At 49.4% G+C, this 114,506-nt stretch carries 116 protein-coding genes and 2 pseudogenes (1 of these 118 running past the window's edge); 54 read left to right on the top strand and 64 right to left on the bottom strand.

Annotated features, from left to right (window positions below):
* Both mfd and A7589_RS08655 read right to left on the bottom strand, forming a co-directional pair.
* On the bottom strand, positions 1-3,350 hold the 5' portion of the coding sequence (mfd, locus tag A7589_RS08660) for a transcription-repair coupling factor (RefSeq protein ID WP_010353633.1). It extends 97 nt beyond the left edge of the window; 3,350 of the gene's 3,447 nt are visible here — the first part of the coding sequence; it begins with the start codon at positions 3,348-3,350; its stop codon lies off the left edge, out of view.
* A 127-nt stretch (positions 3,351-3,477) separates the two neighbouring features.
* A complete protein-coding gene (locus A7589_RS08655) occupies positions 3,478-4,548 on the bottom strand; it encodes an acyltransferase family protein (protein WP_000810303.1) in 1,071 nt (356 codons plus the stop codon).
* Positions 4,549-4,808: 260 nt separating this feature from the next.
* Between A7589_RS08655 and lolC the strand changes: the two genes are divergently transcribed.
* The 5 genes from lolC to cobB are packed head-to-tail and all read left to right on the top strand — an operon-like array spanning position 4,809 to position 9,723.
* Positions 4,809-6,008, top strand: coding sequence for a lipoprotein-releasing ABC transporter permease subunit LolC (gene lolC, locus A7589_RS08650; RefSeq protein ID WP_000284717.1), 1,200 nt, complete (start codon positions 4,809-4,811; stop codon positions 6,006-6,008).
* Positions 6,001-6,702, top strand: coding sequence for a lipoprotein-releasing ABC transporter ATP-binding protein LolD (lolD, locus tag A7589_RS08645; protein WP_001033695.1), 702 nt, complete (start codon positions 6,001-6,003; stop codon positions 6,700-6,702). Before lolC ends, lolD begins: the two co-directional genes overlap by 8 nt.
* Positions 6,702-7,946, top strand: coding sequence for a lipoprotein-releasing ABC transporter permease subunit LolE (gene lolE / locus A7589_RS08640; RefSeq protein ID WP_108188804.1), 1,245 nt, complete (start codon positions 6,702-6,704; stop codon positions 7,944-7,946). Before lolD ends, lolE begins: the two co-directional genes overlap by 1 nt.
* Positions 7,947-7,974: 28 nt before the next feature.
* Complete coding sequence (gene nagK / locus A7589_RS08635; RefSeq protein WP_000291313.1) at positions 7,975-8,886, top strand: N-acetylglucosamine kinase; 912 nt, start codon at positions 7,975-7,977, stop codon at positions 8,884-8,886.
* Between the two features lie 15 nt (positions 8,887-8,901).
* Complete coding sequence (gene cobB / locus A7589_RS08630) at positions 8,902-9,723, top strand: Sir2 family NAD+-dependent deacetylase (protein ID WP_000952723.1); 822 nt, start codon at positions 8,902-8,904, stop codon at positions 9,721-9,723.
* 138 nt (positions 9,724-9,861) lie between these two features.
* Here cobB and A7589_RS23235 read toward each other — a convergent pair.
* The 5 genes and pseudogenes from A7589_RS23235 to potA form a co-directional block, all read right to left on the bottom strand.
* Positions 9,862-10,158, bottom strand: a pseudogene (locus A7589_RS23235) (DUF3592 domain-containing protein); the annotation flags it as partial.
* Positions 10,159-10,509: 351 nt separating this feature from the next.
* The gene (potD, locus tag A7589_RS08620; protein WP_000759309.1) at positions 10,510-11,556 is read right to left on the bottom strand and encodes a spermidine/putrescine ABC transporter substrate-binding protein PotD; all 1,047 of its coding nucleotides are present in this window, start codon (positions 11,554-11,556) and stop codon (positions 10,510-10,512) included.
* Entirely contained in the window at positions 11,553-12,347 is a 795-nt protein-coding gene (gene potC / locus A7589_RS08615) for a spermidine/putrescine ABC transporter permease PotC (RefSeq protein WP_000580316.1), read from the bottom strand. The genes potD and potC overlap by 4 nt, the downstream gene beginning before the upstream one ends.
* On the bottom strand, positions 12,344-13,201 hold the full coding sequence (potB, locus tag A7589_RS08610; protein ID WP_105282460.1) for a spermidine/putrescine ABC transporter permease PotB: 858 nt from the start codon (positions 13,199-13,201) through the stop codon (positions 12,344-12,346). The genes potC and potB overlap by 4 nt, the downstream gene beginning before the upstream one ends.
* The gene (potA, locus tag A7589_RS08605; RefSeq protein ID WP_000531593.1) at positions 13,185-14,321 is read right to left on the bottom strand and encodes a spermidine/putrescine ABC transporter ATP-binding protein PotA; all 1,137 of its coding nucleotides are present in this window, start codon (positions 14,319-14,321) and stop codon (positions 13,185-13,187) included. Before potA ends, potB begins: the two co-directional genes overlap by 17 nt.
* 249 nt (positions 14,322-14,570) lie before the next feature.
* Here potA and pepT point away from each other — a divergent pair, with 249 nt between their 5' ends.
* Positions 14,571-15,797 (top strand): peptidase T, encoded by a 1,227-nt coding sequence (gene pepT / locus A7589_RS08595; RefSeq protein WP_000359429.1) that lies wholly within the window; start codon positions 14,571-14,573, stop codon positions 15,795-15,797.
* Between the two features lie 48 nt (positions 15,798-15,845).
* On the opposite strand, the gene roxA is transcribed toward pepT, so the two are convergent.
* The 8 genes from roxA to rluE all read right to left on the bottom strand — a co-directional run bounded on the left by roxA (position 15,846) and on the right by rluE (position 23,667).
* Entirely contained in the window at positions 15,846-16,967 is a 1,122-nt protein-coding gene (gene roxA / locus A7589_RS08590; protein WP_000456505.1) for a [50S ribosomal protein L16]-arginine 3-hydroxylase, read from the bottom strand.
* Between the two features lie 75 nt (positions 16,968-17,042).
* Positions 17,043-18,503, bottom strand: coding sequence for a two-component system sensor histidine kinase PhoQ (gene phoQ / locus A7589_RS08585; protein WP_000735426.1), 1,461 nt, complete (start codon positions 18,501-18,503; stop codon positions 17,043-17,045).
* Positions 18,503-19,174, bottom strand: a complete 672-nt coding sequence (gene phoP, locus A7589_RS08580) for a two-component system response regulator PhoP (RefSeq protein WP_001265481.1) — start codon at positions 19,172-19,174, stop codon at positions 18,503-18,505. The genes phoQ and phoP overlap by 1 nt, the downstream gene beginning before the upstream one ends.
* A gap of 157 nt (positions 19,175-19,331) precedes the next feature.
* A complete protein-coding gene (gene purB / locus A7589_RS08575) occupies positions 19,332-20,702 on the bottom strand; it encodes an adenylosuccinate lyase (RefSeq protein WP_000423717.1) in 1,371 nt (456 codons plus the stop codon).
* 3 nt (positions 20,703-20,705) lie between these two features.
* On the bottom strand, positions 20,706-21,347 hold the full coding sequence (gene hflD, locus A7589_RS08570; protein WP_001297479.1) for a high frequency lysogenization protein HflD: 642 nt from the start codon (positions 21,345-21,347) through the stop codon (positions 20,706-20,708).
* 35 nt (positions 21,348-21,382) lie between these two features.
* Positions 21,383-22,489 carry a tRNA 2-thiouridine(34) synthase MnmA gene (mnmA, locus tag A7589_RS08565; protein WP_010345559.1) on the bottom strand — a complete coding sequence of 369 codons (1,107 nt, stop codon included), beginning with the start codon at positions 22,487-22,489 and terminating at the stop codon, positions 21,383-21,385.
* Between the two features lie 53 nt (positions 22,490-22,542).
* On the bottom strand, positions 22,543-23,004 hold the full coding sequence (gene nudJ, locus A7589_RS08560) for a phosphatase NudJ (RefSeq protein WP_000476093.1): 462 nt from the start codon (positions 23,002-23,004) through the stop codon (positions 22,543-22,545).
* A gap of 9 nt (positions 23,005-23,013) precedes the next feature.
* The gene (gene rluE, locus A7589_RS08555) at positions 23,014-23,667 is read right to left on the bottom strand and encodes a 23S rRNA pseudouridine(2457) synthase RluE (RefSeq protein ID WP_001248660.1); all 654 of its coding nucleotides are present in this window, start codon (positions 23,665-23,667) and stop codon (positions 23,014-23,016) included.
* A gap of 171 nt (positions 23,668-23,838) precedes the next feature.
* On the opposite strand from rluE, the gene icd reads away from it, so the two are divergent.
* The 3 genes from icd to A7589_RS08540 all read left to right on the top strand — a co-directional run bounded on the left by icd (position 23,839) and on the right by A7589_RS08540 (position 29,759).
* The gene (gene icd / locus A7589_RS08550; protein WP_000444487.1) at positions 23,839-25,089 is read left to right on the top strand and encodes an NADP-dependent isocitrate dehydrogenase; all 1,251 of its coding nucleotides are present in this window, start codon (positions 23,839-23,841) and stop codon (positions 25,087-25,089) included.
* Positions 25,090-25,755: 666 nt separating this feature from the next.
* Positions 25,756-28,383 (top strand): DUF8426 domain-containing protein, encoded by a 2,628-nt coding sequence (locus A7589_RS08545; protein ID WP_000049933.1) that lies wholly within the window; start codon positions 25,756-25,758, stop codon positions 28,381-28,383.
* Positions 28,383-29,759 carry an McrC family protein gene (locus A7589_RS08540; RefSeq protein ID WP_000815872.1) on the top strand — a complete coding sequence of 459 codons (1,377 nt, stop codon included), beginning with the start codon at positions 28,383-28,385 and terminating at the stop codon, positions 29,757-29,759. Before A7589_RS08545 ends, A7589_RS08540 begins: the two co-directional genes overlap by 1 nt.
* A gap of 335 nt (positions 29,760-30,094) precedes the next feature.
* Here A7589_RS08540 and A7589_RS08535 read toward each other — a convergent pair whose 3' ends face one another.
* The 3 genes from A7589_RS08535 to A7589_RS08525 all read right to left on the bottom strand — a co-directional run bounded on the left by A7589_RS08535 (position 30,095) and on the right by A7589_RS08525 (position 32,410).
* Positions 30,095-30,505, bottom strand: coding sequence for an ASCH domain-containing protein (locus A7589_RS08535; RefSeq protein ID WP_000226701.1), 411 nt, complete (start codon positions 30,503-30,505; stop codon positions 30,095-30,097).
* Between the two features lie 559 nt (positions 30,506-31,064).
* Positions 31,065-31,781 carry a YebC/PmpR family DNA-binding transcriptional regulator gene (locus A7589_RS08530; protein WP_000532905.1) on the bottom strand — a complete coding sequence of 239 codons (717 nt, stop codon included), beginning with the start codon at positions 31,779-31,781 and terminating at the stop codon, positions 31,065-31,067.
* Positions 31,782-32,080: 299 nt separating this feature from the next.
* Positions 32,081-32,410 carry a YkgJ family cysteine cluster protein gene (locus A7589_RS08525; RefSeq protein WP_010354421.1) on the bottom strand — a complete coding sequence of 110 codons (330 nt, stop codon included), beginning with the start codon at positions 32,408-32,410 and terminating at the stop codon, positions 32,081-32,083.
* A gap of 880 nt (positions 32,411-33,290) precedes the next feature.
* On the opposite strand from A7589_RS08525, the gene pdeG reads away from it, so the two are divergent.
* Positions 33,291-34,814 carry a cyclic di-3',5'-guanosine monophosphate phosphodiesterase PdeG gene (gene pdeG, locus A7589_RS08515; RefSeq protein ID WP_001246516.1) on the top strand — a complete coding sequence of 508 codons (1,524 nt, stop codon included), beginning with the start codon at positions 33,291-33,293 and terminating at the stop codon, positions 34,812-34,814.
* Between the two features lie 171 nt (positions 34,815-34,985).
* Positions 34,986-35,204 carry a cell division-associated protein YmgF gene (gene ymgF / locus A7589_RS08510; protein ID WP_001043534.1) on the top strand — a complete coding sequence of 73 codons (219 nt, stop codon included), beginning with the start codon at positions 34,986-34,988 and terminating at the stop codon, positions 35,202-35,204.
* Between the two features lie 306 nt (positions 35,205-35,510).
* On the opposite strand, the gene A7589_RS08505 is transcribed toward ymgF, so the two are convergent.
* The 6 genes from A7589_RS08505 to minC all read right to left on the bottom strand — a co-directional run bounded on the left by A7589_RS08505 (position 35,511) and on the right by minC (position 38,595).
* Positions 35,511-35,846 (bottom strand): YmgD family protein, encoded by a 336-nt coding sequence (locus A7589_RS08505; protein ID WP_000178040.1) that lies wholly within the window; start codon positions 35,844-35,846, stop codon positions 35,511-35,513.
* 3 nt (positions 35,847-35,849) lie between these two features.
* Positions 35,850-36,194: a YMGG-like glycine zipper-containing protein gene (locus tag A7589_RS08500; protein WP_000730702.1), complete on the bottom strand. Its 345-nt coding sequence runs from the start codon at positions 36,192-36,194 to the stop codon at positions 35,850-35,852.
* Position 36,195: 1 nt separating this feature from the next.
* Positions 36,196-36,348, bottom strand: coding sequence for a hypothetical protein (locus A7589_RS23665; protein WP_370906317.1), 153 nt, complete (start codon positions 36,346-36,348; stop codon positions 36,196-36,198).
* A 445-nt stretch (positions 36,349-36,793) separates the two neighbouring features.
* A complete protein-coding gene (minE, locus tag A7589_RS08495) occupies positions 36,794-37,060 on the bottom strand; it encodes a cell division topological specificity factor MinE (protein WP_001185665.1) in 267 nt (88 codons plus the stop codon).
* A 3-nt stretch (positions 37,061-37,063) separates the two neighbouring features.
* Positions 37,064-37,876, bottom strand: coding sequence for a septum site-determining protein MinD (minD, locus tag A7589_RS08490; RefSeq protein ID WP_000101043.1), 813 nt, complete (start codon positions 37,874-37,876; stop codon positions 37,064-37,066).
* A gap of 23 nt (positions 37,877-37,899) precedes the next feature.
* A complete protein-coding gene (minC, locus tag A7589_RS08485; protein WP_010357020.1) occupies positions 37,900-38,595 on the bottom strand; it encodes a septum site-determining protein MinC in 696 nt (231 codons plus the stop codon).
* Between the two features lie 128 nt (positions 38,596-38,723).
* Between minC and A7589_RS08480 the strand changes: the two genes are divergently transcribed.
* The 3 genes from A7589_RS08480 to ycgN all read left to right on the top strand — a co-directional run bounded on the left by A7589_RS08480 (position 38,724) and on the right by ycgN (position 40,287).
* Complete coding sequence (locus tag A7589_RS08480; protein ID WP_001516252.1) at positions 38,724-39,017, top strand: YcgL domain-containing protein; 294 nt, start codon at positions 38,724-38,726, stop codon at positions 39,015-39,017.
* Between the two features lie 71 nt (positions 39,018-39,088).
* Positions 39,089-39,748: a fumarylacetoacetate hydrolase family protein gene (locus tag A7589_RS08475; protein WP_000284294.1), complete on the top strand. Its 660-nt coding sequence runs from the start codon at positions 39,089-39,091 to the stop codon at positions 39,746-39,748.
* A 92-nt stretch (positions 39,749-39,840) separates the two neighbouring features.
* Positions 39,841-40,287 (top strand): cysteine cluster protein YcgN, encoded by a 447-nt coding sequence (gene ycgN / locus A7589_RS08470; RefSeq protein WP_016231670.1) that lies wholly within the window; start codon positions 39,841-39,843, stop codon positions 40,285-40,287.
* A gap of 543 nt (positions 40,288-40,830) precedes the next feature.
* Here the strand turns inward: ycgN and znuB are convergent.
* Entirely contained in the window at positions 40,831-41,616 is a 786-nt protein-coding gene (gene znuB / locus A7589_RS08465; protein WP_000571469.1) for a zinc ABC transporter permease subunit ZnuB, read from the bottom strand.
* Positions 41,613-42,368: a zinc ABC transporter ATP-binding protein ZnuC gene (gene znuC, locus A7589_RS08460; RefSeq protein ID WP_000202981.1), complete on the bottom strand. Its 756-nt coding sequence runs from the start codon at positions 42,366-42,368 to the stop codon at positions 41,613-41,615. The genes znuB and znuC overlap by 4 nt, the downstream gene beginning before the upstream one ends.
* A 78-nt stretch (positions 42,369-42,446) precedes the next feature.
* On the opposite strand from znuC, the gene znuA reads away from it, so the two are divergent.
* The 3 genes from znuA (at position 42,447) to lpxM (ending at position 45,807) form a co-directional block, all read left to right on the top strand.
* Positions 42,447-43,379 (top strand): zinc ABC transporter substrate-binding protein ZnuA, encoded by a 933-nt coding sequence (gene znuA / locus A7589_RS08455; protein WP_108188814.1) that lies wholly within the window; start codon positions 42,447-42,449, stop codon positions 43,377-43,379.
* A 15-nt stretch (positions 43,380-43,394) separates the two neighbouring features.
* Positions 43,395-44,717, top strand: coding sequence for a murein DD-endopeptidase MepM (gene mepM, locus A7589_RS08450; protein WP_001184034.1), 1,323 nt, complete (start codon positions 43,395-43,397; stop codon positions 44,715-44,717).
* A 118-nt stretch (positions 44,718-44,835) separates the two neighbouring features.
* Complete coding sequence (gene lpxM, locus A7589_RS08445) at positions 44,836-45,807, top strand: lauroyl-Kdo(2)-lipid IV(A) myristoyltransferase (RefSeq protein ID WP_010357026.1); 972 nt, start codon at positions 44,836-44,838, stop codon at positions 45,805-45,807.
* Between the two features lie 121 nt (positions 45,808-45,928).
* On the opposite strand, the gene pyk is transcribed toward lpxM, so the two are convergent.
* Complete coding sequence (gene pyk / locus A7589_RS08440) at positions 45,929-47,371, bottom strand: pyruvate kinase (RefSeq protein ID WP_000091160.1); 1,443 nt, start codon at positions 47,369-47,371, stop codon at positions 45,929-45,931.
* A 126-nt stretch (positions 47,372-47,497) separates the two neighbouring features.
* Positions 47,498-48,367: a DNA-binding transcriptional regulator HexR gene (gene hexR, locus A7589_RS08435; RefSeq protein ID WP_001056712.1), complete on the bottom strand. Its 870-nt coding sequence runs from the start codon at positions 48,365-48,367 to the stop codon at positions 47,498-47,500.
* Positions 48,368-48,704: 337 nt separating this feature from the next.
* Here hexR and zwf point away from each other — a divergent pair, with 337 nt between their 5' ends.
* The 3 genes from zwf to kdgA all read left to right on the top strand — a co-directional run bounded on the left by zwf (position 48,705) and on the right by kdgA (position 52,904).
* Entirely contained in the window at positions 48,705-50,180 is a 1,476-nt protein-coding gene (gene zwf / locus A7589_RS08425; RefSeq protein WP_108188803.1) for a glucose-6-phosphate dehydrogenase, read from the top strand.
* A 234-nt stretch (positions 50,181-50,414) separates the two neighbouring features.
* Positions 50,415-52,226, top strand: coding sequence for a phosphogluconate dehydratase (edd, locus tag A7589_RS08420; protein ID WP_001069467.1), 1,812 nt, complete (start codon positions 50,415-50,417; stop codon positions 52,224-52,226).
* 36 nt (positions 52,227-52,262) lie between these two features.
* Positions 52,263-52,904, top strand: a complete 642-nt coding sequence (gene kdgA, locus A7589_RS08415; protein ID WP_000800512.1) for a bifunctional 4-hydroxy-2-oxoglutarate aldolase/2-dehydro-3-deoxy-phosphogluconate aldolase — start codon at positions 52,263-52,265, stop codon at positions 52,902-52,904.
* A 56-nt stretch (positions 52,905-52,960) separates the two neighbouring features.
* On the opposite strand, the gene purT is transcribed toward kdgA, so the two are convergent.
* A complete protein-coding gene (purT, locus tag A7589_RS08410; protein ID WP_105282435.1) occupies positions 52,961-54,139 on the bottom strand; it encodes a formate-dependent phosphoribosylglycinamide formyltransferase in 1,179 nt (392 codons plus the stop codon).
* 141 nt (positions 54,140-54,280) lie between these two features.
* Between purT and yebG the strand changes: the two genes are divergently transcribed.
* The 4 genes from yebG (at position 54,281) to ptrB (ending at position 58,239) form a co-directional block, all read left to right on the top strand.
* Positions 54,281-54,571 carry a DNA damage-inducible protein YebG gene (gene yebG / locus A7589_RS08405; protein WP_000257576.1) on the top strand — a complete coding sequence of 97 codons (291 nt, stop codon included), beginning with the start codon at positions 54,281-54,283 and terminating at the stop codon, positions 54,569-54,571.
* 66 nt (positions 54,572-54,637) lie between these two features.
* Positions 54,638-54,994, top strand: coding sequence for a protein YebF (gene yebF, locus A7589_RS08400; RefSeq protein WP_010354346.1), 357 nt, complete (start codon positions 54,638-54,640; stop codon positions 54,992-54,994).
* 315 nt (positions 54,995-55,309) lie between these two features.
* Positions 55,310-55,969, top strand: a complete 660-nt coding sequence (locus A7589_RS08395) for a tellurite resistance TerB family protein (RefSeq protein ID WP_000024718.1) — start codon at positions 55,310-55,312, stop codon at positions 55,967-55,969.
* 209 nt (positions 55,970-56,178) lie between these two features.
* Complete coding sequence (gene ptrB / locus A7589_RS08390; RefSeq protein ID WP_000936926.1) at positions 56,179-58,239, top strand: oligopeptidase B; 2,061 nt, start codon at positions 56,179-56,181, stop codon at positions 58,237-58,239.
* Here ptrB and exoX read toward each other — a convergent pair.
* The 3 genes from exoX to holE all read right to left on the bottom strand — a co-directional run bounded on the left by exoX (position 58,236) and on the right by holE (position 59,910).
* Positions 58,236-58,898, bottom strand: a complete 663-nt coding sequence (gene exoX / locus A7589_RS08385) for an exodeoxyribonuclease X (RefSeq protein WP_000944291.1) — start codon at positions 58,896-58,898, stop codon at positions 58,236-58,238. The two genes, ptrB and exoX, sit on opposite strands and share 4 nt — an antisense overlap.
* A 24-nt stretch (positions 58,899-58,922) precedes the next feature.
* Positions 58,923-59,579: a carbon-nitrogen hydrolase family protein YobB gene (yobB, locus tag A7589_RS08380; protein WP_000222245.1), complete on the bottom strand. Its 657-nt coding sequence runs from the start codon at positions 59,577-59,579 to the stop codon at positions 58,923-58,925.
* 100 nt (positions 59,580-59,679) lie between these two features.
* The gene (gene holE, locus A7589_RS08375) at positions 59,680-59,910 is read right to left on the bottom strand and encodes a DNA polymerase III subunit theta (RefSeq protein WP_000916765.1); all 231 of its coding nucleotides are present in this window, start codon (positions 59,908-59,910) and stop codon (positions 59,680-59,682) included.
* A 138-nt stretch (positions 59,911-60,048) separates the two neighbouring features.
* Between holE and yobA the strand changes: the two genes are divergently transcribed.
* The 4 genes from yobA to pphA all read left to right on the top strand — a co-directional run bounded on the left by yobA (position 60,049) and on the right by pphA (position 62,716).
* Positions 60,049-60,420: a CopC domain-containing protein YobA gene (gene yobA / locus A7589_RS08370; protein ID WP_000255067.1), complete on the top strand. Its 372-nt coding sequence runs from the start codon at positions 60,049-60,051 to the stop codon at positions 60,418-60,420.
* Between the two features lie 3 nt (positions 60,421-60,423).
* Positions 60,424-61,296: a copper homeostasis membrane protein CopD gene (gene copD, locus A7589_RS08365; RefSeq protein WP_000879338.1), complete on the top strand. Its 873-nt coding sequence runs from the start codon at positions 60,424-60,426 to the stop codon at positions 61,294-61,296.
* A 12-nt stretch (positions 61,297-61,308) separates the two neighbouring features.
* Positions 61,309-61,650: a YebY family protein gene (locus A7589_RS08360; protein WP_000976488.1), complete on the top strand. Its 342-nt coding sequence runs from the start codon at positions 61,309-61,311 to the stop codon at positions 61,648-61,650.
* Positions 61,651-62,059: 409 nt separating this feature from the next.
* Positions 62,060-62,716, top strand: coding sequence for a protein-serine/threonine phosphatase (gene pphA / locus A7589_RS08355; protein WP_105282436.1), 657 nt, complete (start codon positions 62,060-62,062; stop codon positions 62,714-62,716).
* On the opposite strand, the gene A7589_RS08350 is transcribed toward pphA, so the two are convergent.
* The 5 genes from A7589_RS08350 to yebS all read right to left on the bottom strand — a co-directional run bounded on the left by A7589_RS08350 (position 62,717) and on the right by yebS (position 68,772).
* The gene (locus A7589_RS08350) at positions 62,717-62,908 is read right to left on the bottom strand and encodes a YdfD/YebW family protein (protein ID WP_000457830.1); all 192 of its coding nucleotides are present in this window, start codon (positions 62,906-62,908) and stop codon (positions 62,717-62,719) included.
* 105 nt (positions 62,909-63,013) lie between these two features.
* Positions 63,014-63,250, bottom strand: coding sequence for a DUF1480 family protein (locus tag A7589_RS08345; protein WP_010345804.1), 237 nt, complete (start codon positions 63,248-63,250; stop codon positions 63,014-63,016).
* A 117-nt stretch (positions 63,251-63,367) separates the two neighbouring features.
* Positions 63,368-64,807, bottom strand: coding sequence for a 16S rRNA (cytosine(1407)-C(5))-methyltransferase RsmF (rsmF, locus tag A7589_RS08340; RefSeq protein WP_108188813.1), 1,440 nt, complete (start codon positions 64,805-64,807; stop codon positions 63,368-63,370).
* Positions 64,808-64,886: 79 nt separating this feature from the next.
* A complete protein-coding gene (gene yebT, locus A7589_RS08335; RefSeq protein ID WP_000076947.1) occupies positions 64,887-67,520 on the bottom strand; it encodes a lipid-binding membrane homeostasis protein YebT in 2,634 nt (877 codons plus the stop codon).
* Positions 67,489-68,772, bottom strand: coding sequence for a membrane integrity lipid transport subunit YebS (gene yebS / locus A7589_RS08330; RefSeq protein WP_108188802.1), 1,284 nt, complete (start codon positions 68,770-68,772; stop codon positions 67,489-67,491). Before yebS ends, yebT begins: the two co-directional genes overlap by 32 nt.
* Positions 68,773-68,901: 129 nt before the next feature.
* Between yebS and msrC the strand changes: the two genes are divergently transcribed.
* The 4 genes from msrC (at position 68,902) to htpX (ending at position 73,335) form a co-directional block, all read left to right on the top strand.
* A complete protein-coding gene (msrC, locus tag A7589_RS08325; RefSeq protein WP_001043882.1) occupies positions 68,902-69,399 on the top strand; it encodes a free L-methionine (R)-S-oxide reductase MsrC in 498 nt (165 codons plus the stop codon).
* Positions 69,400-69,495: 96 nt separating this feature from the next.
* Complete coding sequence (proQ, locus tag A7589_RS08320; RefSeq protein ID WP_000431380.1) at positions 69,496-70,194, top strand: RNA chaperone ProQ; 699 nt, start codon at positions 69,496-69,498, stop codon at positions 70,192-70,194.
* A gap of 19 nt (positions 70,195-70,213) precedes the next feature.
* Entirely contained in the window at positions 70,214-72,262 is a 2,049-nt protein-coding gene (prc, locus tag A7589_RS08315) for a carboxy terminal-processing peptidase (protein ID WP_108188801.1), read from the top strand.
* Between the two features lie 191 nt (positions 72,263-72,453).
* The gene (gene htpX / locus A7589_RS08310; RefSeq protein ID WP_000984501.1) at positions 72,454-73,335 is read left to right on the top strand and encodes a protease HtpX; all 882 of its coding nucleotides are present in this window, start codon (positions 72,454-72,456) and stop codon (positions 73,333-73,335) included.
* A gap of 45 nt (positions 73,336-73,380) precedes the next feature.
* On the opposite strand, the gene A7589_RS08305 is transcribed toward htpX, so the two are convergent.
* The gene (locus tag A7589_RS08305; RefSeq protein ID WP_108188800.1) at positions 73,381-74,754 is read right to left on the bottom strand and encodes an MFS transporter; all 1,374 of its coding nucleotides are present in this window, start codon (positions 74,752-74,754) and stop codon (positions 73,381-73,383) included.
* 176 nt (positions 74,755-74,930) lie between these two features.
* On the opposite strand from A7589_RS08305, the gene kdgR reads away from it, so the two are divergent.
* Entirely contained in the window at positions 74,931-75,722 is a 792-nt protein-coding gene (gene kdgR / locus A7589_RS08300) for a DNA-binding transcriptional regulator KdgR (RefSeq protein ID WP_001262206.1), read from the top strand.
* A gap of 141 nt (positions 75,723-75,863) precedes the next feature.
* Here the strand turns inward: kdgR and A7589_RS08295 are convergent, their stop codons facing one another.
* Positions 75,864-76,103, bottom strand: a complete 240-nt coding sequence (locus A7589_RS08295) for a YobH family protein (RefSeq protein WP_001211003.1) — start codon at positions 76,101-76,103, stop codon at positions 75,864-75,866.
* Between the two features lie 157 nt (positions 76,104-76,260).
* Here A7589_RS08295 and mgrB point away from each other — a divergent pair, with 157 nt between their 5' ends.
* The 5 genes from mgrB (at position 76,261) to rlmA (ending at position 78,773) form a co-directional block, all read left to right on the top strand.
* Entirely contained in the window at positions 76,261-76,404 is a 144-nt protein-coding gene (gene mgrB, locus A7589_RS08290) for a PhoP/PhoQ regulatory lipoprotein MgrB (RefSeq protein ID WP_000714530.1), read from the top strand.
* A gap of 74 nt (positions 76,405-76,478) precedes the next feature.
* Positions 76,479-76,766 carry a YebO family protein gene (locus tag A7589_RS08285; protein ID WP_001006854.1) on the top strand — a complete coding sequence of 96 codons (288 nt, stop codon included), beginning with the start codon at positions 76,479-76,481 and terminating at the stop codon, positions 76,764-76,766.
* A gap of 666 nt (positions 76,767-77,432) precedes the next feature.
* Entirely contained in the window at positions 77,433-77,549 is a 117-nt protein-coding gene (locus tag A7589_RS08275; protein ID WP_032141266.1) for a DUF2627 domain-containing protein, read from the top strand.
* A 39-nt stretch (positions 77,550-77,588) separates the two neighbouring features.
* On the top strand, positions 77,589-77,798 hold the full coding sequence (gene cspE, locus A7589_RS08270) for a transcription antiterminator/RNA stability regulator CspE (protein WP_001062678.1): 210 nt from the start codon (positions 77,589-77,591) through the stop codon (positions 77,796-77,798).
* 165 nt (positions 77,799-77,963) lie between these two features.
* Positions 77,964-78,773 (top strand): 23S rRNA (guanine(745)-N(1))-methyltransferase, encoded by an 810-nt coding sequence (rlmA, locus tag A7589_RS08265; protein ID WP_000010100.1) that lies wholly within the window; start codon positions 77,964-77,966, stop codon positions 78,771-78,773.
* On the opposite strand, the gene mntP is transcribed toward rlmA, so the two are convergent.
* From mntP to manX, 5 genes are all read right to left on the bottom strand, one after another.
* Positions 78,770-79,336 carry a manganese efflux pump MntP gene (gene mntP / locus A7589_RS08260; RefSeq protein WP_016235190.1) on the bottom strand — a complete coding sequence of 189 codons (567 nt, stop codon included), beginning with the start codon at positions 79,334-79,336 and terminating at the stop codon, positions 78,770-78,772. The genes rlmA and mntP overlap by 4 nt on opposite strands.
* A 416-nt stretch (positions 79,337-79,752) precedes the next feature.
* Positions 79,753-80,211, bottom strand: a complete 459-nt coding sequence (locus A7589_RS08250) for a DUF986 family protein (RefSeq protein ID WP_000156264.1) — start codon at positions 80,209-80,211, stop codon at positions 79,753-79,755.
* 54 nt (positions 80,212-80,265) lie between these two features.
* Positions 80,266-81,117, bottom strand: coding sequence for a PTS mannose transporter subunit IID (gene manZ / locus A7589_RS08245; protein WP_001516270.1), 852 nt, complete (start codon positions 81,115-81,117; stop codon positions 80,266-80,268).
* 12 nt (positions 81,118-81,129) lie between these two features.
* Positions 81,130-81,930 carry a PTS mannose transporter subunit IIC gene (gene manY / locus A7589_RS08240; RefSeq protein WP_000406930.1) on the bottom strand — a complete coding sequence of 267 codons (801 nt, stop codon included), beginning with the start codon at positions 81,928-81,930 and terminating at the stop codon, positions 81,130-81,132.
* 62 nt (positions 81,931-81,992) lie between these two features.
* Positions 81,993-82,964 (bottom strand): PTS mannose transporter subunit IIAB, encoded by a 972-nt coding sequence (gene manX / locus A7589_RS08235; RefSeq protein ID WP_000150535.1) that lies wholly within the window; start codon positions 82,962-82,964, stop codon positions 81,993-81,995.
* Between the two features lie 316 nt (positions 82,965-83,280).
* On the opposite strand from manX, the gene A7589_RS23490 reads away from it, so the two are divergent.
* Together A7589_RS23490 and yoaE are read left to right on the top strand one after the other, a co-directional pair.
* Positions 83,281-83,439 (top strand): protein YoaL, encoded by a 159-nt coding sequence (locus tag A7589_RS23490; RefSeq protein WP_272941839.1) that lies wholly within the window; start codon positions 83,281-83,283, stop codon positions 83,437-83,439.
* The gene (gene yoaE / locus A7589_RS08220) at positions 83,427-84,983 is read left to right on the top strand and encodes a CNNM family cation transport protein YoaE (RefSeq protein WP_000394977.1); all 1,557 of its coding nucleotides are present in this window, start codon (positions 83,427-83,429) and stop codon (positions 84,981-84,983) included. The genes A7589_RS23490 and yoaE overlap by 13 nt, the downstream gene beginning before the upstream one ends.
* Before the next feature lie 3 nt (positions 84,984-84,986).
* On the opposite strand, the gene pdeD is transcribed toward yoaE, so the two are convergent.
* The 4 genes from pdeD to pabB all read right to left on the bottom strand — a co-directional run bounded on the left by pdeD (position 84,987) and on the right by pabB (position 90,206).
* Positions 84,987-86,585, bottom strand: coding sequence for a cyclic di-3',5'-guanosine monophosphate phosphodiesterase PdeD (gene pdeD, locus A7589_RS08215; RefSeq protein ID WP_010354183.1), 1,599 nt, complete (start codon positions 86,583-86,585; stop codon positions 84,987-84,989).
* Between the two features lie 129 nt (positions 86,586-86,714).
* Complete coding sequence (gene sdaA, locus A7589_RS08210; RefSeq protein WP_000624293.1) at positions 86,715-88,079, bottom strand: L-serine ammonia-lyase; 1,365 nt, start codon at positions 88,077-88,079, stop codon at positions 86,715-86,717.
* A 183-nt stretch (positions 88,080-88,262) separates the two neighbouring features.
* Positions 88,263-88,841, bottom strand: coding sequence for a CoA pyrophosphatase (locus tag A7589_RS08205; protein WP_000386576.1), 579 nt, complete (start codon positions 88,839-88,841; stop codon positions 88,263-88,265).
* Positions 88,842-88,844: 3 nt separating this feature from the next.
* On the bottom strand, positions 88,845-90,206 hold the full coding sequence (gene pabB, locus A7589_RS08200) for an aminodeoxychorismate synthase component 1 (RefSeq protein WP_108188799.1): 1,362 nt from the start codon (positions 90,204-90,206) through the stop codon (positions 88,845-88,847).
* 73 nt (positions 90,207-90,279) lie between these two features.
* Between pabB and A7589_RS08195 the strand changes: the two genes are divergently transcribed.
* Positions 90,280-90,459, top strand: coding sequence for a YoaH family protein (locus A7589_RS08195; protein ID WP_000457334.1), 180 nt, complete (start codon positions 90,280-90,282; stop codon positions 90,457-90,459).
* Between the two features lie 185 nt (positions 90,460-90,644).
* Here the strand turns inward: A7589_RS08195 and A7589_RS08190 are convergent, their stop codons facing one another.
* Both A7589_RS08190 and A7589_RS08185 read right to left on the bottom strand, forming a co-directional pair.
* Positions 90,645-90,944 (bottom strand): DUF1889 family protein, encoded by a 300-nt coding sequence (locus tag A7589_RS08190; protein WP_001111982.1) that lies wholly within the window; start codon positions 90,942-90,944, stop codon positions 90,645-90,647.
* Positions 90,945-91,385: 441 nt separating this feature from the next.
* The gene (locus A7589_RS08185; RefSeq protein WP_024191110.1) at positions 91,386-91,730 is read right to left on the bottom strand and encodes a RidA family protein; all 345 of its coding nucleotides are present in this window, start codon (positions 91,728-91,730) and stop codon (positions 91,386-91,388) included.
* Between the two features lie 131 nt (positions 91,731-91,861).
* Between A7589_RS08185 and yoaA the strand changes: the two genes are divergently transcribed.
* The 5 genes from yoaA to rnd all read left to right on the top strand — a co-directional run bounded on the left by yoaA (position 91,862) and on the right by rnd (position 98,233).
* On the top strand, positions 91,862-93,772 hold the full coding sequence (yoaA, locus tag A7589_RS08180) for a DNA repair helicase YoaA (protein WP_108188798.1): 1,911 nt from the start codon (positions 91,862-91,864) through the stop codon (positions 93,770-93,772).
* Positions 93,773-93,829: 57 nt separating this feature from the next.
* Positions 93,830-94,525: a tRNA (adenosine(37)-N6)-threonylcarbamoyltransferase complex dimerization subunit type 1 TsaB gene (gene tsaB / locus A7589_RS08175; RefSeq protein WP_001220978.1), complete on the top strand. Its 696-nt coding sequence runs from the start codon at positions 93,830-93,832 to the stop codon at positions 94,523-94,525.
* Between the two features lie 39 nt (positions 94,526-94,564).
* A complete protein-coding gene (yeaY, locus tag A7589_RS08170) occupies positions 94,565-95,146 on the top strand; it encodes a Slp family lipoprotein YeaY (protein ID WP_000290576.1) in 582 nt (193 codons plus the stop codon).
* 204 nt (positions 95,147-95,350) lie between these two features.
* Complete coding sequence (gene fadD / locus A7589_RS08165; RefSeq protein WP_010354178.1) at positions 95,351-97,036, top strand: long-chain-fatty-acid--CoA ligase FadD; 1,686 nt, start codon at positions 95,351-95,353, stop codon at positions 97,034-97,036.
* Positions 97,037-97,117: 81 nt separating this feature from the next.
* Positions 97,118-98,233 (top strand): ribonuclease D, encoded by a 1,116-nt coding sequence (gene rnd, locus A7589_RS08160; RefSeq protein ID WP_021550660.1) that lies wholly within the window; start codon positions 97,118-97,120, stop codon positions 98,231-98,233.
* A gap of 54 nt (positions 98,234-98,287) precedes the next feature.
* Here the strand turns inward: rnd and yeaX are convergent, their stop codons facing one another.
* The 4 genes from yeaX to dmlA all read right to left on the bottom strand — a co-directional run bounded on the left by yeaX (position 98,288) and on the right by dmlA (position 103,411).
* Positions 98,288-99,253 (bottom strand): carnitine monooxygenase reductase subunit YeaX, encoded by a 966-nt coding sequence (gene yeaX / locus A7589_RS08155; protein ID WP_001286991.1) that lies wholly within the window; start codon positions 99,251-99,253, stop codon positions 98,288-98,290.
* Between the two features lie 55 nt (positions 99,254-99,308).
* A complete protein-coding gene (gene yeaW / locus A7589_RS08150) occupies positions 99,309-100,433 on the bottom strand; it encodes a carnitine monooxygenase, oxygenase subunit YeaW (RefSeq protein WP_108188797.1) in 1,125 nt (374 codons plus the stop codon).
* 31 nt (positions 100,434-100,464) lie between these two features.
* Complete coding sequence (yeaV, locus tag A7589_RS08145) at positions 100,465-102,075, bottom strand: BCCT family transporter YeaV (RefSeq protein WP_000987501.1); 1,611 nt, start codon at positions 102,073-102,075, stop codon at positions 100,465-100,467.
* A gap of 250 nt (positions 102,076-102,325) precedes the next feature.
* On the bottom strand, positions 102,326-103,411 hold the full coding sequence (gene dmlA, locus A7589_RS08140) for a multifunctional D-malate/3-isopropylmalate/tartarate dehydrogenase (protein ID WP_000978480.1): 1,086 nt from the start codon (positions 103,409-103,411) through the stop codon (positions 102,326-102,328).
* A 102-nt stretch (positions 103,412-103,513) separates the two neighbouring features.
* Here dmlA and dmlR point away from each other — a divergent pair, with 102 nt between their 5' ends.
* From dmlR to A7589_RS08115, 5 genes are all read left to right on the top strand, one after another.
* Positions 103,514-104,431: a DNA-binding transcriptional regulator DmlR gene (dmlR, locus tag A7589_RS08135; RefSeq protein ID WP_016158134.1), complete on the top strand. Its 918-nt coding sequence runs from the start codon at positions 103,514-103,516 to the stop codon at positions 104,429-104,431.
* A 132-nt stretch (positions 104,432-104,563) separates the two neighbouring features.
* The gene (leuE, locus tag A7589_RS08130; RefSeq protein WP_000457214.1) at positions 104,564-105,202 is read left to right on the top strand and encodes a leucine efflux protein LeuE; all 639 of its coding nucleotides are present in this window, start codon (positions 104,564-104,566) and stop codon (positions 105,200-105,202) included.
* Positions 105,203-105,372: 170 nt separating this feature from the next.
* A complete protein-coding gene (yeaR, locus tag A7589_RS08125; protein ID WP_000939314.1) occupies positions 105,373-105,732 on the top strand; it encodes a DUF1971 domain-containing protein YeaR in 360 nt (119 codons plus the stop codon).
* Positions 105,733-105,735: 3 nt separating this feature from the next.
* Positions 105,736-105,918 (top strand): DUF1869 domain-containing protein, encoded by a 183-nt coding sequence (locus A7589_RS08120; protein ID WP_000513736.1) that lies wholly within the window; start codon positions 105,736-105,738, stop codon positions 105,916-105,918.
* Positions 105,919-106,065: 147 nt separating this feature from the next.
* Positions 106,066-106,314 (top strand): GlsB/YeaQ/YmgE family stress response membrane protein, encoded by a 249-nt coding sequence (locus A7589_RS08115; RefSeq protein WP_000512152.1) that lies wholly within the window; start codon positions 106,066-106,068, stop codon positions 106,312-106,314.
* A 57-nt stretch (positions 106,315-106,371) separates the two neighbouring features.
* On the opposite strand, the gene yoaJ is transcribed toward A7589_RS08115, so the two are convergent.
* The 3 genes from yoaJ to A7589_RS08100 are packed head-to-tail and all read right to left on the bottom strand — an operon-like array spanning position 106,372 to position 107,605.
* Positions 106,372-106,446: a protein YoaJ gene (gene yoaJ / locus A7589_RS08110; protein WP_001386836.1), complete on the bottom strand. Its 75-nt coding sequence runs from the start codon at positions 106,444-106,446 to the stop codon at positions 106,372-106,374.
* A 2-nt stretch (positions 106,447-106,448) separates the two neighbouring features.
* Positions 106,449-106,547: a YoaK family small membrane protein gene (locus A7589_RS08105; protein WP_032155883.1), complete on the bottom strand. Its 99-nt coding sequence runs from the start codon at positions 106,545-106,547 to the stop codon at positions 106,449-106,451.
* Positions 106,548-106,579: 32 nt separating this feature from the next.
* Positions 106,580-107,605 carry a sensor domain-containing diguanylate cyclase gene (locus tag A7589_RS08100; RefSeq protein WP_108188796.1) on the bottom strand — a complete coding sequence of 342 codons (1,026 nt, stop codon included), beginning with the start codon at positions 107,603-107,605 and terminating at the stop codon, positions 106,580-106,582.
* 184 nt (positions 107,606-107,789) lie between these two features.
* Between A7589_RS08100 and A7589_RS08095 the strand changes: the two genes are divergently transcribed.
* Positions 107,790-108,044: a putative hemolysin gene (locus tag A7589_RS08095; protein ID WP_000691925.1), complete on the top strand. Its 255-nt coding sequence runs from the start codon at positions 107,790-107,792 to the stop codon at positions 108,042-108,044.
* Positions 108,045-108,065: 21 nt separating this feature from the next.
* Here the strand turns inward: A7589_RS08095 and A7589_RS08090 are convergent, their stop codons facing one another.
* On the bottom strand, positions 108,066-108,413 hold the full coding sequence (locus A7589_RS08090) for a DUF488 domain-containing protein (RefSeq protein WP_010354172.1): 348 nt from the start codon (positions 108,411-108,413) through the stop codon (positions 108,066-108,068).
* Between the two features lie 54 nt (positions 108,414-108,467).
* Positions 108,468-109,649: a 2-nitroimidazole transporter gene (gene nimT / locus A7589_RS08085; protein WP_000621406.1), complete on the bottom strand. Its 1,182-nt coding sequence runs from the start codon at positions 109,647-109,649 to the stop codon at positions 108,468-108,470.
* 96 nt (positions 109,650-109,745) lie between these two features.
* On the opposite strand from nimT, the gene A7589_RS08080 reads away from it, so the two are divergent.
* On the top strand, positions 109,746-110,540 hold the full coding sequence (locus tag A7589_RS08080; RefSeq protein WP_000972229.1) for an AraC family transcriptional regulator: 795 nt from the start codon (positions 109,746-109,748) through the stop codon (positions 110,538-110,540).
* Here the strand turns inward: A7589_RS08080 and A7589_RS08075 are convergent.
* Positions 110,524-110,970: a DUF441 domain-containing protein gene (locus A7589_RS08075; protein ID WP_000460713.1), complete on the bottom strand. Its 447-nt coding sequence runs from the start codon at positions 110,968-110,970 to the stop codon at positions 110,524-110,526. The two genes, A7589_RS08080 and A7589_RS08075, sit on opposite strands and share 17 nt — an antisense overlap.
* A 169-nt stretch (positions 110,971-111,139) precedes the next feature.
* Here A7589_RS08075 and yoaI point away from each other — a divergent pair, with 169 nt between their 5' ends.
* The gene (gene yoaI / locus A7589_RS08065) at positions 111,140-111,244 is read left to right on the top strand and encodes a small membrane protein YoaI (protein ID WP_000999631.1); all 105 of its coding nucleotides are present in this window, start codon (positions 111,140-111,142) and stop codon (positions 111,242-111,244) included.
* Here the strand turns inward: yoaI and yeaK are convergent, their stop codons facing one another.
* The 4 genes and pseudogenes from yeaK to A7589_RS08045 all read right to left on the bottom strand — a co-directional run.
* Complete coding sequence (gene yeaK, locus A7589_RS08060; protein WP_000138049.1) at positions 111,245-111,748, bottom strand: mischarged aminoacyl-tRNA deacylase; 504 nt, start codon at positions 111,746-111,748, stop codon at positions 111,245-111,247.
* A gap of 42 nt (positions 111,749-111,790) precedes the next feature.
* Positions 111,791-113,281 carry a diguanylate cyclase DgcJ gene (dgcJ, locus tag A7589_RS08055; RefSeq protein WP_010354168.1) on the bottom strand — a complete coding sequence of 497 codons (1,491 nt, stop codon included), beginning with the start codon at positions 113,279-113,281 and terminating at the stop codon, positions 111,791-111,793.
* 180 nt (positions 113,282-113,461) lie between these two features.
* Positions 113,462-114,229: pseudogene (locus A7589_RS08050) on the bottom strand (diguanylate cyclase); the annotation flags it as partial.
* A 99-nt stretch (positions 114,230-114,328) separates the two neighbouring features.
* Positions 114,329-114,506 (bottom strand): IS1 family transposase (locus A7589_RS08045; protein ID WP_000663719.1); only part of this gene is annotated, 178 nt, incomplete at its 5' end.

Raw genomic sequence — 114,506 nt, 5'->3', positions numbered from 1 at the left:
GTCGGGCCATCGAGACGATAGTGCTGTGGCTGCTTTTGCAGCAAACCAATCAGCCAGGCAGGATTCACGTGATTCTTCTCGGCAAATTCGATCACGCCGCCTTTCTCATTCCCTTCCAGCTTCCTGATCCCCAGCTTCTGCGCTTGCTGGCGCAGACGGGCAATATCCAGCAGGGTTCGCGCCGGATCTGGCAGCAGACCGAAGCGATCGATAAGTTCGACTTTGATCTCTTCCAGTTCGCTTTCCGTTTTGGCGCTGGCAATACGTTTATAGAACGACAGACGGGTATTTACATCAGGAATGAAGTCATCCGGCAACAGCGACGGCATCCGCAGTTCGACTTCCGTTTGCTGGCTGGTGAGATCTTCCAGCGACGGCTCGCGTCCGGCTTTCAGTGCATCGACGGCGTTTTCCAGCAACTCCATATACAGCGAGAAACCGATAGTTTCCATCGAACCACTTTGTTCTTCGCCGAGCAGTTCACCGGCGCCGCGAATCTCCAGATCGTGCGTTGCCAGCGCAAATCCCGCGCCAAGGTCTTCCAGAGACGCAATCGCTTCTAGACGTTTTTGCGCATCGGTAGTCATCGCTTTCGGATGCGGCGTCAGCAGCCATGCATACGCCTGATGATGCGAACGTCCGACGCGGCCACGCAACTGGTGTAGTTGCGCCAGACCGAAGTGATCCGCGCGTTCAATAATAATGGTGTTGGCGGTAGGGATGTCGATCCCGGTTTCGATAATCGTGGTACAAACCAACACGTTAAAACGCTGATGATGGAAATCATTCATCACCCGTTCCAGTTCGCGTTCGCGCATCTGCCCGTGACCGATGGCAATCCGCGCTTCAGGCACCAGTTCCGCCAGCCGTTCGGCGGCTTTCTGGATGTTTTCCACATCATTGTAGAGATAATAAACCTGTCCCCCGCGCAGAATTTCACGCAGGACAGCCTCTCTGACCACCAGACTGTCATACTCACGGACAAAGGTTTTAACTGCCAGACGACGGGCGGGCGGCGTGGCGATAATCGACAGATCGCGCATTCCGCTCATTGCCATATTCAGCGTACGTGGGATCGGCGTTGCGGTAAGCGTCAGAATATCCACGTTCGCGCGCATCGCTTTAATGCGCTCTTTATGACGCACCCCGAAGCGGTGCTCTTCATCGACAATCAGCAGGCCTAAATCTTTAAACTTGACGTCACTTTGCAGCAGTTTGTGCGTACCGATAAGAATATCGATTTTCCCTTCCGCCACTTCCGTAAGGATTTGCGTCTGCTCTTTGGCGCTGCGGAAACGGGAGATCATTTCGATGCGTACCGGCCAGTTGGCGAAACGGTCGCGGAAATTGTCGTAATGCTGCTGTGCGAGAAGAGTCGTTGGCACCAGTACCGCCACCTGCTTGTGGTTCTCTACTGCCAGGAAAGCGGCGCGCATCGCCACTTCTGTTTTACCAAAGCCAACATCGCCGCACACCAGACGATCCATTGCCAGCGGCTGACACATGTCGCTAAGCACCGCATTAATCGCCTGCGCCTGATCCGGCGTGGTTTCGAACGGGAAGCTGTCGCAGAACAATTGGTATTGCTCGCGATCGTGTTTAAACGCGAAGCCCTCTTTGGCGGCGCGTTGCGCGTAGATATCCAGCAATTCCGCTGCCACATCACGCACTTTTTCCGCCGCTTTCTGCCGCGCCCGCGACCAGGCATCGCCGCCAAGTTTATGCAGTGGGGCATTTTCTTCCGCGCCACCGGCGTAACGGCTAATCAGATGCAGCGACGACACCGGGACATACAGTTTGGCGTCGTTGGCGTAAGTGAGCATCAGGTACTCGCCGGTAATGCCGCCAGCCTCCAGGGTGGTCATTCCGGCATAGCGCCCGACGCCGTGCTCCAGATGCACCACCGGCTGACCAATGTGCAGCTCCGCGAGGTTACGGATCAGTGTATCGGGGTTGATGGCACGGCGAGAATCCTGACGACGACGGGCAACGCGTTCACCGAGCAGATCGCTTTCGCAAATCAGCGCCAGATTACGTACCGTATCAACAAAACCATGTTCGGCAGCGCCAATCATCAGATAACGCCCACGGTCACTGGCCTCATCGAGACGCATAATACGTTGTGGAGCTATTTTTATACGGGCGAGCAGTTCACCGAGTGCTTCACGGCGACCTTCACTTTCTACCGAGAACACAACAGGGCCGTCGAAAGACTCGAGGAATTTACGCAACGCATCCAGCGGGGCTTTTTGTTGCGCCTGAATGGCAAGGTCTGGCAACTTCTGAAAGCCTAAATTGGCATTCGCTGCTTTTGTCGGTAAATGTTCATTTTTTAGCTGTACACGCGGCCAGTTTTTCAGCTCTGAGAACAGTTCATCGACCCGCAGCCAGAGCGATTGTGGCGGCAGCAGTGGACGCATCGGATCGACGCCGCGATTCTCAAAACGCGCCAGCGTGTCAGCCTGGAAACGTTCGGCACTGTTTTCCAGATCGCCAGTATTCACCAGCAATGTATTGGCAGGGAAATAACTGAACAGTGGCGGCAACGGTTCGCTGAAGAATAGCGGTTGCCAGTACTCGATCCCGGCAGGCAATGTGCCTTTGCTCACTTGTTGATAAATATGTTCTGGATCGCGTTTTACTTCGAAAGAATCACGCCACTGACTGCGGAACAGTTCAATTGCCGCTTTATCGGTCGGAAATTCGTGTGCGGGCAGCAGGTTGATAGCTTCAACTTCCTCCAGCGTGCGTTGGCTATCGACATCAAATACTCGCAGGCTGTCGATTTCATCATCAAAGAAATCAAGACGATAAGGTAGCTCACTACCCATCGGGAAGAGATCCAGCAATGCGCCGCGCGTGGCGTATTCGCCGTGCTCCATCACCTGATCAACATGGCGATAACCGGCGCTGTCCAGTTGGGTACGCAATGCATCTCGTGACAGGCGCTGACCTTTTTTCATCACCAGCGCATGACCGTGGAGAAAACTGTGCGGGCAAACGCGCTGCATAAGCGTATTCACCGGAACAATCAGTACGCCACGTTGCATCGTTGGTAACTGGTAAAGGGTGGAAAGACGCGAGGAGATAATATCCTGATGAGGCGAAAAACTGTCGTAAGGGAGGGTTTCCCAGTCCGCCAGATTCATCACCATCTGGTCGGTGAACTGGCTGATTTCATCATGCAAACGTAGAGCATTTTGCATATCTGGTGCAATGAGCACCACCGGTCCGGTGTGACGTTCGGCAATTTCCGCTACCAGCGTCGCGCAGGCAGCGCCGGTTAACTCGCCCAGCAGACGCTGTTCACCCGCTTTGACGGGCAGCGTATAACGATATTGTTCAGGCATAACGGTTGTCAGATTCTCGTTAGGATATGCCTCAACATATGGGGACATATCTCTGATAAGCAATGCTGTTCATTATCCGGAATCGACATGGTTTAGCAAATTGAATCGCCCCGGCTGGGGCGATGGCTTAGCGAGAATAACTGGTTGCAGGCAGAGAAGGCGGGGAGAACAACAGGTCGCTGAATGCGCGTTGTGAAAATTTTCGTACCAGCAAGCCAGCCAGTGTACAAATCAACAAACTGACAAAGGGATAAACCAGCAGGAGCGCCAGTTCGAGTTGCGGCGACCAGCGCGCCGCGTTCATTTGCGGAATCAGACTTAAGCTGAATATCTCTACCAGAATGCGATGGGTGGTGTAGATGGCAATGGTGTTGGAACCAATCACATTCAGCAGGCTGGAGGAGCGCATACCGAAACGCTGCTCGTACTGATAAAACAGCTTCATGATCACCACAATCGACACCAGCGACAACAGCAACGAAATATTAAACAACCAGGCACTGACCGCCAGAACGGCCAGCAGCGAAGACATCAGCAGATGGCGGCGCAACGGTACTTCTTTAACACAGGTCATTAATGTTGCGCCAAACCATGCGCCAAGGCTGTAATAAGGCAAATTGCGGATCACACTGTTCATTCCCCACCACGGCGTGGGAACGAAATTAACAGCCACACTCATCAGTACAAACAGGGCGAATAACGGCAGAGCCTGGCGATTAAAAATTTTACATATCACGAAATAGACAATTAAAGCGTACAGATACCACAAGCTGGTGCTGGCGGTGAGCATCCCGTGCAGGAATTCACCGGTGGAATCGGCATAAGCGGCATTGGAGGCATTGCTTAAATCGCGCTCAGGTGCCAGCCACTGATTCAGTGCGCTTAGCGCCAGCCACTGCACCACGCCCCAAAGCGCCAGCACCCAGAAGATGCTCCAGATGCGTTTATCGAGACAATTTCCCCACGGCACACTGTCGATATAGCGGCGAATCAAATAGCCGGAGATAAAGAAAAAAACCGGCATACGGAAGGGCGCAAGGTAAAGATTGAAATAGATCCAGCATTTACTCAGTACTTCCGATAACGGATGCTGAAAAGTGGTCAGATGCGGGTAAAAGGTGATTACCGAGTGATAAACCACCACCAGACAGATGCATAACCCTTTGATCTGGTTAATCCATAGTTCTTTTTGTTTCATCAGAACAACACGCTCTTTTATTTAACATGCTGTTGATCCTGCGGGGCGAGTCGCGTGGTGTAATGCGTATCTGTCTGTATTTGGTTATTTTTCAGATAAAGATCAGGCCACAAGGCCGATGAGAAAATGAGACCCTTTAGCCGATTGATTTACTGATGCTTTTCAGATTAGCCCTGATGATCACTTACAGTTCAGGCGTTTACCCATCCTGCTTTCGCTTATATACTCGTGTCTTTGCTAACAGCAACCAGACGGATTTCATGTACCAACCTGTCGCTCTATTTATTGGCCTGCGTTACATGCGTGGGCGTGCAGCGGATCGCTTCGGTCGTTTCGTCTCCTGGCTTTCTACCATCGGCATTACCCTCGGGGTGATGGCGCTGGTCACAGTATTGTCAGTGATGAACGGCTTTGAGCGCGAACTGCAAAACAACATCCTTGGCCTGATGCCACAGGCGATCCTCTCTTCGGAGCAGGGCTCTCTTAACCCGCAGAAACTCCCGGAAACGGCAGTCAAACTGGACGGCGTAAATCGCGTCGCGCCTATCACTACTGGTGATGTGGTGCTGCAAAGCGCACGCAGCGTGGCGGTAGGCGTCATGCTGGGTATCGATCCGGCGCAAAAAGATCCGCTAACCCCGTATCTGGTCAATGTGAAACAAGCCGACCTCGAGCCAGGGAAATATAATGTCATCCTCGGTGAACAGCTTGCTTCACAGTTGGGCGTTAATCGCGGTGATCAAATCCGCGTGATGGTGCCTTCTGCCAGCCAGTTCACGCCGATGGGGCGTATTCCAAGTCAGCGCCTGTTCAATGTGATTGGTACTTTTGCCGCTAACAGTGAAGTCGACGGCTATGAAATGCTGGTGAATATTGAGGATGCCTCGCGTCTGATGCGTTATCCGGCAGGCAATATCACCGGCTGGCGTCTGTGGCTGGATGAGCCGCTGAAAGTGGACTCGTTAAGCCAGCAAAAACTGCCAGAAGGCAGTAAATGGCAGGACTGGCGCGACCGTAAAGGTGAGCTGTTCCAGGCCGTGCGCATGGAAAAAAATATGATGGGCTTGCTGCTGAGCCTGATTGTCGCCGTTGCGGCGTTTAACATTATTACCTCGCTGGGGCTGATGGTGATGGAGAAGCAGGGCGAAGTGGCAATCCTGCAAACGCAGGGTTTAACTCCGCGACAAATCATGATGGTCTTTATGGTACAGGGTGCCAGCGCCGGGATTATTGGTGCGATCCTTGGAGCGGCGCTTGGCGCACTGCTTGCCAGTCAGCTGAATAATCTGATGCCGATAATCGGCGTCCTGCTTGATGGCGCGGCGCTGCCGGTCGCTATCGAACCTTTACAGGTCATTATTATTGCGCTGGTGGCGATGGCTATCGCGCTGCTTTCTACGCTTTACCCTTCCTGGCGCGCTGCCGCCACTCAACCCGCTGAGGCTTTACGTTATGAATAAGATCCTGTTGCAATGCGACAACCTGTGCAAACGCTATCAGGAAGGCAGTGTGCAAACCGACGTGCTGCACAATGTCAGTTTCAGCGTGGGCGAAGGCGAAATGATGGCTATCGTCGGTAGCTCTGGTTCTGGCAAAAGCACCTTGCTGCACTTGCTGGGTGGGCTGGATACGCCAACTTCCGGCGATGTGATTTTTAACGGTCAGCCGATGAGCAAACTATCGTCGGCGGCGAAAGCAGAACTGCGTAACCAGAAGCTGGGCTTTATTTATCAGTTTCACCACCTGCTGCCGGATTTTACCGCGCTGGAAAACGTGGCTATGCCGCTGCTGATTGGCAAGAAAAAGCCCGCTGAAATCAACAGTCGAGCGTTGGAAATGTTAAAAGCGGTGGGGCTGGAGCATCGCGCGAATCACCGTCCATCCGAACTTTCTGGCGGCGAACGTCAGCGTGTGGCGATTGCCCGTGCGCTGGTTAATAACCCGCGTCTGGTACTGGCGGATGAACCTACCGGTAACCTTGACGCACGTAACGCCGACAGCATCTTCCAGTTGCTTGGGGAGTTGAATCGCTTGCAGGGCACCGCTTTCCTGGTGGTTACTCACGACCTGCAACTGGCGAAACGTATGAGCCGCCAACTGGAAATGCGTGATGGTCGTCTGACGGCGGAACTGAGCCTGATGGGGGCGGAGTAATGGCGATGCCTTTATCGTTATTAATTGGTCTGCGTTTTAGTCGCGGACGGCGGCGTGGCGGCATGGTGTCGCTGATCTCCGTCATTTCTACCATTGGCATTGCACTTGGCGTGGCGGTATTGATCGTCGGCTTAAGCGCGATGAACGGCTTTGAGCGTGAACTGAATAACCGCATTCTGGCGGTAGTACCGCATGGCGAAATTGAAGCGGTGGATCAGCCGTGGACTAACTGGCAGGAAGCACTGAATAACGTGCAAAAAGTGCCAGGTATTGCCGCCGCTGCGCCGTATATCAACTTCACGGGGCTGGTGGAAAGCGGTGCGAATCTGCGCGCGCTTCAGGTAAAAGGGGTTGATCCGCAACAGGAACAGCGCCTAAGTGCGCTGCCCTCGTTTGTCCAGGGCGATGCCTGGAACAATTTTAAAACCGGTGAGCAGCAGATTATTATCGGCAAAGGCGTAGCGGATGCGTTAAAAGTGAAGCAGGGCGATTGGGTGTCGATCATGATCCCAAATTCGAATCCCGAGCATAAACTGATGCAGCCAAAACGTGTGCGCTTGCAAATTGCCGGAATTTTGCAGCTGAGCGGTCAACTCGATCACAGTTTTGCCATGATCCCGCTGGCGGATGCCCAACAATATCTTGATATGGGTTCCAGTGTGTCAGGTATTGCCCTTAAAATGACGGATGTTTTTAACGCCAACAAACTGGTGCGTGACGCGGGCGAAGTGACCAATAGCTATGTTTATATCAAGAGCTGGATCGGCACTTACGGCTATATGTATCGTGATATCCAGATGATCCGCGCCATTATGTATCTGGCGATGGTACTGGTGATTGGTGTGGCCTGTTTTAACATCGTCTCCACTTTAGTGATGGCGGTAAAAGACAAGAGTGGCGATATCGCAGTATTAAGAACGCTGGGCGCGAAAGACGGTTTAATTCGCGCCATTTTTGTCTGGTATGGATTGCTGGCTGGGTTGTTCGGCAGCTTGTGCGGTGTGATTATCGGCGTGGTGGTTTCGCTGCAACTCACTCCGATTATCGAGTGGATTGAAGATCTGATCGGCCATCAGTTCCTCTCCAGTGACATTTATTTTATTGACTTCCTGCCATCGGAATTGCACTGGCTGGACGTCTTCTACGTACTGGTCACAGCATTGTTGCTGAGTCTTTTGGCAAGTTGGTATCCGGCGCGGCGCGCCAGTAATATTGACCCTGCGCGAGTCCTTAGCGGCCAGTAAAGGCAGTACATTAAAACAAGGAGCGGCAATGTATTACGGGTTTGATATTGGTGGAACAAAAATTGCGCTAGGTGTGTTTGATAGCAGTCGGCAGTTGCAGTGGGAAAAGCGGGTGCCGACGCCGCGTGACAGCTATGACGCATTTTTGGATGCAGTGTGCGAGCTGGTAGCCGAAGCTGACCAGCGTTTTGGCTGTAAAGGTTCTGTCGGCATCGGTATTCCGGGAATGCCAGAAACAGATGATGGCACGCTGTATGCCGCCAATGTCCCCGCCGCCAGCGGTAAACCGCTGCGTGCCGACCTGAGCGCACGTCTTGAGCGCGATGTGCGACTGAATAATGACGCTAACTGTTTTGCCCTTTCTGAAGCCTGGGATGATGAATTTACCCAATATCCGCTGGTGATGGGATTAATTCTCGGTACTGGCGTTGGCGGTGGACTGGTATTCAACGGTAAGGCGGTGACGGGTAAGAGCTACATTACCGGCGAGTTTGGTCATATGCGTCTGCCGGTCGATGCGTTAACCATGATGGGGCTGGATTTCCCATTACGCCGCTGCGGCTGTGGTCAGCATGGCTGCATTGAAAATTATCTGTCTGGTCGCGGTTTTGCGTGGCTGTATCAACACTATTATCATCAACCGTTGCAGGCTCCCGGAATTATTGCGCTTTATGATCAAGGCGATGAGCAGGCAAGGGCGCACGTTGAGCGTTATCTGGATCTATTAGCGGTTTGTCTGGGAAACATCCTGACCATTATTGACCCTGATCTGGTGGTCATTGGCGGTGGGTTATCCAATTTCCCGGCAATCACAACGCAACTGGCGGACAGGCTGCCTCGTCATCTCTTACCTGTAGCTCGTGTTCCGCGTATTGAACGCGCGCGCCACGGTGATGCAGGCGGAATGCGTGGAGCTGCCTTCCTACATCTAACCGATTAAACAACAGAGGTTGCTATGCTGTCGCGTCGGGGTCATCGGTTAAGTCGTTTTCGTAAAAATAAACGCCGCCTGCATGAGCGTTTACGTCAGCGTATTTTTTTCAGAGATAAAGTGGTGTCGGAAGCAATGGAAAAACCAAGAGTACTCGTACTGACAGGGGCTGGTATTTCTGCGGAATCAGGTATTCGTACCTTTCGCGCCGCAGATGGCCTGTGGGAAGAGCATCGTGTTGAAGATGTTGCGACGCCAGAGGGCTTTGATCGCGACCCGGAACTGGTGCAAGCGTTTTATAACGCTCGTCGCCGACAGTTACAGCAGCCAGAAATACAGCCTAACGCCGCGCATCTTGCGCTGGCTAAACTGCAAGATGCCCTCGGCGACCGCTTTTTGCTGGTGACGCAGAATATCGATAACCTGCATGAACGCGCAGGCAATACCAATGTGATTCATATGCATGGAGAATTGCTGAAAGTACGTTGTTCACAAAGTGGGCAGGTTCTCGACTGGACTGGCGATGTTACGCCAGAAGATAAATGTCATTGTTGCCAGTTTCCGGCTCCGCTGCGCCCGCACGTGGTGTGGTTTGGTGAAATGCCGCTCGGCATGGATGAAATTTATATGGCACTGGCGATGGCGGATATTTTCATTGCCATTGGTACATCCGGGCATGTTTATCCGGCCGCCGGGTTTGTTCATGAAGCAAAATTGCATGGCGCGCACACCGTGGAACTGAATCTTGAACCGAGCCAGGTTGGTAACGAATTTGCCGAGAAATATTACGGTCCGGCAAGCCAGGTAGTGCCAGAGTTTGTTGAGAAGTTGCTGAAGGGCTTATAAAGCAGGCAGCATTGCCTGATGCGCTACGCTTATCAGGCCTACGATGGGGCGCAATTAATTGAATTTGCGGGTTTTGTAGGCCGGATAAGGCGTTAACGCCGCATCCGGCATAATACACGCGCACTTTACCGGCCTCTTTTAACTTTTACTCGTCCATAACAGTGCTGCAAAAAACGTACAGACTCCAATCAGCCCCGCCCAGAGCGGCGATATTTTAACAATCGCAAAGCTATTATCGATATACAGGCATAAAGCCTGATAGCCCATATTGGCGACAGTCATGGCCACTGCAAATTTTAACGCATAAATAAAACGTGTCGTGTAGTAAAAGATCCAGGAAAATAAGACAAACGCTGCAGCCCAGGAGATAAAACCTAATGTCGAGGTGCTGCCTGGCGGATCATTCTCATGCTTTTGTTCGGGATGCGGATAATAGACATTGACTCTGTCACCTTCGCTATCTTCATAAAAATCACTACCAATACTCGAATTAAAAATTAGCGTGTAATCTGGTGTAGGGCGAAAGGCAACCACTGGATACCAGGAACCATTATCACCGACGTCGTTTGAGTGATTGTTGTACCAAACGGCATCAACAATGATTCCTTCTGTATGAACCGCGCTTTTGGTAAAAGTAAAATGGTAATAAAAGATAATTGCAGAAATAACGAGCAATATCAGACCAATACCGAGAAAAGCGCGGGATAACACTTTACTGTCCTGACTCATAAGCCACATTCTTGCTAAACAAAAAACGGGCGGTAATACCACCGCCCGTTTGCTGAATTAACGTCCTGCTTTCAGCTTCTGATAATACTCTTCATAAATGCTGCTGGCTGCGCCAACGTCATTCTGCCATTCACCATTTTTAATGGTTTCAGCATCCGGGTAGAGCGTTTTATCGTTCGCCACTTCCGGGCTTAACAGCTTACGCGCCGCAAGGTTTGGCGTTGGATAACCGATAGTTTCGGCAACCTGTTTTGCCACATCCGGGCGCAGCAGGAAGTTGATTAGTTTCAGCGCGCCTTCTTTATTTTTGGCATTTGCCGGGATCGCCAGGCTGTCCATCCAGAAAATGCCGCCTTCTTTCGGCCACACCACATCAATTGGCGTGCCCGCCTGGCGTGCAACGAAAGCAGAACCGTTCCAGATCATGCCGAGGTTAACTTCGCCTTCCATGTACGGGTTAGCCGGGTTATCGGAGTTAAACGCTGCCACGTTTGGCATCAGTTTTTTCAGCTCGTTATACGCAGCTTCAATCTCTTTCGGGTCGGTAGTGTTACCGGAGTAGCCCAGCTTACGCAGCGCCATCTGGAATACTTCACGGGCATCATCGGTCAGCAGCAGGCTGCCTTTGTACTCAGGCTTCCACAGATCGGCCCAGCTGGTAACAGACTTCGGATCCACCGCATCACCGTTAACGCCAATCGCCGTCGCACCCCAGATATACGGAATGGAGTAGTCGTTATTCGGGTCAAACGGCTTGTTGAGCATGTCTGGATCGAGGTTGCTGAAGTTGCTTAACTTCGACTTGTCGATCTTCTGGATCATCCCTTCTTTACGCATTTTATCGACGTAATAGGTTGAAGGAACCACCAGGTCATAGGCACCGTCTTTGTACGTTTTCAGTTTTGCGTACATGGTTTCATTTGACTCGTAAGTCGAATAGATAACCTTAATACCGGTTTCTTTGGTGAACTGTTCAAGCAGTCCTGGCGGCACGTACTCGGTCCAGTTGTAGAAATACAGCGTGTTGTTGTCATCGGCGTGAGCGGCGCTCATGCCCAGTGCCAGAGCACCCGCCGCGAGCAGGTGGCGTGACCATTTTTTCATTTAACGTCCCCTGTGTTACCTTTCGTTTTATCACGAGCAATAAGCTGGCTGGCAATAACCATCACCAGCGACAGCACCAGTAATATGGTTGCCAGCGCGTTAACTTCTGGCGATACGCCGACTTTGACCATCGAATAAATTTTTAACGGCAGAATTTCATAGCTCGGTCCGGTGACAAACGACGAAACTACCACATCGTCCATCGACAGGGTAAAGCTTAGCACCCAGCCCGCCGCCACAGCCGGCATTGCCAGTGGCAAAATGATTTTCCGTAGAATGGTAAATTCGCTGGCGCCGAGATCTTTCGCCGCTTCCAGCATCCGCACATCAAAACCTTTCAGGCGCGAATACACCGTCACCACCACAAATGGCAGGCAGAAGGTGATATGCGAGAACAATAGCGACCAGAAGCCAAGCTGAATACCCAACAGCATAAACAGCACCAGCAGAGAAATCGCCATCACGATATCTGGCGACATCATCACCACAAACAGCATTCCGCTAACGAACGGCTTACCGCGAAAGCGATAACGGTACAGCGCAACCGCTGTCAGTGAACCGATAAGCGTAGCAAACGTCGCCGAGAACACCGCCATCGTCAGTGAATGTTGCGCCGCCTGTAACAAGCTGTCGTTGTTCATCAGCAGGCTATACCATTTGGTGGTAAAACCCTGCCAGTTAATGCCAAAGCGCGAGCTGTTGAAGGAGTTCACAATCAAAATAATGATTGGGATATACAGGTACGCGTAGATAGCGGTCATAAAACCGCCGCGAAGCAGTCGACCGATCATTCGAGTTCCACCTTCTTATTCAGCAAACGAGAAGCGCGCCAGTAAACCAGCAACATCAGACCCATTACGATAGTCAGCGTAATGCTGGTGGCAGCACCAAACGGCCAGTCACGAATATTAAGGAACTGTACCTTGATGACGTTACCGATCAGTAGGTTTTTCGCACCGCCCATCAGGTCGGATACATAGAACAAGCCCATGGCTGGCAGCATCACCAGCAGACATCCGGCAATAATTCCTGGCATCGTCAGCGGAATAATAATACGGATAAAAGTCTGCAGTTTGCTGGCACCGAGATCGCGTGCCGCTTCCAGTAAAGGTTTATCCAGTTTTTCAATACTGGAATAGAGTGGCATCACCATAAACGGTAGCAGAATGTAAACCAGACCGATAATCACCGCGCTGGGGGTGAACATGATGCGAATTGGGGTATCAATAACGCCCAGCCACATCAGGAACTCGTTGAGATAGCCTTTGGTGCTGAGGAAAATTTTTAGCCCATAGATACGAATCAGCGAGTTTGTCCAGAATGGAACAATCAGCAGAAACAGCAGCAGCGGTCGCACTTTATGCGGTAGTTTTGCCAGAAACCAAGCAAACGGGTAACCCAGCACCAGGCAGGCGAGAGTGGCGATCAGCGCCATATTCAGCGAGTGCACGAGCACTTCAAAATAGAGCGGATCGAGCAGACGTGTGTAGTTATCCAGCGTAAAGACCATTTTGACGAAACTGGCGTCGTCGCGGGTCAAAAAGCTGGTGCCAATGATCATCAGGTTGGGCAGAAAGACAAACAACACAAGCCAACCGACAATAGTGACAATCACTACATTCTGGAACTTACTTGTGTTCTTCATCAGCCAGTACGACCTCCCAGCTTTCTACCCAATTAATGGCCATTTTCTGGTCGAGAGAGTGGTCAAAGTCAGGATCGTCTTCATTAAAGAATTCGCTGACCATCACCATCTTGCCATTTTCCAGTTCGACAACTGACTCCAGCGTCATGCCTTTGTAGTTGCGTTCGCGAACGTAACCAATCAGCCCTTCGACGTGGTTGTCGTCGTTGATTTCGTCAACGCGTAAGTCTTCCGGGCGTAGCAGAACATGCAGTTTTTGCCCCGGCTCAACGGCGAAGTTAACGTAAATATTACACTCGCGGCCTTCAACGTTGGCGCGTACGCGTTGCTCGTCGAGACGTTCGATCACCGTGGCGTTAAACATATTGATTTCGCCAATGAACCCGGCAACGAACAGGTTTTTTGGCTCTTCGTAGATTTCACGTGGTGTGCCGTCTTGTTCAATGCGACCATCGCGCATCACCACAATCCGGTCAGACATAGTGAGTGCCTCTTCCTGGTCGTGGGTAACGAAGACGAAAGTAATGCCAAGTTTTCGCTGTAACGCTTTTAACTCGTTCTGCATCTGTTTGCGCAGTTTGTAATCCAGCGCGGAAAGCGATTCATCAAGCAACAATAGACGAGGCTTGTTAACCACCGCGCGGGCAATGGCCACGCGTTGCTGCTGACCGCCAGAGAGTTGATGCGGTTTGCGTTGAGCGAAGGTTTCCAGTTGTACCATCCGCAGGGCTTCCATCACGCGAGGCGTAATTTCAGCAGCGGGGGTTTTTTGCATACGCAAGCCAAAGGCCACATTTTCGAATACGGTCATGTGGGGGAATAACGCGTAGCTTTGGAAAACGGTGTTCACATAGCGGTTTTCCGCCGGAACGTGGGTGATGTCCTCGTTATCCAGCATGATGCGCCCGGAATCAACAGTTTCCAGACCCGCAATCAGGCGAAGAACGGTTGTTTTACCGCAGCCAGAAGGGCCAAGCAGCGTGAGGAACTCGCCATTGTTGATAGTCAGATCAAGCTGGGGAATGACTTCTTTACCATCAAAGCATTTGCGAATTCCCGCTAATTGCACCAGCGGTGAAAGCGAACTCGGTTGTTTATTCAATTTTTTACTCTGTCCCATGTAAACGCAACGGATGGCTTACCGATGCGGGGTTTGTGGTTAACCACCTTGGTGACTCTTAATGAGGGCGGTAATTCTACGGCAAACCATCGGAATCGCCAATCCTTGTTGTGAATTACTGGCTTAGCTTTATATTGATTAAGGTAATGTTGATAAATATTCCCGCTTGCAGGGGTAAAAGTGACCTGACGCAATATTTGTCTTTTCTTGCTTCTTAATAATGTTGTCACGAAAAGTGAGGGTGACTACATGGATAAACTACTTGAGCGTTTTTTGAACTACGTGTCTCTGGATACCCAATCAAAAGCGGGAGTGAGACAGGTTCCCAGCACGGAAGGTCAGTGGAAGTTATTGCATCTGTTGAAAGATCAGCTCGAAGAGATGGGGCTTATCAATGTGACCTTAAGTGAGAAAGGAACGCTAATGGCGACGTTACCGGCTAACGTTCCTGGCGATATCCCGGCGATTGGTTTTATTTCTCATGTGGATACCTCTCCGGATTGCAGCGGTAAAAATGTAAATCCGCAAATTGTTGAAAACTATCGTGGTGGCGACATCGCGTTGGGTATCGGCGATGAAGTTTTATCACCGGTTATGTTCCCGGTTCTGCATCAGCTTCTGGGTCAGACGCTGATTACCACCGATGGTAAAACCTTGTTAGGTGCCGATGACAAAGCAGGTATTGCAGAAATCATGACCGCGCTGGCGGTATTGCAACAGAAAAACATTCCGCATGGTGATATTCGCGTCGCCTTTACGCCAGATGAAGAAGTGGGGAAAGGGGCGAAACACTTTGATGTTGACGCCTTTGATGCCCGTTGGGCTTACACCGTCGATGGCGGTGGCGTAGGCGAACTTGAGTTTGAAAACTTCAACGCCGCATCGGTGAATATCAAAATTGTCGGTAACAACGTTCACCCAGGCTCGGCAAAAGGCGTGATGGTTAACGCGCTATCGCTGGCCGCACGTATTCATGCAGAAGTTCCGGCGGATGAAAGCCCGGAAACTACCGAAGGTTATGAAGGTTTTTATCACCTGACGAGCATGAAAGGCACCGTTGAGCGTGCCGATATGCACTACATCATTCGTGATTTCGACCGTAAACAGTTTGAAGCACGCAAACGTAAAATGATGGAAATTGCCAAGAAAGTGGGCAAAGGGCTGCACCCTGACTGCTACATTGAACTGGTGATTGAAGACAGTTACTACAACATGCGCGAGAAAATTGTGGATCATCCGCATATTCTCGATATCGCCCAGCAGGCGATGCGCGATTGTGATATTGAACCGGATCTGAAACCGATCCGTGGCGGCACCGACGGCGCGCAGTTGTCGTTTATGGGATTACCGTGCCCGAACCTGTTTACTGGCGGTTACAACTATCATGGTAAACATGAATTTGTGACCCTGGAAGGAATGGAAAAAGCGGTGCAGGTGATCGTGCGTATTGCCGAGTTAACGGCGCAACGGAAGTAAGCGAAAAGGGATGCGGCATGTGATGCCGCATCCGGCTTACATTCAAACTTACCCTTCGAAGAACCAATACCCGCTATTGACCAGCGCCGCGAGCATCGCGAGGAATGACGGATCTTCCAGCGCATCGCCAAAATTCTCGGCGGTCAGCACAATATTGCTGGCGAGCGCATCCAGCGCCGGACGGTGCGGAGAATCGATCTTTTCACCATTGGCGTATACATCATCACCAATGCGCAATACGCGCAGACCACCCAGGCGCACCAGCACATCACCTTGTTTCAGCGCATCGTAGATTTCATCCGGCTGATAAGGCGGCTCTGGCGGCGCGATATCCAGTTCATGACGTGACTGGGAAATAAACTCGCCAAACCATTGTTTAAAGTGTTCCGGCTGGTTGATCAATTCGAGCATCATCTCACGCAGTTTATCCATCTCCTGCGGCAGAACATCAGCCGGATGGGCGCGAGGAGGAACATCCGGATCGCTGTAATAATTACCGCCCAGCTCACGTTGCAGAACATAATCAGCAAAACCGCTGATCAGCTCCCGCGTATTAGGTGCACGAAAACCGACAGAGTAGTTCATCGCATTTTCCAGCGCGTAGCCTTCGTGCGGGAATCCCGGTGGAATATAAAGAATATCGCCCGGCTCCAGTTCTTCGTCGATAATTGCTTCAAACGGATCGACCTGTAACAGATCCGGGTGCGGACAATGCTGTTTCATTTGCAGCTTTTCGCCGACCCGCCAGCGACGACGACCGGTGCCCTGGATAATAAACACGTCGTACTGATCGAGATGCGGGCCGACGCCACCACCAGGTACGGAAAATGAGATCATCAGATCGTCAATGCGCCAGTCCGGTAATTCACGGAACGGACGCATCAGCGCGGCGGTTGGTTCATGCCAGTGATTCACTGCCTGCACCAGCAATGACCAGTTGGTCTCACCGAGATGATCGTAGCTTTCGAACGGGCCGTGGCTGACCTGCCATTTGCCATCCTGGTGACTGACCAGTCGACTGTCGACTTCGCTTTCCATCGCCAGACCCGCCAACTCGTCTGGAGAGATTGGGTCAATAAAATTATTAAAGCCGCGTTTTAACACTACCGGACGTTTCTGCCAGTGGCGTTCAAGAAAATCGGGCCAGTTAAGGGTAAGTTGGTATTCCATGTTAAGCGTCCATAGGCGGGTATCTGCAACCGATTATAACGGATGCTTAACGTAATGCGTGAAGAAAGGGCATATTTATTCACTCTTTGGCGCAGAATGCTGGCGACCAAAAATCACTTCCATTCGTGCACCGCCGAGCATACTCTCTCCGGCGATGATTTTTCCGTCGTATTGCTCGGTAATTTCGCGTGCGACAGCCAGACCAACACCTTGTCCTGGACGCAAGGTATCAACCCGTTGACCACGGTCGAAGACCACTTCACGCTTGCTTTTCGGGATACCGGGGCCATCATCCTCGACCACAATATAGAGATGATCATCGGTTTGTCTGGCTGAAATTTCGACAAACTCAAGACAGTATTTACAGGCGTTATCCAGTACGTTGCCCATCACTTCGACAAAATCGTTCTGCTCACCCACAAAGCTGATTTCTGGCGAGATATCGAGGGAAATATTAACCCCTTTACGCTGATAAACTTTGTTCAGTGCTGAGGTGAGATTGTCCAGCAGTGGGGCGACAGGATGCAACTCGCGGCTAAGTAATGTACCACCGCGCATACTGGCGCGATGCAGGTAGTAGCCAATTTGCTGCGAGATGCGGCTGATTTGTTCCAGCATTACCGGCTCTGCTTCGCTGACGCTCATCTTCTCACTACGCATGGAACGTAGCGTACTTTGCAGCACCGCCAGCGGTGTTTTTAGACTGTGCGTCAGGTCGGTGAGCGTGGTGCGGTATTTGTCGTAACGTTCACGCTCGCTTTTTAATAGCCGGTTCAGGTTACGTACCAGGCTGGTAAGTTCCCTTGTGGTGGTAGGGTTGAGTAGTTCCCGGTTGTGCTCTTCCAGTTCGCGGACTTCTTTTGCCAGGGCTTCGATGGGGCGTAAACTCCACCATGCGGCGACCCATAACAGAGGGATCACTAACAGCAGGTTGGCTGAGAGCACATAGACAAACCAGCTCCACACCATATAGGAACTTTTAAGCTCTACAGGGATGGTATCAACCACCACAATGGTTAACTTCGGCATCTGCGGCGTTGCCGGATAGATGTTTACTGCCACCGAGTGAGTCATCTCAGCGTCGTCGTCATCCTCCCGTACTTCCTGTAACTGTTGCTGTATAGAATGATCTTCACTCAGCAAGATGCTGGTATCGTTAACATCCGCTTCTATTTCATGGAAGCCATTAGATTTCAGCCAGTCAGGCTGGATCATTTTCATCAGCCAGGGAACGTCACGCTGCGCCCATAAAAGCTGCCCGTTCTCATCATAGATCAGTGTCATAGTAGGACTTTGCTTGTCGATATTTTCGGGCAATTCGACATGCAATTTGTTGTTTTCCCACTTCGCGAGGGTATAGAACAGGTTGCTCTCGCCACGTAACAGCCGAAACGTGGTTTTATCGAAACTGACGCTATAACCGATCAGCGCGACCATCCCGTAGGCAAGCGAAAGCACCAGCACTACCGCTGCTGTTGCCAACAGAAAACGTACCCGTAGCGAGAGTGGGGAAAAAAGACGCAGTAATTTTTTCATCAGCGCAATTCGAACAGATAGCCCTGGCCGCGAACGGTGGTAATCACTTCTTGCGGATATTGCGCCTGAATTTTCTTACGCAGTCGACCCATTAATACATCAATGGTATGGCTTTCCCGCAGTTCGGCATCCGGATAGAGCTGTAACATCAGCGAATCTTTGCTGACCACTTTGCCGTTATTACGGATTAGCGTTTCCATAATGGTGTATTCAAACGCGGTCAGTTTGATCACTTCGTCATTAATGGATAATTCACGGCGGGAGAGATCAACCTGAAACGGTGGCAGCGAAATAACCTGTGAAGCCAGACCGCTATTACGCCGCATCAACGCCTGCATACGCGCCATCACCTCTTCAATATGAAACGGTTTGGTCACGTAATCATCAGCACCGGCACTTAAGACTTCGACTTTGTCCTGCCAGCTTTCACGGGCGGTTAATACCAGAATCGGTAGTGAAACATCATTGCTACGCCAGCGGCGGATCAGCGACAGGCCATCTTCATCAGGCAAGCCAAGATCGACAATGGCAATATCCGGTAAATGTTCATTGAGATAATAATCTGCTTCTTTGGCATCTTCTGCGTCATCGACCTGATGACCAGCGTCCTGAATCTGAACTTTAAGATGGTGACGTAACAACGCATTGTCTTCGACAACCAGTACGCGCATTTTTATTCTCCCTGTCTTAATTATTAAAATAGTGTAACGCGATTATGTGTTTATGGGAGTAAACATTAATTAAACCAGCGGGTAGGGGAGGCAACACAGGAAAAGATTCGCTTAAGAAGCAGGCCGGACAGCATCGCCATCCGGCCTTGACAGGGGATTATTTCAGCTCATCAACCATCGTGATAGCACGACCAATATAATTAGCCGGCGTCATCGTTTTCAGGCGCGCCTTCTCTTCTTCTGGCAGTGCCAGACCGTCGATAAATTGCTTCATGCCTTCGGCGTCAACGCGCTTACCACGAGTCAGCTCTTTCAGCTTTTCATACGGTTTTTCAATGCCATAGCGACGCATGACTGTCTGGATCGGCTCAGCCAGCACTTCCCAGTTGTGATCCAGTTCATCCAGCAGATGGTCACGGTTCACTTCCAGTTTGCTCACGCCTTTCAGGGTAGACTGGTAAGCAATCAGTGCATAACCAATACCCACACCGAGGTTACGCAGCACGGTAGAATCAGTCAGGTCGCGCTGCCAGCGGGAAACCGGCAGTTTGCTTGCCAGGTGCTGCAATACCGCGTTGGAAAGCCCCAGGTTACCTTCGGAGTTTTCGAAGTCGATCGGGTTAACCTTATGCGGCATGGTGGAAGAACCAATCTCACCGGCGATGGTTTTCTGTTTGAAGTGGTTAAGGGCGACATAGCCCCAGACGTCACGGTCGAAGTCGATCAGGATGGTATTAAAGCGCGCAACGCAATCAAACAGTTCGGCAATGTAGTCGTGCGGTTCAATCTGGGTGGTGTACGGATTCCACTGAATACCCAGCGAGGTGACGAACTCTTCGCTGAACTGATGCCAGTCAACTTCCGGATAAGCAGCGATGTGAGCGTTATAGTTACCGACCGCACCGTTGATTTTGCCGAGGATCTCCACCTGGTTAAGCTGGCGGTACTGGCGCTCCATACGGTAGGCGACGTTTGCCATCTCTTTACCGATGGTTGACGGCGTGGCTGGCTGACCGTGGGTACGGGACAGCAGCGGGATATCGCGATACTGAACGGCGAGATCTTTAATGCCATCAATCAGTTGACGCCAGTACGGCAGGATCACTTCATCACGCGCGGTTTTCAGCATCAACGCGTGGGAGAGGTTATTGATATCTTCCGAAGTACAGGCAAAGTGAATGAATTCAGATACCGCGTGCAGTTCCGGGATATCTGCCACTTTTTCTTTCAGGAAATACTCAACCGCTTTAACGTCGTGGTTAGTGGTACGCTCGATGGTTTTGATGCGTGCAGCATCTTCTTCGCTGAAATTAGCGACGATTGCATCAAGGTAACCGATTGCGTCGGCAGCAAAAGCAGGAACTTCCTTGATCGCTGCGTGCGCGGCCAGTTTTTGCAGCCAACGTACTTCAACTTGTACACGGAATTTCAGCAAACCGTATTCGCTGAAAATCCCGCGCAGCGCGCTGACTTTATCGCCGTAGCGTCCATCGACAGGGGAAACGGCGGTCAGTGAGGATAATTCCATAGATCACAACTCCGGGGTTAAATGAGCAAGAATTTGTTTTGCCTGAGTGGTCAGGCGATTACGAGAAAACATCAGTTGCAGACGTCCACCGCCGACCTGGTGCCAGAGCACAGCGGCGCGAATGCCTGCCAGCAGGGTTGCGCGAACTTTCGCCTGCACCTGCGGGCTTTGCAATACAGCAGGGGATCCGGTGACCTGAATGCGTGGGCCAAGCGGGCTGATAACATCAACATAGATGGCAGCCATCGCGCTCATCAGCGTTTCGGACTGTAAATCGAAGTGTTCGAGCTGGCGTTGCAGGCCGTTAATCCGGTTACCCAGAGTGTCGAGCGCACCTTTGGCAGATGAAAGTTTACGCTCAAGCACCATCAGGCTAAGGGTGTAGCGGGTTAACTCAGCGTTCAAGCCCTGACGGCTGCTGGCATTGAGCACGCCGAGCAGGGTTTCCAGCCCGACGCGCAGGTTGGCTTCGCTACCGCCAAAAACCGCCAGCGTGGAGCTGGGGTTCATATCAATAATACTGTTGAGTGAAACGTGTAGCGCATCGGCATCACAATGCCCCTGGTGAGCGAGTTGTTGCACCAGGCGAGCCGACTGACAAATACCGGCCAGGGCGAGGGTGATGTCATAGTAATTCTTTGCCACGTTCACTGCTTCCTTGTTTTAAGTAAAGAAAAAAATCAGACCGGCAGCGGCAGACGCTGCTCAATGATACCGCCACCGAGACACACTTCACCGTTGTAGAAGACGGCAGACTGACCCGGAGTCACGGCGGCAACCGGCTCATCGAAAATCACTTCAATGCGATCGTCGTCCAGCGCCTTGACGGTGCACGGGATGTCGGTCTGGCGATAGCGGGTTTTTACCGTGCAACGCATAGTACCGGTGAATGGTTCGCGATCGACCCAGTGCAACTGCTGGGCAATCAGCCCGACAGACATCAGACGTGGATGTTCATGACCCTGTGCGACAACCAGAATGTTATTCTCGACGTCTTTATCGACGACGTACCACGGTTCTTCGGTGCCGTCTTTGGTGCCACCGATACCCAGACCTTTACGCTGACCGAGGGTGTGATACATCAGTCCCTGGTGCTCGCCAATTTCATCGCCGTCAACGGTAATGATTTTGCCCGGTTGCGCCGGGAGATAACGACCCAGGAACTCGCGGAATTTACGTTCGCCAATGAAGCAAATGCCGGTAGAGTCTTTTTTCTTCGCGGTGACCAGACCAAGATCTTCAGCAATCTTACGCACCTGCGGTTTTTCCAGTTCGCCGACCGGGAACAGGCTTTGCGCAATCTGCTCATGGCTGAGCGTATAAAGGAAGTAGCTCTGGTCTTTATTGCTGTCCAGACCACGCAGCAGGCGGCTCTTGCCATCGACATCTGCCCGACGCACGTAATGGCCGGTAGCGATATAATCGGCACCTAAATCTTCGGCGGCAAATTCGAGGAAGGCTTTAAATTTGATCTCTTTGTTGCACAGAATATCCGGATTCGGCGTGCGACCGGCTTTATATTCGGCAAGGAACAGTTCAAAGACGTTATCCCAGTACTCGGCAGCAAAGTTTACGGTGTGCAGTTCAATGCCGAGCTTGTCGCAGACAGCCTGGGCATCAGCCAGATCCGCTGCAGCCGTGCAATATTCCTCACCGTCATCTTCTTCCCAGTTCTTCATAAACAGGCCTTCGACCTGATATCCCTGTTGTTGCAACAGCCAGGCAGAAACGGAGGAATCGACACCGCCGGACATGCCGACGATTACTTTTTTTGCGGTTTCAGACATTGGATTACTCACGACATTGAACTTCAAGGCGGCGTATTCTATCACGCAGCCTTTTAGATGACACCCTTTGTAAAAGGCCAGTTAAAATCGCCAATCATCTCCAGCGGATAGCGTTGCCCGCTTTGATAACAACGAATACTTTCCGCCACCAGCGGCGAGCGCAGATTTGACGCCTGTAAAATTTCTTCGGCGCTGACCCAACGGCAGCAGTCGATGTCGCTGTCATGAGGCTGGGTCGGGCATATTTGCTCAAGCTCAATGGCAAACAGGAAACGCAAAAACGGCGTTTTATCTGGCGCAATCCACTGATGCATACGAATAAAGTGTTGCGGTTGCGCGCTGATGCCGGTTTCTTCCCACAGCTCACGGGCGGCGGCTTCCACTAAGGTTTCATCTGCTTCCAGATGCCCGGCAGGTTGGTTCCATAACGCTTTACCATTAATCGTCTCTTCAACGACTAAAAATTTGCCTTCTGCGTGCACCACGCAAGCAACGGTAACGTGCGGTTTAAACATTTTGCATCCTTAATCTGTCGCTTCTCGCCATTCGCCGTTGGCAAGATTATCCAAAGAGTAATCACCCATTGCATAGCGAATCAGTCGCAGCGTGGGGAAACCAACATGGGCGGTCATGCGGCGCACCTGGCGATTACGTCCTTCATATAAGGTGATCTTCAGCCAGCTGGTGGGAATACTTTTGCGTTCACGAATTGGCGGATTACGCGGCCATAACCACTCCGGTTCTTCAACCAGGTCCACACCTGCGGGCAGGGTAGGGCCATCATTTAAGGTTACGCCATTGCGCAAGGCTTCAAGTGCGTCTTGTGTGGGAATGCCTTCTACCTGCACATAATAGATTTTTCCGGTACGTTTTCCCGGCTGGGTTAAACGCGCCTGTAACGCGCCATTATTGGTCAGTACCAGTAACCCTTCGCTATCGCGGTCAAGACGACCTGCCGCATAAACGCCCTGAACCGGGATGAATTCTTTTAATGTTTTACGCCCGGCTTCATCGGTGAACTGCGGAAGAACATCGTAGGGTTTATTGAACAGGATCACGCGCGTGGGCTGGTTTTCAGGTTTGCGCCTGGTAGTACGTTGCGAGCTGAATCGCTTAACCTGGTGATTTTTAAAAGAAGTTTTTTGCATAGTATTTTCAGGGATTATGAATTGCCGCATTATAGCCTAATAACGCGCATCTTTCATGACGGCAAACAATAGGGTAGTATTGACAAGCCAATTACAAATCATTAACAAAAAATTGCTCTAATGCATCCGTATCGCAGGACGCAAACGCATGTGCAACGTGGTGGCAGGCGAGCAAACCAGAAGCGCTCGAAGGAGAGGTGAATGGAAAGTAAAGTAGTTGTTCCGGCACAAGGCAAGAAGATCACCCTGCAAAACGGCAAACTCAACGTTCCTGAAAATCCGATTATCCCTTACATTGAAGGTGATGGAATCGGTGTAGATGTAACCCCAGCCATGCTGAAAGTGGTCGACGCTGCAGTCGAGAAAGCCTATAAAGGCGAGCGTAAAATCTCCTGGATGGAAATTTACACCGGTGAAAAATCCACACAGGTTTATGGTCAGGATGTCTGGCTGCCTGCTGAAACCCTTGATCTGATTCGTGAATATCGCGTTGCCATTAAAGGCCCACTGACCACTCCGGTTGGTGGCGGTATTCGTTCTCTGAACGTTGCCCTGCGCCAGGAACTGGATCTCTACATCTGCCTGCGTCCGGTACGTTACTATCAGGGCACCCCAAGCCCGGTTAAACACCCTGAACTGACCGATATGGTTATCTTCCGTGAAAACTCGGAAGACATTTATGCGGGTATCGAATGGAAAGCTGACTCTGCCGACGCCGAGAAAGTGATCAAATTCCTGCGTGAAGAGATGGGCGTGAAGAAAATTCGCTTCCCGGAACATTGCGGTATCGGTATTAAGCCATGTTCGGAAGAAGGCACCAAACGTCTGGTTCGTGCAGCGATCGAATACGCAATTGCTAACGACCGTGACTCTGTGACCCTGGTGCACAAAGGCAACATCATGAAGTTCACCGAAGGTGCGTTTAAAGACTGGGGCTACCAGCTGGCGCGTGAAGAGTTTGGCGGTGAACTGATCGACGGCGGCCCGTGGCTGAAAGTTAAAAACCCGAACACTGGCAAAGAGATCGTCATTAAAGACGTGATTGCTGATGCATTCCTGCAACAGATCCTGCTGCGTCCGGCTGAATACGACGTTATCGCCTGTATGAACCTGAACGGTGATTACATTTCTGACGCTCTGGCAGCACAGGTTGGTGGTATTGGTATCGCACCTGGCGCAAACATCGGTGACGAATGTGCCCTGTTTGAAGCCACCCACGGTACTGCGCCGAAATACGCCGGTCAGGACAAAGTTAACCCAGGCTCTATCATCCTCTCCGCTGAGATGATGCTGCGCCATATGGGCTGGACTGAAGCCGCAGACCTGATTGTTAAAGGTATGGAAGGCGCAATCAATGCGAAGACCGTAACCTATGACTTCGAACGTCTGATGGAAGGCGCTAAGCTGCTGAAATGTTCAGAGTTTGGTGATGCGATCATCAAGAATATGTAATCACTACATGTGTTAAATATTATAACGGGCGTATAACACGCCCGTTTTTTTGTTAGCTTGCTAAGGGTTATCAAAATAAGTTATAAATTCCTTGGGTAGTTTGGGAGGCGTTTGGGGTAGGTTGGATGGCAGTCCTACTGCCAGGTTCCCATTAGGCATTCCTCAGCTTTTTATTATAGCTGGTGGACGCAACGTGCTCATTGAACCGCTCAGTGGATGATACATAGCCTAGATTTTTTCTGAGCCTTTCGTTGGGCTATCTGGCAACACTGCTAAGTCCTTACTGACTGTGAACAGATAAGTCAGTTCTTTTGGGACTGCGTCAACTACGGCTAGTTGAGTTGTACTGATTAGCCTTCGGTGGGCCTTTAGCAGCCAAAATTATGAACTGCGTATTCTGACAAGGTGTTTGGGTATTTGAACTGGAAGAATATTCTTCCCCCTTTGGCTGATGTGCGACAATGGAACCACACTTTGTTTTAACCAATAAATTGATTTTCAAAAGGCTTCTATGAACGGCCAATCCGCAAGGAGAGTATTCACAAAGTCCCTTACTCACACAAGATAGAGCTACAGTTGTTGCAAACAAACGCCAGGTCAACAAAATAGCCATAATGCAATATCATCAAACCGCCAAATGGAGAGTCTTCAGCGAGGAGAACGTCGGTGTCTAAGTATAGTTGGGTCCCTGTATTCAAAAACGTTTGTAGTTGGATTGCTGATTACGAGAATAAACAGCATGAATTGGTCCAAATTCTACGTGAAATAGGTGTTGATAAAGGTCTGGAAGACGAATTTTCGGATGGAAGCAAAGAACAGCTGAAAGTGATAGACCCTTTCACTTTTTTTGCCACTTTTATGAAGTATGGAGTGGTCAAACGTACTGAGCTCTTTGCCGCTCTGCTGGAAAGAGCTAATTTACCCATCTCCGCCCCCAGTGATTTCAGCGGTGTTCCAAATGCACAGCCACTCAAAGTCTGGCTCTTTCCTTATGAGAGAGAACGTTCTGCCGACATGGTGCCCAGCCTTTGGGCGTTGTTCCATCAGATGCGTGCCGGACAAATAGATGGTGAATTATTCGATAAAATTCTGAAAATACCTCATACCGGTTTCGCTAAGCTCACTGAGTGTTTGTTTTATTTATCACCGGAGGAATTTTTCCCTGTAGATGCTCAGACGAAGCACTGGCTCAAGAAACAAGGGCGAGAACTGCCCAAAGAGAACTGGCAATCCTACCAGGAGTTGTTGTCATGGTTGAAGAATACTCAGTCAAAATCATATTACGAAATATCGTATGAAGCCTGGTATGAAAATCAGAGTAGTGCGTTTTCCTCGGTAATTGCAGACGAATACTTAAGTACCCGTTTCTCTGATACTCGGTCGTCAACGACACATCTGTTTGCTTATAAAACGGACGCAATGAGGGAGTTGGCATTTGATCCTGGAAAGAATCCCGAGAAAAAGAAGAAAATTAAAATATTTGTTGATGAGAAACCTACCGCTCCGAGCCTTTCACAAGTTACCGTCTATGATACAGGCAAGAGCCGTAATCACCACCTCACAACACACGCTCCAACCCTTGCTCAGGGAAATGCGGCATGGGCTGTTGAGATTAGCACTCTTGAGCAATTAATTACGCTGTGTGATTGGTATGCCCTCCTACCAGCGAAGGACCTACTTGCCATGGAAAATAAAGAGAAATCAGTAAAAAATCACACGTCACTAAATCAGATTCTTTTTGGTCCACCCGGAACAGGTAAAACTTACTTTACGCTGGAACGCGCAGTTATGTTGGCGGAACCTTTATGGTATAGCGATTTGGTAAGTCAGAATCTTGGTACAGAAGAGCGTCGGCAGGTGGTCAAAAATAAATACGATACGTTGTGTGCAGACAAACGCATCGCGTTTACCACTTTCCATCAAAGTTTTTCGTATGAAGATTTCATTGAGGGGATCCGCGCTGAGGTTGCAGAAGAAAATCAAGGCATAAAATACAAGATTGAGAACGGTATTTTCAAAGATATTGCTGTCCGTGCTGCTAAGGCAGTTGCAGCTAAAGAGACAGGACTCTCTCAATCTCCTGATATCTGGAAAATCTCTATTGGTCGTGCCCATGAAAAAGAAATGCGTGATCGCTATATCAATGCAGGTGAAGCTCGTATTGGTTGGAATGACACGGGGGACTTGTCTCAGACCTTTGAGCAAAGGACACAGGAACAGCAGGATTACTGGAACTCATTGAGCAAGCCTAACCACAATGCCCTTAACGCTTTTTCACATGATGTAAAGGTTGGGGATGTTCTGTTGTGCCTGAAAAATGCGGAAACCGTTCAGGCAGTTGGAATTGTCACTTCCGACTATTCATTTGATGAAGTCTCTGAAAAGTCGGATGAGTACGCGCATGTTCGCAAGGTAAATTGGGTGTTAAAGGATATTGAACTGAACATCCTTGCACTTAATGGCAGTACAAAAATGGTTCAGCAGACATTGTATCCACTCTATCGGATCAGCTGGCATACTTTGATTGCTGAGTTAGATAAACAACACATTCCCCTGCCGGCTTCATTTCATGAAGCAAGCAACGTCAGAGAACGCCAGAATTATATTCTGATTATTGATGAGATTAATCGCGGCAATATTTCCCGTATTTTTGGAGAATTGATTACATTGCTGGAGCCGGATAAGCGATTGGGAGGCTCTGATGAGCGTTCTGTCATTCTGCCTTATTCTAAAGAATCATTTTCTGTTTCTGACAACCTGTATGTCATTGGCACCATGAATACGGCAGATAAATCATTAGCCCAGCTTGATCTGGCACTACGCCGCCGCTTTGAATTTATAGAGCTCATGCCACAGCCCGGTTTACTGTCTGGTATCTCAGTATTTGGGGTTAATGTCGATGAATTGCTGACAGTAATGAATCAACGCATAGAAGTTTTACTCGATCGTGATCATACCCTGGGGCACGCATACTTCTGGCCACTGAAGACTGTCACAACTGAGGATGAAAAGCGCAAACTGATAGCCGATATTTTTGAGAAACGAATCATTCCGCTACTGCAAGAGTATTTTTTTGCAGACTGGGAACGCATTGGTTGGGTGTTGAATGATAGCGAGAAAGCACCTGAAAATAGATTTATCCAGACAGGCAATATTGAATGCGCCATTGAAGGTTTGTTTCCCGAATCCATTGCAAGTCAATTAAACGATCGCAGATACCGGATTAATGACTGTGCATTCCAGAAGGCCGCAGCTTACCAGGGAATTATTTCCAAAGGAGGGGTTACCAATTGATGAAACAAGTGCGTGAGTATGCCCGTTTGACCACGAATGAAAGCGCAACATCATCTCTGGACTGCGCAGTAATAAAACCTGCGACATTGGAATGGTTGCAGGAACTGGCCTCAGGCTGGAAAGGCGAAGAACCATTGTTACTGTCTGATGGTTATCGCGCACTAAAATTAGGCAGTTATGTCGGATACCTGCAAAGTCCGGATGGCGAAGGTATAGAAATTTTACCCAAGGCAAGCCTTGGGCATGATAACCCTCTGCAAACACGCAGAGTCTTACAGCGCATGCTCTTAGCCGCTTTAAAGATTCGACCACGGGTGACTGGCCCAGCTGAACTGATGCGGATGAATGTCCCTTTGCACGAATGGATTTTTAGCCAGTTTCTATTTGAGTTGCAGTTGTTGGTTACCAAAGGTTTGCGTTTTGACTATCGTCGAGTAGATGAAGAAAGCCGCTTTATACGTGGCCAATTACAAATCCAGCGCCAGCAACTGCAATCTCCGGCACGTCAGTATCTATTCCATATCAGCCATGATGTTTATTCGCCGGACCGTCTGGAAAATCGCCTGCTGAAAACCGCACTCAACTATGTGTTGGCAACTTGCAGGAACACTGAAAACTGGCGACTGGCGAATGAGCTTTCACATCGTATAGCTGAAATTCCTTTACAGACAAAGCCGCATTGCGAACTACGTCATTGGAATAATAGCAAACTGATGCAGGTCTATAATGACGTACGCCCTTGGTGTGAGTTAATCCTTGAGAAAATGAACCCGAATTTTCAGCAAGGCAATCACAAAGGTATATCGCTCCTGTTCCCGATGGAACAGCTATTCGAAAAATACGTTGAAGTTTCACTCAGATCGCATATACGCAAAGGAAGCCAACTTGTATCACAAGCCAGTTCTCAATATCTGCTTGAACATACGGTAGGTAATAGTGATAAGCCACAAGCTATGTTTCGGCTTAAACCAGATCTTTTGCTGAGCACGTCAAATGGTGTTCAAACTCTGGATACGAAATGGAAGCTCATTGATCAGTCAGCGTGGCAGACAGATAAAAAATATAACATCGCTCAGTCCGATCTTTATCAGATGTTTGCATATGGGCATAAGTACCAAAATGGGGAGGGACATATGATGTTAATTTATCCAAAACATTTATCTTTTAATCACTCATTACCTCCCTTCCACTACTCGAATTCATTGAAGGTCTGGGTTGTTCCCTTTTGTCTTGATAGCCAGCAACTGGTTCCGGGCAGTTGGCAAGAATATTTTCCTAACCTTTCCAGGCGAGAATTGATGACAGGAAACTGCATAAAATATAGGGAAGCGGGGAAATCTATCATGGCTAGTTCGGGAACTATGCAGTTCCAGTAGGATTTTTTCTGGCCAGTCATTTTGCTCATCCTTCTTGACTGACACGGTATATATCAGATATCTGCTACATAGTTCGTGAACGGCATGAGTAAATACTTTCGGGTGGCCAGGCGACTACATTACCCTGCGTAAATTGTTAACGCCTGCTTCTGGTTGTGAGTTCAACGGGTCAATGCAACGCTATCCTTAATAAAGGGGGGCGTTGCTAGTTTTTGTTGGCCACTACAACTCACAGCGAAAAGCGATCCGACTGATAACTATCCTGTCCGCCGTGTGTCAGGTGCGGACATTGTTACGAATGCCAATTGATATAACGGCAGCTCGTTTGTCTCATCTTATAGAATCTCAACAACTTCAAATTCTTCTGCGATCAGCTCCATCTCTTCAGAAAAATGGCCCTCCAGGGTGAAAAATCGCTGATGCTCTTTCTGCCAGTATTCAAGGCTTAAATCGCCTTCACCTTCTTTGCGGGCGAACGCCTCATTCACATCACAAAAACGAACCAGGCGCATTGAAATCAGTCTGATCACACAGACCGGAACATTCTGACCATCAAGGATAATGTTAAAACACCCAATCCTCGGAGCCGATTCTTCCTGCAGGTAAGAGGCAAAAGATCCGCAGGTGGCCGTTTTGATCCCTTTTTTGATTAGATCCGCAAGCTCGCTAGCCAGTTCCGGGCTGTCACCTATTTGCCAGGCATTTGCACCTGGATACTTCATTTTTATTTCCTCAACCGCCACCATTAAAAGCTCTTCTTAATCGTCGATGAAAAGAAACGTTATACATTTTTTAGTATGCGCTGTCCCGACATTTCCGGTGACGCTTTTGTTCAGATAATGTGACTCGCTGTCTGCCATAACGGACATTCACTTCAGTTATGGCAGACAGGTATGTATGCAGAGTATAGGGTAGGAAAGTCGCGAGAAAAAAAGACTTCTGCGCCGTTAGGCATCACGGTTATCTTCTTATTGGATATGCAGTAATACAAAGGCGGGATAAAACTGAGGTTCATATGACCTCGCAATGGCTTGCAAGAATTTGCATGTTTTGAGATGGTGGGATGCGTGAGCGTAGTATTGATGGGCAATTGGGTGAGCTAATGCTGCATTAAGTGGACACCGCTCGAAATTAATTGCAATAATCTGGCGTGCCAGCCTGCATACCAAGAGTTATAATAATATATTGGGCTGAATATGATATTTGTATAACAAAATTATAAGATTAAGAAATCTACCATAAAGGCAGATTTCTTAAATTGTTATCCCTAAACCACCACTTGGGGAGGCGGTGGTTTATTTATAATTAGAGATTAGCAACGTTATGATAAACTTTTTGGACATCATCATCATCTTCGAGGGCATCAACAAGCCCTTCAAAGATTTCTAAATCTTCTGGTGAAAGTTCAACTTCTGATTGAGCAATCAATTCTAATTCTGTTGTTGAAAACTCAGTAATACCGGCAGCTTTTAGAGCAGCAATTCCTTTGTGAAGATCTGTAGGTTCAGTATAAATAACGATGCTTCCTTCTTCTTCAGTCACATCACGAACATCTACTTCGGCATCGAGCAAGATTTCAAAAATATGGTCAGGATTTGTTCCTTTAAATACAATCACACCAGTATTGTCAAACATATAGCTGACAGAACCTGCTGCTCCAATATTTCCGCCTTTTTTATTGAAAATTGTGCGAATATTAGCAATTGTACGATTAACATTTGAAGTCAACGTTTCAGCGATAATCATTGAACCATTTGGTCCAAAGCCTTCATAACGTCCTTGTACGAACGTTTCATCTCCGCCACCTTTGGCTTTATCAATGGCTTTATCAATAACGTGTTTTGGAACTTGTGCCTGCTTCGCACGTTCAATAACGAATTTTAAAGATGTGTTTAATTCTGGGTCTGGTTCACCTTGTTTAGCGGCAGCATAGATTTCCACACCGAATTTTGCATATATTTTAGACGTTGCACCGTCTTTAGCCGTTTTTTTAGCAACAATATTGGCCCATTTACGTCCCACTGGAATGATCTCCTCGAAATTTATTTACATTACTGACAAGTTGATAACCTGTGTTTATTCGCCATATTATAGCATAACACGGAAAAAATCGTCTATGAAAAATAAAATATGATAATGTTACAGATGTACTTTAATTTTATCAATGCTTAATAATTATTGATGAGCTGTTTTATAATTTATTTTGGTTTTCTTCTGTGTTTATTATTAATGGTTTGACCGCGACAGAAATGTCGCGGCATATTTGGTTTTGCTACCTGGATATATTGTTGAGGATGACGATCGTACGGGGCTAATTAAATTTAAATTGGAGGTAGTCCATATTTAACTCGGGCGCGATTACATGCCTCATTAATTTCACCATGCTCGCCTGACATGGCGAATTCTCTACATGTGGATGAGCGGTTTTTATATATTGTGCAGCAGGCGTTTTTTCCAGGCGTTCCTGCCAGGGCAATACAGCGTGGGTTCTTCTGGTTAGTACCGCGCATACATCGGTGGTAAGGGGATATCTGCTCAGTAAGATGAGCCGGTATGGTTCCGCCTGCATCATCAGCTTCGGCCCAGTAAAAAGAGACGCGGAAAAATGCACAACAGGCACCACACGCCATGCATGGATTCAGATTGCTCATAATTCACCAGTACTTCTATATAAATATCACAACAAAACCGCAGACACGACGTATAAAGGCGCGTGCCTGCGGCAGGCTGGCGAACTTTCTATAGTGCGAGTATTGAATGATTACCAGCCGTTATCAATTTTACATATCTATTTAGATATGACCAGACAAGTTGAATGCAACCAGGAAGAGTTAATCTTTACAATTTGTAACATGGGGTTGTGAAAAGAAAATATCTTACGTAACCAGAGTTCGCATTATATGGTTTCTATAGCCTGACTTGCTAAATAAGAATCTATCGCGCTCTTTCTAATTCTAACTGGTTATAGATGTTATCAGAAAAAGTTATTTCTCTGGTTTTCAGGAATGTAAAAAATCCACTTTTTGACTTGTACAACTTATATCACTGTTCTCGGTTTTTTACATTCATTCCAGTGACATTGCTGTATGTAATGGATCTGATTTTGGATGCCGCTATTGATGGATACAGTCTGTTATGAGCAGGTGCCGTGTGCGATTGAAGAAAAAGCTGGGTCGCGTAGAGTAACAATTTACACTGCCTTACCTCGGTATCACCTTTACTGTCCCCATCGACGTTGTACCAGTTCAGCATATCCTTACTCATTGATATAGTTAAGTATTAAAGGATGAGTACACAGAGAACGTTGCCTACCCAATATTCTTGTTCTGGTTTGTTGCTCAATACGTCTTCTTTGCCTTAGGGGCAATCAATTAACGCGTACTTGAGATTTTTATCCAACATTGAAGGTATTGCGGCATAGTGGGGTAAAATTTCATCAAGAACGTGGATATTTCTGATTCTCTCTACCATGCTCTCTGTAGACGCCAGATTGAGCGAATGAACAGAGAATAATGGCCCTGGGACACGCGAATGCGCAATACACTTATCCCCATCCTCGTTGCGGTGTGCCTGTTTATTACTGGCGTCTCTATTTTGAATATTCAGCTCTGGTATTCCGCAAAAGCAGAGAGTCTTGCAGGGGCGAGGTACGCCGCCAACAACATTAATCATATTCTTGAGGAAGCGTCACAGGCGACTCAAACGGCAATGGAAATTGCAGGGAAGAGGTGCGATCTGGATGAACAATATCAGCTAGGTACAGAAGCCGCGCTGAAACCCCATCTGCGGACGATCATCATTCTCAAACAAGGTGCAGTCTGGTGTACATCGCTGCCGGGTAATCGAGTACTGCTATCTCGTATTCCTGTGATACCTGACAGTAATTTGCTGTTGGCTCCGGCGCTTGACACTGTAAATAGATTACCCATTCTGCTCTATCAGATTCAGTTCGCTGAGACGCGTATTCTGGTGACTATTAGCGACCAGCATATCCGTGGGGCGCTCCATGTGCCGTTGAAGGGGGTGAAATATAGTTTGCGCGTGGGGGATAATATTATTGGGCCGTCGGGAGATGTGACAACTCTCAATGGCAGACATCAACTTTCTGGACGGGTTAACTCCACTGAATATCATTTCAGTATTATCTATAACCAGCCGCCACTATTTAGCTTTACCAGAATGATCGACAAAGGCTTGGGTATTTTGATATTCAGCTTGTTAATATCCTGTTCCGCTGCCTTTTTACTTGATAAATATTTCAATAAAACAGACACACCTGAAGAGATTCTGCGTAGGGCGATAAGTAATGGTGAGATTGTGCCTTTTTACCAACCGGTAGTTAATGGTCGGGAAGGGACGTTACGCGGCGTAGAAGTCCTTGCCCGATGGAAACACCCACGTGGAGGATATATTTCACCTGCAGCGTTTATTCCACTTGCTGAAAAATCAGGGTTGATAGTTCCGCTCACTCAAAGTTTGATGAGTCAGGTCTCCACACAAATGAACGCGATCGCCAGTAAACTGCCGGAAGGATTTCATGTTGGGATCAATTTTAGCGCCTCGCATATTATTTCGCCGACATTTGTTGAAGAATGTCTGACATACCGCGACAGCTTCACTCGCCATGATTTGAATCTCGTTCTTGAAGTTACCGAGCGTGAAGCGTTGCATGTTGATGAAAATTTGGTTCAGCGATTGAACATTCTGCATGAAAATGGTTTTGTTATCGCGCTGGATGATTTTGGTACGGGCTACTCAGGGCTTTCTTATCTCCATGATCTGCACATCGATTATATTAAGATTGATCACAGTTTCGTCGGTCGGGTCAATGCAGATCCTGATTCCACCCGGATTCTGGACTGTGTGCTGGATCTGGCGCGCAAACTTTCTATCAGTATTGTCGCCGAAGGCGTCGAGACGAAGGAGCAGCTCGACTATTTGAACCAGAATAATATTACGTTCCAGCAAGGGTACTATTTCTATAAACCGGTGACGTATATTGAACTTGTCAAAATTATTCTCTCAAAACCGAAGGTGAAAGTGGTTGTTGAGTGAATATTGCACTAATTGACATAGCATGATGATATTTGGCTGAAAATTAATCAGCAAGGCGATGAAATGGTGCAATTGTAGACAGGTAATTAGCTCGTTGCTTCTTGTTACTATTGTTCATTATTTTGTTTGCTATAATTGTCTGAAGATTTTGTCAGGATCACCGTAAGTAGCATGAACAAAAGTAATAGCCTGGATTATTTCTCTTTGTATATCATCTTTTCCATTGCGTTTATGCTGATCTCCATCCTGATTATCCTGGTCGCCAAACCCAGCATCTGGCTAGGAGAAGTGCTTGTTACCATAAATTTAATCAATGCACTGGTTTGGTTGGTAATCAATTTGCTTAACCGGTTAAGAGAGAAGCTGGTAAGCCAAAGGGATCAGCATTAACCCTTCTTTTCAATACGTTTTGACAATTTGGGCTGACAGATATTTGATCAGAAATGCTTATAAATCCAATCAGTAAGATGATTAATCTTTGAAACTGGAAAAACTGGTCAGGTTTAGTTTTGGGGAAATTACTCTGCGGTGAGGAGTGTGTATACGGATATGATTGCAGTAAAATAGTTTTTGATACAGTGAAAACTGACGGAATAAACCAAAGCCAAATACTAACACTTCATTTTTGTTTATAAGCATATCCATCCGCTAAAAATATACCGCGTCGAATAAATCGACGCGGTACTACATTAACTATTATTTTTTGCCGATGGCACGCATGGTGTCATCAATTGCGGTAATTAACAGCATTTGCGGATCTTTAGCACAAACCTGATTCAGTTTTTCTACCACTTTGGCACTCAGTTCTGGAGATTGCTCAATTTTTAAATCACGGCTAGTAACGCTGGCATTACCCATTACCGCGACGATATCTGCAACCTGTGCGCTGTCAGTTTTTGCCATTTCGTTGGCTTCTGCGCAAGTAATGTAGGTTTCTGCCGGCAGGCCGTTCTTAATATTATAATCCTGCGCCCAGGTCATTGGTGCGAAAACAAACAGTCCAGCCAGTAAAGCAAATTTTTTCATCGTCATACCTTATTTCATTTTACCCAGAATGGCACCACCTGTACCACCAATCACAGCACCTTTAATCGCGCCTTCCAGACCATTGCCGGTCAGGACGCCTGTAACTGCGCCAACGGCCGCGCCTACTTTTGCGCCTTTACGGGCATTTTTACCATCGCGACCTTTTTCAGTTACTGCGCCAACACCTGCACCTACAGCAGCACCTTTCAGTACGCCATTTACACCATTGCCAGTCAGTAAGCCTACGCCTGCGCCTAACAATGCGCCTTTAGTGGTGCGATTCATATCCGCCATGGCTGGCGTGGAGCAGAGTAATATTGAGATGAGCCCGAAGGCGAGTGTTTTTTTCTTCAATTTAGATGTCCGGTATTAAGTAAGTTGCACACACAATAATTTCGTCTTCAATTAAGAGCAGCTTAACTAAAGAACGCTCGATATTATTCAGATCATTCAAAATGAGCGCGGTTTGTATAATAAGAGTTATGTTTTTTGCTTGAATGGGAATAATCTTAAATAAGAATTAACTCATTGATTTTGAATATTTTATTCAAGAAATGTCATCAAATGTTAACATTGCATTGCAAAGGTAAGGCAATCTGAAACATCAATATTATTGTGTAATTTATATGTGAACAATATTTATCAGAAAACGTAATGTCAGTGATTTTATTGTGGTGGCGATAATGTGAATTAGTGCGACTTAATTTGACGCTGGAGCTTGAAGGGGGAGTGTTACCGTTTATACAAAACAGGAGGTAATTTCCATTTCCTGTACTAACAACGCAGCTACCAAATGAGCGAACTCAACAGAGGGAAGGGGGCTGTGCCTGGACGCCGATGACAACATTACTTAATAGCGAACCGGGGAAGAGAAAAATTTAACCAGGGTGTAATCTGACAGATACCTGTATAAATAACCGGTAACTGTCAGATCGGACCTGAGCTAATACAGCTTATTTCAGCTCTTCTGCTTCCGGCAGGGTTACGTTCAACTCAAGAATGGAAATATCACCATCTTTTTGCTCAAGCTGTACGGTCACCATCTCGGGATCGATTTGTACGTATTTACAAATGACCTCAAGAATATCTTTACGCAACTGGGGCAGATAGTGTGGTTCTGCATCGCTGCGACGGCGTTCAGCAACAATAATTTGCAACCGTTCTTTTGCAATGTTGGCCGTGTTTTTCTTCCGTGAGAGAAAGAAATCGAGTAATGCCATAACTTATCCTCCGAACAAGCGTTTGAGGAAGCCTTTCTTCTCTTCTTCAATGAAGCGGAAAGGACGTTCTTCTCCCAACAGACGTTCTACGGTATCAGCGTAGGCTTTACCCGCATCGGCGTTGATATCGAGAATAACCGGTTCCCCCTGGTTAGAGGCGCGCAATACTGATTGATCCTCTGGGATCACGCCGACGAGCTTGATGCGCAGGATCTCCAGCACGTCTTCCATGCTCAACATGTCTCCTTTGTGCACGCGACCAGGGTTATAGCGCGTTAACAGCAGGTGCTCTTTAATGGGTTCTTCGCCGTTTTCTGCGCGACGTGATTTCGACGCCAGAATACCTAAAATACGGTCAGAGTCACGAACTGATGAGACTTCCGGGTTGGTGGTAATAATGGCCTCATCAGCGAAATAAAGAGCCATTAATGCACCGGTTTCAATACCCGCCGGTGAGTCACAAACGATAAACTCAAAGTCCATCGCTTTCAGGTCATCAAGAACTTTGGCCACCCCTTCGCGGGTGAGGGCGTCTTTATCGCGAGTTTGCGATGCCGGGAGAATATAGAGGTTATCAGTACGCTTATCCTTAATTAACGCCTGATTTAGCGTTGCATCGCCCTGAATGACGTTGACGAAATCGTAAACGACCCGGCGCTCGCAACCCATAATCAGGTCGAGATTACGCAAGCCGATATCAAAATCGATCACGACAGTTTTCTTTCCCTTCTGGGCCAAACCAGTGGCGATGGCCGCGCTGGAGGTTGTCTTTCCAACGCCCCCTTTCCCCGAAGTAACAACAATAATGCGTGCCATAAAAATTCCTTGTTAAAAAGGGATCAATTTAACGATTGAACGGTCAAAGCGTTTTCGACTAATTGCAGTCGTGCCGCTTTGCCATAAAATTCTGCTGGGATTTTATCGCTCAGCCAGTATTCACCAGCGATAGAGACCAGTTCTGCCATCAGACTCGTACAAAATATTTGTGCTTCCCGATCACCACTTGCCCCGGCTAGCGCACGACCGCGCATCATGCCATAGACATGAATGTTACCATCTGCGATCAATTCTGCCCCTGCGCTAACATGGCTTGTAACAATCAGATCACATTGTGGCGCATAAATGCGCTGACCGGAACGTACAGGGGTATCTATTAAGCGTGTTTTTGTGTCCGGTGTTGTATTTTTCGCAGGAACCTGGGGAGTCGGTGCTGGACGTGGCGCTTTTTCCTTTCCTTCAGTCAGGATTGGTAACCCCATCTTTTCGATTTCAGCTTTCAGCTTCGCATTTTTGCAGCCACTGACACCAATGATCCGCAAGCCTGTTGCTGAGATAGCTTTGTGCATTGCTGGCCAGTTGACCTGTTCTTCGAGGCCACTGACATTGAGTACGATGGGAGCATGATTTAAAAATGCCGGAGCCTGAGCGATTTTGTCTTCCAGCGCCTGATGAATAACCTTAGGTTCTGCCTCATGCAGATGAACCACAGATAAGGTGAAGCTGCTACCTTTAAGCTCGATTGGCGTGTTTGACATCCTGGCCTTACTCAATTAGCTAATTACCATCATCATCAGCGTGCGATGATATTACGAAGACTATAAGGCATGTTATAGTCTGGATTATATTGAGGCAAGTCACCCCCCCATTTATTCAGAGTAAAATTATGTTTTGTGTGATCTATCGAAGTAGTAAACGTGACCAGACCTATTTATATGTTGAAAAAAAAGACGACTTTTCACGTGTTCCAGAGGAGCTGATGAAAGGTTTTGGTCAACCGCAACTTGCGATGATTCTTCCATTGGACGGGAGAAAGAAACTGGTAAATGCCGATATTGAGAAAGTTAAACAGGCCTTAGCTGAGCATGGCTATTATCTTCAATTGCCACCACCTCCTGAGGATTTGCTGAAGCAACATCTTTCTGTGATGGCGAAAAATACAGACAGCACTAAAAAATAACCAATATCCGGCGGTGTCATCATATTTGTCGGAGCGGGTTTTAAGATCCACGATGAAGTGAGAGGAGCGTTATGTATCAACATCACAACTGGCAAGGTGCGCTGCTGGATTATCCGGTGAGTAAAGTAGTTTGTGTTGGCAGTAATTATGCCAGGCATATTAAAGAGATGGGGAGTGAAGTGCCTGAAGAGCCCGTGTTGTTCATTAAACCTGAAACGGCACTGTGCGATCTGCGCCAGCCATTGGCTATCCCCTCAGATTTCGGTGCGGTTCATCATGAAGTGGAACTGGCAGTGTTGATTGGGGCGACGCTACGTCAGGCCACGGAAGAGCATGTGCGAAAAGCTATTGTGGGTTACGGCGTGGCGCTCGATCTGACATTACGTGATATTCAGGCAAAAATGAAGAAAGCCGGGCAGCCGTGGGAAAAGGCCAAAGCGTTTGATAACTCTTGTCCACTTTCCGGGTTTATTCCCGCCGCAGAGTTCACTGGCGATCCGCAAAATATATCGCTGGGGCTGAGCGTAAACGGCGAACAACGCCAACAAGGTACGACTGCGGACATGATCCATAAAATCGTTCCGCTGATTGCTTATATGAGCAAGTTTTTTACCCTCAAGGCCGGTGACGTTGTGTTAACAGGCACGCCTGATGGTGTCGGCCCGCTACACAGTGGCGATGAACTGACTGTTACTTTCGATGGTCATTCTTTGACAACTCGCGTTTTGTAATACTTTTTTGCCGCCTGAATGAGGCGGCAAAACTTGCATCGCTGTGCCAGACTGGTTATAAGGTGCGTTTTAACGTAATGGCGGAACACCTGATGAGCGATATACCTTTCTGGCAAAGTAAAACCCTTGATGAAATGAGCGATGCAGAATGGGAGTCGTTGTGTGATGGTTGTGGTCAGTGCTGCCTGCATAAACTGATGGATGAAGACACCGACGAAATCTACTTCACTAACGTCGCTTGCCGTCAGCTTAATATTAAAACCTGTCAATGTCGGAACTACGAACGCCGCTTCGAGTTTGAACCCGACTGCATTAAATTAACCCGCGAAAACCTGCCAACATTCGAATGGCTACCGATGACCTGTGCTTATCGGTTGCTGGCGGAAGGGAAGACATTGCCAGAGTGGCATCCGCTGATGACTGGTTCGAAAGCGGCAATGCACGGTGAGCGAATCTCTGTACGTCATATTGCGGTGAAAGAATCAGAAGTGATCGACTGGCAGGATCATATACTCAATAAACCGGACTGGGCGCAGTGAGTAGTTGAAACAGAAGGGGTTACTTTCTCGTTTTGAACGGGGCACTGTTGGTGCATCAGAACTGAAATTTACATCCAGAATTGCCAGGGGATTGTCATTATTATTTGCCCCCAATGCGAACAGAAAAATGCCCCTCTGTGCAGTAATGAAGATTGGATTTACTCCTGCACTTAATGCCCGGCGAGCAAATGTGCTGCAATTCATACGCCTTACGAACTTATACTGATACTCCTATTTCTCGGTGCTACATTCCTGTATTTATTGCCAGTTTCCAGAGACTGCTTATCTGCTCACTCACGTTTTTTCGAGAGAACGATGATATTTTTCGCGGGTTAGTGGATCTGGTTTCGCTTTTTCGTGGAGAAATAACTGCAAAGGAAAATTCTTAATATCGTCGTATAATTTGTCGAATGCGGACATGGATTTTATGCAGACCATATAAACATTCTCTGGTCGCTCGTTCTTACAGAATGGTTTTTTGGTGATACTCGTAATGCGGTGACCTGGTCGATGAAACTGGCACTGTATAGTGCCAGTCGCAATTTAGTTGGCTTGCTTTTTCATCATACTGATAATAAACAACAGCGCCGCACACAGCACCACCGACGGGCCTGCTGGCGTATCGTAAAACGCGGAAAAGGTTAAACCACCAGTTACGGCAATCATCCCCACCAAAACAGCGACACCAGCCATCTGCTCCGGCGTGCGGGCAAAACGACGTGCAGTAGCCGCAGGAATAATCAGCAGCGAGGTAATAATCAACGCGCCGACAAATTTCATTGCCACGCCAATCGTCAATGCCGTCACCAGCATCAACAATAATTTTACGCGCTGTAATTTCACGCCATCAACAAACGCCAGATCCGGGCTAATCGTCATCGACAGTAAATTGCGCCATTGCCAGAACAGAATTGCCAGCACGATGACCACGCCAATCGCAATGGAGATAAGATCTTCCGGCGTCACTGCCAGCAAATCACCGAACAGATATGCCATCAAGTCAACGCGAATGTTAGACATCAGGCTGACGACGACCAGACCCAGCGACAAAGCACTGTGCGCCATAATTCCCAATAATGTATCGATCGCCAGTTGTGGGCGCTTTTCCAGCCATACCAGACCGCCCGCCAGCAGCAGCGTAACCGCAATCACTGCATAGAAAGGATTCACATCCAGTAGCAGGCCAAACGCGACGCCAAGTAAAGATGCATGCGCCAGCGTGTCGCCGAAATAAGACATACGGCGCCAGACAACAAACGAACCCAGCGGACCTGCAGCACAGGCCAGCATGATCCCGGCTAACCAACCAGGAAATAATAATTCAATCATGAGCGATCATTTCCCCGACGCAGAATAATCCGCCCCTGTAAATCATGGCGGTGATTATGATGATGGCGATATATACCCAGCTGCTCAGCACCGCGAGGTCCAAACATCGAAATAAATTCTGGATGCAGGGAAACGACTTCCGGTGTGCCGGAACAACAGATGTGGTGATTGAGGCAAAGTACTTCATCGGTTTTTGCCATCACCAGATGCAGATCGTGAGAAACCATTAATACGCCACAATCCAGTTCGCGACGCAGTTGATCAATCAGGTCGTACAACGCAACCTGACCATTTACATCCACGCCTTGAGTGGGTTCATCCAGCACTAATAATTGCGGTTGATTTAACAACGCGCGCGCCAGCAGTACACGCTGCGTTTCGCCGCCAGAGAGCTTTTGCATTGGCGCGTCAATCAGATGCCCGGCCTGAACGCGTTTCAGTGCGGGCAGAATGTCTTCTTTATATGTACCGGGGCGTAAGCGTAAAAAACGGTTTACGGTCAGTGGCAACGTGGTGTCGAGATAGAGCTTTTGCGGCACGTAGCCGATACGCAGTTTTCCGTGGCGCTTGATAACACCTTCATCTGGTGTTACCAGCCCGAGCACAACCCGCACCAGCGTCGACTTACCTGCGCCGTTCGGCCCAAGTAAGGTCAAAATTTTTCCAGGTTTAAGTTCCAGCGACACATCAGAGAGGACGCGGCGTTGGCCAAAAGAAACCGAGACATTTTCCAGGGAAACCAGACTTGTCATGTTAATTTTAGTCTTGCAGTAGTCATGAAATGTTATAATATCACACTTCTTGTATTCATTACGATGATTGGTCGCATTATGTTACATAAAAAAACGCTTCTTTTCGCAGCATTATCCGCCGCTCTCTGGGGTGGTGCAACACAGGCGGCAGATGCCGCCGTTGTTGCTTCGCTTAAACCTATTGGATTCATCGCTTCCGCCATTGCTGATGGGGTAACAGAGACTGAAGTATTACTGCCTGATGGTGCTTCTGAACACGATTATTCACTGCGTCCATCGGATGTAAAACGCTTACAGAACGCGGACTTAGTCGTCTGGGTTGGCCCGGAGATGGAAGCGTTTATGCAAAAGCCGGTGAGCAAATTACCTGAGGCGAAACAGGTAACGATTGCGCAGCTAGATGATGTGAAACCGATGCTGATGAAAAGTATTCACGGCGATGATGATGATCATAACCACGCGGAAAAAAGTGACGAAGATCACCATCACGGCGATTTCAACATGCATCTTTGGCTCTCCCCAGAGATAGCGCGGGCTACAGCGGTTGCAATCCATGAAAAATTAGTGGAACTTATGCCGCAAAGTCGAGCCAAACTTGACGCCAACCTGAAGGATTTTGAGGCACAATTAGTTGCAATCGATAAACAGGTTGGTAATGAGCTCGCGCCGCTCAAGGGAAAAGGTTATTTCGTTTTTCATGATGCTTACGGCTACTTCGAAAAACAATTCGGACTGACACCGCTTGGTCATTTTACCGTTAACCCAGAGATTCAACCGGGCGCGCAGCGTTTACATGAAATAAGAACACAGTTGGTTGAGCAAAAAGCAACCTGCGTTTTTGCTGAACCACAGTTCAGGCCAGCGGTCGTTGAAAGCGTCGCACGAGGGACATCCGTTCGTATGGGAACGTTGGATCCCCTTGGGACGAATGTCAAACTGGGTAAAACAAGCTATTCAGAATTTCTGAATCAATTAGCCAACCAGTACGCGAGCTGCCTGAAAGGAGATTAATGAGGAAGTGATTACGTGCAACAGATAGCCCGCTCTGTCGCCCTGGCGTTTAATAATTTACCGCGACCACACCGCGTTATGTTGGGGTCGCTCACCGTTCTTACTCTGGCCGTCGCTGTCTGGCGGCCCTATGTTTACCACCGCGACGCCACGCCAATTGTCAAAACTATTGAGCTGGAACAAAACGAAATCCGTTCACTTTTACCTGAAGCCAGTGAACCGATTGATCAAGCCGCACAAGAAGATGAAGCCATTCCGCAAGATGAACTGGACGACAAGATCGCCGGAGAAGCGGGTGTGCATGAATATGTTGTTTCCACAGGCGATACGCTAAGTAGCATCCTCAATCAATATGGTATTGATATGGGTGATATCACCCAACTGGCTGCTGCGGATAAAGATCTGCGTAACCTGAAAATTGGTCAACAACTCACCTGGACATTAACCGCAGAGGGCGATTTAAAACGTCTGACCTGGGAAGTTTCTCGTCGGGAAACGCGTACCTATGACCGCACTGCAGCAAACGGTTTTAAAATGACCAGCGAAATGCAGCAAGGGGAGTGGGTTAATAATCTACTGAAAGGCACTGTAGGGTCGAGCTTTGTTGCCAGCGCCAGAAGTGCTGGTTTAACCAGTGCTGAAGTGAGCGCAGTGATTAAAGCGTTACAGTGGCAGATGGACTTTCGGAAGGTTAAAAAAGGCGATGAATTTGCGGTATTAATGTCACGTGAAATGCTTGATGGCAAACGTGAACAAAGCCAGTTACTGGGCGTACGTTTGCGTTCTGAAGGTAAAGATTACTACGCTATCCGTGCCGAAGATGGCAAGTTCTATGATCGTAACGGTACTGGTCTGGCGAAAGGATTCTTGCGATTCCCGACGGCGAAGCAGTTCCGTATCTCGTCTAACTTTAACCCGCGTCGTCTGAACCCGGTAACAGGCCGCGTTGCGCCGCACAGGGGCGTTGATTTCGCGATGCCACAGGGTACGCCGGTACTTTCGGTGGGCGACGGTGAAGTGGTTGTAGCCAAACGCAGTGGCGCCGCAGGTTATTATGTTGCGATCCGTCATGGCCGCACCTATACCACGCGTTATATGCACCTGCGCAAGATTCTGGTGAAACCGGGGCAGAAGGTAAAACGTGGCGATCGTATCGCGCTTTCTGGTAATACCGGGCGTTCAACCGGGCCGCATTTGCACTATGAAGTATGGATCAACCAGCAGGCCGTAAACCCGCTGACGGCGAAACTGCCGCGTACCGAAGGGCTGACTGGCTCCGATCGCAGTGAGTTCCTGGCGCAGGCCAAAGAGATTGTGCCGCAGCTACAGTTTGATTAATTAACACCCATTCGCAGCCGGTACGCAGTCAGTACCGGCTTTTTTATTTGGTGCGGGGCAAGTTGCGCCGCTACACTATCAGCAGATTGATATTTGCCTTATCCGAAACTGGAAAAGCATGGAAACGAAAAAAAATAATAGTGAATACATTCCTGAGTTTGATAAATCCTTTCGCCATCCGCGTTACTGGGGAGCCTGGTTGGGTGTGGCGGCGATGGCCGGCATTGCCTTAACTCCTCCGAAATTCCGCGATCCCATTCTGGCGCGGCTGGGACGTTTTGCCGGACGATTGGGTAAAAGCTCACGTCGTCGTGCGTTAATCAATCTGTCTCTTTGCTTTCCAGAACGTAGCGAAGCTGAACGCGAAGCGATTGTGGATGAGATGTTTGCCACAGCGCCGCAGGCGATGGCGATGATGGCAGAACTGGCGATACGCGGGCCGGAAAAAATTCAGCCGCGCGTAGACTGGCAGGGACTGGAAATCATCGAAGAGATGCGGCGTAACGACGAGAAAGTGATCTTTCTGGTGCCGCACGGCTGGGCGGTAGATATCCCCGCGATGCTGATGGCCTCGCAAGGGCAGAAAATGGCGGCGATGTTCCATAATCAGGGCAACCCGGTTTTTGATTATGTCTGGAACACCGTGCGTCGTCGTTTTGGTGGTCGTCTACATGCGAGGAATGACGGCATAAAACCGTTCATCCAGTCGGTTCGTCAGGGGTACTGGGGCTATTATTTGCCCGATCAGGATCATGGCCCGGAGCACAGTGAATTTGTTGATTTCTTTGCAACCTATAAAGCGACGCTGCCCGCGATTGGTCGTCTGATGAAAGTGTGTCGTGCGCGTGTCGTACCGTTGTTTCCGATTTATGACGGCAAGACACATCGTTTGACGATTCAGGTGCGCCCGCCGATGGATGACTTGTCAGAGGCAGATGACCATACCATTGCGCGGCGGATGAATGAAGAAGTCGAGATTTTTGTTGGTCCGCGACCAGAGCAATACACCTGGATTTTAAAATTGCTCAAGACTCGCAAACCGGGCGAAATCCAGCCTTATAAACGTAAAGATCTTTATCCTATCAAATAGAAAAAGCCTCTCACGAAGAGAGGCTTTCGTCTGATGATAAGTTCAAGTTTGCTTCAAATCTGTTGAATTATCATTGAATTGCAGGCCGGACAAGGCGTTTTCACCGTATCCGGCAATGTACTTACTCTACGGTTAAAATACGCGTGGTATTGGTAGAACCCACGGTACTCATCACATCGCCCTGGGTGACAATTACCAGGTCACCAGACATCAGGTAGCCTTTATCGCGCAGCAGATTTACCGCTTCGCTGGCAGCAACCACGCCATCATTCGCGCTGTCAAAATAGACCGGCGTTACACCACGATAAAGCGCAGTCAGGTTCAGGGTGCGCTCATGGCGAGACATCGCAAAAATTGGCAGTCCGGAGCTGATACGGGAAGTCATCAGCGCGGTACGACCTGATTCGGTCATGGTGATGATAGCGGTAACACCTTTCAGGTGGTTAGCCGCATACATCGCGGACATGGCGATAGCTTCTTCCACATTGTCGAACTGAACGTCCAGACGATGTTTAGACACGTTGATGCTTGGGATTTTTTCCGCACCCAGGCAAACGCGCGCCATGGCTGCAACGGTTTCTGACGGATACTGACCCGCAGCGGTTTCTGCAGACAACATTACTGCGTCAGTACCATCCAGCACGGCGTTTGCCACGTCCATAACTTCTGCACGAGTCGGCATTGGGTTGGTAATCATTGACTCCATCATCTGGGTCGCAGTGATTACCGCACGGTTCAGCTGACGCGCGCGACGAATCAACGCTTTCTGAATGCCGACCAGTTCAGGATCGCCAATTTCTACGCCGAGGTCGCCACGTGCAACCATCACCACGTCAGAGGCGAGAATAATGTCGTCCATCGCGTCCTGGCTGCAAACGGCTTCTGCACGTTCAACCTTGGCGACAATTTTCGCATCACAACCTGCGTCGCGCGCCAGACGGCGAGCATAGTTCAGATCTTCGCCGCAGCGAGGGAAGGAGACAGCCAGGTAATCCACGCCAATCAGCGCCGCAGTCTGGATATCTGCTTTATCTTTCTCGGTCAGTGCTTCAGCCGACAGGCCGCCGCCGAGTTTGTTGATCCCTTTATTGTTGGAGAGAGGGCCGCCGACGGTCACTTCGGTGAACACTTTCATGCCCTGGACTTCCAGCACTTTTAACTGAACGCGACCGTCGTCGAGCAGCAAAATATCGCCAGGCACGACGTCAGCAGGCAATCCTTTATAGTCGATACCGACTTTTTCTTTATCGCCTTCACCTTTCCCCAGGTTGGCGTCCAGCAGGAATTTATCCCCAATATTGAGGAATACCTTACCTTCTTTAAAGGTAGATACACGAATCTTTGGCCCCTGAAGGTCACCCAGAATAGCCACATGACGCCCCAGTTTTGCGGCAATTTCACGAACTTTATCCGCGCGCATTTTGTGATCTTCAGGCGAGCCGTGAGAAAAGTTCATACGTACAACGTTTGCGCCGGCAGCGATAACTTTTTCAAGGTTATTATCGCGATCAGTAGCAGGGCCTAACGTGGTAACGATTTTGGTTCTGCGAAGCCTTCTGGACATGTAATACTCCGTTGACTGAAACAACAAGGTGTTGCTTGAACATGAAATCCGAATGAAATAAAGCCATTTTGGCGATAAATTAATCTCATTCGGATGTCGTATAAGATTAGAACAGTGGCAATCGTTTTAACGATCGTCACTTAAATTAAGTAACTGCTTATCAAAACGCGATTCCTTGAGAGCTTCCTTGACCCGCTTCAAGTTATCTCTGAATTTTGCGCCGCGTCGCAAAGTAAATCCTGTTGCCAGCACATCTATCACGGTCAACTGGGCAAGTCGAGAGACCATGGGCATATAAATGTCAGTATCTTCCGGTACGTCGAGGGTAATTGCCAGCGTTGCTTCCCGGGCGAGTGGTGTACCAGCAGAGGTGAGGGCAATCACCATTGCGTCGTTTTCCCGCGCCAGCTGCGCCAGTTCAACCAGATTTTTGGTCCTGCCGGTGTGGGAAATCAACACAACGACGTCTCCATCGCTACAGTTCATACAACTCATTCGCTGCAGTACGATATCGTCCGAGTAGATCACCGGAACATTGAAGCGAAAAAACTTATTCATTGCATCGTGAGCAACAGCGGCAGAAGAACCTAACCCGAAAAAGGCAATTTTCTTCGCCTGGGTGAGGAGATCAACAGCACGATTGACGGCGGACTTATCCAGCGAGTGGCGGACGTGATCGAGAGTAGCCATTGCCGACTCAAATATTTTCCCTGTGTATGATTCAACGCTGTCATCTTCACTGACGTTGCGATTAACATAGGGTGTGCCATTAGCCAGACTTTGCGCCAGATGCAGTTTAAAATCAGGAAAACCGCGAGTGTCCATGCTGCGACAGAATCGATTGACTGTCGGTTCGCTAACATTGGCTTCCAGTGCCAGCGCAGCAATACTCGAATGGATCGCGTTGTCGGGCGAGACAAGAATGACCTCGGCAACTTTGCGTTCTGATTTGCTCAAATGTTCCAGCTGAGACTGGATTTTTTCCAGCATATTCATGATGTAAAGAGACTCACGGGTAATGACGATTTCCACACTGAAAGAAATCGAAATGCAGTTTTGTCAGATATTACGCCTGTGTGCTGTGTTAATGACAAAAGCAGATAAAAAAGTTGTTATTTTTTTTCATAACATGATCAGTGTCAGATTTTTACCCAAAGGAAAACGATGGTTTTTTTATCAGTTTTGCCGCACTTTACGCGCTTTTGCCGTAATCGCACGGGTGGATAAGCGTTTACAGTTTTCGCAAGCTCGTAAAAGCAGTACAGTGCACCGTAAGAAAATTACAATTATACCCAGGCTTAAGTACCGGGTTAGTTAACTTAAGGAGAATGACATGGCGGTAACGCAAACAGCCCAGGCCTGTGACCTGGTCATTTTCGGCGCGAAAGGCGACCTTGCGCGTCGTAAATTGCTGCCTTCCCTGTATCAACTGGAAAAAGCCGGTCAGCTCAACCCAGACACCCGGATTATCGGCGTAGGGCGTGCTGACTGGGATAAAGCGGCATATACCAAAGTTGTCCGCGAGGCGCTCGAAACTTTCATGAAAGAAACCATTGATGAAGGTTTATGGGACACCCTGAGTGCGCGTCTGGATTTTTGTAATCTCGACGTCAATGATACGGCTGCATTCAGTCGTCTCGGTGCGATGCTGGATCAAAAAAATCGTATCACCATTAACTACTTTGCCATGCCTCCTGGCACCTTTGGTGCAATCTGCAAAGGGCTGGGTGAGGCGAAATTGAACGGCAAACCGGCACGCGTGGTGATGGAAAAACCGCTGGGTACGTCGCTGGCGACCTCGCGTGAAATCAACGATCAGGTAGGCGAATACTTCGAGGAGTGTCAGGTTTACCGTATCGACCACTATCTGGGTAAAGAAACGGTACTGAACCTGCTGGCGCTGCGTTTTGCTAACTCACTGTTTGTGAACAACTGGGACAATCGCACCATTGATCATGTTGAGATCACGGTGGCAGAAGAGGTTGGGATCGAAGGGCGCTGGGGCTATTTCGATAAAGCCGGTCAGATGCGCGATATGATCCAGAACCACCTGCTACAAATTCTCTGCATGATTGCGATGTCTCCGCCGTCTGATCTGAGTGCCGATAGCATCCGGGATGAAAAAGTGAAAGTACTTAAGTCGCTGCGCCGCATTGATCGCTCTAACGTGCGTGAAAAGACGGTGCGTGGGCAGTACACCGCAGGTTTTGCGCAGGGCAAAAAAGTACCGGGTTATCTGGAAGAAGAGGGCGCGAACAAAAGCAGTAACACGGAAAGCTTCGTGGCGATCCGCGTCGACATCGATAACTGGCGCTGGGCTGGCGTACCGTTCTACCTGCGTACCGGTAAACGTCTGCCGACTAAATGCTCTGAAGTGGTGGTCTATTTCAAAACGCCAGAACTGAATCTGTTTAAAGAATCCTGGCAGGATCTGCCGCAGAACAAATTAACCATCCGTCTGCAACCTGATGAGGGCGTGGATATCCAGGTACTGAATAAAGTCCCTGGTCTTGACCATAAACATAACCTGCAAATCACTAAGCTGGATCTGAGCTATTCAGAAACCTTTAATCAGACACATCTGGCTGATGCTTACGAACGTCTGTTGCTGGAAACGATGCGCGGTATTCAGGCATTGTTTGTGCGTCGCGATGAAGTAGAAGAAGCGTGGAAATGGGTGGATTCTATTACTGAAGCCTGGGCGATGGACAACGATGCACCGAAACCGTATCAGGCCGGAACCTGGGGACCTGTTGCCTCGGTGGCGATGATTACTCGTGACGGTCGTTCCTGGAATGAGTTTGAGTAATATCTCGACTTATCCTTACGGGTTATTTTACCGGTAACATGATCTTGCACAGATTGTAGAGTAATTTTTACACTTTTGAGCCTCGTGTGGATTCACCCACGAGGCTTTTTTTATTACACTGACTGAAACGTTTCTGCCCTATGAGCTCCGGTTACAGGCGTTTCAGTCATAATTTTCCTGAATGAAACGCGTTGTGAATCATCCTGCTCTGACAACTCAATTTCAGGAGCCTTTATGAATCCACAATTGTTACGCGTAACAAATCGAATCATTGAACGTTCGCGCGAGACTCGCTCTGCATACCTCGCCCGGATCGAACAAGCGAAAACTTCGACCGTTCATCGTTCGCAGTTGGCATGTGGTAACCTGGCACACGGTTTCGCTGCCTGCCAGCCAGAAGACAAAGCCTCTCTGAAAAGCATGTTGCGTAACAATATCGCTATCATCACCTCCTACAACGACATGCTCTCTGCCCACCAGCCTTATGAACACTACCCGGAGATTATTCGTAAAGCACTGCATGAAGCCAACGCGGTCGGCCAGGTTGCAGGTGGTGTTCCGGCTATGTGCGATGGTGTAACCCAGGGGCAGGACGGCATGGAACTGTCGCTGCTAAGCCGCGAAGTGATTGCAATGTCTGCGGCGGTGGGGCTGTCCCATAATATGTTTGATGGCGCGCTGTTTCTCGGCGTGTGCGACAAGATTGTCCCTGGGCTTACGATGGCGGCTTTGTCGTTCGGTCATCTGCCTGCGGTATTTGTGCCATCAGGTCCAATGGCAAGCGGGTTGCCAAATAAAGAAAAAGTACGTATTCGCCAGCTTTATGCCGAAGGCAAAGTGGATCGTATGGCGCTGCTGGAGTCAGAAGCTGCATCTTATCATGCGCCGGGTACATGTACTTTCTACGGTACTGCCAACACCAACCAGATGGTGGTGGAGTTTATGGGGATGCAGTTGCCGGGCTCTTCTTTTGTTCATCCGGACTCCCCGTTGCGTGATGCATTAACCGCAGCCGCTGCGCGCCAGGTTACACGCATGACCGGCAATGGTAATGAATGGATGCCGATCGGTAAGATGATCGACGAGAAAGTGGTGGTGAACGGTATTGTTGCACTGCTGGCGACCGGCGGCTCCACTAACCACACAATGCATCTGGTGGCGATGGCGCGTGCGGCGGGTATTCAGATTAACTGGGATGACTTCTCTGATCTTTCTGATGTCGTACCGCTGATGGCGCGTCTCTACCCGAACGGTCCGGCTGATATTAACCACTTCCAGGCGGCAGGTGGTGTACCGGTGCTGGTGCGTGAACTGCTCAAGGCGGGTCTGCTGCATGAAGATGTCAACACGGTAGCGGGTTTTGGCCTTTCGCGTTATACCCTCGAACCATGGCTGAATAACGGTGAGCTGGACTGGCGCGAAGGCGCAGAAAAATCGCTCGACAGTAATGTGATAGCTTCCTTCGAGCAGCCTTTCTCTCATCATGGTGGGACAAAAGTGTTAAGTGGTAACCTGGGGCGTGCGGTCATGAAGACCTCTGCCGTGCCGGTAGAAAATCAGGTAATTGAAGCGCCTGCGGTTGTTTTTGAAAGCCAGCATGACGTTATGCCGGCCTTTGAAGCGGGTTTGCTGGACCGCGATTGTGTGGTCGTTGTCCGTCATCAGGGGCCAAAAGCGAACGGAATGCCAGAATTACATAAACTCATGCCGCCACTTGGTGTATTATTGGACCGGTGTTTCAAAATTGCGTTAGTTACTGATGGACGACTCTCTGGTGCTTCAGGTAAAGTGCCGTCAGCTATCCACGTAACACCAGAAGCCTACGATGGCGGGCTGCTGGCAAAAGTGCGCGACGGGGACATCATTCGTGTGAATGGACAGACAGGCGAACTGACGCTGCTGGTAGACGAAGCGGAACTGGCTGCTCGCGAACCGCACATTCCTGACCTGAGCGCGTCACGCGTGGGAACAGGACGTGAATTATTCAGCGCCTTGCGTGAAAAACTGTCCGGTGCCGAACAGGGCGCAACCTGTATCACTTTTTAAGACGACAAATTTGTAATCAGGCGAGAGAAAACTCTGATGAAAAACTGGAAAACAAGTGCAGAATCAATCCTGACCACCGGCCCGGTTGTACCGGTTATCGTGGTAAAAAAACTGGAACACGCGGTGCCGATGGCAAAAGCGTTGGTTGCTGGTGGGGTGCGCGTTCTGGAAGTGACTCTGCGTACCGAGTGTGCAGTTGATGCTATCCGTGCTATCGCCAAAGAAGTGCCTGAAGCGATTGTGGGTGCCGGTACGGTGCTGAATCCACAGCAACTGGCAGAAGTGACCGAAGCGGGTGCACAGTTCGCAATCAGCCCGGGTCTGACTGAGCCACTGCTGAAAGCGGCGACTGAAGGTACAATTCCTCTGATCCCAGGGATCAGCACTGTTTCCGAACTGATGCTGGGTATGGACTACGGTCTGAAAGAGTTCAAATTCTTCCCGGCTGAAGCTAATGGCGGCGTGAAAGCCCTGCAGGCGATCGCAGGTCCGTTCTCCCAGGTGCGTTTCTGCCCGACTGGTGGTATTTCTCCGGCTAACTACCGTGATTACCTGGCGCTGAAAAGCGTACTGTGCATCGGTGGTTCCTGGCTGGTTCCGGCGGATGCGCTGGAAGCGGGCGATTACGACCGTATTACTAAACTGGCGCGTGAAGCAGTAGAAGGCGCTAAGCTGTAAAAGTTAAAAATGCCCGATTGTGAATCGGGCATTTTTGTCGCTTGCTTTTAACAGATTTAACCTTGCACTTTCACCTGACCGGCGGCGTGCTTCGCGCGTTCAATCGCCTCATCAACACTCTCTGCGGTCGCCAGAGCCACACCCAGACGACGGCTGCCATCAATTTCCGGCTTACCAAATAATCTAACCTGTAGACCTGCGCCTACGGCATTCTGCACATTATCAAACGTGACATTCTGACTGGTCAGTTGCGGCAGGATAACGGCTGAAGCGGCTGGACCATACTGGCGGATCCCACCAACAGGCAGTCCAAGGAACGCGCGTACATGCAGGGCAAACTCTGAGAGATCCTGAGAAATTAACGTCACCATCCCGGTGTCATGCGGGCGAGGGGAGACTTCACTGAAAATCACCTCATCACCACAGACAAACAACTCGACACCAAACAGCCCATAACCGCCCAGCGCCAGCACCACTTTACGGGCAATCTCCTGCGCACGTTCAAGGGCAAGCGGGCTCATTTGCTGCGGTTGCCATGATTCACGGTAGTCTCCATCTTCCTGACGATGACCTACTGGCGCACAGAAATGGACACCATCCACGGCGCTGACGGTCAGTAGTGTAATTTCGAAGTCAAACTTAACCACGCCTTCAACAATCACACGACCCGCTCCGGCGCGACCGCCTTGCTGGGCGTACTCCCACGCCTGAGCAAGTTGTTCGGCGGAGCGAATAAATGTCTGCCCCTTGCCGGAAGAACTCATCACCGGTTTAACAATACAGGGATAGCCAATGGCGGTAACCGCCTCGCGGAAAAGGTTTTCGCTGTCGGCAAAACGATACGTTGAAGTGGGAATATGAAGCTCTTCTGCCGCCAGACGGCGGATGCCCTCGCGATTCATGGTTAATTTCGTCGCGCGCGCGCAGGGGACAACATTCAGTCCTTCCTCTTCAAGCTGGATCAGCATATCGGTGGCAATAGCTTCAATCTCCGGCACGATATAGTGCGGCTTTTCCAGTTCAACCACGCGGCGTAATGCATCACCATCCAGCATATTAATGACATGGGAGCGGTGCGCGACATGCATGGCTGGCGCGTCGGCATAGCGATCAACCGCAATCACCTCTACGCCGAGGCGCTGGCACTCGATTGCCACTTCTTTACCCAGTTCACCGGAACCTAATAACATCACGCGAGTTGCTGCCGGACGCAGCGCAGTGCCTAATAACGTCATAACGAATATCCCTTGATTAATTCCGCGTGAAGTATAAACGAAAACGTTTGCGTGTGTCTTTATTGCTTGATTGCTTGCGTTGATTTCTCAACTGAAAAGAAATATACTGTATAAAATTACAGTTATGATGAGAGGCTGCAAATGGCGGTTGAAATTAAATACGTAGTCATTCGTGAGGGCGAAGAGAAGATGTCGTTTACCAGCAAAAAGGAAGCCGATGCTTATGACAAAATGCTTGATACGGCGGATCTGCTCGACACCTGGCTGGCAAATTCCCCGGTCAAAATGGAAGACGAGCAACGTGAAGCTCTTTCACTGTGGCTGGCAGAACAGAAAGATGTCCTGAGTACCATTCTGAAAACAGGCAAATTACCGTCTCCGCAGGTGGTCGATAATAGCAACGATGCGGAAGATGAGACCCACGCCGCCTGAAGCAACTTGCGCTCCTGACAATTTGTACCATGCTTTCTCCTGAATCATTGTGCTATGGAGAAAAACATGAAAAAAAGAGGAGCGTTGTTGGGGCTGTTACTGCTTTCTGCCTGCGTATCAGTTTTCGCTGCAAATAACGAAACCAGCAAGTCGGTAACTTTCCCAAAGTGTGAAGGTCTGGATGCAGCCGGAATTGCCGCGAGTGTAAAACGCGATTATCAACAAAACCGCATAGCGCGCTGGGCAGACGATCAAAAAATCGTTGGTCAGGCAGATCCGGTAGCGTGGGTCAGTTTGCAGGATATTCAGGGTAAAGATGATAAATGGTCAGTTCCGCTAACTGTGCGCGGTAAAAGTGCCGATATTCATTATCAGGTAAGCGTGGACTGTAAAGCGGGAATGGCGGAATATCAGCGGCGTTAATGGCTATTAGTCATTGCGCATAATTCCTGGCGGATGCGGCGTAAACGCCTGTCCGCCTTACAATATTTCACACCCGTAGGCATGATAAGGCGCGACCGCATCGCAGCAGGCAATCAGCAACAGATAATCCCAATCAATCCTTCCCCCAAATTTCCAACATAGCAGCTCCACAGCAAGCACCTTATCTGACGCGAATTTCCGTCGCTGACTTCCTTTTCGGTCCGCTTATTTGCGCATCTTTTGCCGCAATATACACTTTCTGACATCCTCATCCGCTATGCTACAGGCACTAAAAATGGTTATTGAGGAGCAAATATGGCTAACTGGTTAAATCAACTGCAATCCCTTCTTGGGCAAAACAGTTCTTCTACCTCCTCGTCTACGGATCAGGGATTGGGCAAACTTTTAGTGCCGGGCGCATTAGGCGGGCTGGCAGGGCTGCTGGTCGCAAATAAATCAGCACGTAAACTTCTCACGAAATATGGCACCAATGCGTTGCTGGTTGGCGGCGGAGCGGTAGCGGGTACGGTGCTGTGGAACAAATACAAAGATAAAATTCGTGCGGCACATCAGGACGAACCGCAGTTCGGTACTCAAAGCACGCCGCTGGATGAGCGTACGGAACGTTTGATCCTTGCACTGGTCTTTGCCGCTAAAAGTGATGGTCATATTGATGCCAAAGAACGTGCGGCTATCGACCAGCAATTGCGTGAAGCTGGTGTGGAGGAGCAGGGACGTGTTCTCATTGAACAGGCAATTGAACAACCGCTGGATCCACAGCGCCTGGCGAATGGGATTCGTAATGAAGAAGAGGCGCTGGAAATCTATTTCTTGAGCTGTGCAGCTATTGATATTGATCATTTCATGGAGCGTAGCTACCTGAATGCATTGGGCGACGCGCTGAAAATTCCCCAGGATGTTCGTGAAGGGATCGAACGCGATCTCGAACAGCAAAAGCGCACTTTGGCGGAATAATTCCGCTCTCTGGATAGCCTGACAGTGGACTATTTCGGGCTATCCAAAACCGCACAGCCATTTGAACAGACTGATTTTCTCTGTCAGCATATCATTCGATATCCACGCCATTACCTGTCATCATCTGAGCAATGACTACCCTGTTTCGCTTGCATCCCGGGTGAGTTTTGCCACCCTTATAAGATGTTTCAACCAGAAAGAACAATAACATGCTACCAAAAGCCGCCCGCATTCCCCACGCCATGACGCTTCATGGCGATACGCGCATCGATAATTACTACTGGCTGCGGGACGACACACGCTCGCAGCCGGAAGTACTGGACTACCTGCAACAAGAAAATAGCTACGGTCATCGGGTGATGGCCTCGCAACAAGCCTTGCAGGATCGCATATTAAAGGAAATTATCGACCGCATTCCGCAAAGAGAAGTTTCTGCGCCCTACATCAAAAATGGCTACCGCTACCGGCATATTTATGAACCTGGCTGTGAATATGCCATCTACCAGCGTCAGTCGGCGTTCAGTGAAGAGTGGGATGAGTGGGAAACATTGCTCGATGCCAACAAGCGCGCGGCGCACAGTGAGTTTTATTCGATGGGCGGAATGGCAATTACCCCCGATAACACCATTATGGCGCTGGCGGAAGATTTCCTTTCCCGGCGCCAGTACGGCATCCGTTTTCGCAATCTTGAAACGGGCAACTGGTATCCTGAATTGCTGGATAATGTCGATCCCAGCTTTGTCTGGGCGAATGACTCGTGGACTTTCTATTATGTGCGTAAGCATCCGGTGACGCTGCTGCCTTATCAGGTTTGGCGCCACGCCATCGGGACTCCGGCATCGCAAGATAAACTGATCTACGAAGAAAAAGACGATACCTATTACGTCAGTTTGCATAAAACGACATCGAAGCACTATGTAGTCATTCACCTGGCCAGCGCCACCACCAGTGAAGTTCGCTTGCTGGACGCGGAAATGGCCGATGCCGAGCCGTTTGTTTTTCTGCCGCGCCGCAAAGATCACGAATACAGTCTTGATCACTACCAGCATCGGTTTTATGTGCGTTCCAATCGTAACGGCAAAAACTTTGGCTTATACCGTACCCGTATGCGCGATGAGCAACAGTGGGAAGAGTTAATTCCGCCACGCGATAACATCATGCTGGAAGGGTTTACGCTGTTTACCGACTGGCTGGTGGTTGAAGAGCGTCAGCGCGGGTTAACCAGTTTGCGCCAAATTAACCGCAAGACACGGGAAGTCATCGGCATTGCCTTTGATGATCCGGCCTACGTGACCTGGATTGCCTACAATCCAGAACCTGAAACTGCGCGATTGCGTTACGGTTATTCCTCCATGACCACGCCAGATACTTTATTTGAACTGGATATGGATACCGGCGAGCGCCGCGTGTTGAAACAAACTGAAGTACCCGGTTTTGATGCGGCGAATTACCGCAGTGAACACTTGTGGATCACTGCCCGGGATGGCGTCGAAGTTCCGGTTTCGCTGGTCTATCATCGTAAGCACTTCCAGAAAGGCAACAATCCGCTTCTGGTATACGGTTATGGTTCTTACGGCGCAAGCATAGATGCCGATTTCAGTTTTAGCCGCCTGAGTTTGTTGGATCGTGGATTTGTCTACGCCATTGTGCATGTTCGTGGTGGCGGCGAACTGGGGCAACAATGGTACGAAGACGGTAAATTCCTGAAGAAGAAAAATACGTTTAATGATTACCTTGATGCCTGCGATGCTTTGTTAAAACTGGGCTATGGCTCTCCTTCGCTCTGTTATGCAATGGGAGGCAGTGCGGGGGGAATGCTGATGGGGGTCGCGATTAACGAACGCCCCGAACTGTTCCACGGTGTTATCGCTCAGGTGCCGTTTGTTGATGTCGTGACGACGATGCTTGATGAATCAATACCTCTTACCACTGGCGAATTTGAAGAGTGGGGGAATCCGCAGGATCCGCAATATTATGAGTATATGAAAAGCTACAGCCCGTATGACAACGTCACCGCGCAGCCTTATCCGCATTTGCTGGTAACGACCGGTTTACACGATTCACAGGTGCAATACTGGGAACCGGCAAAATGGGTGGCTAAATTGCGCGAGCTTAAAACCGATGACCATCTGTTATTGCTGTGTACCGACATGGACTCAGGGCACGGCGGTAAATCGGGGCGCTTCAAATCTTACGAAGGTGTGGCGATGGAATATGCTTTTCTGGTTGCGCTGGCGCAGGGGACATTACCCGGTCAGCCAACGGCTTAAGCATTCTCCAGATAATGCTTCAACGTTAAACGCAATTCCGGGCTCATACTGTCGAGGTTATTAAACAACCAGCGCAGGTAGCCCGGATCGCGCTCTGCAACTTCTGATACTGCTTTACCGCGATACTTGCCAAACGTGAACGTCGTTAACAATGATGGACGTCCAGTGATATCCGCCATTTGTTCCACCGTCCAGCCGGATGTGTTCATAATATCGATAAGCAAGGCAGCGGTGATGTAACAGTCATACAGCGCACGGTGGTGATGCAAGCCTGGCGGCGTTTGTACATTGAGTTTACGTGTTTTATACAACGCCATATTGCTGTACTTGATTCCTGGCCACAAACGACGAGCCAGTTTCATCGTGCAGATCCACTCGCCAGGCATTTCAGGCAGTACGCGGCGGTCAAAGCTGGCGTTGTGTGCGACATACCATTCACTACCATAGTAGTGCGGGATCACCTCCTCAATCCACGGTTTGTCGGCGACCATGGCTTCGGTAATTCGGTGAATTGCCATAGCCTGTGGGCTGATGGGACGGTCGGGGCGCACCAGGTGGCTCATGGGGTTGACGATTTTCCCATCAACAACATCAACTGAGGCAATCTCGACGATCCCTCCCTGTAAACCGCAGGTTTCTGTATCGATAATACGCAGCATGGCAAAACTCCGGGCCGAAAACGCCTAGCGTAATGGAATGATATCGCCTTGCCAACCCTGCGGTGTGCGTTGACCAACTAACAATAACGAACCGCGATCGGCGCGAACAATAAGGCTGCCATGTTCATCCCACAGTGCGCTGTTGCCCCGGGCATTAGCCATCAGGACGGCGATGGAGAATTGATGTGAGAAAAATTGTAAGTGGCGAGTAGAAGTCAACAGGTCGGGCTCACTGATGCACTGACCGGTGGTAAACAGCGAACAGGTTGGGGGCATATCAATGCCTTCAGGTTGTCCATCCACCACAGTGATGGTTTTCGAATGTCGATCCAGACATGCGCCGTGGCTTTGATGATAAATTCCGGGCGCGTTCATCCCTGGGGCGAATACTGCAATACCACGAATAAAACGTTCATTATGTTCAACGGGGAGGCCGGTAATAATGGTCATTCGCCATGTTGTCGCGGCATAACAAAGCGGGGCTAACAGCGAAAGGTCGGGCGGGGCAGGCAGAGATCGTCGTTTATAATCACAGCCCAATAGAGAAAGCGAGGGAAAAACTAAAAGTTCGCACTGCTGTCTGGCGGCAGCCCTCACGAACTCCAGATGATGGGCTACCTGCTCAGTGAGTGAGGCATTACGAGGCTCATATTGTGCTGCTGCGACTTTCCTGTATGTCATGATGACTTCCTTTTCACAGTGTCCGCAAATATTGATGCGTATAAGAAAATACTCACAATTTAGCAGGCATCATGTAAGAAAGTGTAACTTAATATAAGGTTTATTTAAGTTTAGGCTCGTAAGGTAAACGTGACAGATTTACAGAGGCGAGACGGTGGGTGATAAGGCGCTCACGAAACCAGCTTCGCAGGTGTTCCGGTTGTTCACGTTCAACCGCCTCAGCAATTACCGGCATATTGTAACGTTCTTTAAATGCCACCCCGGCAGCCGCCAGATCGACATTAACTTTATCCATTTCAGTTTGATCCAGTTTAGCCAGATTCTTCAGCATATTGTGTCTCCTCGTTAATTGCGGGCAAAAGTTACTAAGAGTCAGCCAGGATGGCAAGCCGGAATTGATGATCCTCGACTCTATCATTAGACAAGGTTATGCTCTGTAAAAAAGTTATTACAAAAAGGAATAGATAATATGGTTTCAACTGCACGCTCTCTTCGTTACGCACTCGTATTTTTTGCCGCTTCGCTGGCGCCTTCTGTCTGGGCACATGCGCATCTGACGCGTCAGTATCCTGCGGCGAATGCGGAGGTTACTGCTGCCCCACAGGCCATTACTTTAAACTTCTCTGAAAGTATTGAACCCGGATTCAGCGGCGCCAAAATCATCGGTTCAAAGAATGAAGATATTAAAACATTACCCGCGAAGCGTAATGAACAAGACAAAAACCAATTGATTGTTCCGCTTGCCGACGCCCTGAAGCCCGGAAGTTATACCGTCAACTGGCATGTTGTCTCGGTGGACGGGCATAAAACCAAAGGGCATTACACCTTTACAGTGAAATAAAACATGCTGGCGTTTACCTGGGTCGCACTGCGATTTATCCATTTTACCTCCCTGATGCTGGTCTTTGGCTTCGCGATGTATGGCGCATGGCTGGCTCCAATGGCACTTCGTCGCTTGCTGACGAAACGTTTCCTGCGTTTACAACAACATGCTGCCGTCTGGAGTTTGAGCAGCGCCGCTGCGATGTTCGCCGTTCAGGGCGGGTTGATGGGCGCGGGATGGTCGGATGTGGTTTCGTTGAACATTTGGCAATCGGTGTTACAAACGCAGTTTGGTGGTGTCTGGATTTGGCAAATCGTTCTCGCCCTCGTTACGCTAACCGTCGCTCTGATGCAACCAGGGAACATGCCACGTTTGTTGTTTGTGCTAACTACCGCGCAATTTATCCTGATGGCGGGAGTAGGACATGCGACGTTAAACGAAGGATTAACAGCGAAAATCCATCAGACTAATCACGCTGTACATCTGATTTGCGCGGCTGCATGGTTTGGTGGCTTGCTGCCGGTTGTCTGGTGTATGCGGTTGGTGAAAGGGCGCTGGCGACGTCAGGCCATTCATGCACTGATGCGATTCTCCTGGTGTGGGCATTTTGCGGTGATTGGTGTGCTGGCAAGCGGCGTGCTTAATGCATTATTCATTACCGGATTTCCCGCAACACTTGCGACTTACTGGGGGCAGCTTTTATTTCTAAAGGTCATATTGGTGATGATTATGGTAGCCATTGCACTGGCAAATCGTTATGTTCTGGTGCCACGGATGGGGCAAGATGAAGACCGTGCGGCTCCGTGGTTTGTGTGGATGACAAAACTCGAATGGGCGATTGGTGCGGTTGTGCTGGTGATTATCAGCCTGCTTGCAACTCTCGAACCTTTTTGATGGATTACGAAAATGATGAAAAAAAGTATTCTGGCATTTGTATTGCTTACCAGTTCGGCAGCGGCGCTGGCGGCGCCACAAGTGATCACCGTTAGTCGCTTTGAAATTGGCAAAGACAAATGGGCATTTAATCGTGAAGAAGTGATGCTGACATGCCGACCGGGCAATGCGCTGTATGTCATTAACCCCAGCACTCTGGTGCAGTACCCTTTGAACGATGTCGCGCAAAAAGAAGTTACCAGCGGAAAGACCAACGCCCAGCCTATCTCAGTGATCCAGATTGATGATCCTAACAAACCAGGTGAAAAAATGAGTCTGGCACCGTTTATTGAAAGAGCTGAGAAACTCTGTTAATTATCTATAGTAGTCTTTTGATTTCCAATAAAAAACCGCCCGTGTGCTTTCACCAGAACGGGCGGTTTTTAACATTTAAGAGGATGATAAACGCGCTTTTTTTCTGACCACTTTACGCGCGGACTGGAAAACCTGGCGTCGTCATCTATTCTTAAAGGGCAAGGCAACTAAGCCTGCATTAATGCCAACTTTTAGCGCACGGCTCTCTCCCAAGAGCCATTTCCCTGGACCGAATACAGGAATCGTGTTCGGTCTCTTTTTATCTATAAAGCCAGTTTGATGATTACATCACAGCTTTTACTGCACTGGCTTCACCATCAACCATAACACACACTCTACTGCTTCAGTCCAGGCTTTTTTAACATTCTTGTTAAGATAATGTGATCTTCTGCGCGGGAGTAAGGAATTGATGAAACAGGCGAGACACATCTATCAGAAGATTGATGGCAGTCAGTGGCGACATATCTGGCTGGTGGGGGATATTCATGGCTGCCTGGCGCAACTGCGTAAAAAATTGTGGCACTGCCGGTTTGACCCGTGGCAAGACTTGCTGATCTCGGTTGGTGACGTTATCGATCGTGGCCCGGAGAGTTTGCGTTGCCTGCAATTACTGGATCAACGCTGGGTCAGAGCGGTAAGGGGCAATCATGAGCAGATGGCGATAGATGCGCTGGATTCACAGCAGATGTCTTTGTGGTTTATGAATGGCGGTGACTGGTTTGCCACACTGACCGGGCGCCAATGCGAGCAGGCGAGAATGGCGCTGGAAAAGTGCTGGTCTTTGCCGTGGATAATTGAATTAAGCTGTAGTAGCGGATTGCATGTCATCGCCCATGCGGATTACCCCAACGATATTTATGAGTGGCATAAGGAAGTCGATCTGCATCAGGTGTTGTGGAGTCGATCGCGATTGCGTGGGAGTCAAAAAGGGCAGGGAATTACAGGTGCCGATCATTTCTGGTTTGGGCATACGCCATTACGGCATCGCGTGGATATCGGTAACTTGCATTATATTGATACCGGCGCCGTCTTCGGAGGTGAGTTGACTCTTGTGCAACTGCAATAATTAAAAGTCACTGTGCTCGTGTGCAGGTCGCCAGAAACCATCAATAAAATCCTCAATCGGAAAACAGCCGCCGTGACGGATCCGTTGATCGTCCATTGAATAGAGGCACTGCTGTTCCGTATTGTAGACATCAACCACAATATCGTCACAACCAGCGTCCAGATAGCAAACAAAAAGTACCAGCGCGAACATTTCATCCTCGAAGTGCGGTGCCGTACCGTTAAGTTTAGGGGAGATTTTACAACGGGGGAAATAACCAGGATAAATAACCCGTCATGCCGACGGGTTCTTTTTGGATCAGGCAAGGCGCATAATCCAGGCATCAGACTTTTGATCGTAGCGGGTACGGTAAAGGACAGAGTGTTCGCCGTTTAGCAGGGCTGGGATGCTGGTTTCGGCGTCCCAGGCATCAAGTTGCATACATAAATCCGGGTCAGATTTACAGGGGATGGTTAACGTTCGGTCACCAGGCGATTCGCCGGTTAACTCGCCGTCGTCGATTTCAAAAGCGCCTATGCGTACACTGGTTTTCATCTTCGTGCTCTCCATTTAAGTGCCGGTTGTGGTACGACCAGTCCGATCGCACCATTTTTCAGCGTAGTTGAGGCAGCCGAATGCGCCAGTCAAAACGTGCGCTTTTTTTGTGCGTTGTCAGGCGTTACCGGTAAACAGTTTTCCGTCACGTACCAGCTCCCGTGGGTAACTGTTTTTCAGCCGTGAGCCAATACGTTTGGCTAAACCGATTGGCTGATACTGGAAGGTGACCAGCACATCATCCGTAACTGGCGCGGTTTGCGGGTAGACGTCGCGCCCGCGATACCACTCTTCCGCTTCCTGTGGTGTCAGTTCAAACGCGTTAGTGTGGTCGGGGGAGGCAAGGGCAATGACGGCTTCATGCTGCCAGCGATAACCTTTGTTATGCGTTTCAGCAAGTTTAATCCCCAGACGGGAAAACCGGACCTTACCGATCAACGCTTCAATGCCCACCGGGAATAACCAGATTTCTTTATCGCGCTGCCAGAGGCGCAGGTTTTCATCCCAGTTTAAGCCAACACCTGCAGCCGCCTGACGAATTTGTCCAGCTTCGCGATCTTTCACCGGGCTGAACGGGAAATTGCCCACTTTGTATTTTGGAGCGGGTAAGGCGGGAATCGCCTGAGTTTTACGCAGACGAGCAACGAAAAAGCCTTCGCAATCATAAATTTGTGGGAAGACGTGCAAAAAGCCTTCCTCGGTCAGCGCCTTGTCCGCGCCAGAGAAGAGATCGCCCAGCGGTAAAAACTCTACAGCATCAGGGTAAGTCTCTTTCAGCCACAGGCAAACGGCTTCGTTCTCTTCCCGGTTTAAAGTACAGGTCGAGTAAACCAGCGTGCCGCCAGGACGTAACGCATGAAAGGCACTGTCGATCAGTTCCCGCTGGGTGGCTGCGATCTCCTGATTGCTTTCTGGTGACCAGTTTTTCAGCGCATCGGGATCTTTACGCACCACACCTTCGCCGGAGCAGGGAGCATCCAGCAAAATAGCATCGAACATTTCTGGCAACGCTGCACCAAACACGCGACCATCAAAATGAGTCAGAGCCACGTTACTGATACCGCAGCGGCTGATATTGGCATGTAACACTTTAACCCGGCTGGCGGAAAACTCGTTGGCAAGGAGCGCCCCTTCGTTATTCATCCGTGCGGCAATCTGCGTCGTTTTTGAGCCTGGTGCAGCAGCGACATCCATCACCCGTTTTGGGGCGTTACCATCGGCAAACAATGCAGCAACCGGTAACATTGAACTGGCTTCCTGAATATAAAACAGGCCACTCAAATGCTCGGCGGTACTACCCAGCGGCAATGCATCTTCATCGTCGCGTTCGATCCAGAAACCCTCTTCACACCACGGGATCGGCGTTAGCGTCCAGCCATAAGGAGCGGTTAATTGCAGGAAATCAGCAACGGAGATTTTCAGCGTATTAACGCGAATGCTGCGGCGCAACGGGCGCTGACAGGCGGCAAGAAAATCATCAAATGAGAGCGTCGAAGGCATTGCTTCAAGCATTTGCGTCAGAAAGGCGTCCGGGAAATAAACGGTGTGTTGGGCCACGAGCATGTACCACTGGCAAAAAAACAGGCGCGCAGTTTAGCATAAACGCTCCGGCGCAGGTACGCCGGAGCAGTGTGCATTATTTGGGTAGCGCGGTTCCCCACTCACGCCACTCTTTCGGTTCGCTTTCCAGCAACAAGAAGTGTTTGCCTTCCTGGGCTTTCGGTGCCAGCGGAGTACCAGGCGGAGTGGCAAAAGCGATCCCACCACGGATAAACTGGTTAAACGTACCGGTTTTCACTACGCCACCCGTAAGACCAAAGTCCAGACTGTAGCCCGATGCCAGCCAGAAGACGGAATTGTTACGCACCAGGTGTTGATAACGTTTACTAATGCGCATCGCAATCATCACCCGATCCGATAGTGTGCCCAGCGTCATTCCAGTGACCGTACCCACTTCCAGACCACGGAACAGTACCGGTGTACCGATGCCTAACGATCCGGCCTCTGGCGCTTCAACAATAATGCTTAAGCCATCCAGGTAACGAGAATCGGTAATGGTAGCCTCCTGTAATTCAAAGTCGCGGCGAGGATTACCACGTCCGGGTTCGACGTTAATATACGGCTGGAGGATGGTATCAAGGTGCTCAACGCCGGCTGCCGAAATCTGCGGTGTGACCACCGAGAAGCGTGTACCACCGCGAGCGAAGGTCTGGACATATTCTGGATAGAGCACCGCTTTTGCCTGTACTTCATTACGTGCGGTTATCAGATCCAGCGTCTGAATTTGCCCGATATCAATACCGAGGTAGCGAATTGGCATACCGACCGCCAGTTTTCCGGCATCAAAAGCGTGGAGCGTAATCTGCCCGCCGACGGCACGAGCCGCCGTTTCTGACGCATACAGAATACGCTTATCGCCTTTACGCTGGCTGGCGCTGGCGCCGCTGAGGTTATCGAAGCTGATAGCCCCCTTTAACGCCCGTGAAAGTGGCGAAGCCTGTACGGTCAGGCCGCTACCATTAAGCTGAACTTTCGCCCCGCCTTCTGCCCAGAACACGCTGTTGCTGGTCAGAAGGTTGCGATATTCCGGCTTAATATGCAGGTCGATATCAAAGGCGTTAGCCCGTGGGCGCACGGTGATGACTTCGCCAACCTCAAACTTACGGTACAGCACTACCGATCCCGCCTGCACGTCTGGTAATGTTTCTGCACTCAAACTCACGGTCGTGGTGGGCAAATCGCTAAGGCTGTTTTCCAGGGCTTTTTCCAGATTGGCATACAGCGGATAGCTGGCTTTCATTTCGCCTTTATCGCCCGGCAGAATACGTATTCCTCCGTTGATCCATTCAGAGGCGCTGGCACCGAGAAACTCAACGCCGTCCAGTCCCACTTTCACATCGACACGGCTATTGACGACAAATTTGCTGTCGCCTTTTACCAGCTCGCGATGCTGTGGTTCAATGGCGACGGTAAAGGTGACGCCTTTGCTGGTGAGTTTACGTTCAATTACCTGACCGACCTGCACGCCATGCAGAATGAGCGGCTGGCCTGCATCAATACCGTAACTTTCTGGCGCGGTCAGGGTCAGCGTCAGAACATCAGGTTCATGCAGCAGGGCTTTCTCCCCAGGCACAACGACAAACTCCTTGCGCGGCTCACCATCGCCTGGCACCAGCTCGAAGGTTTTGCCCGTGAGCAGGGCGCTGAGGTTGGCATCGCTGAGGGATAATTTCGGGTTGCGTAATTCGATGCGGGTATTTTCCCGTAACAGCGTTACGACGCTGGGATCAACGGTCATTTCTCCGGTGACTCTGCCGCCTGGGTTTAAATCCAGTTTCGTCAGTTGTCCGACTTCCAGCCCCTGATACATTAACGGCGTTGAGTCGGCGGTTAATCCGGCACCGCTCGGCAGTTCCAGTTTTATGATTACCCCACGCTGGCTGTGGGCGAGGTCTTCATACAAACCAAAGGTATCTTCCGCTTCAGCAGGTTTCGACTCTTCCGGCGAATCGAAGGCAATCGCACCGTTAACCAGCGCAGCCAGACTTTCCAGTTTCACTTTCGCGCCACTGATACTGACATTGGCATCAACGCCAGAAACGTTCCAGAAGCGACTCCCTTTTTTCACCAGATCGGTAAAACGCCGCTCAATCAGGACATCAATCACCACGCCCTGGTTATTGGGGGTGATCGCATAGTCGTAGACACGTCCCACCGGGATCTTGCGAAAATAGACCAGCGAACCACTATTCAGCGAACCAAGATCGGGAGCCTGTAGGTGGATCATCAGATCACCATTATCCAGTCGATATTTCGGTTGGGTATCGAGGGCGACAAAGTGATCCTGCTCTTTGCCTTTGCCTGGCATCATGCCGATATAGTTACCCCCAACCAGCGCATCCAACCCGGAGACACCAGCCAGAGAGGCTTTTGGTGTCACCAGCCAGAACTGCGTCTCTTCGCGCAGCGCATCTTTCATATCGGACTTGATGCTGACCCTGACTTCAATCTTACGAAGATCATCGCTGAGGCTGACATCCTGAACTGTTCCGACTTCAACCCCCTGATAACGAACAGGTGTGCGGCCAGGGACAATGCCGTCCGCCGACATAAAGTCGATGGTGACGGTGTTCCCCCGATCCTGATAACTGTCCCAAATCAGCCAGCCGGCAATCATTAGCGCAATGAACGGCAGTAGCCAGAAAGGTGAGATACGGCGTTTAGTTTTAATCTGCGCTTCAGTCGTCGAAGCGGGCGTTTCCTGACTCATGTGCATCCCAAAGTAAGCGGCTGTCCAGCCATTCCACTGCAAGAATAGTTAAAATAACCGCTGCGCCGAAATAAAACGCAGCCGGTCCCATAGTAAAAGCGAGGATCTGATCGCGATTGATCAGCGACATAGTTAAAGAAATGACAAACAGATCGAGCATCGACCAGCGACCAATCCAGGTCACCATTCGCAGTAACAGTATTCGCGTGCGTAGCCCTTGCTGGCATTTAAAATGAATGCTCAATAATAAAGTGAACATAACAATCACTTTGGTAAACGGCACCAGAATACTGGCGATAAACACAATTCCGGCGACCGCAATATTGCTGTTTGCCAGCGACATAATGCCGGAAAGAATCGTATCTTCTTGTCGTCCACCGTTCAGATAAATGATCGAGATAGGCAACAGGTTGGCTGGTAACAACAAGACGACTGAAGCCAACAGCGCCGCCCAACATTTTTGAAGACTATGATGACGACGCAGGCGAAGCGGGATATGGCAGCGGGGGCAGCGACCGCGCGGATCAGGATAGCCGGTAAAGTGACACCCCAGGCAAACGCGTAGTTTCGCGTCCCTGGGCGTGGCAGGGCGTTCAGGATAAAATCGCTCCCACAGCTGTTCAACATTAAGATGTGACAACGTCACCGTCGTTAAAATCACCAACGCCACAAAAGAGAATAAGCCGACACCAGCCTGGATATGGGCATAATCCTGTACCTTTATAGAAGCAACACCAATGCCGACCAGGTAGATATCCAGCATCACCCACTCTTTCAGTCGCTCAAGCATCAGCAGTACCGGGCGTAAGTTCATCCCCAGTCGGTTGCCAAACCACAAATAAGCAATAGATGTGACGAGGATAAGTGGGGCGCCGATAACGCAGAAAAACACCATCGCGCCCGTTACAGGATCACCTTGTTTAGTCATTTGCCAGATGCCTTGCATGACGTTGGCGTCAATACGAATACCTAACAGCCAGATATGCAATAGCGGTTCGCCCCAGGCAAACGGCATCAGCAACAGCATGGTGAACGCCATTGCCGCCAGGCGCGTTAGCGACCAGTCACGCCCATCACGAATTTTGGCCTGACAGCGCGGACAATAGGCACTTTGATGCGAATTTATCTCGGGCAGGCTAAACAGCATGTCACATTGCGGGCAACGTTGGTAATCACCACGCGGCAGTTCCTCGCCGATTGAGCTCACTGTTATCTTTTTTGTTGGCGTAATTTGCGGGGTGTTAAGTGCCATGACGAGCCAAATATAGTAAGAATTAGCATTAATCTTAACCCATGATGGGAATGATCTTGAGCATTAACGCATTTAATGCTTATTTTAATAGGCTGGCAGTTTCAGGTAAGACAACCAAGTGATTATATAATGAACAAAACAGAATTTTACGCGGACTTAAACCGCGACTTTAATGCGCTGATGGCGGGAGAAACCAGTTTTCTGGCAACGCTGGCAAACACCAGCGCGTTGTTATACGAACGTCTGACAGACGTAAACTGGGCCGGTTTTTATTTACTTGAGGACGATACGCTGGTGCTCGGACCATTTCAGGGCAAAATTGCCTGTGTACGGATCCCCGTCGGGCGCGGCGTGTGTGGCACTGCGGTTGCCCGCAATCAAGTACAACGAATCGAGGATGTTCACGCTTTTGACGGGCATATTGCCTGTGATGCGGCGAGTAATTCTGAAATTGTCCTGCCGCTGGTGGTGAAAAATCAGATTATTGGTGTTCTCGACATCGACAGTACCGTCTTCGGTCGCTTTACAGACGAGGACGAGCAAGGCTTACGTCAGCTTGTGGCACAGCTTGAAAAGGTGCTTGCAACGACGGATTACAAAAAATTCTTTGCGAGCGTCGCAGGATAATCAACGGATAACGTAGCATTTACTGATGGCGTCATTATAATGACGCCTGTTCATGCCTGCGCTTGTTGGCTACGTCCGTTGTAATCAGGAAATTTCATGGAAAATCAACCTAAGTTGAATAGCAGTAAAGAAGTAATCGCGTTTCTGGCCGAACGTTTTCCCCACTGTTTCAGTGCGGAAGGTGAAGCGCGTCCGCTGAAAATCGGTATTTTTCAGGATTTGGTCGATCGTGTTGCCGGGGAAATGAACCTGAGCAAAACGCAACTGCGATCTGCTTTACGTCTCTACACTTCGAGCTGGCGTTACCTTTACGGTGTTAAACCCGGCGCAACGCGTGTCGATCTTGACGGCAACCCATGCGGTGAGCTGGACGAGCAGCATGTAGAACATGCTCGCAAACAGCTTGAAGAAGCGAAAGCACGCGTTCAGGCTCAGCGTGCTGAACAGCAAGCGAAAAAACGCGAAGCTGCCGCAGCTTCTGGTGAGAAAGAAGATGCACCGCGCCGCGAACGTAAACCACGTCCTGCCGCGCAACGCCGTAAAGAAGGCGCCGAGCGCAAACCTCGCGCGCAAAAACCGGCTGAGAAAGCGCCAAAAACAGTAAAAGCACCTCGCGAAGAACAGCATACCCCGGTTTCTGACATTTCAGCTCTGACTGTCGGACAAGCCCTGAAGGTGAAAGCTGGTCAAAACGCGATGGATGCCACCGTATTAGAAATCACCAAAGACGGCGTCCGCGTCCAACTGAATTCGGGTATGTCTTTGATTGTGCGCGCAGAACACCTGGTGTTCTGAAACGGAGGCCGGGCCAGGCATGAACATGTTTTTTAGGCTTACCGCGTTAGCTGGCCTGCTTGCAATAGCAGGCCAGACCTTCGCTGTAGAAGATATTACGCGTGCTGATCAAATTCCGGTATTAAAGGAAGAGACGCAGCATGCGACTGTGAGTGAGCGCGTAACGTCGCGCTTCACCCGTTCCCATTATCGTCAGTTCGATCTCGATCAGGCGTTCTCGGCCAAAATCTTTGACCGCTACCTGAATTTGCTTGATTACAGCCACAATGTGCTGTTGGCAAGCGATGTTGAACAGTTCGCGAAAAAGAAAACCGAGTTGGGCGATGAACTGCGTTCAGGCAAACTCGACGTTTTCTACGATCTCTACAATCTGGCGCAAAAACGCCGTTTTGAACGTTACCAGTATGCGTTGTCGGTACTGGAAAAGCCGATGGATTTCACCGGCAACGACACTTATAACCTTGACCGCAGCAAAGCGCCCTGGCCGAAAAACGAGGCCGAGTTGAACGCGCTGTGGGACAGCAAAGTCAAATTCGACGAGTTAAGTCTGAAGCTAACGGGAAAGACGGATAAAGAAATTCGTGAAACCCTGACTCGCCGCTACAAATTTGCTATTCGTCGTCTGGCGCAAACCAACAGCGAAGATGTTTTCTCGCTGGCAATGACAGCGTTTGCACGCGAAATCGACCCGCATACCAACTACCTTTCTCCGCGCAATACCGAACAGTTCAATACTGAAATGAGTTTGTCGCTGGAAGGTATTGGCGCAGTGCTGCAAATGGATGATGACTACACCGTTATCAATTCAATGGTGGCGGGTGGGCCGGCAGCGAAGAGTAAAGCTATCAGCGTTGGTGACAAAATTGTCGGTGTCGGACAAACCGGTAAACCGATGGTTGATGTGATTGGCTGGCGTCTTGATGATGTCGTTGCCTTAATCAAAGGGCCGAAAGGCAGTAAGGTTCGTCTGGAAATTTTACCTGCGGGTAAAGGAACCAAGACCCGGACAGTAACGCTGACGCGTGAGCGCATTCGTCTGGAAGACCGTGCAGTTAAAATGTCTGTGAAGACTGTCGGCAAAGAAAAAGTCGGTGTGCTGGATATTCCGGGCTTCTATGTTGGCTTGACGGACGATGTCAAAGTTCAACTGCAGAAACTGGAAAAACAAAATGTCAGCAGTGTCATTATCGACCTGCGTAGTAACGGTGGTGGGGCGCTGACTGAAGCCGTATCGCTCTCAGGGCTGTTTATTCCTTCCGGTCCGATTGTGCAGGTTCGTGATAACAACGGCAAGGTTCGCGAAGATAGCGATAACGACGGTCAGGTTTTCTATAAAGGCCCGTTGGTGGTGCTGGTTGACCGTTTCAGTGCTTCGGCTTCGGAAATCTTTGCTGCTGCCATGCAGGATTACGGTCGTGCGCTGGTTGTGGGTGAGCCGACATTCGGTAAAGGCACAGTCCAGCAGCATCGTTCTCTGAACCGCATCTACGATCAGATGTTACGTCCTGAATGGCCGGCGCTGGGTTCAGTACAGTACACAATCCAGAAATTCTATCGCGTTAACGGCGGCAGTACGCAACGTAAAGGCGTAACGCCAGATATCATCATGCCTACGGGCAATGAAGAGACGGAAACCGGTGAGAAATTCGAAGATAACGCGCTGCCGTGGGATAGCATTGACGCTGCAACCTATGTGAAATCAGGAGACTTAACGGCGTTTGAACCGGAGTTGCTGAAGGAACATAATGCGCGTATTGCGAAGGATCCTGAGTTCCAGAACATCATGAAGGATATCGCTCGCTTCAACGCCATGAAGGACAAACGCAACATCGTTTCTCTGAATTACGCTGTGCGTGAAAAAGAGAATAACGAAGATGATGCGACGCGTCTGGCGCGGTTGAACGATCGCTTTAAACGCGAAGGAAAACCGGAGTTGAAGAAACTGGACGATCTGCCAAAAGATTACAAGGAGCCAGATCCGTATCTGGATGAAACAGTAAACATCGCGCTTGATTTAGCGCGTCTGGAAAAAGCCAGACCTGCGGAACAGCCCGCTCCCGTCAAGTAACATCAATCAGGCACAAGAAATTGTGCCTGATTTTTTAACAGTGGCAAGATGCCGTAAATCAGATGCTACAAAATGTAAAGTTGTGTCTTTCTGGTGACTTACGCGCTATCCGGACTTGAAAATAGTCACGTAGCCCATACGATGTGGGTATCGCATATTGCGTTTTGTTAAACTGAGGTAAAAAGAAAATTATGATGCGAATCGCGCTCTTCCTGCTAACGAACCTGGCCGTGATGGTCGTTTTCGGGCTGGTACTGAGCCTGACAGGGATACAGTCGAGCAGCGTTCAGGGGCTGATGATTATGGCCTTGCTGTTCGGTTTTGGTGGTTCCTTCGTTTCGCTTCTGATGTCCAAATGGATGGCATTACGATCTGTTGGCGGGGAAGTGATCGAGCAACCGCGTAACGAAAGGGAACGTTGGCTGATCAATACTGTTGCAACCCAGGCGCGTCAGGTTGGGATTGCTATGCCGCAAGTGGCTATCTACCATGCGCCGGATATCAACGCCTTTGCAACCGGTGCGCGCCGTGATGCCTCTCTGGTTGCTGTCAGCACCGGTTTGCTGCAAAACATGAGCCCGGATGAAGCCGAGGCAGTAATCGCTCACGAAATCAGCCACATTGCCAATGGTGATATGGTCACGATGACGCTGATTCAGGGCGTGGTGAACACCTTCGTTATCTTTATTTCTCGTATTCTCGCGCAACTGGCTGCTGGCTTTATGGGCGGTAACCGTGACGAAGGTGAAGAGAGCAACGGCAACCCTCTGATCTACTTTGCTGTCGCGACGGTGCTGGAGCTGGTATTTGGTATTCTGGCGAGCATTATTACCATGTGGTTCTCGCGTCATCGTGAATTCCACGCCGATGCGGGGTCTGCCAAACTGGTTGGGCGTGAAAAAATGATTGCCGCGCTGCAGCGCCTGAAAACCAGCTATGAGCCGCAAGAAGCAACCAGCATGATGGCTTTCTGCATTAATGGTAAATCGAAATCGCTGAGTGAGCTGTTCATGACTCACCCGCCGCTGGATAAACGTATTGAAGCTCTGCGCACGGGTGAATATCTGAAGTAATATGAAGTAAATGCTAAAAAGCGCGTCCTGGTCGACGCGCTTTTTTTATGGCTGAGATCGTGGTTGGGTAATCCGTAACCCACTGACGCAAGCAGCAATCACGGCCAGAATAGCCGCAGTCATCAGCGAGACGTGCGTACCATTATCGCCAAACTGATTTAACATCAGAGCCACCAGAGCCGCGCCGCTACTCTGACCAAGCAGACGAGCTGTGCCTAACATGCCACTGGCACCACCGCTACGTTCGCGAGGGGCGGAGGTGATGATGGTGTGGTTATTGGGTGACTGGAATAAGCCAAATCCGGCGCCGCATAAGACCATTGGCCAGATAATGTTGATATCCGCAGGAGAAGCGGGCAGCAGAACCAGTGAAAACAGACCCGCTGCCATAATGAACAATCCCAAAGCACCAAGTAACCCTGCATGTACGCGTTCTATCAGATAGCCTGCCAGCGGTGCCATCACCATGGTAGCTAAGGGCCACGGTGTCAGGAGTAAACCCGTTTCTACTTCACTGCGCCCAAGCACGGTTTGCAGGTAAAAGGGCAGGGAAACCATTGCCAACATCTGTGCGCAGAAAGAGCAAATAGATGTGCAAATAGAAAGTGAAAACAGCGGAATGCGCAGTAAATCCACCGGTAGCAGCGGTACGGGAAGAGCAAGCTGGCGGCGAATAAAGAAAATACCCACGACAACCATTACCGCCAGTTCCGCAGCAATCAACGTCAGCGATTGCCCCTGAGCGAAACCACTCAACGCAGTAATAAGCAGGCCGAAGGTTAACGCGTTCATCACGGCGCTGGGCAGGTCAAAACGCGGCTTACTGGAGCGAGAACCATTAGGTGGCAGAAAACGCATCGCCAGAAGCAGAGCGATAATACCCAACGGCACGTTGATTAAAAATAACCATTTCCAGGAAGCAAAGGAAAGAATTGCCGCTGCAATTGTCGGACCGGCAGCCGAGGAGACGGCGACAATAAACGAGTTAATTCCCATCCCCCTACCCAGAAAACGCTGCGGGTAGATCAGGCGGATAAGTGCAGTATTGACGCTCATCAGTGCTGCGCCGCCGAAACCTTGTATTACGCGCGCCAGGGTGAGCATTTGCAGCGAATCAGAAAGGGCGCAGAACAGCGAAGACAACAGAAAAACCACCAGACCGCATTTATAAATGCGTCGGTAGCCAAACATATCTCCCAGAAACGAGAATGAGAGCAGAGAGACAACAATGGCGATTTGATAGGCGTTCACTACCCAGATGGAGCTGGCTGGTGTGGCATGAAGGTCTGTGGCGATTGTTAGCAAGGCGACGTTGGCGATAGCGCCGTCGAGGACCGCCATCGAAATACCAATAATAATGGTCAAAATCGCGCCGTATCGCTGAGGCAACGGCAGACCATCGGCCTGAACTTTTGGCATAGGAATTTTATATCTTTTGGTAATAATCAACAGGGTTATGATTCTAGCACTGATATTCACTGCGGATGTCGCAGAATTGTAACTAACCGGCAAAAGATGGATTGCGACCACCCAGGCACGAAATTATAATAAAAAACAGTTCTGATTTTTATAAAACACTCGCAATGAGGTGATAAATGGCTAACGCAGATCTGGATAAACAGCCTGATTCTGTATCTTCTGTACTGAAAGTTTTTGGCATTCTGCAGGCGCTGGGCGAAGAGCGCGAAATAGGGATAACCGAGCTGTCACAGCGCGTCATGATGTCAAAAAGCACCGTTTATCGCTTTTTACAGACCATGAAAACCCTGGGCTATGTGGCGCAGGAAGGGGAGTCGGAGAAATATTCGCTGACGCTAAAATTGTTTGAACTGGGCGCCCGGGCGTTACAAAATGTTGATCTTATTCGTAGCGCAGATATCCAGATGCGTGAGCTTTCCCGCCTGACCAAAGAGACCATCCACCTTGGTGCGCTGGATGAAGACAGCATTGTTTACATCCACAAAATTGACTCTATGTACAATTTGCGCATGTATTCACGGGTTGGTCGTCGTAATCCGCTTTACAGTACTGCGATTGGTAAAGTCTTGCTGGCCTGGCGCGATCGTGATGAAGTGAAGCAAATCCTTGAGGGCGTTGAGTATAAACGCAGTACCGATCGTACCATTACCAGCACGGAAGCGTTATTACCGGTGTTGGATCAGGTGCGCGAGCAAGGTTATGGCGAAGATAACGAAGAGCAGGAAGAGGGACTGCGCTGTATCGCAGTTCCAGTATTTGACCGCTTTGGCGTGGTGATTGCTGGTTTGAGTATTTCCTTCCCGACCCTGCGTTTTTCTGAGGAGCGTTTGCAGGAGTACGTGACTATGCTGCATACGGCGGCGCGTAAAATTTCCTCTCAAATGGGGTATCACGACTATCCGTTCTGATTAGAGGAAGAACCTGTCTGTATAATATTCAGACAGGTTCTGTATTTCGCGTGGGTTAAATAAAGTTACAAATGGCGTAACATAGTACGCTATGGCGATGAATGTGCTTTTTATCTTCGGTTTAAGTAGTTATTTATGCCTTTAACCATTATCTACAACGTTATTGTTTTTACGTAACAGCGGGCAATCTGTTATCCCGAAAAGCCCACTTTTAGTGTGCAGATATTGTACCGTGCTGGTGCCTCTGGCGGTCAGATAGGAACATTGCAAACCTAACCCTGCGGCATTTTCCTTGCTTCCAATCAGAACGCCATATCCGCTTAGTAATAATCCTGTCCATACCAGTGCTATCAACATAATTGTGCGAATAATGAATCGCATTATGACCTCTTCTCTTTTTTGTTCGCCTAATCGTAGCGGTAATATGGGCTGAAGCAAGCGTATAGTTCCGAAAAAGCACGAATATCGACATAGTTAGGCGCTGTTTAACTAACGCATGATAGTTTAATGACATAAGGTAGTTTAAACGGAGACTGGAGTGAAAAAGTTTCGATGGGGCGTTCTGGTTGTCGCTGTGCTGGCTTGCTTGCTGCTATGGGCACAGGTATTCAATATGATGTGCGATCAGGATGTACAATTTTTCAACGGAATTTGTACCATCAATCAATTTATCCCATGGTGATATCATTTTTTCAACGGTAGATTTCCTTCCTGTGTGGCAGTGGTAGAATGGCGCCTCTACTTAGAGGTGGTGAAATGAACGAAGTTGTAAATTCAGGCGTGATGAACATTGCGTCTTTGGTTGTATCGGTGGTTGTTCTCGCTATTGGGCTCATCTTGTGGTTTTTCATCAACCGTGCCAGTTCACGGACTAACGAACAGATTGAACTTCTTGAGGCATTGCTGGATCAGCAAAAACGGCAAAATGCGCTGTTACGTCGTTTGTGCGAAGCAAGCGAACCTGAAAAAACGAATGCCAGTGCTGCTGAGAACCAAAAAGCTGCTGAAGATGACGATATCATCCGTCTGGTAGCTGAACGGTAATTCTTCCTCAAATTTGAGTAACCCAGGTGCAGACGGGTTACTCATCTTATCATTCATATATGCACTATAGTGGTGCAATTGATTCAAATTAATACTCTGGTCTGACTTCAATTATTTATCGTGTTATTTATTTCATAATATCGATATCAGAAAAAGATATTTACCTCACTAAGTCATTGGGATGTTTACATCGGAATAGTGATCAATCACGGTATTGTTTATTAGCGAAACGTTTCTCTTCTCACTTTTTAGTAATTCATCAATTTTTCTTATTTTAAAATAATAATATGCCTTAAGTATAGTTTCTTCATTGTGTTCGTGTTTGTTGTTAACTGACTGTTTTGTGAGGTGAATTTATATAATATTTTATTCGTTATATATCATAAAAAGTGATATCGCTCGCATAGCGTAATAAGTTGTAGTGCTGCTCTGGAAGAACTGAAGTTATTGAACTATGTTAGAAACTGCATCAGGTCAAGTATCTGTTTGTAATGGTATGGTTAAGTGCATCAATATATCGGCACGTATTCCGTTGCATAAATGTGCAAAAAAGTGGAAGGCGTATCGAGATTTGTGCGGCTGATCGAGACATGTTTAAAAATGGCTTGCCATAATTAACGTTGTATGTGATAACAGTTTCGGGTTAAACGAGGTACAGTTCTGTTTATGTGTGGCATTTTCAGTAAAGAAGTCCTGAGTAAACACGTTGTCGTTGAATACCGCTTCTCTGCCGAGCCTTATATTAGTGCCTCATGCAGTAATGTGTCAGTTTTATCTCTGTAATGCCTGCGGGCGAAGAAAACAATCTAAGGAATTTTTCAAATGGCAAAGATTAAAGGTCAGGTTAAGTGGTTCAACGAGTCTAAAGGTTTTGGCTTCATTACTCCGGCTGATGGCAGCAAAGATGTATTCGTACACTTTTCCGCTATTCAGGGTAATGGCTTCAAAACTCTGGCCGAAGGCCAGAACGTTGAGTTCGAAATTCAGGACGGCCAGAAAGGTCCGGCAGCTGTTAACGTAACAGCAATCTGATCGAAACCACTGATCTGAAGTGTAAACGCGCTTCAATCTCGCTATAAAGCCTCGTCTAAATGCGAGGCTTTTTACTTTGTTTTATTCACGCTCTTGCCTGCGGATATTTGCCCGACGCGCAATTCGCGTTACACTTGCGGCCTTTAGTATCCTGCCGGAGTTGTCATGTCGTTTTCCTGTCCACTTTGTCATCAGCCGCTATCGCTTGAAAAAAACAGCTATATCTGTCCCCAACGGCATCAATTTGATATGGCGAAAGAGGGATATGTTAATTTGCTGCCCGTTCAGCATAAACGATCCCGCGATCCGGGCGACAGTGCGGAAATGATGCAAGCGCGGCGCACATTTTTAGATGCCGGCCATTATCAACCGCTTCGTGATGCGATAGTCGCTCAATTGTGTGTTTGTCTTGATGAGCACGCAACGGCAATACTGGATATTGGCTGTGGGGAAGGGTATTACACTCATGCTTTTGCCGAGGCATTGCCGGGTGTGACTACTTTTGGTCTGGATGTCTCTAAGGTTGCGATTAAAGCTGCGGCGAAACGTTATCAGCAGGTTACCTTTTGTGTCGCTTCCAGCCACCGTCTGCCGTTTTCTGATACCAGTATGGATGCCATTGTCCGTATCTACGCGCCGTGCAAAGCAGAAGAATTAGCGCGCGTGGTCAAACCGGGAGGATGGGTCATTACCGCTACCCCGGGACCACGACATTTAATGGAGCTGAAGGGGCTGATTTACGACGAAGTACATCTACATGCGCCCCATACGGAACAACTGGAAGGTTTTACATTACAGCAGAGCGATGAATTGTGTTATCCGATGCGCCTGCGCGGAGATGAGGCCATTGCGTTGTTACAGATGACTCCGTTTGCCTGGCGCGCCAAGCCAGAAGTCTGGCAAACGCTGGCGGCAAAAGAAGAATTTGATTGCCAGACGGACTTTAATATTCACATCTGGCAACGAAAAAATTAGCCGTGGTAGTGCGTCCAGAGGATCTGGGCGCCAATGCCAATAAGCACCAGCCCGCCAAGAATTTCCGCTTTTTTCCCAATAATTGAACCGATAAAGCGACCCACCATCATACCTAATGTTGACATGATCAAGGTGGCGCAGCCAATCGCCAGAGCAGTAGCAATAATATTAACTTGCAGGAAGGCCAGACCAACACCAACCGCCATGGCATCCAGACTGGTGGCAATTGCGGTAGTTACCAGCAACCAGAAACCGTGACGACGACGCGGTTCTTCATCCTCATCGTCTCCACCACGAAAACCCTCAATAATCATTCGCCCGCCGAGAAATATCAGCAGTACAAACGCAATCCAGTGGTTCCACTCGAGAACAAAACGGCTGGCTAACATGCCCATACCCCAGCCAATCAGCGGCGTCAGCGTTTCGACGGCACCAAAAATAAGGCCAGTTCGCAGGGCTTCAGAAAATTTCGGTTTATGGAGGGTGGCACCTTTACCGATTGATGCAGCAAAGGCATCCATCGACATACCAAAAGCAAGAAGAACAGTAGCAGTGATATTCATGACAACGTCCTGACCGGGGTATCCATAAAACACATCACCGCCCCCAGCAAACATGCACACATGAACGACAAGAAGCGCCCATGCAGGCATAGCGATTGATGTGCATATGGTCTCGCCTGACTGAAGGTGTTCAGTCCGTACGTGCCACGTTTTGCAACGAGTATGTTGACACGTACATTTCCGGAGTCTGGAAATCGGCTACTCCCCAAATGAGGGCGCAACCTTAACATATTTTGAGAATATAAAACAACTGTTGGAATATATTATTTCATTGCATTATTGATAACGATTTTCATTTAGATTTATATATCAATAAAACGTTAAAATAAATAACAAATAAGGGAATGGATAATATAGCTGAAGCTATGTCTGGTCATTAAGAATACACTAAACATAGCTTCGACTAAATCTATAACTTATTGAGTAGACACGAGAAGTTTATAAATCTTTTCCAGATCGTCGATATTTCGAACGCGGATTAACAAACGGCGCTGTTCTAATTGCATAACCAGTACGCCATCTTCCGATAAGTTCATCGCTTTAATTCGGCGATATTCAATCCAGACATTGGCGAAGAAAAAACCTTGCTGTTTAAAAATGATTTTCGGAACCCGGATCCAGAAAATATAAAAGCCCATTAGCGCCAGTGTACTTAATAACCAAGTGGTTATTTGTGCGCCATGGTTGGTCACATTGTTATAGATAAGAATGACAATCAGCCCGACGAAGATAACGCTATCTATGCGACCGCGCCGGAGCAAAGGAATTGCCAGCAGGGTGGGGCCGTTGCGTCGGGGCATGATGAACTGATCGTATATCGCAAAGGCAAGTAGTGCGGCGATGAACAGAATCAGTACCAGATCCGTGATTGTCATTAATCCTCCAGATAAAAAAACGGGGCCAATAGGCCCCGGTAGTGTACAACAGTATTACAGTCCCAGCAGGCCGCAAGCGTAACCAGCGATACCGATGACGAAGAAGCCAACGATGATCCACAGAGGGTTAACTTTTTTGCGCAGCAGCCACATACAGGCGAAGGTCAGCAACAGCGGCACCAGGCCTGGCATTAACTGGTCAAGAATGGTCTGAACAGTGGTAACGTGCTCTTTACCCGTCTGGTCGGTGATGCGAGAGACAACCAGCGGGATGTTGACATGTGTCCACTTGTTAACCAATGCCCCCATGACAAACAGGCCGAGAATAGACGCCCCTTCCGTCAGTTTTTGCAGGAAGCCGCCACCCATATCTTTAACGATATCGATACCTTTGGAGTAACCATACGCTACGCCGTAGTAACGGGTTGCCAGACGTACCAGGTTAAACAGGATAAAGAACAGCAGCGGACCTAACAGGCTGCCGCTCATCGCGATCCCGGCACCCAGCGCCGCGAATACCGGACGTACCGTACCCCAGAATATTGGGTCGCCCACGCCTGCCAGCGGCCCCATCAGACCTACTTTGATACCGTTGATAGCACCGTCGTCGATCTCTGCGCCGTTAGCACGCTGTTCTTCCAGCGCCAGGGTTACGCCGAGGATTGGCGCCGCCACAAACGGTTGGGTGTTAAAGAATTCGAGGTGACGTTTAATCGCCTGTTTACGGGCATCGTTGTTCTCAGGGTAGAGGCGACGAATCGCCGGAACCATAGAGAAGCAGAAACCCAGTGCCTGCATACGTTCGAAGTTCCATGAACCCTGGAAAAGGTTAGAACGCAGGAAGACGCCACGAATATCACTCGGAGTGAGTTTTTTCTCGGTGGTAGTTTTAGTTGTATCAACCATTTCGCTCACCTGTTAGTCCAGTTCGTTATCGAGATCGTTGTTACCAGCAGCCTGAACAGGCGCACCGGCTACGCGGTTATATTTCGGGCTAAGTTGGATGTAGAGCACTGCCATAACAGTACCAATCACACCCAGAGCAACCAGGTTAAAGTTGGTGAATGCGGCGGTTACGAAGCCGAGGTAGAAGAACGGCATCAGGTAGCCTGCACGCATCATGTTGATAACCATTGCATAACCAACCACCACGATCATGCCACCGGCGATATTCAGACCATTAGTCACCACTTCCGGAATGGCGTTCAGCATGTTCTGAACTTCACTGGTGCCTACAGACAGCGCAACAATCACGGCTGGGATAGCCACACGCATCGCTTGCAGGAACAGAGAAGAAACGTGGATCCAGGAAATTGCCGTCAGGTTGCCATTATCAGCCGCCTTATCCGCAGCGTGCTGGAAAGCAACGGTGATGGTACGAACGATGATGGTCAGCACCTGGCCCGCAGCGGCCAGCGGGATTGCCAGCGCGATACCAGCACCGATGCTCTGATGACCGGCGATAACCAGAATGGTAGAAATGATGGAAGCCAGAGCGGCATCAGGCGCAACTGCGGCACCGATATTCATCCAGCCAAGCGCGATCATTTCCAGAGTACCACCGATAATAATACCGGTTTTCATATCGCCAAGAACAATACCCACCAGGGTACAGGCGATTAGCGGACGGTGAAACTGAAATTCATCGAGGATTGATCCCATACCTGCGATACAGGCTACGATAAATACCAGCACAATTTGAAGAGTGGTAATCTCCATTGTACTTCTCCTGTTTACGTAAGACTTAAGTGTGAAAACTGAGTGATAATCAACACAATACGTTACTTATCGATTTTGCTGATCAGATCCATCATTTTCAGTTTCGGATCGGTGGAAACCTTACGGACTTCCAGCTCGATACCACGGGCATTCAGTTTTTTGAACGCTTCGATATCTTTTTCATCAACCGAAACCGCGTTATTCACCTGGGTTTTACCCTGACGGAATGCCATACCGCCAACGTTAACAGAGGTAATTTTCACGCCGCCTTCCACGAGGCGCTCAACATCTGTCGGGTTGGTGAATAACAGCATTACACGTTCGCCAGCATATTTCGGGTTGTTGTAGACGCGGATCATCTTGGCAACATCAACCACGTGTGCTGTTACGCCCGGAGGTGCAACCTGGGTGAGCAGTGTCTTACGAACGGTATCCGCAGCCACTTCATCACTAACAACGATAATACGGGAGACATTGGTTTCTTTAGTCCAGCGGGTAGCGACCTGACCGTGAATCAGACGATCGTCGATACGCGCAAGGCCAATAACCATGTAGTCATTTGGTCCCATTGGTTTTGCAGGAGCGGGAGCCGCTTTTGGTGCTGCGGCAGCGGGCGCTGGTGCGGATTTTTCAACCGGTTTGGCTTTCAGTGCTTTCACGCCTTCACGGCCTGTTTCTACAGCCAGCGCCACCAGTTCATCAAAGCCTGGGTCATCATCACGGGCCATTAACGTCTCCACCAGCATTGGAATGTTAACGCCTGCGATCACTTCATAATGCTCTTTGTCGACGACAATACGGCTGGCAGCATTGAACGGGCTGCCGCCCCATGTATCAACGAGAAACAGCACGCCTTTAGTGGTGTCGAGTTTTGCCAACTGAGCGTTGTACTTTTCGATCAGCGTCTCGGCATTTTCACCTGGAACGAAATCGATCCAGCCGACGTTTTCCTGCTCGCCTAACAGCATCTCTGCCGTTTTAAGCAACTGCTCTGCAGCCCAACCATGTGTGCCTATAACAATAGCAATGGTCACTTGCTACCTCCTTTATTATTGTTAACACCTCAACGTGCCAGATGTATTTTTTGAATCGTCGTCCACAATCGAATCGATTCAGATAAGGGTTACAACCAAAAACCCCTGCGTTTCGCGATTTATTTTAGATAGCGAAAAAAATATTTTATGTGATGAAGATCCGTAATTTAACTTTGGATTAGCAAAATTCCGAAAGGTAAAATATCCTCGTTACATTCGTTTGCAAAGGAAGGTAAATCTTTGCCAAATCAGAGTTCTCTCTGATATGTTTAACTCCCGTTTAACAATCAAGGAGTATGGGGCAGCAGCCCGCAGTATGGATCGTCACCGACGTCATTTCAGCATCAGGCCTTTCAGCGCCTGCCTTTCTGGCATTTTTTGCCGCACCTTTTGTTTGCATTTTGTCGTTACGCCTGCATTATTTCTGGCGCCGAATAGCTATTCCTTAAGCAGGAGCTTGTCATGGAATTCTTAATGGACCCCTCGATTTGGGCGGGGCTACTCACGCTTGTCGTTCTTGAAATCGTGTTGGGTATCGATAACCTGGTTTTTATCGCCATTCTTGCCGATAAACTGCCGCCAAAACAACGTGATAAAGCACGTTTGTTGGGGCTGTCGCTGGCGCTGATCATGCGTCTGGGACTGTTATCGCTGATTTCATGGATGGTCACCCTGACCAAACCGCTATTTACCGTGATGGATTTTTCCTTCTCCGGCCGCGATCTGATTATGTTGTTCGGGGGGATATTCTTGCTGTTTAAAGCGACAACGGAGCTGCATGAACGGCTGGAAAACCGCGATCATGATTCTGGCCATGGCAAAGGCTATGCCAGTTTCTGGGTGGTCGTAACACAGATTGTCATCCTCGATGCCGTCTTTTCGCTGGATGCGGTGATTACTGCTGTAGGGATGGTCAACCATCTGCCTGTGATGATGGCGGCGGTGGTGATTGCAATGGCGGTCATGTTGCTGGCGTCGAAGCCGCTGACGCGATTCGTTAACCAGCATCCAACGGTAGTGGTGCTCTGTCTGAGCTTCCTGTTAATGATTGGTCTGAGTCTGGTAGCAGAAGGTTTTGGTTTCCACATTCCGAAAGGTTACCTGTATGCCGCGATTGGCTTCTCGATCATTATCGAAGTATTTAACCAAATTGCGCGCCGTAACTTTATTCGTCACCAGTCAACTTTACCGCTGCGTGCACGTACTGCCGATGCCATCCTGCGTTTGATGGGCGGTAAACGTCAGGCGAATGTTCAGCATGATGCGGATAACCCGATGCCGATTCCCGTGCCGGAAGGCGCGTTTGCCGAAGAAGAGCGATACATGATTAACGGTGTACTGACACTGGCGTCGCGCTCTCTGCGCGGAATTATGACGCCGCGCGGCGAAATCAGCTGGGTTGACGCTAACCTTAGTGTCGATGAAATCCGTGAGCAGTTGCTTTCTTCGCCACATAGCCTGTTCCCGGTATGTCGCGGAGAACTGGATGAAATCATCGGTATCGTGCGTGCGAAAGAACTGCTGGTGGCACTGGAAGAGGGCGTTGATGTGGCGGCGATTGCTTCGGCGTCTCCGGCGATTATCGTTCCGGAAACCCTCGATCCGATCAACCTGTTGGGCGTGCTGCGTCGTGCTCGCGGTAGTTTTGTTATCGTTACCAACGAGTTTGGTGTGGTGCAAGGTCTGGTTACTCCTCTGGATGTGCTGGAAGCCATTGCCGGTGAGTTCCCGGACGCTGATGAAACGCCGGAAATTATTACCGACGGCGACGGCTGGCTGGTAAAAGGTGGTACAGACCTCCACGCCTTACAGCAGGCGCTTGATGTTGAGCACCTTGCCGATGACGATGATATCGCGACGGTCGCAGGTCTGGTGATTTCTGCAAATGGTCACATCCCGCGTGCTGGCGATGTGATTAACGTAGGGCCGTTGCATATCACCATTGTTGAAGCTAACGATTATCGTGTTGATCTGGTTCGCATTGTTAAAGAGCAACTGGCGCACGACGAAGACGAATAATCATTAACGAAATCGCATAACGGGCGTGATATGTCCATTATGCCGGGCGGGCGGCGGTTGGCTGCCCGCCAGCCATTTTGGGAAATCACGCAGCGGCATTGGTTGCGCGTACAAATACCCTTGTAAAATATGCACCCCATGACGGCGTAAATATTTTGCCTGTTCTTGCGTTTCTACGCCCTCCGCCACCAGTTCAATATTCAGCCTTTGCCCCAACGCAATGATGATATCGGTTACCGTCGAGTTAACCGCGTCTGAACCAATTGCAGCGGTGAATGACTTATCAATTTTCAGGACGTCAGGGCGTAACGTTTCCAGCCAGGAAAACGAACTGTTGCCGGTGCCGAAATCATCAATCGCCAGTTTGACGTTTTTACGATGCAGTTCGCGGGCAATCCGATAATCAACATCCAGTAGGGCATCGCGCTCGGTTATTTCAAGGATAAGTTGCTGAATCGGGTGAGCACTGAACCAGTACTGATTAAGATCTTTCAACAGCACGCCACGGCGAAAATGGCTGGGAGCGACGTTAATCCCAACGTGAAACTGGCTGCTCATTGGAAAAACGTGGATTTGACGGATGGTTTCCATCATCACATAACGGGTAAGCGGCGCTATCAGGTGATGTTCTTCCGCAATAGGGATAAACACATCCGGCGAGATCCAACCCTGACGAGGGTTATTCCAGCGCAGCAATATCTCTACGCCAATACATTGCTGACTACGTGCGTTTAGTAAAGGTTGACAAAATAGCTCGAACTCATGTTGTGCAAGACCAAGATTAATTTCGCGCGAAAAACTCATTCTGTGTGCGGTTGCCAGCCATGCAACATAACCCACCAGTAAACTCAACAGTACCGCCAGCGGGAGCTGGCTGGGAAGATGGTGCAACGCCAGTTCCGTCGCACCAGGTCCGCTGACGCTAATGGTAAAAGGAAAATTCTGCGATGAAACCTGGTAACGCTCATTGCCATTAAGCGGAGGTAAAGAATCAACCAGGCCGTCATCATAGAGTAAATGGCGATCGGCCACCGTCAGGCTGGCGTTTCTGATTTGCGGCAACTGCGGTTCCAGCAACATCGTCGTCAATAGCTCAATGTTGATCATCTCCAGAACGCCATCACCGCTATGTGATGGCGAGGGATACCACTGGATCAGCACTGGGCTACCTTTAATCAACACGCGATCGGTGGTAAGACGCAGAAGAGCCTGTGGGGCAGGCAAATCGGCCTGGATATCATGAACAGGGACATTTCGATAGCCAAAGATACTGGAGCAATAGAGCGTACCGTTTTGAACCAGGCCAATAGAACGCACGGTTTGCAGTTTGGCGGCCTGCTTGCGTAGAGGCAAATGAGTAACTGAGCAAGGGAGGCCAATCAACGGAAGTAAAAGCTCGCGTCCTTCCTGAAGGGGTTGTAAGACTTTATCCAGCTCTTCAACAGCGTGATTGGCGAAGAGGATCACCCGCTGTTGATTTAAGTTACGCTGTGAAATAAACCGCACGCTTAGTGTCGCCACAAGCGTAAAGAGTGCGCAAATTGTACAAACAATCATTCGATTACGGCGATAGGTTTTAATGATCCGTTGTGCTTTTTGCATGCGGGCCGCCCTGTAAGCGCATGGCAACAAACGCCTGACGCAACAGTGGAAGTGTAGTGGGGAAATTTACAGCAGACGAGAAAGCGGGAGAAATTCGCCCATCCGTTGCAGATGGGCGAAAGAAAAGTATTAGTCACACTGGACTTTAATTGCCAGACCGCCGCGAGAGGTTTCACGGTATTTGGCGTTCATGTCTTTACCCGTTTCGTACATTGTCTCGATGACCTTATCCAGCGAGACGCGCGGTGCACTGGTGCGGCGTAAGGCCATGCGTGCGGCATTGATCGCTTTCACAGAGGCAATGGCGTTACGTTCAATGCACGGCACCTGAACCTGACCTGCAACCGGGTCACAAGTCAGACCAAGGTTGTGTTCCATGCCAATTTCCGCCGCCACGCAAACCTGTTCCGGGCTACCGCCCAACAGTTCTGCAAGACCCGCAGCAGCCATTGAACAGGCAACACCCACTTCGCCCTGACAACCTACTTCAGCACCGGAAATAGAGGCGTTCATTTTATACAAAGCGCCAATTGCCCCGGCCGCCATAAAATAGCGGGTATAGATGTCCGGGCTGACCGATTCAATAAAGTGGTCATAGTAAGCCAGCACTGCCGGAACGATGCCACACGCACCGTTGGTTGGTGCAGTTACCACGCGACCACCCGCAGCGTTTTCTTCGTTTACCGCCAGCGCAAACATATTTACCCAGTCGATGACATTCATCGGATCGTTAGACAGTTTATCGCTGGAAACCAGCATCCGGCGCAGGGCAGACGCACGGCGCGGAACACGCAGCGGGCCAGGCAATACGCCTTCGGTATTCATCCCGCGATCAATACATGCCTGCATGGTTTGCCAGACATGAGCAAAATATTCATCGATCTCTTTTTTGCTGTGCAGCGCCAGTTCGTTTTGCATTGCCAGGCCGGAAAGGGAATAGCCGGTTTCATTGCAGTACGCCAGCAGCTCGGTGGCGGATTTGAACGGATACGGCACGCTCACGTCGTTTGCGGCATCCTGACCAAAATGTTCTTCATCGACGATAAAGCCGCCGCCGATGGAATAATAAGTTTTGCTGTAGACGACTTCATCGCCGTTATAAGCGTGGATTTGCATACCGTTTTCATGCAACGGCAGGTTGCCGTTATGAAAACGCATTCCGTTGTCACGCGGAAAATCCACTTCATGCCGACCCTGCGCCAGCAGCAGGCGTTCGCGCTCTTCTACGTCGCGAATAAAACCGGGAATACTGTCGATATCCACGGTGGCAGGTTCGTTACCTGCAAGACCCATAATAATGGCGATATCGGTATGGTGGCCTTTACCCGTCAGCGACAGTGAACCATAAACGTCCACGGCAACGCGGGTAACGCTATCCAGTAAGCCTTTTTCGACCAGATCATCGACGAACTGTTTACCTGCCTTCATAGGCCCTACGGTATGGGAAGATGAGGGGCCAATCCCCACCTTAAACATGTCGAATAGACTAATCACGATAATACTCCTGACAAGGTGACTGGACTTCCAGTAACGAACTAATAACAACGCATAGTGTAAGAGGGAACGCGGCGACAGGCTTAACTATTCACATGAATTAAACTAATCAAAAACCGCGATTTAACTAATATTGCGATGATTGTCTCAAGTAGTGTTTTGTAGATGTAAAGATAAGTATAGTCAGGATTTCACACCAATTTGCAGCGCCAGCTCACGAATTATGCCTGCGGTCATTCCCCATACAAAATACTGTTCGTACCAGGAAAGCCATACCCGATGTGAATCACCACGGCGGTAGATATCTAACGGGTGATAACGACCCAGATGTAATGCCTGGGCGAGCGGCATTTCAAACACTGCGGAAACTTCATCTTCACTGGCGCGATAAGGTAAATCAGGCGGGATAATGCCGACCACTGGCGTTACCTGGTAGCCAGTTACGCTATCGACAGGCGGCAGCACACCGATAACTTCTACGGCGGAAGGGGGAATAGCGACCTCTTCTTCAGCTTCGCGCAGCGCGGCGGCGATCACTGACACATCAGTATCATCTACAGCACCACCAGGAAACGCCACCTGTCCGGCGTGTTTGCGCAGATGAATCGAACGCTGTGTGAGCAATAACCCCGGCTGCGATCGGCGAACGATGGGGATTAACACGGCAGCCTGACGACGATTTAAGGTTTCCCGGTTTATTTGCGGGCGCAAAAGTTGAAAGCGCGATAAAAAATCATCAAGCGTCAGGCTACGGTAGTCCACGTCTTACTTCTCCAGTTGGCGTAATATCCTATTAACTTTATCAAAAGTTTCCTGATATTCCGCTTCTTCCTGACTATCGGCGACAATACCGCCGCCCGCAGAACAGTAAATTTGACCGTTAATGGCAGTCAGCGTGCGGATGGTGATGCTGGTATCCATATTGCCACAGAAGCTCAAATAGCCAATGCTTCCGCACCAGGCGTTGCGTCGCTGCGGTTCCAGTTCATCGATAATTTCCATTGCCCGTACTTTCGGTGCTCCGGTGATTGAGCCTCCGGGAAAAGCCGCGCGCAGCAGATCGCTGGCATGAAGTTGTTCAGGTAGTTGAGCCATAATGGTGCTCACCAGGTGGTGCACAGCGGGAAAAGGTTCCACCACAAACAGTTTCGGCACTTTGACTGAACCTGGCACAGCAACGCGACCAATATCATTACGCATTAAATCAACAATCATCAGGTTTTCAGCGCGATCTTTTGGCGAGTTCGCCAGTTTTTCTGCCTGTTTGCTATCTTCCTGAGGATCGGGCAGACGCGGCAGTGTGCCTTTAATCGGACGGGTCTGGATCTCACCGTCATCACAAAGAATAAAACGCTCTGGCGAGAGGCTTAAAATTGTGCCTTGTTCCAGGCGCAGGAAGGCACTAAACGGCGCGTGATTGGCCTGATTAAGCTGAACGAATGCCTGCCATTCATCACCGCAATAGGTAGCCTGAAAACGCTGGGCGAGATTCACCTGGTAACAGTCGCCACTGTGCAGATAATCCTGCACCTGACGAAATTTTTCGCCATACTGTTCGCGGTTCATATTAGATTGCCAGGCAGAGGTTAGCGCAAAATCACCCTGCGGTGTGATTTGCTGGTTTTCCAGCCAGGCCAGACGGGCATTGACATCATCATGATTCAGCAAAGAAACAGTCTGGTGCTGGTGGTCGACAATCAGTGCCCAGTCGTAGATACCTACCGCCATATCAGGCAGGTCGATATCTCTCTGTGCCACTTTAGGCAGTGACTCAAAACGGCGACCCAGATCGTAACCAAATAAACCCAGCGCGCCACCCTGAAATGGCAAATCATCGTTATGCGACGGGTGAATGTTTGCACGCTCCAGCGCCTGCTGGAGTACTGTTAACGGATCGTCAGTGGTTGTTGTGCGGGTTTCTCCTTTACACACAACAGTTTCACTGCCGTAAGTTGTTAAGGTGCAAATCGGGTCTGCCACCACAATATCAAAGCGGCTATACGGATGATCGGCATAGCCAGAGTGCAAAAGCATCGCCCACGGCAGGTGGTTTAAGCGGGCAAAATAAAATTCAGCGGCGTCCTGACGCCAGGGTAAAGTAATCACAGCGGGAGATAACGTCTTCATCAGTCCTGACTCTACTGGCTATGTGCCGGGTAGCATGAAATAATTAGCGCCAACAATTTAGCAGGAGTTAACAATGTTTGCAGGTTTACCTTCACTCACCCATGAACAGCAGCAAAAAGCCGTTGAGCGTATTCAGGAACTGATGGCACAGGGGATGAGCAGCGGTCAGGCAATCGCACTGGTAGCCGAAGAGTTACGCGCCAATCATTCCGGCGAGCGGATCGTGGCGCGTTTTGAGGATGAAGATGAGTAATACTATGTTGGTTTCAACAGGGCGCATTATGACAAGCGAACCATTTGGCCCGTAGCGTTTGAACCAGAAAATTGTGGGGCTGTACTGGTTGAATGAATTAAGCAGTGTTTTTGATGGTTAGAAAAAAGGACGCTTTTCTGTGATAAAAAAGCGTCCTGGCTCATTTTTGTTGGTAGAGATTTAACTTATACCAGTGCTTTGAGCTCTTCCTGCATATAAGAGGAGAAGTATTCTGGATTTTTAATCACCACGCGTTCACCAGACTCCATTTTTTTTGCCCATCCCACCATTTTTTCCGTGAATCCAGGATTCCAGCCTTCCTGTTCGGCTCGCGCAGTAATATCGGCGGCACTTGCGGGTACTCCCAGTTCTTTCAAATATTTAAATATTCCCTTCGCCGTACTTTCATTCATAGAGCTGGGGGTTGGTGTTGATATATCCATGGCACCAATAAAATCCAGGGCTTTATCTATTACAGCAGGCATATTCTTGTCCTTAAATTAACCACGTGATCGATAAGGCTATATATGACATTAAATTGCGCCTAATATCAAAAGGATTATAACGATATCTCATTAGTTAACCTGTTGACATTCAGGTATTTTAAAGGTAGCAGGTCATGGCGGGTTATCTAGTGATGTGCCGAAAATTAACAGTGAATCGTAGTGCCCCAGCCAGATTGTTCAGGCAAGGAAGGACAAGAAAGAAAAGCAGCGTAAGTTAATCGAGTGATTAACATAATGGTTTGGTTTTTGCGATTAATATCATTTTTGTATAAATACAATAGGAATCATAAAAATAAATTATCAGCCGGGGTGTTACCCATCTAAAGTAAGATCTTAAGCACTGGCCGATTTGTTCATAATCGACCAGTTTTCCGATAAATTATCGTGTGATTTTTGCCTTGATATAATTATCTTCCGGAATTAGACCGCCGCAATAATTTTAATTTCAACTTTATACTTCGGGTTCATCAATCCCGCTTGTACCGTGCAGCGCACAGGTGCATGACCCGCGACAACCCAGGCGTCCCAGGCTTTATTCATTGCAGCGAAGTCGTTTTTATCGGCCAGGAAAATCGTGGCATCCAGAATACTCGACTTATTGCTGCCCTGTTTTGCCAGCACTGCGTCAATTTGCGCCAGCGTATTCGCGGTCTGCTCAAACGCATCGGCATCGAGGTTTTCCGGTACACCGGTGTAGTAGAGCGTGTTGTTGTGGATCACCACATCAGACCAGCGGGCTTCGGCGTCAATACGAACGATAGTCATCATTTTGTCCTCATCATCATTCCATTTTTGTGCTGCAAAGACTGCCACAATGTAAGGTCGCCGTCACCACTTCAGCTGGCGAAAAGCAACCTGGCCTGACATAATCCCTGTTCAAATCAACAGGGGGTAGTGTGACGGACGATTTTGCACCAGACGGTCAACTGGCGAAAGCGATACCTGGCTTTAAGCCGCGTGAACCACAGCGACAGATGGCGGTAGCCGTCGCTGGGGCGATAGAAAAAAGCCAGCCGCTGGTGGTGGAAGCGGGAACCGGTACAGGCAAAACCTACGCTTATCTTGCCCCTGCGCTGCGGGCGAAAAAGAAAGTCATTATCTCGACCGGCTCTAAAGCATTGCAGGATCAGCTCTACAGCCGCGATTTGCCGACGGTGGCAAAGGCGTTGAAATACACGGGCAACATGGCGTTGCTGAAAGGGCGCTCAAACTATCTCTGCCTCGAACGTCTCGAACAGCAGGCGCTGGCGGGCGGCGATCTGCCGGTACAAATTTTAAGCGATGCGATCCTACTACGCTCCTGGTCTAATCAAACAATCGATGGTGATATCAGCACCTGCGTTAGCGTGGCGGAAGATTCACAGGCGTGGCCGCTGGTCACCAGCACCAACGATAACTGCCTCGGCAGCGACTGCCCGATGTATAAAGATTGCTTTGTGGTCAAAGCACGCAAAAAAGCGATGGATGCCGATGTGGTGGTGGTGAACCATCATCTGTTTCTGGCGGATATGGTGGTGAAAGAGAGTGGTTTTGGCGAACTGATCCCGGAAGCAGACGTCATGATCTTCGACGAAGCCCACCAGTTGCCGGACATTGCCAGCCAGTACTTTGGGCAGTCACTCTCCAGTCGACAATTGCTCGATCTGGCAAAAGACATCACCATCGCCTATCGCACTGAATTAAAAGACACTCAACAGTTGCAAAAGTGCGCCGACCGCCTTGCCCAGAGCGCGCAGGATTTTCGTCTGCAACTCGGTGAGCCGGGTTATCGCGGCAATCTGCGCGAACTGTTAGCTAATCCGCAAATTCAGCGAGCGTTTTTACTGCTCGATGACACCCTTGAACTCTGTTACGACGTGGCGAAATTGTCGCTGGGGCGTTCCGCGTTGTTGGATGCGGCATTTGAACGCGCTACGTTATATCGCACACGACTGAAACGGCTAAAAGAGATCAATCAGCCAGGCTACAGTTACTGGTACGAATGTACTTCGCGCCATTTTACATTGGCGCTGACGCCGCTAAGCGTGGCGGATAAATTCAAAGAATTAATGGAGCAAAAGCCCGGTAGCTGGATCTTTACCTCGGCAACATTGTCGGTGAATGACGATCTGCATCATTTCACCTCGCGGCTTGGGATAGAACAGGCGGAGTCGTTGTTGTTACCCAGCCCGTTTGATTACAGCCGCCAGGCGTTACTCTGTGTGCCGCGTAACCTGCCGCAAACCAATCAACCGGGTTCCGCACGGCAACTGGCGGCAATGCTGCGACCGATCATCGAAGCCAACAATGGTCGTTGTTTTATGCTTTGTACCTCGCACGCCATGATGCGCGATCTGGCTGAGCAATTCCGCGCCACCATGACGCTTCCCGTTTTGTTACAGGGCGAAACCAGCAAAGGGCAACTGTTGCAGCAGTTTGTCAGCGCCGGTAACGCGCTTCTTGTGGCGACCAGCAGTTTCTGGGAAGGGGTGGACGTGCGCGGCGATACGCTGTCGCTGGTGATTATCGACAAGTTGCCGTTTACCTCGCCGGATGACCCACTGTTAAAAGCACGCATGGAAGATTGCCGTTTGCGCGGTGGTGACCCGTTCGATGAAGTGCAGCTCCCGGATGCGGTCATTACTCTCAAGCAGGGCGTAGGGCGACTGATTCGCGATGCCGACGATCGTGGCGTGCTGGTGATTTGTGACAATCGACTGGTGATGCGTCCTTACGGTGCAACGTTCCTCGCCAGCCTGCCGCCCGCGCCGCGTACCCGTGACATTGCCCGTGCGGTTCGCTTCCTTGCGATACCATCCTCCAGGTAATTTGTTATTGAGTATGGTATGATGCGCGCCTTTTTATTGATCTAAGCACGAAGACCCATGCGAATTCTGGCTATCGATACCGCGACAGAGGCCTGCTCTGTCGCCCTGTGGAACGACGGTACTGTCAACGCTCATTTTGAGCTTTGCCCTCGTGAACATACTCAACGAATCTTACCGATGGTGCAGGATATCCTGACCACCAGCGGAACCTCCCTGACTGACATTAATGCTCTGGCTTACGGACGTGGCCCCGGTAGCTTTACCGGCGTGCGTATTGGTATTGGCATTGCGCAAGGGCTGGCGCTTGGCGCGGAGTTGCCGATGATTGGCGTCTCCACGCTAATGACCATGGCGCAAGGGGCGTGGCGCAAAAACGGCGCAACCCGCGTGCTGGCAGCCATTGACGCGCGGATGGGCGAAGTTTACTGGGCTGAATATCAGCGAGATGAAAACGGTATCTGGCACGGTGAAGAAACCGAAGCCGTACTCAAACCAGAACTCGTTCATGAGCGGATGCAGCAGCTTTCCGGCGAATGGGTGACGGTGGGGACGGGCTGGCAAGCCTGGCCGGATCTTGGCAAAGAGAGCGGGCTGGTTCTGCGCGATGGTGAAGTGTTACTGCCCGCCGCAGAAGATATGCTGCCGATTGCCTGTCTGATGTTTGCCGAGGGTAAAACGGTGGCGGTGGAACATGCCGAGCCGGTTTATTTACGTAACAACGTCGCGTGGAAGAAACTTCCGGGCAAAGAATGAATCTTAAGAGTATGCCCTGAGAAAAAAAGGAGTCGCATCATGGCGGTTCAAAAGAATGTTATCAAAGGCATACTGGCAGGTACGTTTGCGCTAATGCTGAGCGGTTGTGTCACCGTGCCGGACGCCATTAAAGGCAGCAGTCCCACGCCGCAACAAGATTTAGTTCGGGTGATGAGTGCGCCGCAGCTGTACGTTGGTCAGGAGGCGCGCTTTGGCGGCAAAGTGGTCGCGGTGCAAAACCAGCAGGGGAAAACCCGTCTGGAAATTGCCACCGTACCGCTCGATAGCGGAGCCAGGCCGACGCTGGGAGAGCCTTCTCGCGGGCGCATTTATGCAGATGTGAATGGTTTTCTTGATCCGGTCGATTTCCGTGGACAACTGGTCACGGTAGTTGGGCCAATCACCGGTGCGGTTGACGGCAAAATCGGCAACACGCCCTATAAATTTATGGTGATGCAGGTAACGGGTTATAAACGTTGGCATTTAACCCAGCAGGTGATTATGCCGCCTCAGCCGATTGATCCGTGGTTTTATGGCGGTCGAGGCTGGCCCTATGGTTACGGCGGATGGGGCTGGTATAATCCTGGCCCCGCGAGAGTACAAACAGTTGTAACTGAATAATTGCTTGTTTTTAAAGAAAAAGAAACAGCGGCTGGTCCGCTGTTTCTGCATTCTTACGGTAAATATAAAAATAAATAGTGACGCGCTTCGCAACCTTTTCGTTGGGGAATTATCAAGCTGGTATGATGAGTTAATATTATGTTAACAGCATGTATATCACTTGGGGTTGCGATGACGACGAACACGCATTTTAGAGGTGAAGAATTGAAGAAGGTTTGGCTTAACCGTTATCCCGCCGATGTTCCGACGGAGATCAACCCTGACCGTTATCAATCTCTGGTGGATATGTTTGAGCAGTCGGTCGCGCGCTACGCCGATCAGCCAGCGTTTGTGAATATGGGGGAGGTGATGACCTTCCGCAAGCTGGAAGAGCGCAGTCGCGCATTTGCCGCTTATTTGCAACAAGGGCTGGGGCTGAAGAAGGGCGATCGCGTTGCGCTGATGATGCCTAACTTATTGCAATATCCGGTGGCGCTGTTTGGTATTCTGCGTGCCGGGATGATCGTCGTAAACGTTAACCCGTTGTATACCCCACGCGAACTTGAGCATCAGCTCAACGACAGCGGCGCATCGGCGATTGTCATCGTGTCTAACTTTGCCCATACCCTGGAAAAAGTGGTCGATAAAACCGCCGTCCAGCACGTTATTCTGACCCGTATGGGCGATCAGCTTTCCACGGCAAAAGGCACGGTAGTTAACTTCGTTGTTAAATACATCAAACGTCTGGTGCCGAAATACCATCTGCCAGATGCTATTTCATTTCGTAGCGCCCTGCATAACGGCTACCGGATGCAGTACGTCAAACCTGAACTGGTGCCGGAAGATTTAGCCTTCCTGCAATACACCGGCGGCACCACTGGTGTGGCGAAAGGCGCGATGCTGACTCACCGCAATATGCTGGCAAACCTGGAGCAGGTTAACGCGACCTATGGGCCGCTGCTGCATCCGGGTAAAGAGCTGGTGGTGACGGCGCTGCCGCTGTATCACATCTTTGCACTAACCATTAACTGCCTGCTGTTTATTGAGCTGGGCGGGCAGAACTTATTAATAACCAACCCACGCGATATTCCGGGGCTGGTGAAAGAGTTAGCGAAATACCCGTTTACCGCTATCACCGGCGTTAACACCTTGTTCAACGCGTTGCTGAACAATAAAGAGTTCCAGCAACTGAATTTCTCCAGTTTGCATTTGTCCGCAGGTGGCGGGATGCCCGTTCAGCAAGTGGTCGCAGAACGTTGGGTGAAACTGACCGGACAATATCTGCTGGAAGGTTATGGCTTAACCGAGTGTGCGCCGCTGGTGAGCGTTAACCCGTATGATATTGATTATCACAGCGGTAGCATTGGATTACCGGTGCCATCGACGGAAGCCAAACTGGTGGATGATGATGATAACGAAGTACCACCGGGGCAACCGGGCGAACTTTGTGTCAGAGGTCCACAGGTGATGCTGGGCTACTGGCAGCGCCCGGATGCCACCGATGAAATCATCAAAAATGGTTGGTTACACACAGGCGACATTGCAGTGATGGATGAAGAAGGATTCCTGCGCATTGTCGATCGTAAAAAAGACATGATTCTGGTTTCCGGCTTTAACGTCTATCCCAACGAGATTGAAGATGTGGTCATGCAGCACCCAGGCGTACAGGAAGTGGCGGCTGTTGGCGTACCTTCCGGCTCCAGTGGTGAAGCGGTGAAAATCTTCGTAGTGAAAAAAGATCCATCGCTTACCGAAGAGTCACTGGTGACCTTTTGCCGCCGTCAGCTCACAGGCTACAAAGTACCGAAGCTGGTGGAATTTCGTGATGAGTTACCGAAATCTAACGTCGGAAAAATTTTGCGACGAGAATTACGTGACGAAGCGCGCGGCAAAGTGGACAATAAAGCCTGAGCGTTAAGTCAGTCGTCAGACGCCGGTTAATCCGGCGTTTTTTTTGACGCCCACTAAAGAGAATACAATTTGAATTACCAAATGATTACCACGGACGATGCGCTGGCTTCTTTGTGTGAAGCCGTCCGTGCCTTTCCGGCGATAGCCCTGGATACTGAATTTGTACGTACGCGCACCTATTACCCACAACTGGGGTTGATTCAACTTTTTGATGGCGAGCATCTGGCGCTAATCGATCCACTCGGGATCACCGACTGGTCACCGCTGAAAGCGATCCTGCGCGATCCTTCCATCACCAAATTTCTCCATGCGGGCAGTGAAGATCTGGAAGTGTTCCTCAATGTCTTTGGTGAATTACCACAACCCCTGATTGACACGCAAATCCTCGCCGCATTCTGCGGACGCCCGATGTCATGGGGGTTTGCCTCCATGGTAGAAGAGTATTCCGGCGTTACGCTGGACAAGAGTGAATCGCGCACCGACTGGCTCGCCAGACCGCTAACCGAACGTCAGTGCGAATACGCGGCGGCGGATGTCTGGTATCTGTTACCGATCACCGCAAAACTGATGGTTGAAACCGAAGCCTCTGGCTGGCTACCTGCGGCGCTGGATGAATGTCGCCTGATGCAAACGCGTCGTCAGGAGGTCGTTGCGCCGGAAGATGCCTGGCGTGATATCACCAATGCCTGGCAGCTACGTACACGTCAGTTGGCCTGTTTGCAACTGTTAGCCGACTGGCGACTGCGCAAGGCGCGGGAGCGCGATCTGGCGGTGAACTTTGTCGTGCGTGAAGAACATTTGTGGTCGGTAGCGCGTTATATGCCAGGGAGTCTGGGCGAACTGGACAGTCTGGGCTTATCCGGTAGTGAAATTCGCTTCCACGGTAAAACGCTGCTGGCGCTGGTAGAGAAAGCGCAGGCATTGCCGGAAGAGGCCTTACCGCAGCCAATGCTTAACCTGATGGATATGCCCGGTTATCGCAAAGCGTTTAAAGCGATTAAGTCGCTGATTACTGACGTGAGCGAAACGCACAAGATCAGCGTCGAATTGCTGGCATCGCGTCGGCAAATCAACCAACTGCTGAACTGGCACTGGAAATTAAAACCGCAGAACAATTTGCCTGAGCTGATTTCCGGCTGGCGTGGTGAGTTGATGGCGGAAGCATTACATAATTTATTGCAGGAATATCCGCAGTAAAACGTTCGTAAGCCGGACAAGGCGCAACCAGCGCCGCATCCGGCTTCGGATAAACTACAAATCCAACACCAGGCGTTTACCCTTCGCACGCGAACAACAGATCAACATACTCTGCTGGCTGGCGCGCTCTTCATCGCTAAAATACTGGTCCCGATGATCGGCTTCACCTTCCAGAATTGCTGTTTCACAGGTTCCGCATACCCCTTCACGACATAAACATTCCACTTTTGCCGCTTTGTTATTTTCAATGACCTGCAAAATGGTCATCTCTTCTGGTACTACAAACTCTTTCCCGGAACGGGCGAGTACCAGCGTAAAGGCATCGCCGGTTTTGTCTTCAATAGCAAATTGTTCAAAGTGTAGCGTGTCGGAGGCGATACCCAGACGCGCTGCTTCACTTCTCACCGCGTCATTCAGAGCCTCGGGGCCACAGGTATAAATGTGTGTGCCTGGGGCGACATCCGCTAATAATCGCACTAATTCGAGTCGCGTTCCGATCGATGAGTGATGAAAATGAATCTTATCAGTCTGAGGATGTTGGTTTAATTCATCACGAAACGCGCAACTTTCTGGACTCCGCGAACAATAATGTAACTGCCAGTCGACGTCCGTGTGTTGCAACTCTGCCAGATGCGACAGGAAAGGGGTGATACCAATGCCGCCCGCGATAAACAGATGCTTTCGAGCCGAGGGAACCAGAGCAAACAGGTTATTGGGTGTCGAGATGGTCAATCGATCGCCCGCTTTTACCTGCTGATGCAAAAAGCGTGAACCGCCGTGCGAGTTTTCTTCCAGCCGAACGGCAATCTGATAACAAGAGGTGTCGAGCGGTGAACTTAGTAGTGAATAAGCATTGCTGTACTGGTTATCACCATCGCTCATCTGCACAATGATGTGACTTCCGCCGGTGAACGCAGGCAGCGGTTTGCCATCGGTTGTCACCAGCGTGAAGCATTTCACCTGTTCGGTAAGCGGTTCAACCTGGCTCACCTGTACTTCAAACATTTGATAGTCTGACATTGCTGTACTCCATCAAAAATCAGCCCGGCGGCGGAAAATACCGCCGCCGATGTCATTAGTCCTTAAACACCTGCGCCAGCAGATTATGGAAATGGGCGATACCGTGTTCGGAAATTCCGCTACCGCTACTGTCGGCCATGATGCGCCCCTGACCACGATAGCCACGCGATTTCAGCCCTTTCTGCACACTTTCAACCAGACGTAAATCTTCCGGGCGGAACACATCGCGATACCACTCAATCAGCGATTTTTGCTCGTCGGTTAGCTCTTCATTGGTGAAGTAGATATCGTAGTTTTGTAGGGTAGTTTCAGAATCCACCGGAAATTCATAAATGACCGTCATCATCCCTTTGATTGGCGTGACGTTCAGCATAGTGCACGGCCACAGCCAGAAACCGTGGAACGCAGCGTCTGTACCTTCTTCAAATTTAAAAGACTGCTCGGACGGTTTGGCGAAACCGTATTGCAGCGTCCAGTTGCCGTGCATGGTGTGCCAGTAACGATCAACCTGAACGGAGTCTGAGAAACCTGGATGCGCCGGACCACAGTGATAGCATTCGAGATAGTTATCGACAATGTTCTTCCAGTTGGCAGGCGTACGGGTAGTAAAACGAGCCGCCAGTTTCAGGTCGTGGACTTCCGGGCAGGCTTCCAGCACTTTTGCCGCCAGGCCTGGTAGCTGATCTTCTACGCTGGTGGCGTTGGGATCCATGTTGATGAAGACGAATCCGGCATATTCTTCCAGACGCACCGGAACCAGTTGCGCTTTGTCGCTATCGAAATTGGCGACGTTTTCACAGTTACGCGCATGGGCCAGGTTGCCATCGAGTTTGAATGCCCAGGCGTGATACGGGCAGGTAATCACATTTTTCGCTTTCCCTTCACCGCTCAATAACTGATGACCACGGTGCGGGCAAACGTTATAGAACGCTCGCAAAACCTTATCACGACCGCGTACCAGCACGATGCTTTCGCTAATGATCTCACGCGTTACGTAATCATTGGCATTCGCCAGTTCGCTACTGTGAGCGACGCAAATCCAGCTTTTGGCAAAGACGTTCTCTTTTTCGTGTTCAAAGGCGTTCTGATCGGTATAAAAACGGGCAGGAATGGTCCACGCCTCTTGCGGGTTAGCGCAAAAATTTCCGGGTAGCACAAAGTCAGGGCTCAGATTGCTCATAGGGATACCTTTATCGTTAGGATGATGGCGCTCAGTTGTCGCCTTTGAATACGGTTCCCGCAGGGAGCACTGGCGTTTTTTCCGGGGCTTCAACCGGTGTCTGCGGGAGATAATGTTCAATTTGATGAGCCGGAATATCGGCGTAATCCTGTTTCAGCCAGCGAATAAATCCGCCCACTTTCACCAGTAAAATGGCGAGGAAGGGAAGGGCTGTAAGTACCACGGTGGTTTTCATGGTTTCCAGCGATGCACCGGTGAACAGAATTGAAAGCGGGATCAGGGTGATTACCACGCACCAGAACAGACGCAGGCCACGGTCTGGATCATCACCTTCCTGAAGATTCCGCGTGCTGGTCGCTGCCATGGTGTAGGCCACTGCATCCATATGCGAGGCGAGGAAAATAATCATCACGCCCAGATAAGCGGCGAGGAACAATTTACCGGCTGGCAACGACATCAGAACTTGTTGAACGGCCGTTTCACCGCCCAACGTTTCCAGCACCTGCGGAACGTTGATTATCCCTTTGATAAACTGATGAATAGCAAAACTTTCCATCACGCCGAAGAAGAACCAGCAGCCGACGGTGCTACCGAGGATCAGCCCCCAGATAACTTCTTTGATCTTACGACCACGTGATACGCGGGTGACGAACATTGCCACGCCGGGGGTGTAAGAGATCCACCAGAGCCAGTAGAAAACGGTCCAGTTGCGGGTAAATGAGCCATCGCCAAGCGGATCGGTGAATAAGCTCATCTGTAAGAAGTTTTGTGTGGTCAGGCCGATGGCATTGATGATGCTGTTAGTAATAAATTCGGTTGGACCGACAATCAAAACCAGCAATGGCAGCAGGAATGCGCCCCAGCCGACCATTTTGCTCAGACGTTGTAAACCGTTGTTGATACCTATCCACGAACTAAGGCAAAAAATGCCGCCGGAAAGCAGGATCACAAATGCCTGCACGGTGAAGTTATCCGGCAAACCGGTCAGCGCGGAAAGCCCACGGGTAAAGGTTGCCGCCGTCACCACCAGAGAAATGGTCAGCGCGCCGACAGTGGCGATCAGAAACATCAAATCGACCAGTTTTCCCCATGGGCCTTGCGGGCGAACACCGGTAATGGCGGCAATAATGCCGGAAAGACTCAGACCTTTATTTTTCCGCACATGAAAGTGGTAAGCCATGATTAATGAGGCCAGCGTATAAGTTGCCCAGGCGCTGATGCCCCAGTGGAAAAAGGAGTAGGGAACGCTAAATTCCAGTGCCTGCTGTGAACGCGGCACGATATTTAAACCAGGCGTTTGATAATAATAGGCCCACTCCGCTACGCCCCAATAAAGCGTGGAGGAACCTAATCCGGCACAAATAAACATAAACAGCCAGGAGAGCGTACTGTATTCCGGCTTACCTTCGCCAAGACGAATATTGCCATATTTGCTGGTGGCTAAATAAATTACCAGCCCCATTGCCAGCAAAACTAATACCTGTACGGCGGAACCCAGCGTGCGGGTAACTAAACTGTATATTGCGTTGGCCGCGTCGGCCGACTGTTGCGGAAAAAGGCTTAATGTGGCTGCGATGAAAAGAATGGCCACCAGGCTGATGCTAATCAGTGGCAAATCTTTTTTCTTAACATTGCTCATCATGAGTCATCTCCTGGGCATAAAAGCCCGTCGCTGGCTTTTGCCAGTTGTAATTATTTTCAGGGTAATGAACTTTTTGTTGTGTTTAACAAATTGATTATTTGCATGTTACATAAATTAAACAATTAAGAATACGGAAAGCCATAAAACACGGAACGGAAACAATAAAAGGTGAAATGACGCAGGTTATTTACTGTAAAGAACGAATAAAAAAACCGCGTCAGTGACGCGGTTCAAATAAACTGGTTCGACCTTAACGCAAAATAATTTTGCAAATCGCGTCGGTAACCTGTGGCGTGGTGGCATTACCTTTCATATCGGGTGTTTTCGGCCCGTGAGCAATCACTTCTTCAATCGCTGCCAGAATGCCGTTGTGCGCTCGCTGGAAACGCTCATCGCCATTGCCGAGAAAATCGAGCATCATTGCACCGGCCCAAATTGTGGCGATAGGGTTGGCAATATTTTTCCCGTAGATATCCGGCGCGGAACCGTGGACAGGCTCGAAGAGCGACGGGAAAGTGCGTTCCGGATTCAGGTTGGCGGATGGGGCAATGCCGATGGTGCCGGTGCAGGCCGGGCCAAGATCGGAAAGAATATCGCCAAATAAATTAGACGCTACTACCACATCAAAGCGTTCCGGTTGCATCACAAAGCGCGCACAGAGAATATCAATATGCTGCTTGTCCCAGCGGATTTCCGGGTAATTTTCTGCCATTGCTTCTACTCGCTCATCCCAGTACGGCATACTAATGGCTAAACCGTTAGATTTCGTGGCAGAAGTCAGGGTTTTGCGCGGGCGGCTTTGTGCCAGCTCAAAAGCATATTGCAAAATGCGATCGACGCCACGGCGGGTAAATACCGATTCCTGAATGACAACTTCATGTTCTGTTCCCTCGTTCAGTCGACCGCCCAGAGACGAGTATTCGCCTTCCGTATTTTCGCGCACCACGTAAAAATCGATGTCGCCAGGCTGTTTACCCGCCAGTGGGCAGGGAACGCCGGGAAAGAGGCGTACCGGGCGCAGGTTGACGTACTGATCAAACTCGCGGCGAAATTTCAGCAGCGATCCCCATAACGAAATATGGTCCGGAACGGTATCCGGCCAGCCGACGGCACCAAAGTAGATAGCGTCGAAACCGCTGAGTTGTTCATGCCAGTCGTCCGGCATCATTTTGCCGTGATGGCTGTAATACTCGCAGCTTGCCCACTCCATCTGCTCAAAACTTAAGGCAAAGCCCCAGCGTTCAGCAGCAGCCTGTAACACACGAATCCCTTCAGGAAGGACTTCTTTGCCAATCCCGTCTCCAGGGATCGCAGCAATACGCATCGTTTTCATCATTAGGTTCTCACTTCCTGATCAGCAAAATTGACAACTCCACCATCCTATAATTGACTGATCAGGAATTAATCCCCGCAACTGGTGAAACATAAAACACGAATCATGAATAATTTACCGCTGCTGAACGATTTGCGCGTCTTTATGCTGGTGGCTCGCCGGGCTGGTTTTGCCGCCGTGGCGGAAGAATTAGGCGTTTCACCGGCCTTCGTCAGCAAGCGCATCGCCTTGCTGGAGCAAACTCTGAACGTGGTGCTATTACACCGCACCACCCGTCGCGTCACCATTACCGAGGAAGGTGAGCGGATTTATGAATGGGCGCAGCGGATTTTGCAGGATGTCGGGCAGATGATGGATGAGCTTTCCGACGTGCGCCAGGTGCCGCAGGGAATGCTGCGTATTATCAGCAGTTTTGGTTTTGGACGGCAGGTGGTAGCTCCGGCACTGTCAGCACTGGCGAAGGCGTATCCGCAACTGGAGTTACGTTTTGATGTGGAAGACCGGTTGGTCGATTTGGTCAATGAAGGGGTCGATCTGGATATTCGTATTGGCGACGACATTGCACCTAACTTAATTGCCCGTAAACTGGCGACCAATTACCGTATTCTCTGCGCGTCGCCGGAGTTTATTGCGCGATATGGTGCACCGAAACATTTAACGGATCTTTCTGCGTTACCCTGCCTGGTCATAAAAGAGCGCGATCATCCGTTTGGTGTCTGGCAATTGCGCAATAAAGAGGGTCACCATGCCATTAAAGTCACCGGACCGATGTCGTCTAATCATGGTGAAATTGTCCATCAGTGGTGTCTCGATGGACAAGGGATTGCGCTGCGCTCCTGGTGGGACGTTAGTGAAAATATTGCCAGTGGACATCTGGTACAGGTTTTACCTGAATATTATCAGCCAGCAAATGTCTGGGCTGTTTATGTCTCAAGGTTGGCGACATCCGCAAAAGTAAGGATTACGGTAGAGTTTTTGCGCCAGTATTTTGCAAATCATTACCCGAATTTTTCACTGGAATGAGCGCCATTTTTTACTCTATTCTCAGGTTATTGTCAGGTTAAAACCTGATTTTCTCCTTTCTAAGCCGTTGCGGATTGGTTAGCATATTCACCTTTAATCGCGCATGATCCAAAGAGAATTAAAGAGGTTAATGTGTTCGCAGAATATGGGGTTCTGAATTACTGGACCTATCTGGTTGGGGCCATTTTTATCGTGCTGGTGCCAGGGCCGAATACCCTGTTTGTGCTTAAAAATAGCGTTAGCAGTGGAGTGAAAGGCGGTTATCTTGCGGCCTGTGGTGTATTTATTGGCGATGCAGTATTGATGTTTCTGGCGTGGGCCGGTGTAGCAACCTTAATTAAGACCACACCGATATTATTCAATATTGTACGTTATCTTGGCGCGTTTTATTTGCTCTATCTGGGGAGTAAAATTCTTTACGCTACCCTGAAGGGTAAAAATAGCGAGGCCAAATCAGATGAACCTCAATATGGCGCTATTTTCAAGCGCGCGTTAATTTTGAGTCTGACCAATCCGAAAGCCATTTTGTTCTATGTGTCGTTTTTCGTACAGTTTATCGATGTTAATGCGCCACATACGGGGATTTCATTCTTTATTCTGGCGACAACTCTGGAACTGGTAAGCTTCTGTTATTTGAGCTTCCTGATTATTTCTGGTGCTTTTGTCACGCAGTACATTCGAACCAAAAAGAAACTGGCTAAAGTGGGCAACTCGCTGATTGGCCTGATGTTTGTGGGTTTTGCCGCACGACTGGCGACGCTGCAGTCCTGATGCTTTCAGCCCGCGATGCTGCGGGCTTCCCTCCTGAAATACATCTATATTTCGCCTGGATGACGTTAAAAAGTAACCAATAAATGGTATTTAAAATGCAAATTATCAGGCGTACCCTGAAACGGCTGGAATAAATGGTTTTCAGCACATTTACCGAAGGAGGGAAAAGGATGCTGCAAATCCCACAAAATTACATTCATACGCGCTCAACACCTTTCTGGAATAAACAAACTGCGCCTGCCGGAATATTCGAACGTCATCTTGATAAAGGAACGCGTCCGGGTGTTTATCCACGCCTGTCCGTTATGCATGGGGCGGTCAAATATCTCGGCTACGCCGATGAACACAGCGCAGAACCTGATCAGGTGATCCTCATCGAAGCAGGTCAATTCGCAGTGTTCCCGCCGGAAAAGTGGCACAATATTGAAGCCATGACTGACGATACTTATTTCAACATCGACTTCTTCGTTGCTCCTGAAGTCCTGATGGAAGGTGCAAAACAACGGAAAGTCATTCATAGCGGGAAATGAATTATGGGCAAAGCAACGTATACCGTAACCGTCACCAATAACAGTAATGGCGTTTCTGTCGATTACGAAACAGAGACGCCGATGACATTACTGGTGCCAGAAGTGGCGGCCGAAGTGATAAAAGATCTCGTCAATACCGTGCGTTCTTATGACATGGAAAATGAACATGATGTGTGTGGTTGGTAATTATTGCTAATGTAGATGGCGCTAATTCTGCGCCATCGTAAAAAAAATGCTCTGTGACACATATCACAATTCTTGCCTCTCTTATGTTGTGCTATGCTTTTTATCAGCGACTAACCCGCTAATGCAAAACAGATAAGTGAGGAAACAATGGGCATTCTGTCATGGATTATTTTTGGACTTATTGCCGGTATTCTGGCGAAGTGGATCATGCCTGGTAAAGATGGTGGTGGATTCTTTATGACCATCCTGCTGGGAATTATCGGTGCCGTAGTTGGTGGATGGATCAGTACACTGTTTGGTTTTGGCAAAGTCGATGGCTTCAACTTTGGTAGTTTTGTGGTTGCCGTGATTGGTGCGCTGGTCGTGCTGTTTATCTACAGAAAAGTCAAAAGTTAATACTGAAAAGCACAAAGGCTGCCTGTAGGCAGCCTTTGCTATTTTATCGACGCGGTATTACCACCATCCCAGCTCGGTGCCAAGAACGACAATAATCGCCACGCCCATCATAATAATCGTTGTTTTTTTCATCTTTATGCCCCTGGGGCCGCATAGCCGCCAATAAAAAACCACGCTAAAAATATGACTGCCGTAATAAAGATCACGACGGGAAAAACAATACCGATTCGCATGTTACCACCAAAGAAAAGGATGTGAATACGCCTCAGGAGTGCCTGTCTGAATGCGCGACAAAAGGGGGTTTCTGTTTGTGTTTTTTCTCCTGATACATCGCGATATCGGCAGCATGTAGGGCACTGTCTGCATCGGTGGTTTCAGGATCCACTTCTACTACGCCAAGACTGGCGCCAGGATAAAACAGATCAATATCACCCAGGTGATATTCTCCACGTATTTGCTGTTGGATACGCTCACGCAGTGACTGGATATCGGCATTTTCATTAGCCAGGGCAACGACCAAAAATTCATCGCCGCCGAGACGACCAATAATCTCGCCATTCTGATGTAGCCTGGTGAGGCGCTCGCCAACCTGAATAAGAAACAGATCGCCGCTATTGTGACCAAATCGGTCGTTGATTAATTTGAAGTTATCCAGGTCGATAAAAGCAATAATTGCCTTACGCTTCAGATGCCGAGCGAGGGAAAACAGCGTCGTCAGATTATCAAAAATCGCCCGCCGATTCGGTAGGCCGGTCAAAGAGTCGGTGTAAGATTGCGCAATCAGAGCGGCATTGGCTTCACGTAATTGCTCAACCAGCGCCTCTTTTTGAATATATTGTGCAATCAGTCCGGCGAATAGCTGCAAAACCTGCTCTGCGCGTTCACTCCACGGGCGCTTTTCACTGCTGGCGGCGCAAAGCGTGCCATAGAATGATCCATCCGGTAAGTGAATTGGTGTGCTCAGGAATGTGGTAATACCAAGATTGCGTGCCGCAATGCAGTCACCCCAACGGCCTGGAACTTCATCGCTGAAAAAACAGTTTTCATCAATGGCGCGTTTGCACAACGAGTAATCCCACGAGACGGTAAAATTCTCCGGGATGTGCATTTTCTGGCTGTTACGGGCAAACAGGATATGTTGCAGTCGCGCGTCAATATCCACCTTTGTCAAATAGGTCGATTCCATGTCGGTGACCATTTCCAGCATCTCCAGAAGTTGCCGAACCAGATTTTCCAGAGAATGTTCTGAGGCGAGTGACTGCGAGACGCGGGCAATAATCTGATCTGACACGAAAGAACTCCAGGATACGGCGGGTAAAATGCTGATTATTTAATCTTTGCAGGCATGATAAAACATCATCAAAGAAGATGAAACTAGCCGTAATATATTTTAAGTGAATGTAAAGGAAATAGTGCTGCAAAACAAAACGATACCGCGATACTCTAAGGCGTAGATAAACGTATGAGATCAACGAATGAAAATTATCAGTTTTACTCTGCCTTGCCTGTTAATTCTTGCGGGATGTTCAACCACTTCTCAACCCGACGCACCAAAACCGCCGCATGTTGGGATGGCGAATCCGGCGTCGGTCTACTGCCAACAGAAAGGCGGTACGCTCATTCCCGTGCAGACATCGCAAGGGGTCAGCAACAATTGCAAATTACCGGGCGGTGAAACGATTGATGAATGGGCATTATGGCGACGGGATCATCCGGCGGGTGAAAAATAACCGCCGGATGCCAGGCTAAAATCACAAGCTTCGCAGCCAGTCGGCCAGCACCAGCGCATGGTTTTGCGTGGTATTTTTTGCCGAGTAGAGCAGGGTCAGCGGCTGTTTTTGGGCGATTTCCGCCAGCCGTTTCCCTTCTGGCTCGTGTTGCGCCAGTTCTGCAAGATATTGTTCGCGAAAGGTTTTAAAATCGATCACTTCGCCGTGAAAGGCTTTGCGCAGCTCCGTTGACGGCGTGATCTCTTTATCCCACTCATCAAGTGTTAAATCAGTTTTCTTGATACCACGCGGCCAGAGACGGTCGACCAGTACGCGATAACCATCGCTCTGTTCAGCCGGATCATAAACGCGTTTACACTGAATATTCATCGTGTTTGTTCTCCCTTTCACGCATGATTTGCATCGTCACTATAGCACCGGATATCAACGAATTTCTTTGTCTCTTCCGGCGCAAAGTCCAAAAATCGCCATCAGCAGTGAAAGAATTGCGACAACAATCAGTGGCGTGGACCAGTCACCGTTAGCATCGTGTATTTTGCCCATTAGCGGCGGCCCACAAGCTGCCAGCAGATACCCGACGGATTGTGCCATACCCGAAAGAGCAGCGGCCTGATGCGCAGAGCTTGCTCGCAGTCCGATAAACGTTAGTCCAAGTATCATTGTTGCCCCGGAACCAAAACCGAAAAGCAGAGTCCAGGTGACAGCGTGTGCTGGCATAAAGCAGAGCCCAACCGCACCCACTGCGCACATTAAGGCGACCAGAGCGGCAATACCGCGTTGATCTTTCACATGATGTAAGAAAAGTGGGATCAGCAAACCGGGAGCAGCAGTGGCTAATTGCAACAAACCATGCAGCGAACCTGCCTGTGCCTCGCTGTAGCCGTGACTGATGAGGATCGCCGGAAGCCAGCCGATAATCACGTAATAGACCAGTGAGTTGATCCCAAGAAACAATGTTACCTGCCAGGCAAGCGGTGAACGCCAGATACCCCGGGTATGTAAGGCGCGTGAGGTACTCAAATTCACATGTTGTTGATTACGCCATTGCGGCAGCCATATAAATAGAGCCAGCAGAGGAAAACACATCAGCATGAGCAACGCGCCCTGCCAGCCAAAACCGTTCAAAGCCAGCGGCACCACCAGAGCTGACCCCAGGGCCGCTGCAGCGCCCATTGTCAGGGAATATGCGCCGGTAAGTCTGGCGACGGAATGGGGAAAATCGCGTTTAATGAGACCAGGTAGCAAGACATTCCCTAATGCAATCCCACAGCCAATGATAATCGTACCGCCAAATAATAAGTAAGCCGAAGGAAGAGAGCGAATTGCTATGCCAGCACAAATCAAAAGTAATGCTGCCACCAGGCTGCGCTCTATACCAAAACGACGTGCCACCGACGCGGCAAGAGGAGATATCAGCGCAAAGGCTAATAAAGGTAAGGTCGTCAGTAACCCTGTTTGCGCCGTCGTCAGTGAGTAAGCGGAACGAATGGTATCCAGTAACGGTGCTACGCCGGTGAAGGTAACACGAAGTGTGGTGGCAATCATTAGAACGCCGGCTATCAGGACAATCCTGTTTTTGCCGCTTAATGAAGTTGAACGGATCATAGATATCTCATTGTTACAAGCGAGGCTCTACCTTACTGTTTTTATTGTTATGTTGAATCAAGCTAAAATGACAAATTATCGCTAAATTCGGACAAAATGATGCACAGGTTAAATCTCAATGGTTATGAACCCGATCTTCACCATGAAACGGCGGTCGCATTTTGTATTCATGCCGGAAAGGATGAATTGACCAGTCCTGTACATCAGCACCGCAAAGGGCAGCTGATACTGGCTCTGCGTGGAGCCATTACCTGTACGGTGGAAAATGCGCTGTGGATGGTGCCGCCACAATATGCAGTATGGATTCCCGGTGGTGTGGAGCATAGTAATCAGGTGACAGCGAATGCCGAGCTTTGTTTTTTATTTATTGAATCCAGTGCGGTGATAATGCCGGGCAAATGTTGCACGCTGAAAATTGCGCCTTTATGTCGTGAATTAATTTTAACGCTGGCAAAAAGAACAGCAGCTCAACGTGCTGAACCAATGACGCGCAGATTAATTCAGGTGCTGTTTGATGAACTCCCTCAGCAACCGCAACAACAGTTGCAGTTACCCGTTTCTTCGCACCCCAAAATCCGCGTGATGGTGGATACGATGGCAAAAGAGCCCGTCGAATGGGGGACATTGGGGCAATGGGCAAATTTTTTTGCGATGAGTGAACGCAATCTTGCCAGGCTGATAGTTAAAGAGACGGGGTTGAGCTTTCGTCAGTGGCGTCATCAGTTGCAGCTCATTCTGGCACTTCAGAGGTTAGTGAAAGGCGATAGTGTTCAGAAAGTGGCGCATATGCTGGGGTATGATTCAACAACGGCTTTTATTACCATGTTTAAGAAAGGCCTGGGGCAAACGCCAGGCCGGTATATTGCGGGATTAACTACTGTTTCCCGATGATCAGAGAGACCAGACCTGCGGCAATAAGCGGACCGACCGGCACACCGCGAAACAGCGCCACGCCTAAAATCGTGCCCACCAGCAGCCCGGCAACCAGTTGCGGCTGACTGCCCATCAAGGTCACGCCGCGTCCGCCAAGCCAGGAGACAATCACTCCCACGGCAATTGCCACCAGCGATTTCCAGTTCAGAAACGAGTGAATAAGTGTCGATGGCGGCAGTGTCCCGCTGGCTACAGGAGCCATTACGCCGATAGTCAGAATGATTATCCCGATACTCAGTCCTTGTTTTTCGATCCACGGGAAAAAGGTGCTTAACGGTGTGACGCGGACAATGATTAACACCAGAATTGAAACGGCGACAGTGGTGTTGTGGCTGATAAAGCCCAACGCAGCTAACCCGAGCAGGATCAGCAAAGTGACATCAAACATCGTGGTTTCCTTGCCAAAAAATAATAAGCCTGCCTACTTTACGCCTGCTGATGAGAGGAAGCAGAGAACAATTACGTGTTATGCATAAAAAATCAGGCAAATTGTCATCAAATTGCCATTTGTGTGCGCTAACAATAACGTGAAAACAGGTATCCCCTGGGGTAAGACCATGAACGATCAAATGTTCGTTGAGACACTGATTATCACGTCATCGTTTTTTGCCATTGCGGTTGTGCTGGTGCTATCTGTTCTGCTTATTGAACGAACCAGCTAGTTACGTAGTACGACGGAATTTGACCAGTTCGGGTTGTGCAATGCGTAAATAATCTGCGGTGTTCAGAATAACGGATTTATCCAGCATACCCGCGTTGAAGGCGATCTCATCGAATCGCTCAAAGAGTAGCGGGTCGGCAACCAGTTTGAGTTTTGGGTGGAAGCTGAATGGCGGGATAGCACCGAAGACACAGCCTGTCAGTTCATCGACTTCCGCCGGGCTGGCCAGCGAAGCACGTAACCCGCCGATGTGGCTGGCGAGTTGGCTAAGGTCAGCTTGTTGATCGGCAGCGAGGATCGCCAGAACATGCTGATTTACGCCATTACCTTTGACTTTACACACCAGTGCCTTAGCACCCTGACCTAAAGCGGTGCCACGAATTTCTGACACCGCTTCGCATTTACCCACCGCTTCGTGGGTAACGATGCGAAAGTTAGCGCCTTCTTGTGATAATAAAGCGATTAACCGCTGATGCGTCACGCTTCCTTTAGCCATTTCAGTCATTTCACGCTCCTGGGATTACAAGCAAACAACCACAGAAGGTTATCATGAACGGCTGTTTTTGTTCTGCTTATTGACATATAAACGCTCATCGGAAGCTTTATATGCATCATGCAACGTATCGTTTTCTTTCATCGCGTAAATACCGGAAGAGAAGCCGATCTCTTTCTGCGGCGCGATATGTTGCAGACGTTTTTCGATACGTTCAGGCAGTTGTGCTGCAATTTGCGGCGTCGAATCGACCAGAATAATGCAAAATTCGTCGCCACCGAGACGGATGGCATAATCGCTTTTACGAATCGACTGTTTAATCGCCTGAGCTAATAACGTAATGGCTAAATCGCCCTCCTGATGACCGAGGGTGTCATTTATTTGCTTTAACTTGTCCATGTCAATCGCAATAAACATCACCGAAGAACCGGATTGCACCAGTTTCTGCAAACGCTGCTCAAGTTCAGGCGTTAATATTTTGCGATTATATAGCCCGGTCATCGCATCACTGATATTTTCGCGAGTCACGTTTTGGTACAGGCGGAAGTGCATCCGTACCATGTTGAGTAATATCAATGCTGTCAGCAGCCAGAATACAACGCTTTTCCATGATGATGTAATAAAGTAAAGAATATCAATGGATAACGAAACACGAATGCCGCCAGGCAAGTCATGGACGTAACTGACATACTGAAACAGATTATCTTCGCTCTGATTGATAATAATGTCGCGTCCCGAATCGGTATCGGTTAGCGTAACATTGAGAAAACGCCAGAGGAGAGGGCGGTCATGAGTGTAAAAAATATTGCGCAGATTGTTTTTACTAATATCCAGCAACACAATACCTTTTAATTGCCCGGCAACATAGACTGGCGTCAGCAAACTCATCACATTCTGTTTAGTACGCTGATCCTGGTAAATGCTCGATAATACGGTGCGACCGGTAAACACTTTTTCAATATCTTTACGATCAATACCAATGCTTCCTGACTGCAGGAAGGACCAGTTATTCATCGCGAAGTATTCAACATTGACCGGCTCGTAAAAATAGACATAGCGGTCATTGAGATCGAGATAATAGTGAAATTTCTCTTCGGCCATCCCAAGACCGGAACCGTAATCATCCTGGTGGCGGTTACCTTCCACCGCCTGATCAAATGCCGGTAATAGCGCCGCTGCTTCGACAATTGTGTCGCAGTCAGTGGATGCGGTCTGCAATGTTCCGTGTAAATCCGCATAAGTATGGGCAGTCAGGTTTAAGCCATGGGTATTGTTGGCAGACTCAAAAGCCTCACAGATGGCATGTCGCTGTTCTGGCGACACCTCAGACTGTTTCGCAGCAAGCGCGCGCATCACGTGTGCGGCAATGCTCTGATTTTGATACTTGTCATAGAGAAAGGAGGAGTCTGCTTTCTGGACGATATAGCGCAAATAAGCACTCATAGCCCTGTCGCTGGCGACAAGTTCAAAAATAAGGAAGGAAGATGTCAGCACAATGACACTTGCGGCGATAAAATGCCGGAGCATTCTATGGTGCAATTTCATGATAAATGGCACTCCTTCGGTTAGTGAAACGAGAAAACCAGATAAAGTTCGATTGCGGCCTGGTACAGGGGCGCTAATTATACTCATCTCTGCGCCGCTGGGGAGGGGAAATTTAGGGGTATTGGTAATAAATTGTATGCCAGAGCCATGCAAAAAGCATGGCTTTGAATAATTTTGCACTCAAATATAATGAATAATCACTTTGTTGCCGCCATCGGTTTTCGCCTCACATAACGCTTTATCTGCTTCCGTCATGACAAGCGAGATATTACGCGTATCACCCGTGGAAAAAACACAGCCAATGCTGATGGTCATTTGTTCAGGGACATTATATCTATTACTAAATCCGGTCAGGAGCTCGACATTTTTACGCACCCGATCGGCGATAATTTTTGCCTGGGCGGTATTCAATTCGGTAAATAGCAAGCCAAACACTTCACCATCCAGACGTGCGAAGATGTCATCGGGGCGGATACTTTGCTGGATAATATCGACAATGGAAACCAGAACTTTATCGCCCACATGATGGCCCCATTGAGCATTTATACGTTTGAACTGGTTAATATCTACCAGCATAATACAAAAATCCTTCACAACAGGGCGAGAGAGTAATGACTCTACACTGTTGAAAAAGTGACGACGGTTATAAATATTGGTCAGTACATCATGAACCGCTAGTTTGCTGGAAAGTTGTAGTTCCTGAAATATATTATATATCAAGAAGGTGACAACAAACAGTTTACTCGAAACCTCAATGCCACGACTGATATACCAGATGGTATAATTATATTCATCCAGAGTCAGTAGTAACAAGTTACAGCAGAGCGATGCCAGGCATAATAATGCAATTGACGGCCACAGCTCGCTTGCTAATTGTGTACGCATGATAATAAAAAACAGTAAACACGCCCACAGACAAACCAAAATCTTGGTGTAGTTAATGCCCCAGTGGATTTGCCCCTATATTTCCAGACACCTGTTATCACTTAACCCATTACTGGCCCGCTGCCGCAGATATTCCCGTGGCGAGCGGGTAATGACTCCAACTTATTGATAGTGTTTTATGTTCAGATAATGCCCGATGACTTTGTCATGCAGCTCCACCGATTTTGAGAACGACAGCGACTTCCGTCCCAGCCGTGCCAGGTGCTGCCTCAGATTCAGGTTATGCCGCTCAATTCGCTGCGTATATCGCTTGCTGATTACGTGCAGCTTTCCCTTCAGG

Source organism: Escherichia sp. MOD1-EC6475, from assembly GCF_003046645.1.
Lineage (GTDB): Bacteria > Pseudomonadota > Gammaproteobacteria > Enterobacterales > Enterobacteriaceae > Escherichia > Escherichia ruysiae.
The sequence above is the reverse complement of the archived record's forward strand: the minus strand, read 5'-3'. Positions and strand labels throughout refer to the sequence as shown.

Bases quoted from the DNA above. Each gene is read 5' to 3' on its own strand.
- A7589_RS08655 (WP_000810303.1), bottom strand. From the start codon at position 4,548: ATGAAACAAAAAGAACTATGGATTAACCAGATCAAAGGGTTATGCATC.
- lolC (WP_000284717.1), top strand. From the start codon at position 4,809: ATGTACCAACCTGTCGCTCTATTTATTGGCCTGCGTTACATGCGTGGG.
- lolD (WP_001033695.1), top strand. From the start codon at position 6,001: ATGAATAAGATCCTGTTGCAATGCGACAACCTGTGCAAACGCTATCAG.
- lolE (WP_108188804.1), top strand. From the start codon at position 6,702: ATGGCGATGCCTTTATCGTTATTAATTGGTCTGCGTTTTAGTCGCGGA.
- nagK (WP_000291313.1), top strand. From the start codon at position 7,975: ATGTATTACGGGTTTGATATTGGTGGAACAAAAATTGCGCTAGGTGTG.
- cobB (WP_000952723.1), top strand. From the start codon at position 8,902: ATGCTGTCGCGTCGGGGTCATCGGTTAAGTCGTTTTCGTAAAAATAAA.
- potD (WP_000759309.1), bottom strand. From the start codon at position 11,556: ATGAAAAAATGGTCACGCCACCTGCTCGCGGCGGGTGCTCTGGCACTG.
- potC (WP_000580316.1), bottom strand. From the start codon at position 12,347: ATGATCGGTCGACTGCTTCGCGGCGGTTTTATGACCGCTATCTACGCG.
- potB (WP_105282460.1), bottom strand. From the start codon at position 13,201: ATGAAGAACACAAGTAAGTTCCAGAATGTAGTGATTGTCACTATTGTC.
- potA (WP_000531593.1), bottom strand. From the start codon at position 14,321: ATGGGACAGAGTAAAAAATTGAATAAACAACCGAGTTCGCTTTCACCG.
- pepT (WP_000359429.1), top strand. From the start codon at position 14,571: ATGGATAAACTACTTGAGCGTTTTTTGAACTACGTGTCTCTGGATACC.
- roxA (WP_000456505.1), bottom strand. From the start codon at position 16,967: ATGGAATACCAACTTACCCTTAACTGGCCCGATTTTCTTGAACGCCAC.
- phoQ (WP_000735426.1), bottom strand. From the start codon at position 18,503: ATGAAAAAATTACTGCGTCTTTTTTCCCCACTCTCGCTACGGGTACGT.
- phoP (WP_001265481.1), bottom strand. From the start codon at position 19,174: ATGCGCGTACTGGTTGTCGAAGACAATGCGTTGTTACGTCACCATCTT.
- purB (WP_000423717.1), bottom strand. From the start codon at position 20,702: ATGGAATTATCCTCACTGACCGCCGTTTCCCCTGTCGATGGACGCTAC.
- mnmA (WP_010345559.1), bottom strand. From the start codon at position 22,489: ATGTCTGAAACCGCAAAAAAAGTAATCGTCGGCATGTCCGGCGGTGTC.
- nudJ (WP_000476093.1), bottom strand. From the start codon at position 23,004: ATGTTTAAACCGCACGTTACCGTTGCTTGCGTGGTGCACGCAGAAGGC.
- rluE (WP_001248660.1), bottom strand. From the start codon at position 23,667: ATGCGGCAATTCATAATCCCTGAAAATACTATGCAAAAAACTTCTTTT.
- icd (WP_000444487.1), top strand. From the start codon at position 23,839: ATGGAAAGTAAAGTAGTTGTTCCGGCACAAGGCAAGAAGATCACCCTG.
- A7589_RS08540 (WP_000815872.1), top strand. From the start codon at position 28,383: ATGAAACAAGTGCGTGAGTATGCCCGTTTGACCACGAATGAAAGCGCA.
- A7589_RS08535 (WP_000226701.1), bottom strand. From the start codon at position 30,505: ATGGTGGCGGTTGAGGAAATAAAAATGAAGTATCCAGGTGCAAATGCC.
- A7589_RS08525 (WP_010354421.1), bottom strand. From the start codon at position 32,410: ATGAGCAATCTGAATCCATGCATGGCGTGTGGTGCCTGTTGTGCATTT.
- pdeG (WP_001246516.1), top strand. From the start codon at position 33,291: ATGCGCAATACACTTATCCCCATCCTCGTTGCGGTGTGCCTGTTTATT.
- ymgF (WP_001043534.1), top strand. From the start codon at position 34,986: ATGAACAAAAGTAATAGCCTGGATTATTTCTCTTTGTATATCATCTTT.
- A7589_RS08505 (WP_000178040.1), bottom strand. From the start codon at position 35,846: ATGACGATGAAAAAATTTGCTTTACTGGCTGGACTGTTTGTTTTCGCA.
- minE (WP_001185665.1), bottom strand. From the start codon at position 37,060: ATGGCATTACTCGATTTCTTTCTCTCACGGAAGAAAAACACGGCCAAC.
- minD (WP_000101043.1), bottom strand. From the start codon at position 37,876: ATGGCACGCATTATTGTTGTTACTTCGGGGAAAGGGGGCGTTGGAAAG.
- minC (WP_010357020.1), bottom strand. From the start codon at position 38,595: ATGTCAAACACGCCAATCGAGCTTAAAGGTAGCAGCTTCACCTTATCT.
- A7589_RS08480 (WP_001516252.1), top strand. From the start codon at position 38,724: ATGTTTTGTGTGATCTATCGAAGTAGTAAACGTGACCAGACCTATTTA.
- A7589_RS08475 (WP_000284294.1), top strand. From the start codon at position 39,089: ATGTATCAACATCACAACTGGCAAGGTGCGCTGCTGGATTATCCGGTG.
- ycgN (WP_016231670.1), top strand. From the start codon at position 39,841: ATGAGCGATATACCTTTCTGGCAAAGTAAAACCCTTGATGAAATGAGC.
- znuB (WP_000571469.1), bottom strand. From the start codon at position 41,616: ATGATTGAATTATTATTTCCTGGTTGGTTAGCCGGGATCATGCTGGCC.
- znuC (WP_000202981.1), bottom strand. From the start codon at position 42,368: ATGACAAGTCTGGTTTCCCTGGAAAATGTCTCGGTTTCTTTTGGCCAA.
- znuA (WP_108188814.1), top strand. From the start codon at position 42,447: ATGTTACATAAAAAAACGCTTCTTTTCGCAGCATTATCCGCCGCTCTC.
- lpxM (WP_010357026.1), top strand. From the start codon at position 44,836: ATGGAAACGAAAAAAAATAATAGTGAATACATTCCTGAGTTTGATAAA.
- pyk (WP_000091160.1), bottom strand. From the start codon at position 47,371: ATGTCCAGAAGGCTTCGCAGAACCAAAATCGTTACCACGTTAGGCCCT.
- hexR (WP_001056712.1), bottom strand. From the start codon at position 48,367: ATGAATATGCTGGAAAAAATCCAGTCTCAGCTGGAACATTTGAGCAAA.
- zwf (WP_108188803.1), top strand. From the start codon at position 48,705: ATGGCGGTAACGCAAACAGCCCAGGCCTGTGACCTGGTCATTTTCGGC.
- edd (WP_001069467.1), top strand. From the start codon at position 50,415: ATGAATCCACAATTGTTACGCGTAACAAATCGAATCATTGAACGTTCG.
- kdgA (WP_000800512.1), top strand. From the start codon at position 52,263: ATGAAAAACTGGAAAACAAGTGCAGAATCAATCCTGACCACCGGCCCG.
- purT (WP_105282435.1), bottom strand. From the start codon at position 54,139: ATGACGTTATTAGGCACTGCGCTGCGTCCGGCAGCAACTCGCGTGATG.
- yebG (WP_000257576.1), top strand. From the start codon at position 54,281: ATGGCGGTTGAAATTAAATACGTAGTCATTCGTGAGGGCGAAGAGAAG.
- yebF (WP_010354346.1), top strand. From the start codon at position 54,638: ATGAAAAAAAGAGGAGCGTTGTTGGGGCTGTTACTGCTTTCTGCCTGC.
- A7589_RS08395 (WP_000024718.1), top strand. From the start codon at position 55,310: ATGGCTAACTGGTTAAATCAACTGCAATCCCTTCTTGGGCAAAACAGT.
- ptrB (WP_000936926.1), top strand. From the start codon at position 56,179: ATGCTACCAAAAGCCGCCCGCATTCCCCACGCCATGACGCTTCATGGC.
- exoX (WP_000944291.1), bottom strand. From the start codon at position 58,898: ATGCTGCGTATTATCGATACAGAAACCTGCGGTTTACAGGGAGGGATC.
- yobB (WP_000222245.1), bottom strand. From the start codon at position 59,579: ATGACATACAGGAAAGTCGCAGCAGCACAATATGAGCCTCGTAATGCC.
- holE (WP_000916765.1), bottom strand. From the start codon at position 59,910: ATGCTGAAGAATCTGGCTAAACTGGATCAAACTGAAATGGATAAAGTT.
- yobA (WP_000255067.1), top strand. From the start codon at position 60,049: ATGGTTTCAACTGCACGCTCTCTTCGTTACGCACTCGTATTTTTTGCC.
- copD (WP_000879338.1), top strand. From the start codon at position 60,424: ATGCTGGCGTTTACCTGGGTCGCACTGCGATTTATCCATTTTACCTCC.
- A7589_RS08360 (WP_000976488.1), top strand. From the start codon at position 61,309: ATGATGAAAAAAAGTATTCTGGCATTTGTATTGCTTACCAGTTCGGCA.
- pphA (WP_105282436.1), top strand. From the start codon at position 62,060: ATGAAACAGGCGAGACACATCTATCAGAAGATTGATGGCAGTCAGTGG.
- A7589_RS08350 (WP_000457830.1), bottom strand. From the start codon at position 62,908: ATGTTCGCGCTGGTACTTTTTGTTTGCTATCTGGACGCTGGTTGTGAC.
- A7589_RS08345 (WP_010345804.1), bottom strand. From the start codon at position 63,250: ATGAAAACCAGTGTACGCATAGGCGCTTTTGAAATCGACGACGGCGAG.
- yebT (WP_000076947.1), bottom strand. From the start codon at position 67,520: ATGAGTCAGGAAACGCCCGCTTCGACGACTGAAGCGCAGATTAAAACT.
- yebS (WP_108188802.1), bottom strand. From the start codon at position 68,772: ATGGCACTTAACACCCCGCAAATTACGCCAACAAAAAAGATAACAGTG.
- msrC (WP_001043882.1), top strand. From the start codon at position 68,902: ATGAACAAAACAGAATTTTACGCGGACTTAAACCGCGACTTTAATGCG.
- proQ (WP_000431380.1), top strand. From the start codon at position 69,496: ATGGAAAATCAACCTAAGTTGAATAGCAGTAAAGAAGTAATCGCGTTT.
- prc (WP_108188801.1), top strand. From the start codon at position 70,214: ATGAACATGTTTTTTAGGCTTACCGCGTTAGCTGGCCTGCTTGCAATA.
- htpX (WP_000984501.1), top strand. From the start codon at position 72,454: ATGATGCGAATCGCGCTCTTCCTGCTAACGAACCTGGCCGTGATGGTC.
- A7589_RS08305 (WP_108188800.1), bottom strand. From the start codon at position 74,754: ATGCCAAAAGTTCAGGCCGATGGTCTGCCGTTGCCTCAGCGATACGGC.
- kdgR (WP_001262206.1), top strand. From the start codon at position 74,931: ATGGCTAACGCAGATCTGGATAAACAGCCTGATTCTGTATCTTCTGTA.
- A7589_RS08295 (WP_001211003.1), bottom strand. From the start codon at position 76,103: ATGCGATTCATTATTCGCACAATTATGTTGATAGCACTGGTATGGACA.
- A7589_RS08285 (WP_001006854.1), top strand. From the start codon at position 76,479: ATGAACGAAGTTGTAAATTCAGGCGTGATGAACATTGCGTCTTTGGTT.
- A7589_RS08275 (WP_032141266.1), top strand. From the start codon at position 77,433: ATGTGTGGCATTTTCAGTAAAGAAGTCCTGAGTAAACACGTTGTCGTT.
- cspE (WP_001062678.1), top strand. From the start codon at position 77,589: ATGGCAAAGATTAAAGGTCAGGTTAAGTGGTTCAACGAGTCTAAAGGT.
- rlmA (WP_000010100.1), top strand. From the start codon at position 77,964: ATGTCGTTTTCCTGTCCACTTTGTCATCAGCCGCTATCGCTTGAAAAA.
- mntP (WP_016235190.1), bottom strand. From the start codon at position 79,336: ATGAATATCACTGCTACTGTTCTTCTTGCTTTTGGTATGTCGATGGAT.
- A7589_RS08250 (WP_000156264.1), bottom strand. From the start codon at position 80,211: ATGACAATCACGGATCTGGTACTGATTCTGTTCATCGCCGCACTACTT.
- manZ (WP_001516270.1), bottom strand. From the start codon at position 81,117: ATGGTTGATACAACTAAAACTACCACCGAGAAAAAACTCACTCCGAGT.
- manY (WP_000406930.1), bottom strand. From the start codon at position 81,930: ATGGAGATTACCACTCTTCAAATTGTGCTGGTATTTATCGTAGCCTGT.
- A7589_RS23490 (WP_272941839.1), top strand. From the start codon at position 83,281: ATGGATCGTCACCGACGTCATTTCAGCATCAGGCCTTTCAGCGCCTGC.
- yoaE (WP_000394977.1), top strand. From the start codon at position 83,427: ATGGAATTCTTAATGGACCCCTCGATTTGGGCGGGGCTACTCACGCTT.
- pdeD (WP_010354183.1), bottom strand. From the start codon at position 86,585: ATGCAAAAAGCACAACGGATCATTAAAACCTATCGCCGTAATCGAATG.
- pabB (WP_108188799.1), bottom strand. From the start codon at position 90,206: ATGAAGACGTTATCTCCCGCTGTGATTACTTTACCCTGGCGTCAGGAC.
- A7589_RS08195 (WP_000457334.1), top strand. From the start codon at position 90,280: ATGTTTGCAGGTTTACCTTCACTCACCCATGAACAGCAGCAAAAAGCC.
- A7589_RS08190 (WP_001111982.1), bottom strand. From the start codon at position 90,944: ATGCCTGCTGTAATAGATAAAGCCCTGGATTTTATTGGTGCCATGGAT.
- A7589_RS08185 (WP_024191110.1), bottom strand. From the start codon at position 91,730: ATGACTATCGTTCGTATTGACGCCGAAGCCCGCTGGTCTGATGTGGTG.
- tsaB (WP_001220978.1), top strand. From the start codon at position 93,830: ATGCGAATTCTGGCTATCGATACCGCGACAGAGGCCTGCTCTGTCGCC.
- yeaY (WP_000290576.1), top strand. From the start codon at position 94,565: ATGGCGGTTCAAAAGAATGTTATCAAAGGCATACTGGCAGGTACGTTT.
- rnd (WP_021550660.1), top strand. From the start codon at position 97,118: ATGATTACCACGGACGATGCGCTGGCTTCTTTGTGTGAAGCCGTCCGT.
- yeaX (WP_001286991.1), bottom strand. From the start codon at position 99,253: ATGTCAGACTATCAAATGTTTGAAGTACAGGTGAGCCAGGTTGAACCG.
- yeaW (WP_108188797.1), bottom strand. From the start codon at position 100,433: ATGAGCAATCTGAGCCCTGACTTTGTGCTACCCGGAAATTTTTGCGCT.
- yeaV (WP_000987501.1), bottom strand. From the start codon at position 102,075: ATGATGAGCAATGTTAAGAAAAAAGATTTGCCACTGATTAGCATCAGC.
- dmlA (WP_000978480.1), bottom strand. From the start codon at position 103,411: ATGATGAAAACGATGCGTATTGCTGCGATCCCTGGAGACGGGATTGGC.
- dmlR (WP_016158134.1), top strand. From the start codon at position 103,514: ATGAATAATTTACCGCTGCTGAACGATTTGCGCGTCTTTATGCTGGTG.
- yeaR (WP_000939314.1), top strand. From the start codon at position 105,373: ATGCTGCAAATCCCACAAAATTACATTCATACGCGCTCAACACCTTTC.
- A7589_RS08120 (WP_000513736.1), top strand. From the start codon at position 105,736: ATGGGCAAAGCAACGTATACCGTAACCGTCACCAATAACAGTAATGGC.
- A7589_RS08115 (WP_000512152.1), top strand. From the start codon at position 106,066: ATGGGCATTCTGTCATGGATTATTTTTGGACTTATTGCCGGTATTCTG.
- A7589_RS08105 (WP_032155883.1), bottom strand. From the start codon at position 106,547: ATGCGAATCGGTATTGTTTTTCCCGTCGTGATCTTTATTACGGCAGTC.
- A7589_RS08095 (WP_000691925.1), top strand. From the start codon at position 107,790: ATGAAAATTATCAGTTTTACTCTGCCTTGCCTGTTAATTCTTGCGGGA.
- A7589_RS08090 (WP_010354172.1), bottom strand. From the start codon at position 108,413: ATGAATATTCAGTGTAAACGCGTTTATGATCCGGCTGAACAGAGCGAT.
- nimT (WP_000621406.1), bottom strand. From the start codon at position 109,649: ATGATCCGTTCAACTTCATTAAGCGGCAAAAACAGGATTGTCCTGATA.
- A7589_RS08080 (WP_000972229.1), top strand. From the start codon at position 109,746: ATGATGCACAGGTTAAATCTCAATGGTTATGAACCCGATCTTCACCAT.
- A7589_RS08075 (WP_000460713.1), bottom strand. From the start codon at position 110,970: ATGTTTGATGTCACTTTGCTGATCCTGCTCGGGTTAGCTGCGTTGGGC.
- yoaI (WP_000999631.1), top strand. From the start codon at position 111,140: ATGAACGATCAAATGTTCGTTGAGACACTGATTATCACGTCATCGTTT.
- yeaK (WP_000138049.1), bottom strand. From the start codon at position 111,748: ATGACTGAAATGGCTAAAGGAAGCGTGACGCATCAGCGGTTAATCGCT.
- dgcJ (WP_010354168.1), bottom strand. From the start codon at position 113,281: ATGAAATTGCACCATAGAATGCTCCGGCATTTTATCGCCGCAAGTGTC.